The sequence below is a fragment of the Thiomicrorhabdus aquaedulcis genome, assembly GCF_004001325.1.
Classification (GTDB): Bacteria; Pseudomonadota; Gammaproteobacteria; order Thiomicrospirales; family Thiomicrospiraceae; genus Thiomicrorhabdus; species Thiomicrorhabdus aquaedulcis.
Window position 1 is genome coordinate 115,344 of record NZ_AP018722.1, and the last position, 115,343, is coordinate 230,686.

Below are 115,343 nucleotides of genomic sequence, written 5' to 3' on the forward strand. Positions count from 1 at the left end.
TTTAGTCAACTAAATTGGCGTACCCTACAAACCGATTGGGCGATTGAGTCGGTCAACAGTAACTCCGAGCGCATTCGGGTGACTTTGTACCCGTTGCGCGCCGGTCAAGTGGCGTTTTCGGCCATTAAAGCGGGGTGGATTAACGCACCGCAGACCCTTATTGAAGTAGCGCAAAACCCCGAAGTGACTATTGAATGGCAAGCGCCACCGCCCACAATGTATCACCAACAAAACAGCGCCTGGAACGCACGTGTGACCTTAAAAAATGCCGCCAATGCCGCTCATTTTGAGGCGCGTAAACCACTGCATTTGTTGGACGATCAAAGCGTTAATACACAAAAGGTTGAGGTTGTGGCCGAACCGTTTAACGAGAAAACGCAGGCGAATGCCGCGCAAAAAACCGTGCAACTGCTGGCCAATGTGCAAGCTAATGTGCAGGCCAATTTGGGGCGAAGCCCGTTTGAACCCCCGCAACCCAATGCAACCCAGAACGCAACGCGCAGCGTGCTGTCGCCTGTGGTGGTGGTTAAAAACACCACGCAACAAGTGTGGCGTTTTTACGATGCGCCGCATACGCTTAACGTACAGCCGTTGCCACAATTTTTACCTGCGGGCTTGCCCGTAGGCCAAGTGAGCTTTGGCGCGGCAAACGAATTTGACATTAAACCTTTTAAACCACCCTTTTGGCACCTCGCCAAACGGCTGTATCACTGGCCTATGCGCTTAACCACTCAAGGCCTAGATCAAACAGGGCTTAAACAGTTGGCTGAACAATGGCAAACGCAAATTCCTAATACGGCAAAAAACAGTACAAAAAATAGCGCACAAATAGAGTGGTTGGTTGAATCACAAACTTTTACACAAGTGCTTAACCCAAATAGCGCAAGTGGCGAAAGTAGCGCAAATGGTACAAACGCCACCAGTAATTTAAGCGGAGAAGTGCTTAATAATGTGCCTTATCGCATTATGCAACCAGGCCTGGTTACCTTGCCGGCAGTGCATTGGCGCGTGTTTGATCCGCACACGGGTAAATTGCAGGTGCTAAGTATGCCCGAGCGCACGGTATTTGCGGTGCCTGTTTGGGCGCTATATATGGGAGTGATTTTGCTGGTCATGTTGCTGTTGTACACGCTGTATAAAGCGCGCAAACCGTTTAACCAGGCCTGGTCAAAGCGTCGTTTAAAACAAGCCATTCATCAAGCCAGCACGCCCCAGCACATTTGGCGCGCTATGCAATTATGGCAGGGGTTGCAAATACAGCCAGCCAGCCAAACTCTGGGGCAGTTTAACGCTTGGTACAATACGCATTTTAAACCGTGTCACGTGCTAAACGCATTAATGGCACAGTTGAATGTCGAACATTTTTCAACGCAGCCCAGCAATACAAGTGATTCAAGCAATCCAGTCAACTCAGACAACACCTTAACGGCGTTGAAAACATTGGCATTAGAGTGGGTTAACAACATTCGTCGCTAATGGTGAGCGTTAAGGGTTTGAGTTAGCGTTAATTATTCACTGGCGTTATGTTTATCGTTTCCATTAAACGTCGCCTCAAACGGTTTAATAATTTTTAGATATTTTTGGTAAGCAATGGCAATCGCATAGGCCATCGAGCCAATAATAATCACGTCACCCAAATACGCCAAGCCCATCGAAAATAGGTTGTCGCGGATAAAACTCGGTAAAATAAGTGCGCCGCCCACCACCAAACCCAACAATATGGTTTTTAAAGCGACTTTTAAAATGCCTTTTACTAACAAATGCTTGTGTTCTTTAGAGCCAAGTTGCATGGGGTTTCCTTGTTTTTATTATGTTTATTGCGTTTATTGCATCAATGACGTTAACCCGGAGACTGCAAACTACGCTTGAGCGTGCCATCTTAACGCATCCACAAAAATTAACGTAAAGTTTGCTCAACCCAGCGACTAAAGCCACCTAAATCCAACGCGCCCGACATACGATTAAGCTCTTTGCCGCCTTTAAAAATCGCCAAGGTGGGAATCGAGCGAATGTTAAATTGCTGAGAAATTGCTGGTTCGTTTTCGGTGTTAATTTTAATAAAGCGCGCGTGGGTTTTAGGTTCTAACTGGGCGGCGGCTTGGGCAAATGTGGGGGCAAAACTTTTGCACGGCCCGCACCACGGCGCCCAAAAGTCCACCACCAACGGCTGATCGGTTTTGGCCAAAGCGCGCAAAAACTGCTCGCCAGTCATTTCAATAGGTTTGCCAATAAACAAATTATTTTGGCACTTGCCACAGCGCGCCGGTTGCGCCAATTTCTCATCGGCCACGCGGTTTAAACCACCACAATGCGGACACATAATAATCATAACAGCTCCTTTTGTTTTGTTGCTAGTCGGTTAACCAATCGGGTTTGGGGCTTTCTTCTCTGCCGGCGGCAAAGCCTCGGTCTACAAAGCCATGCAAGGTTGCATCGTGCGCGTGAATCAGCGCAATCATTTTAGGGTCGTCGCTGGTTAAGGTCGCCTCAACCCCCATTTTAACAGCGCGATAGGTCATGGTAATTTGGTCTTTGTATTCAAACAACGCCGCAAACAGCGGATCCCACGAGCGAATGGCGCGCCCCATGTCAAAGCGTTTTTGCATACCCACCACATGCGCTTGCAGTATTTTGGCCAACTCTGGTGTGGTGGCCGTGGTGGTGGCGCAAATACCATTGGGCAACCGCGTGGTATGACGCTGCAATTGCTGGTGAAACTCCAACAAATGGCTAAACAACGCCTGGTCTTGTTTGTGCTGCTCATCACTGCCGCGCCCGTGTTTATAAGGGCGATGGCTTTCTACGGTGTTCTGTTCAGTGTTTGACATAGATTACTCCTAACCAATGGATTCTTTATAGGGGGTTGCGCGGCTAAATACAAGCGGTGTGTAAAGGGCTCACCTATATTTTGGGCAAAAAAAAGCACGGTAAGGTCGTACCGTGCTTTTCTGAGGAGTGTAAAACGTGAAACATAAAACTAATTAACAACTGACTTTAAAACCTTAACTTTAAACCACAGGGTAAAACGTAACCAAAATAACCACGAACTTGACAATTAGTTCGTCAACGCACTTTTAAGGTTTGTGGAGCATACAAGCTTTAAAAGTGGCTAAAGGTTAGAAGGCTATGTTTAACCAATTTTAACCATTAACGCCTAACAAACGTCTTTATTAAGCGCTGTGTAAAGTGTAGGCGGGCATCGTCATAAAATCAATTAATAACCCTTGAAACACTCTTGAAAAACCCTGCGTATTTAAAGGGTTAATGCCACCGTTAAAAACAGCCGTTTATCACTCAACCTTATCCATTTGAGTGATTTGTTGCGCGTAATAGTTAGCCTGATTTTGCAAGCCGCCGGCATAATTTAAGCGGTTTAATGACTCGTTGGGTTCAATGGTGCGCTGCTCGGGCGCGGTGCTGGCGTTAATACTTTGTGACGCACCCAACGCCAAATAATCGGTTACAGCACCACTTTGCATAGACTGACCCGCCGCATTTTGCGACAAAGACACCGTAGTGTTGCCGGCCGAGGTAGTAGTCGGTGCCGATTTTTCGTCCATTTTAATGTCCGCTTTAGCGTTTAAAGCATTGTTTGCCATCACCTGCGGATTAAGTGACACAGCGGCTGACGCCAATACTGGATTTAACGTGCTCATACATAACTCCTTGACTCATTAAATAAAGTCGTTATTAAACAACCACCTTTATTATAATTTTAAAAAAGCAAAAGAACACAGTGCGCGAATAAAAAATATCAATATAAACAACACAACCCGTCATAAAAAAATCAACCCTCATATCGCGCCAAAACCTCATTATCATGCCGTGCTACGACACGGCATCTGCAAACCCAGCCGCAAACAAAATCCACTCGCACAACACTCACTTAATATAAGCGTTTTATTATGCCTAACAAAACATCGTCCTTACTGTCCTTTAGTACAGTAGGAAAGCCTCTGTAGTTTTAGTATTATCCCAAGTACAAAAAATATCAGAGAACCTTTTAAATTCACTTAGCCCACTTAACGCAAACGTTAAACGCCAAGAAATTCAAGGTTTTTCAGTCGTCTAAAAATGGAGTAAAGCATCATGGCAACAATTATCGGTCAAGTTACAAGCTTACAAGGCACAGTCAGAGCCATTAACCCGGTCACCGGAGAAGTAAGAATACTTGAGGTAGGCAGCCCAATTTTCGCCGGCGAAACCCTGCAAACCTCCAGCACCGGTGGCGTAGTGGTTAACATGCAAAATGGCGAGCTGCTTACATTAGGCCGTGACACCCAAATGCTATTAGACGACGACGTAATTGGCCAAGCCAACACCCCTGATATTACCGAAGCCAGCGCCGAAGTCGCCGCCCTACAACAAGCCATTTTAGACGGCAACGTAAACCTAGACCAACTAGAAGAAACCGCCGCCGGCGAAACCGCCGCACCAGGCAGCGCCTCCGAAGGCGGAGTGTTTATAGATCGAACCGCAGCAGAAGGCGAAGTAACCAGCGGGTTTGAAACCAGTACTAGCAGTTCAACCACTCTAACCGATGTGGAACGTAATGATGCTGCTGAGCCTGCCGTTAATAATGCACCAACATTGCAAGATGACAGTCCTACTAACGCCGAAAACGACGCACTCACAACAGATGAAGACAACGCGATTGATATTAATGTGCTCGCCAACGACACCGACATTGACGGCAACGTCTCAGCGGTTGCCTCGGTGACCCAAGGCACCAACGGGACAGTGGCCATCAATACCGATGGCACGGTGAAATACACCCCGAATGCCAACTACAGCGGCAGCGACAGCTTCACCTACACCAATGCCGAAGGCAACACCGCCACGGTGAACGTCACGGTCAACCCCGTGAACGACCCAACGGTAGTGGTCAATGACGCAGCGACAACAGATGAAGACAACGCGATTGATATTAATGTGCTCGCCAACGACACCGACATTGACGGCAACGTCTCAGCGGTTGCCTCGGTGACCCAAGGCACCAACGGGACAGTGGCCATCAATACCGATGGCACGGTGAAATACACCCCGAATGCCAACTACAGCGGCAGCGACAGCTTCACCTACACCAATGCCGAAGGCAACACCGCCACGGTGAACGTCACGGTCAACCCCGTGAACGACCCAACGGTAGTGGTCAATGACGCAGCGACAACAGATGAAGACAACGCGATTGATATTAATGTGCTCGCCAACGACACCGACATTGACGGCAACGTCTCAGCGGTTGCCTCGGTGACCCAAGGCACCAACGGGACAGTGGCCATCAATACCGATGGCACGGTGAAATACACCCCGAATGCCAACTACAGCGGCAGCGACAGCTTCACCTACACCAATGCCGAAGGCAACACCGCCACGGTGAACGTCACGGTCAACCCCGTGAACGACCCAACGGTAGTGGTCAATGACGCAGCGACAACAGATGAAGACAACGCGATTGATATTAATGTGCTCGCCAACGACACCGACATTGACGGCAACGTCTCAGCGGTTGCCTCGGTGACCCAAGGCACCAACGGGACAGTGGCCATCAATACCGATGGCACGGTGAAATACACCCCGAATGCCAACTACAGCGGCAGCGACAGCTTCACCTACACCAATGCCGAAGGCAACACCGCCACGGTGAACGTCACGGTCAACCCCGTGAACGACCCAACGGTAGTGGTCAATGACGCAGCGACAACAGATGAAGACAACGCGATTGATATTAATGTGCTCGCCAACGACACCGACATTGACGGCAACGTCTCAGCGGTTGCCTCGGTGACCCAAGGCACCAACGGGACAGTGGCCATCAATACCGATGGCACGGTGAAATACACCCCGAATGCCAACTACAGCGGCAGCGACAGCTTCACCTACACCAATGCCGAAGGCAACACCGCCACGGTGAACGTCACGGTCAACCCCGTGAACGACCCAACGGTAGTGGTCAATGACGCAGCGACAACAGATGAAGACAACGCGATTGATATTAATGTGCTCGCCAACGACACCGACATTGACGGCAACGTCTCAGCGGTTGCCTCGGTGACCCAAGGCACCAACGGGACAGTGGCCATCAATACCGATGGCACGGTGAAATACACCCCGAATGCCAACTACAGCGGCAGCGACAGCTTCACCTACACCAATGCCGAAGGCAACACCGCCACGGTGAACGTCACGGTCAACCCCGTGAACGACCCAACGGTAGTGGTCAATGACGCAGCGACAACAGATGAAGACAACGCGATTGATATTAATGTGCTCGCCAACGACACCGACATTGACGGCAACGTCTCAGCGGTTGCCTCGGTGACCCAAGGCACCAACGGGACAGTGGCCATCAATACCGATGGCACGGTGAAATACACCCCGAATGCCAACTACAGCGGCAGCGACAGCTTCACCTACACCAATGCCGAAGGCAACACCGCCACGGTGAACGTCACGGTCAACCCCGTGAACGACCCAACGGTAGTGGTCAATGACGCAGCGACAACAGATGAAGACAACGCGATTGATATTAATGTGCTCGCCAACGACACCGACATTGACGGCAACGTCTCAGCGGTTGCCTCGGTGACCCAAGGCACCAACGGGACAGTGGCCATCAATACCGATGGCACGGTGAAATACACCCCGAATGCCAACTACAGCGGCAGCGACAGCTTCACCTACACCAATGCCGAAGGCAACACCGCCACGGTGAACGTCACGGTCAACCCCGTGAACGACCCAACGGTAGTGGTCAATGACGCAGCGACAACAGATGAAGACAACGCGATTGATATTAATGTGCTCGCCAACGACACCGACATTGACGGCAACGTCTCAGCGGTTGCCTCGGTGACCCAAGGCACCAACGGGACAGTGGCCATCAATACCGATGGCACGGTGAAATACACCCCGAATGCCAACTACAGCGGCAGCGACAGCTTCACCTACACCAATGCCGAAGGCAACACCGCCACGGTGAACGTCACGGTCAACCCCGTGAACGACCCAACGGTAGTGGTCAATGACGCAGCGACAACAGATGAAGACAACGCGATTGATATTAATGTGCTCGCCAACGACACCGACATTGACGGCAACGTCTCAGCGGTTGCCTCGGTGACCCAAGGCACCAACGGGACAGTGGCCATCAATACCGATGGCACGGTGAAATACACCCCGAATGCCAACTACAGCGGCAGCGACAGCTTCACCTACACCAATGCCGAAGGCAACACCGCCACGGTGAACGTCACGGTCAACCCCGTGAACGACCCAACGGTAGTGGTCAATGACGCAGCGACAACAGATGAAGACAACGCGATTGATATTAATGTGCTCGCCAACGACACCGACATTGACGGCAACGTCTCAGCGGTTGCCTCGGTGACCCAAGGCACCAACGGGACAGTGGCCATCAATACCGATGGCACGGTGAAATACACCCCGAATGCCAACTACAGCGGCAGCGACAGCTTCACCTACACCAATGCCGAAGGCAACACCGCCACGGTGAACGTCACGGTCAACCCCGTGAACGACCCAACGGTAGTGGTCAATGACGCAGCGACAACAGATGAAGACAACGCGATTGATATTAATGTGCTCGCCAACGACACCGACATTGACGGCAACGTCTCAGCGGTTGCCTCGGTGACCCAAGGCACCAACGGGACAGTGGCCATCAATACCGATGGCACGGTGAAATACACCCCGAATGCCAACTACAGCGGCAGCGACAGCTTCACCTACACCAATGCCGAAGGCAACACCGCCACGGTGAACGTCACGGTCAACCCCGTGAACGACCCAACGGTAGTGGTCAATGACGCAGCGACAACAGATGAAGACAACGCGATTGATATTAATGTGCTCGCCAACGACACCGACATTGACGGCAACGTCTCAGCGGTTGCCTCGGTGACCCAAGGCACCAACGGGACAGTGGCCATCAATACCGATGGCACGGTGAAATACACCCCGAATGCCAACTACAGCGGCAGCGACAGCTTCACCTACACCAATGCCGAAGGCAACACCGCCACGGTGAACGTCACGGTCAACCCCGTGAACGACCCAACGGTAGTGGTCAATGACGCAGCGACAACAGATGAAGACAACGCGATTGATATTAATGTGCTCGCCAACGACACCGACATTGACGGCAACGTCTCAGCGGTTGCCTCGGTGACCCAAGGCACCAACGGGACAGTGGCCATCAATACCGATGGCACGGTGAAATACACCCCGAATGCCAACTACAGCGGCAGCGACAGCTTCACCTACACCAATGCCGAAGGCAACACCGCCACGGTGAACGTCACGGTCAACCCCGTGAACGACCCAACGGTAGTGGTCAATGACGCAGCGACAACAGATGAAGACAACGCGATTGATATTAATGTGCTCGCCAACGACACCGACATTGACGGCAACGTCTCAGCGGTTGCCTCGGTGACCCAAGGCACCAACGGGACAGTGGCCATCAATACCGATGGCACGGTGAAATACACCCCGAATGCCAACTACAGCGGCAGCGACAGCTTCACCTACACCAATGCCGAAGGCAACACCGCCACGGTGAACGTCACGGTCAACCCCGTGAACGACCCAACGGTAGTGGTCAATGACGCAGCGACAACAGATGAAGACAACGCGATTGATATTAATGTGCTCGCCAACGACACCGACATTGACGGCAACGTCTCAGCGGTTGCCTCGGTGACCCAAGGCACCAACGGGACAGTGGCCATCAATACCGATGGCACGGTGAAATACACCCCGAATGCCAACTACAGCGGCAGCGACAGCTTCACCTACACCAATGCCGAAGGCAACACCGCCACGGTGAACGTCACGGTCAACCCCGTGAACGACCCAACGGTAGTGGTCAATGACGCAGCGACAACAGATGAAGACAACGCGATTGATATTAATGTGCTCGCCAACGACACCGACATTGACGGCAACGTCTCAGCGGTTGCCTCGGTGACCCAAGGCACCAACGGGACAGTGGCCATCAATACCGATGGCACGGTGAAATACACCCCGAATGCCAACTACAGCGGCAGCGACAGCTTCACCTACACCAATGCCGAAGGCAACACCGCCACGGTGAACGTCACGGTCAACCCCGTGAACGACCCAACGGTAGTGGTCAATGACGCAGCGACAACAGATGAAGACAACGCGATTGATATTAATGTGCTCGCCAACGACACCGACATTGACGGCAACGTCTCAGCGGTTGCCTCGGTGACCCAAGGCACCAACGGGACAGTGGCCATCAATACCGATGGCACGGTGAAATACACCCCGAATGCCAACTACAGCGGCAGCGACAGCTTCACCTACACCAATGCCGAAGGCAACACCGCCACGGTGAACGTCACGGTCAACCCCGTGAACGACCCAACGGTAGTGGTCAATGACGCAGCGACAACAGATGAAGACAACGCGATTGATATTAATGTGCTCGCCAACGACACCGACATTGACGGCAACGTCTCAGCGGTTGCCTCGGTGACCCAAGGCACCAACGGGACAGTGGCCATCAATACCGATGGCACGGTGAAATACACCCCGAATGCCAACTACAGCGGCAGCGACAGCTTCACCTACACCAATGCCGAAGGCAACACCGCCACGGTGAACGTCACGGTCAACCCCGTGAACGACCCAACGGTAGTGGTCAATGACGCAGCGACAACAGATGAAGACAACGCGATTGATATTAATGTGCTCGCCAACGACACCGACATTGACGGCAACGTCTCAGCGGTTGCCTCGGTGACCCAAGGCACCAACGGGACAGTGGCCATCAATACCGATGGCACGGTGAAATACACCCCGAATGCCAACTACAGCGGCAGCGACAGCTTCACCTACACCAATGCCGAAGGCAACACCGCCACGGTGAACGTCACGGTCAACCCCGTGAACGACCCAACGGTAGTGGTCAATGACGCAGCGACAACAGATGAAGACAACGCGATTGATATTAATGTGCTCGCCAACGACACCGACATTGACGGCAACGTCTCAGCGGTTGCCTCGGTGACCCAAGGCACCAACGGGACAGTGGCCATCAATACCGATGGCACGGTGAAATACACCCCGAATGCCAACTACAGCGGCAGCGACAGCTTCACCTACACCAATGCCGAAGGCAACACCGCCACGGTGAACGTCACGGTCAACCCCGTGAACGACCCAACGGTAGTGGTCAATGACGCAGCGACAACAGATGAAGACAACGCGATTGATATTAATGTGCTCGCCAACGACACCGACATTGACGGCAACGTCTCAGCGGTTGCCTCGGTGACCCAAGGCACCAACGGGACAGTGGCCATCAATACCGATGGCACGGTGAAATACACCCCGAATGCCAACTACAGCGGCAGCGACAGCTTCACCTACACCAATGCCGAAGGCAACACCGCCACGGTGAACGTCACGGTCAACCCCGTGAACGACCCAACGGTAGTGGTCAATGACGCAGCGACAACAGATGAAGACAACGCGATTGATATTAATGTGCTCGCCAACGACACCGACATTGACGGCAACGTCTCAGCGGTTGCCTCGGTGACCCAAGGCACCAACGGGACAGTGGCCATCAATACCGATGGCACGGTGAAATACACCCCGAATGCCAACTACAGCGGCAGCGACAGCTTCACCTACACCAATGCCGAAGGCAACACCGCCACGGTGAACGTCACGGTCAACCCCGTGAACGACCCAACGGTAGTGGTCAATGACGCAGCGACAACAGATGAAGACAACGCGATTGATATTAATGTGCTCGCCAACGACACCGACATTGACGGCAACGTCTCAGCGGTTGCCTCGGTGACCCAAGGCACCAACGGGACAGTGGCCATCAATACCGATGGCACGGTGAAATACACCCCGAATGCCAACTACAGCGGCAGCGACAGCTTCACCTACACCAATGCCGAAGGCAACACCGCCACGGTGAATGTGACGGTTAATCCAGTGAATGACGCGCCAGAAATCCAAAACAAATCAGTATCAGTTACTGTTTCTGAAGAGGGATTGTCGGGTGGTATAGCGGATACTTCTGGTGCTTCTGACACTACTAATAACACTGTTTATAGTTCAGCGACTTCTGGTGGCTCTATGGGCTTTAGCGATGTTGAGGGTGATATGCTTGCCGTAACGGGCGTTTCTTTTACTGGTACAGAGTTAACGTCTGGTGGAGTTGTTGTTAGCTGGAGTGCTTCAGCTTATACCGATGGTAGTTATACATTAACCGGATCTGCAGGTGCTTTGGATGTTATTACTGTTAATGTTGATAAAACTGGTAATTATTCGGTTGCTTTGCTAGCGCCTATTGATCACCCTGATATCACTGCAGAAGATGTTAAAGCGCTTGAATTTGCGGTTACTGTAAGTGATGGTTTTGATTCGTCAACGGCAACCCTTACCGTTAATGTTGAGGATGATGCGCCTAGCGTGGCTAATTTAGAAGTGTCTGTTGATGATTTGGGTAGCAGTTCGTTTAATGCGAATGTTGTTATTACTATGGATTTTTCGACTAGTATGAGTTCATCTGCCTTGGCTGATCAGAAAAAAGCTGTACAAGATTTATTGGCTGAATATAAATCAATCCTTGAATCTACGGGGAATAACGGCGATGTTAAAGTTTTGGTGGTCAAGTTCGGTACTACTGCACAAAGTGCAGGTTGGCAAACTATTGAGGAGGCACTTGCCAATGTTGCAGCTGGTTCACCCTTTAGCGGAACGCAATACACTAATTATGATGATGCGCTTAATGAGTTAATTACAAAGTATTCATCTGCTGGGTCTGTTAGTGCACCAGATGTGATCAATACATCGTATTTTTTGACTGACGGTGTGCCAACCACATCAAATTACAATACAGCTACTAATGCTACAACCGAAGAAGATCGAGGGGATGGAATCGGCACAGGGGCGCATGCAAATAACCCATTTTATGCCGCCGGAACCAATGCCAGCAGTACAACCTATATTGGTACAAACGGTGAGGTGGGGCAAGGTAATTGGGAGGCGTTTTTACAGGCTAACAAGATCATTTCGTATGCGATTGGCATGGGTGATAATGTTTCAGGAACTTACTTGGCTCCAATTGCATATAACGGTGTTACTGGCGAGCAGGAGCATGCTAGTTTGCTGCAACCGGAAGTTGATTTTAATACGCTTAGCAGTATTTTAGTAGCCAATGTTCCGGATGCCACTCCAATTACCAGCTCTTTATTGGTTAATAGTGGGTTGAGTGTGGCAAATGGTTTTGGCGCTGACGGAGGTTATTTAAAGTCGTTTACGATTGATGGTAATACTTATAGCTATAATGGAATCGATGCACCATCGGTGCTTACAGTTACAACGGATTTAGGAGGTACGTTACAAGTAAATATGGTTACGGCCGAGTATACCTACCAACCAAAAGTAGGTACCTACGCGAATATTGAAAAAGAGTTAGTTGCATTTACAGTCGCCGACCGCGATGGCGACACTGCAACGGCTACATTAACCATTGATTTGTCGGCACTTAAAGCTGATATGCAGGCCGAACAACCGGTTGTGACACTAAGTATTGGTGTAAAGGAAGCAATTGAAACAACACCAGTTTATACAAGTGGTTCAAATAAGTTTGATAGTTATGTCGAGACAATTACCTATTCTCTTGGTTTTGATACAAAATCAGTCACAATTGTATTAGAGGGCTATAGAGATAATCGTGATGATGCAACGGTTGTCTTGTTAAGAGATAACATAGACATTGCTCAATATGATATAGATAATATTACCAGTGGTAACGATAGTTCAAATTTTAAAGGTGATGTAACGATTAATTCAACAAGTGATTTTGATGAAATTAAAATTACTAGAGATAACTCATGGGGATCTGGGGCTGATTTTACAGTCAACTCAGTTACCGCTACAGGGGCAGTTAAAACACATTACGAATATAAGCTTAACATCGGTGCCACATTACAAGATAGTGATAGTGAATCTCTTTCTGCAGCCACGGTATTTGGGTTGCCAGAAGGTACTTCTATTACAGGAACTGGCGTTATGTCTGGTCCAGATGGTATGTACACGATTGGTTTGCAGACAAACGGTCAGGTGGCCGACGATGTCAAGATTGTATCGCCCGATAAGCAATTAACCGATGCAGACTTTAAAGACTTGCACGTTGCGGTTACCTCTACTGAAAGTAATGGCGGCGATACCGCTACTACCGAGGTCAATATATTAGGCGACAGCTTCTTATATGGTACAGACGCTGAAGATGTGTTTGTTATTGACGGTGACGTGGCTAATAATATCATTATTAAAGAGTTTGACGCTGCAGAGGATACGTTGGATTTAAGCGAAGTCATTGACGACACCGCAACCCCTGAAACATTGGATGAGTACTTACAATTTAGCTACGTAGATGACGAAGGCAACGTGTCTGATTTTGCAAATGCCGCCAGCACCGTGCTTAACATTGACTCAAATGGTTCGGCCGCAAACGGCATTATCACCACCGTTTACATTCAAGACAAAGTGTTAACGGAAACAGAAATCAGTGATTTAAAAAATGATTTTCTAAACGACTAATCTTTAAACCCGTAAATGTAAGGGCACTTTTGAGTGCCCTTTTTTATAAAAGAGTTTTAGAGGTAATTGTGCTAATTTTTTATTCATTACAAATCAAAACTAATAATTAAAACTAACCATCAAAAACGCGAGAGGATTGTCCATGTCTAATGCTCTGTTTGAGTTGCTGTCGCAGCAGGCCGATTTAGCGGATATTAAACCGGTGTATAAAGGGTATTTGCCTAATGCGTTTAGGGTTAAGCAAACGCTAGAAGGTGGCACACGCCGTCAATGTGTGCGGGTGGTGACCGATATTTCTAATACGTATGCCTTAAAGCGTCAAAAGGATTTATTGCATTTTTTAAATCAATACAGTGCTTTTTTGCGCTTTAACGAAATTCGTAAAGTGGGCATGGCGTATTTGCAGTTTTTTGATGTCGGCCCCAAGCGTACGTTGGCCAGTCAGGTGGCTAAAAAGGGTGTGTTGTCGCCCAAGGCGGCCACAAAATGGTTGTTGGACACGCTGGGCAGTCTGCAAAAATTGCATGCTGTGGGGTTTGTGCATTCGGCCATTCAACCCGAGCATTGTTTGTACGCCAAAAAGCAGAGTTTTTTGGTGGGGCTTGAGCACGCTAAAGTCAGTTTAAGTTCGGTTGAAGTTGAGCAGATGGGCAAGGGTGTGGCGCATACGGGTGCCGATGCGTTGTATTGCCCGCCCGAACGATTAAACGGTCAGTTTGACGACAAAGGCGATGTGTATGCGCTGGGTTGCACGTTGTATTTTGCCTTAACCGGCCAACACGTTTACCGTTTAACATCGCCCAAAAATGCCGCACACTTATGGCACAACGCGTGGATGCACACGCACGCCACAGTGCATAAGGCCAAAGGCCTGCCGTCATTTTGGTTTGATTTGGTGGTGTGGATGACTCAAAAAACACCCAGCAACCGACCCGACCTGGTGGACATTGAGCGGGCGTTAATAAGTGGCAAAGTGCCAAAAGCGCAACAGCATAAGTTTAATAAGCTGAATGACTTAAATTCCGCTGAAAATATCAAACCCAAAGCCGCCTTGCAAGCCTTGGCCGACGCGCATTTTTTACGTCCTATGTTTGAAATCGCACAGCGTGCCGAGGCCAACGGCGAATGGGACGTGGCGTTAAGCCTGTATGAAAATGCCGCCTTTAAGGGTTTTGCACACGCGCAAGCCCGCTTGGGTGAATGGTATGAAACAGGCGAGCCTGGTGACAGCATTAAACAAAACTACGCTATGGCGGCTAATTTTTACCAGCAAGCCCTTCAAAAAGGCCACGCTCATGCGGCGTATAAGCTGGCCAACCTGTTTGAACACGGTTTGGGCATGCCCATAAACATGAGCCACGCGCGTCAGTGGTACAAATTTGCCGCCCTGCGCGGTGACTTAAGTGCTCAAACAGCCTTGGCGAATTTGTATCAACAAGACACCAAGGTCGCTAAAAGCTTAGAGCAAGCCAAAGCCTGGTTAGCGTTAGCCGAGCATTCGGCGCACGTAAAACAAGCTGAGAAACAAAACCAGAAACAAAGCCAGAAACAAAGCCAGCAAAGCGTTAATTTAGTACGTTAAAAAGTCCAAGGATACGTGGCAGATGCCGTGTCGTAGCACGGCATGACGGGGTTTGTGTTTTAGGCTTGGTTTAAGCCAGTAAAACCACGCTATTAGAGTGCTTTACGTGCTTGTAATGATGTTTTTTAATGCGGATGTGTTTGACCAGGCCTGGTTAAACTGTTTTTCGTGTTTGCTGTAAGTGCTGCAGTTGTTGGGTAAGCCTGGTAAGCCATTGGTGCAACACTGGCATTTTATTAAGGCTTTGCTCCATTACTTCGGCCAGTGTATAGGCTTTTAAGGGCAGGTCTGCGGCGGTGCAGGCGGCTTTTATTAGGTACAAAATCTCTTCTTTAGTCCATTGCGGATTGTCCATAAAACCAGTTACCTTAGCCAACACGGCGGCTTTTACAATGGCCGGCCACAGCGCGGTGGGTACTTTGTGTTGCGCTAATAAATCACGGTCTGGCTCGTGGCTTTGTTCTAAAAACAGCAGTTCGTTTAAGGGTGTTAAGGCCAGTAAATGCTCGGCAATGTCGCGGGCGTGCGGTGGCAAAGCCAATAATGCGGCGTTTTCGTATGGGTGTTGCAGTGAGGCATAAAGGGTGGGCACGGTGCGTTAAACTCGTTAAAACAGGTCAATAAAGGGCTTGGTATGATGGTTTACCCAAGGTTTTTATATATTTTATAGGGTTATACAGGGTTTAATGGCGCATTTAAAAATGATGTTGTTAGAATAAGCATTTATTTTAAGCGTGTAAAGTGTGGCGTGGCTTAGATTGCGGGTAAAGTGCGTAATAACCGTGGTTATTTGCGCTACTGGCTTTGCGCCAATGCTGGGTTAGCCTACTAAGCTTAGCCTACTAGGCTACTTTTACGCTGTTTTTGGTTAAGAGGTTATTTGTTTTATGTCACAGCATCCTTTGGCGCAGTATTTAGTTTCGGTGGTCGATTTTCCTAAGCCCGGCATTTTATTTAGCGATATTTCGCCGTTACTAAAAACCCACTTTAAAGAAACAATTGACGCTTTAAGCGACCTGTTTACCCTGCAAGAATGGGACAGTATTGATGCGGTTTCTGGTATAGAGTCGCGTGGATTTATTTTTGCGGCGGCCTTGGCCTACAAGCACAATAAAGGCTTTATAAAGGTACGAAAACCCGGCAAGTTGCCCAATGTATGCGCCTCGGTTAACTATGGTTTAGAGTATGGCACCGACACCTTAGAGATGCAAAAAGGCGATGGCAGTCGTATTTTGTTGTTAGACGATTTAATTGCCACTGGCGGCTCGATGGGCGCGGCCGCACAATTGTGTGAAACCGTGGGATATTCTGTGGCAGGCATGGCCTGCTTAATTGATTTGGCCGCTTTAAACAGTTTTAGTTACAACGGCATGATCGTACGCTCAGTGATTCAAATTAAAGAGTAACCAGGCCTGGTTAACGTGCCCTAGTTTGGTGCTGGCTTTACACTCTTATCAATGGATGCAACATGTTTAAAATCCCTCGTTTAACGCGCAGTATTTTTTTAGATCAGTTTATTTACATGCAAGCCGTGGGCGTGTTTATTGGCTTGTCGTTTCCACATTTTTTGGTGTGGTACGGCTTTGCGGCCGAACAAGTTTTAAACTGGCATTTTTACATTGTCACCCAAATAGCCGGGCAACTTGTTGGTTTAATTAGCTTTTTACTAATCTCAATGGTCATTAGGCCGCACTTAAAACTGCTGTCGCATAAAATGCAAGACATTGCCGACGGCCTGCATAAAAAAAATCTTATCGATTATTCGGCTAAATGCAACCAAGACCTTTGCCATATTGATGTGGTGTCCAACGACGAAATTGGCGTAAGCGCGCACGCCTATAATCAACTGCTTAGCGCCTTAATTGACTCACACGAAACCGAGCGAGTGTACAGCCGATTTTCAAAAGCCATGTCCGAAAACCTAGAAGTATCGGCCTTGGCCGATGAAGCGATTAGCCTACTGATTGAGTCCACCCACATTGAAGCGGGTGCGGTGTTAATTATGCAAAACGCTCAAATCGAAGTGGTGGCCAGTAAAGGTATTTTGTCGGCTGACAGTTTGTCTGACCACGATGCCATTGTTAGAAGCATCAATAAAGGCGAATCAACGCGAATTTTAATGCCTAAAAACGTACAGCTTGACGGAGTGCTTACGCATTTTCAGCCGTCTGAAGTGTTTATTGAACCCATTGAGTTTAAGGGTGTTCATTTGGGCGCATTGGTGGCGGCAACGGGCGCTAAAATGGCCGATAATCGCACCGAGCTGGTGTTGCAACTGTTTAGCCGCAGCATTGGTTTGGCGCTTAATAACGCGCTGGTTCACTCTAAGTTTCAAAAGCTTGCCGCCATTGATGGTCTAACCAATGTGTACAATCGCCGCTTTGGAATGGGACGTTTAAAAGAAGATTTTTCACGCATTTTGCGCGAGCAATCGCCCTTAAGCGTCGCCATGATTGACATTGACCATTTTAAAAGCGTCAACGACACCTACGGTCATTTAGTGGGCGACAAAGCCATTGTAATGATTGCTAAAATATTAAAAGAAGTACTGCGCGAAGGCGACATTGTGGTGCGTTACGGTGGCGAAGAGTTTTTAATGATTTTGTACGGCGCGTCGGCCGCATCAGCCACGCCCATTTGTGAACGCATTCGACATCAGGTAAAAGACACCGTATTAATGGAAGGGTCACAGCGCATTAATTTAAGTGTGAGCATCGGCGTCTGTTCGTATCCCGAAGTAACCGTAAGCGACGAAATGGCATTAATTGACAAAGCCGACCAAGCACTCTATCACGCCAAACAAACCGGCCGCGACAAAGTGGTTGAGTTTGGAAAAATGAACGCTTAGACAGCCTAAAGACAGAGTCTCAAAAGAATGTGTTTCACGTGAAACCATTTAAGATAAAAATAATGAGTAAAAAAGGGTTTGACCAGGCCTGGTCAGACCCTTTTTTTTCACATAAAATTTTTATTTTAAATCGAATCAATCTCGGCGGTGTTGAGCGGTCGGTAGTCGCCTGCTTTGAGTGTTTCGTCTAGCACAATGGTGCCCATGGATACGCGGTGCAGTTGGGTTACGCGATTGCCTACGGCGGCAAACATGCGTTTTACTTGGTGGTAGCGACCTTCGTAAATGGTTAAGTAAACGCTTTGTGGCGTAAGCCAGGTGAGTTGTGCGGGTTGGGTGGTGATGTGTTCGGGCTTGAGCAAAATGCCGCGTGCAAACGCGTCTTGGGTGGTGGGTGATAGGGCGTAGGCGGTGTGCACGTGGTAAGTTTTGGGAATTTTTTGGCGCGGTTCGGTCAGTCGGCGCGACCATTGGCCGTCGTTGGTAATAATAAGCAAGCCGGTGGTGGCGCGGTCTAAGCGCCCGGCAATGTGCAGGCCGGTGGTGTCAGTTTGGTGCAGTAACTCTAACGCGGTGGTGTGCTGTGAGTCTACCGTGGCGCTTAAAATGCCAGCGGGTTTGTTCATCATAAAATAACGCGCGGGTGCATTGGCTTTAAGCGGTTGGCCGTTAATGTAAATGTGCGAAAACGCGGTTACTGGGTGCAGCCGACTGCTGACCACTGTTTGGTCAACTGTAATTTGGCGTTGGGCGATGAGTTGCAAAATGCGCTGGCGCGAAAACTGCGCCTGCTTGGTTAAAAAACGGTCTAGGCGCATAGATTTGCTCTGTTTTTAGTAGCTATGGTTTGAAACGCTTAGCCTTGCGCCAAAACGACTTTAGCGCGCGCTACGGCGGCGCGCACTTGATTGGGTGCAGTGCCGCCCAAATGGTCGCGCGCGGCCACCGAGCCTTCTAGGGTAAGCACTTCAAATACATCGTCGGTGATTTGGTCGCAAAAACTTTGCAGGGTTGCCAGAGGCATTTCGGATAGGTCTTGGCCGCTTTTTAAACCGTGTGCCACAGCCAACCCGACTATTTCATGTGAATCGCGAAACGTCAGGCCTTTGCCGACCAAATAGTCGGCTAAATCGGTGGCGGTCGAAAACCCGCGTTTGGCCGCGGCGTAGGTAATGTCGCGCTTAACGGTAATAGCCGGCATCATGTCGGCAAAAGCGCGCAAACTGCCGCGCACGGTGTCTACGGTGTCAAACAGCGGCTCTTTGTCTTCTTGATTGTCTTTGTTGTAGGCCAAGGGCTGCGATTTCATGAGTGTCAGCAGGCTCATTAAATGACCGTACACTCGGCCGGTTTTACCGCGTACCAACTCGGGTACGTCGGGGTTTTTCTTTTGCGGCATAATAGACGAGCCGGTGCAAAAGCGATCGGGCAGGTCAATAAACTGAAATTGCGCCGATGACCACAACACCAACTCTTCTGAAAAACGCGATAAATGCATCATCAATGTGGCACACACATGGGTAAATTCAATGGCAAAATCGCGATCGGATACGCCGTCCAACGAGTTTTCGGTAATGCGTTCAAACCCCAACAGTTGGGCAGTGTATTGGCGGTCAATCGGGTAGGTGGTACCGGCCAATGCAGCCGAACCCAGCGGCAGGGTGTTGACGCGTTTGCGGCAGTCGTGCAGGCGTTCAACGTCGCGTTTTAGCATTTCAAACCACGCCAACATGTGGTGGCCAAAGGTGACCGGTTGGGCGGTTTGCAAATGGGTAAAACCGGGCATAATGGTGTCAGCTTCGCGTTCGGCCAACATCACTAAACCGGTTTGCAGGCGGTTAAGTTCGGGCAGAATTAGGTCAATTTCGTCGCGTAAATACAGTCTAATGTCGGTGGCGACTTGGTCGTTACGCGAACGCCCAGTGTGCAGTTTTTTGCCGGTTATGCCAATTAAGTGGGTTAAACGCGCTTCGATATTCATGTGAATGTCTTCTTGCTTAATAGACCATTGCATCTGTCCGGCTTCAATTTCGGCCTGAATTTGCGCCAAACCGTTTTCAATGTCGTTAAGCTCGGCATTATTTAAAATGCCTACTTTGGTGAGCATTTTGGCGTGGGCGATAGAGCCTTGAATGTCTTGTTTGTACATGCGATGGTCAAACTGAATGGACGCGGTAAAGGCTTCTACAAAAGCGTCGGTGGACTCGCTAAAACGTGCGCTAGAAAGTTTTTCTTGGTTGTGCTGATTGCTGGTGGTCATGGGAATTGGGTTCTCTGAATGCGGTGGTTTTTAGGAATAAGTGGGGTTCTGTCGGCGGTCACGGTTATGGTTACGGCTGTTGTGCTTGTTGCTGCGCCAATTGGTCGGGCGTGCTGGGAATTTGGCGATTGAGCCCCATATTGGTGTAGGCGGCGTTAATGCCTTGGTGTACCAGCTCCATGTACAGGGTAATTTCGGGAATGCCGACAATGCGGGGCGCGATTTCTTTGCCTGTGCCGTCAAAAAATACCACTGTGGGCGTTAAATCGGTGCGCAGTGCTTCGGCCCATTCGCGTTTAACGATGCTTTGGCCGTTAAAATCTAAAATAGGCGCATCTTCATCAATGCCCACATGGCGTATAAACGCCACTTTGCCTTCGTATAAGCCGCTTAAGGTCATGGGGTTAAAAATTTCGGTTGATAACACGTCGCAATAGTGACACGCTTGCGCGCCAAACATAAGCACAATGGGCAGTTGCGCTTGACGGGCTTGCTCGCCCAACGTTTGTAAATTGGCCAGTTCGGGTAGGTGACCTTCTTGCGTTTGCGCGGCCGAGTTACAGCCGCTTACGCCCAACATAAACAGCAAAACGCTTAACAGATAGGGTTTTAAAAGCTGGGTTGACATCATGAGGTTGGCCTTGATTAAGGTGAGTAAAACAATAATTGCCTATTTTAACCAAAACCTTGTGGGGTTTTTCAGTAAAATGAAGCGATTAGACAATCCATAACGTTTCTACAGCGTTTACAGTACATTTCAAAAGGCCTAACCAGGCCTGGTCAGTTTATTTTAACGGTTTAAAACGGATACCTACATGAAAAAAACCCTAAGAATCGCCACTCGTAAAAGCCCATTGGCTTTGTGGCAAGCCGAATTTGTTAAAGCCCAACTTGAAGCCGCGCACCCAGGATTGGAAATTACCCTGCTGCCTATGAGCACGCAGGGCGATAAAATTTTGGATGTGCCGTTGGCCAAAATTGGCGGCAAAGGGTTGTTTACCAAAGAATTAGAAGAACGCATGATGGCCGGCGATGCCGACATTGCGGTGCATTCGTTAAAAGACGTGCCCATGAGTTTGCCCGAAGGCTTTGAGTTGGGCGCTATTTTAGAACGCCACGCGCCCACCGACGCGTTTGTGTCCAACCTTTACGCCCAGTTTGACGACTTGCCCCAAGGGGCTGTTTTGGGTACGTCCAGCTTGCGCCGTAAAGCACAGTTAATGGCGGTTAGACCCGATTTAGACGTGCGCGATTTACGCGGCAACGTGGGCACGCGTTTGGGCAAACTTGACGCGGGCGAGTACGATGCGATTGTGTTGGCTACCTCGGGCTTACAGCGTTTGGGGTTAGACGAGCGCATTCGCCACGAAATTGCTCCCGAAATTTGTTTGCCGGCTGTCACCCAAGGCACGTTGGGAATTGAATACTTTGCCAAAGACCACGCCACGTTAGACCTTATTAAAGTGCTTAATCACCCTGCGTCACACATTAGAGCCGTGGCCGAACGTGCCATGAACCACCGTTTAGAAGGCGGTTGCCAAGTGCCCATTGGTGTGTTTGCCGAGTTGGACGCCACCGAGCAAAACATCACCATTAGAGGCTTAGTGGGGCGTTTAGACGGTTCGGAAATTTTGCGCGCTCACATTCAGGGCCGCGCGAGTGACGCTAAACTACTGGGCACACAATTGGCCGAACAGTTGTTGGCGCAAGGTGCCAAAGCCATTTTGGACGAAGTGTACGCCAGCGGTTTAACCAAAGGCTAGGCCATGACGTTGCCGGCAAAGCCGCTGGGTGCGGCACGCTTTACGTTGCTGAATACGCGCCCTGCGCATCAGGCCGCCGAGTTAAATGCGTTGGTGGCGCAGGCGAATGGTTTGGCGTTGCCTTGCCCATTGTTGGCCATTGAGCAAAGTGCGGTGTTGGATGCGCAATGGGCGGAGATAACGCAGTGCGAGGCGCTGATTTTTACCAGCGTTAATGCGGTAACAGCGTTTAAAGACAGCCCCATTTTTGTACGCGAGGCCACGCAAAACACTCCGTGTTACGCCATTGGCGCGGCTACATGGCAAGCGGGGTTAAGCGCTGGGTTGCTTATGCAGGCGCTGGATTCGGTTGCGTGTTTAGAGTGCTTAGAACCGCTTAAATCGCCTAAACCCAAGCTACCAGGCCTGGTGGGTTTAAAAACACCCAATTTAAAAACATTAGAAACATTAGAAATCCTAGAAACGCCTAATGCACAACCCCCTAAGTTTGACAGCGAAACCCTGCTGGCGCACGCTAACATGCAAGCCGCGCAGGTTAAGGGAAAAATCATTGGGTTGCTAAAAGGCGAGGGTGGACGTGATTTAATTGCCACCACCTTGCAACAGCGCGGTGCGCACTTGCACAGTGTGGCGCTGTATAAGCGGGTGTGCGCGCCGTTTTGTATGGCCAGTTGGCAGGCGTTTACCCAAGCCAAGCTCCCCATTTTAGTGCTGACCAGTTGGGAAAGTTTTGAATGTTTAGCCCGTGCGTTGCCAGACACCACCGACTGGCGTTTTGTGTACGCTACGCTGGTGTTTAGCCAACGCATTGCCAACGCATTGCACGCTCGCGGCTGGCCAGGCACGCTTTACGTGTGTTCACCCAGCGCGCCAGGCATTATGCACAGCATTGAATTGAGTTTAAATGCTAGACTCCCAAGTTAGACGCTTTTAACGTCGTCTTATTACGTTATCCTGTTACATCGTTATTACAAGGTACAAGGTTAAAATACTATGTCAGAACCCATTATTCCTCATGCACAACATCGCGTTATTGACCCGGTACTGGAAGGCGAGTTTGAAACAAATACCGCCACCGATAAAGCAGATAAAGCCGATAAAGTTGCAGCAGACAAATTATTTGAAGAGCAAATGCAACGCGCCAAAGCGTATTCGGCTTCAAAAGCTCCCGATTCGTCCGGCGCTAAAGTGACTGTAAAAGGCTCGGTGTTTAAAAAATACCAGCGTCCGCTCATTTGGACAGGTGTATTGGGCGCAGGGTTGCTTACCTTGGTGTGGACTCGACCCGACACCGATTGGTTGGTAGACAATATCAATACATTGCAAACCCAAGTAATGCAGTTGCAAACCGACAGTCAGGGAATAAGCACACAACAGCAAACCCTGCTGGCTCAGCTAGACGAACGCATTAATAGCCATATTACGACTCAAATAAACGACACCGTTAAACCCGAACTACAGGCCACCATAAGCTCGGCCATTAATGCCGAACTTGCAACTGCTTTGACCAGGCCTGGTCAAGAGGGTGTTGAAGGTGTTAAGAGTGTTGAGAATGTTCAGAGTGTTAATAGCGCAGAGTTAGACGCGTTTAAAACCAGCATTACCCAGCAAGTTCAACAAATGGAACAGCACTTTGCACAACAGCTAGAACAACGGCTTACACAACAGCGCCAACAAAATAACCCAACTCAGGCCATTAACGTGCAACCGTTAAGCGCGTTGCAAGTTGAAGATTGGATTAGCCAAATTAACCTGCAATGGCAGTTAACCGGAGCGGCCGCGCAAACGCGCGTGCAATTGTTGGCGCTCGAAACCACATTAGAGCGCAGTGCGTTGGCGCAAAAAACCGCTTTGGCACGACTAATCGGTCAAGACCTGGTGTATTTGCAAATGCAAGCTAATCAAACCAGTCACCTTGCTAATCAGCCAAACAGCGCAATTCAAGGCTTAAAAACCGCTATGGCCAATTTGCCCCTACAACCTAAAATAACCAATGACAGCTCCGCCAAACCTGAGCCGCAAAGTCAAACCTTAGCCAATGGCACGTTGTCGGCTGGCGAAACCTTAGACAGCGCGTCAGCCACTCAGCAGTTGCTGGGCAAGTTGAACGAATTAATGAGCCTTAAAAAACGTGACGACAGCCAGTCACTTACCCAAGTGGAGGCGATTTTAATGCACGACGTAATTTTACAACGTCTGGCTTTGCTAATTGAACGCCTAGAATGGGCGCTGCAAACCCAATCACAAAGTGCATTAAATGCCGGTTTAGTCGATTTAAAGCGCCTAGTTGAGCAATACCTAAATTCCCATGTGGTCGCCTTTGAACCCTGGCTTGCAACCTTAAGCCAAGTGCGCTTTGAAGAGCGTGCACCTTTGTCGATTACCCAGGCGTTAGCGTCCTCAACGACGTCACCCAGCGCGCAATCGTCTACTCAACCCATAGCGCAATAAAATGCAAAAAAGAGAGCAAGCATGAAACAAATTATTATTTGGGCCAGCGTCTTTTTAGTGGGCAGTGTGCTGGCAACCTTAATGTTGTACGACAACGGCAAGGTGTCAATGGTGTGGGGCGACTGGGTGTTAGAAACCAGTTTGAGTTTTTTATTGGCTTTAACCGTAGTGGGTTTTTTAGTGGGCTATGTGGCCGTGCGTGTGTTGGGGGCTGTGTGGCGTTTGCCCAAAACGTGGCAGCAACGTCGCCAAGTTAATCGCAACAATAGAGCGCAAAGCACCATGGCCAAAGGCATGATTGCATTAGAGTATGGCGATTGGCAAACCGCCGAAAAAGAGTTGATTAAAAGCGCAAAACTCAGCGAAGCCGGATTAATTCATTATTTAAGCGCCGCCAAGATGGCACACAATCAAACCGCTTACGAACGCCGTGATCGCTACCTTACACAAGCGCGAGAAGCGTATCCGGCCGAATACGCCACCATTGGCTTGGTTGAAGCGCGTTTGCTGTCCGAACACCAACCCAAATTGGCGTTAACCATTTTAGAGGCCTTGCACCAACAGCAGCCCAAGCACGGCGTTATTTTGGCCGAACTGGCGCACACGTTGCGTCAACAAGGCGACTGGCCAAGGTTAGAGGCGCTGTTGCCCAAAATTCGTAAAACTCGCGCCCTAGAACCCAGTGCGCTAGAGGCCATAGAACAACAACTGCTGGCCGGTAAAATTGCCACTGCGCATACGGTTGAGGTACTGGATGTTTTATGGGGCGAGTTAAGCATAAAGCAACGCGCCATGCCCGACGTGTTGGCCGAATTTGTAGAACAGCGCATGGGTTGGGGCAAAGAAAACGGCCTGGCGGCGTTAATTGAACAGGTTTTAAAGCGTCAGTGGAGCGACCGTTTAGTGTATCAATACGGCCGAATTACCCTAGGACCTGCCTTTGAACGCCTTAAAATTGCCGAAAAATGGCTGAAAGAACACGAACAAAATCCAGTGCTTTTACTCACGCTTGGACGTTTGGCGAGCAGCAGTCAATTGTGGGGTTTAGGGCAAAGCTACCTAAAGCAAAGTTTAATTTTAAGCCCACAAATAGAAACGTTTCATGCGTTAGCCCAATGTTACGAGGCCGAAGGCAAAGATTCGCAAGCCGCGCTCACGTATAAAGAAGCCATTTTACAGCTAGAGAAAAAGAGTTAATAAAGCGTGAGCGTTACATGGCGTTAATGTAAGTTAACCAGGCCTGGTTGTTTTGTTTATCGGGTAATTTTAAGCCGTCATGCCGTGCTACGATACGGCATCTAACCCATATGCTTAAAACCGTTTTAAAGAGCTTAAAGCGGTTAAAGCGTTTTGGCCACTAGGGTTAAGGTGAGCGGTGTGGCGTGTTTAAGTTGGTTTAACGCGTCCATCATTAACGCTTTAGCACCCTGGCTGTCGGTCAGGTTAGCCTCGGTTTCATCGTGACTGGCGATGCCAATGCTTACGGTAAATTTAAACGCCGCAAGGTCGGTAGAGCCGTTTTTAACGGATTGGCTGGCGGCTTGATGCAATATAAATTCGCTAAAATGTGCTTGCCATTGTTGTGCGCCCTGTTGTTGTGTATTGGGCGCAATAATGGCAAACAGGTGCTCGTCCAGTCTAAAAGCCAAATCGGTTTGGCGAATGTGCTGTTGTAACATGTGCCCAAAGGTTTGATAAGTCACCCCCGGTTGTTGTTGCTGTAACGCACGCGCCGCGCCGTTAAGCGGTTTAACCTGCAAAAGCTTTACCACCATTAACGAAAACGCTTGTTGAAAACGGTGGCTTCTAAACAGTTCGTATTTTAAAACCTCATTAAAGCGTTCTTTGTGAAACAGACCGGTTTCGTGCTCGGTCACTACCAGCGCGTCTAACTTGCTGTAAATGCCTTGAATGGTTTGCAAGTGCTCGGTAATGTCTTTGTCGATGGCGTCAATTTCGGTAATGCTTTGCGGGGTGCGCGCCCAGTCGATGGATTGTTGATGGGTTGACAGTCGTAAACGACTAATGCGAGCCGACAGATGCGACAGCGGCACTAAAAATTGGTTTTGAATCAATCGATTGGTGACCCACGCGGCCATGCTGACAAACAGCGCAAAAAACAGCGCAAAAAAAGCCAGTAACGAGGTGGATGAGATGCGATTAATGGACAGCGGTGCGTGAAACACCAGCGTGCCGGCTAATCCGCCTTGGGTCATGGTCTTTTGGGCGACTTCTTTACCGTGGCAAACCAAACAATCTGCTCTAAATACAATGGGCAGGGCGGCGTGCACTGAGCCGTTTAAAAGTTGAATGTCAATAATGGGTTTAAGATTGCGTTCAACGGTCTTAATCAAGGCGAAGTGCAAGGCGGTGTCAGGATTGGTAGGTTCAACTTGACTGTCATTAGGCGAAAGATACGCTGGGGCTTTTTGCAAATAAAACCCCGCGTTGGGCAGGGTTTGGTGTAACTGCTGATAGACTTTGTTTAAGTTGTCCGTTTTCCAGCCAGTCGTTAAATGCGCTTTAATGGCCGCATAACCCAGGTGGTTTAGCTGTTCTATTTCGGTCTTAATAGACTGTTGCAACACCCAATAGGCAGGCACACTGATTAATAAAAAGCTTACGCTAAACGCTACGCCAATGGCCATGAGCATTTGTTTAATAAACAGTTTTTTAAATGGGGTGTGCTGTGCCATGGCAAATCCTATTCTAATGTGTGTTTAAGCGGTGGAGCAACTCGCTTATATGCGGTCGGCCAACACAATGCCCACGCCAAATTTATTGGTGTGGTGGTCTAAGTCTATTAAGCTGTCACCGTAGCCTCTAAATACTTGAACATAGCCTTTTAAACGTTTGGTTAAAGGGTAGGTGTAGTCTAGCTGCAATGCTCCGTATTCGTTTAAATCGTAACGGTTGCGCGCGGTAACGCCAAACGAATGTTGATCCCATTTATAAACGCCTTCCACTTCAAAATCGCCTAGATATTTTTGGTAGTCAAAGCTGTTGTCAAATTTATCGGTTTCTTCAAAGCGTTGCCAGGTTTTAAAGCTTAAATAGCTGTTGTCGGCTTGCAAGAGCGCTTGCACAAAGACGCGGTTCCAGCCGCGTGATAAGGTTTCGGATTGACCGTTGGATTGGTGGTTTACGCCCAATAACACTTTGTGTAAGTTGTAGTCAAAAAAGTCTAAATCGGCGTGAATTTCGGCCCACAGTTCGGGTTCGTGATTGGTTTCTCTAAACGGAATAGAGTCTTTGTCATCAAATACTTGCCAAAACGAGCGGTTGGTGTAAGCGGCGTACACGTCAATTTCGTTGTTAAAGAGTTCTAATTGCTTAATAATCGGAAACTTAAAACTCAACTGAAACTGCATTTCTAAGTCTTGATAGCGCAACGCTTTGCCCGATTCGGCTTCAAACGGTTCTTTGTTTATTTTGGGTACGTAATACCCCAGCAAGGCATAATTTAACCGGTGCGGCGTGAGCACAAAGGGGTTTTTTTCGGTGAGCACTTCGTTTAAACGACGTTTGCTCAGTGGTTGGTCGGGCACGGTGGCCTCGGCGCATTGCGCTCTAATTTCACCCAATGTTAAGGTGTCGTTGCCATTAAACAGCAGGTTATTGACGCAAATGTCGTAACCCGTGGGCACTACGTCGGCCAGGTTTTTGCCTTGATTGTCTGAGTCAGTGGACACGTCTACGACGGTGTTTAAGGGTTGCGCCCAAGCCGATGCACTGAGTGCGCTGGCAACCACAAAACCCAATATCAGTCGATTAAATGGGGTGTAAGAAAGTAAGTTCATCAGTGAAAAAAGTCCTGTAAATCTAAATCGGCGGCTAAAAAATCGGTTTTGGCGGCTTGCAACATCGGCCATGGGCCACATAAGTAAACAGTTTTGTGCGCCAGTGTAGGCATGTCTTTAAGCACTTGGTGATGCACCAGACCAGTGGCACCGTGCCAAGCATCATCGGGTTGTGACACCACGGGCACATAGTTTAAATTGGCGTAAGTATTGCACCAGGCCTGTAAGGTTTGGTGCTGGTACAAATCGCTGACTTGGCGCGCGCCCCAGTAAAAATGCAGTGGCACTTGCGTGTGTTGGCGCAAATACTCTTCTAACAACGCTTTAAGCGGCGCAAAGCCGGTGCCGCCGGCCACAAACACAATAGGTTGATGCGCGGGCATCACGCGCATTTGGTCTTTGGGGCCTTGCATAATCAAGCAATCGCCCGCTTGCAAAGCGCACAACCTGTTCATCCAGTCGCTGTCGGCCTGGGCACGAATGTGGCACTCTATTAAGCCGTCGTCACGCGGCGCGGCGGCGATTGAAAACGGTTTTAAATCGTTCTGCTCAAACCCCAGCATAATATATTGACCTGCACTGTAAGCAATCGGAAAATCCGGTTTCATCAGCAGTTGAATAATGTCTGGCGTAAACGGATGAATTTGCACCACTTTAAGGGTGTGAAAGTCGCTCATGTTGCTCATGGTAATCCTTAAAGTTAAAGTTTAAATTCGGTCCAAACCGGTGCGTGATCGGACGGTTTTTCGAGTGCGCGAATGTCGTAACCCACCGCACTTGCAATCACCTTGGCGTTAAGTGGGGCGGTGGCCAGCACGGTGTCAATGCGTAAGCCGCGACGTGGTTGGGCTTCAAAGCCTTTAGAGCGGTAATCAAACCAGCTAAACACCTCGTTTGTGGTGGGGTTTACGGTTCTGAAGGTATCAAATAATCCCCAATTTAACAGGTCTGACCACCACTGGCGCTCTTCGGGTAAAAAGCTGGTTTTGCCGTCTTTAAGCCAGCGTTTGCGATTGGCCTCACCAATGCCAATGTCGAAATCGGTGGGCGAAATATTAAAATCGCCAATCACCGCCATCGGCTGTTGGGGCGAACACTGCGTGGTTAAATAGTGCATTAAGTTTTTATAAAACAGTTCTTTGGCCGGAAATTTAATGGGGTGTTCACGGTTTTCGCCTTGCGGAAAATAGCCGTTTATAACCCTAATTTGTTCGCCATTGGGCAGTTTAAAGTCGCCAATAATCATGCGTTTTTGCGCGTCTTCGCCGTCGTCGTGCCAGCCTGTTTGGTGCTCTAGCAACTCAATGTTGTCTTTGTACAATAACGCCACGCCATAATGGGTTTTTTGACCGATAAAAATCGCTTTGTAGCCCAACGCCTCAATTTCGGCCAACGGAAACTCGTGGTCTTGCACCTTGGTTTCTTGCAAACCAATAATGTCGGGGGCAACCGTTTGAGTTAACAGAGCCAGTTGATGAATGCGCAAACGAACGCTGTTGGTGTTAAAAGACACAATTTTCATGGAGTTTCCGTGCGGTTTTTAAGAGTCAAAATAGCTCAAAATTATAGCGTACATTGCGTTTAAAAAGTAGCCAGGCCTGGTTAAGGTTGTATATTTGCTTTATCAAAGCTACCTTAAAGGGCTCTTAAAGACTTGACAGGTTTGTTAAACTAGTAAAAATGAGTGCAACGCGCCAGCAAATTGCGCCATCAATTTAAAAAAGGAAGTGGTTATGAGTCGAGTTTATCGTTTGGTTATTTCGTGTCCCGATCAAGTTGGGATTGTGGCCGCTGTGGCCAACTACATTGCACAACAAGGCGGTTCGATTGCCGAAGCCAACCACCATACCGACCCGGCCAACGGCTGGTTTTTTATGCGGCACGAAATTTTAGCCAGCTCAATCAGCAGCGATTTGGCCACCTTTGAAGCCGGATTTGCCCCCATTGCCCAGCAATTTAACATGCAATGGTTTGTATCCGATTCAGAGCAACCCAAAAAGATTGCGCTGTTTGCCTCAAAAGAGTCACACTGTTTGGCCGATTTATTACACCGCTGGCACGAACAAGAATTGCCCGGCGAGATTGTCTGTGTAATTGCCAATCACGACGATTTACGCTCGATGGTCGAGTGGTACAAAGTGCCGTTTCATCACGTCCCCGTCACCCCCGACACCAAACCCCAAGCCTTTGCGCAAACCGAAGCGTTGGTAAAACAATACGACGCCAATTTAATTGTCTTGGCGCGTTACATGCAAATTTTACCGCCGCAAATGTGCCGCGATTTTGCCGGACAAGTCATTAACATTCACCACAGCTTTTTGCCCTCGTTTGTGGGCGCACGTCCGTACCATCAAGCCAACCAACGCGGTGTAAAACTCATTGGCGCCACCTGCCACTACGTCACCGAAGTGCTCGACGCCGGCCCCATCATTGAACAAGACGTGATTCGCGTCAGCCATTCACAAACCATCGACGACATGCGCCGCCTTGGCCGCGACGTTGAAAAAACCGTACTCGCCCGCGGCCTACGCTTTCACCTAGAAGACCGCGTACTTATTCACGGCAACAAAACGGTGGTGTTTGAAAGCTGATTTTGAACTTAAAATTTGTTTTTTACACAGGGGGTTAAATTGACCAGGCCTGGTCAAATTTTTTACACCATTTTAGAGCCTTGCGTGCGCGGAGTGATAGATGAAAATAGACGATAAATTACGGCTGCTTAAACAGGCTAAAAAATTAATTTATGACACGGTTAATTTGAATGACGCAGACATACAAGAAAATGCATTGGTGTTTATTAAAACCCATAAAAACACCTTGTTTAATACATTTATTGTTTATAACAATAAAGAGCGCAAGGCGGTGTTTTTAGCGGGCAGCCCCGGGGCGGGAAAAACCGAACTGGCCATGTCCATAGCCAACGCACAGGGTATTGATAGGATTGATACCGATGAAATTAGAAAATTGTGCCCAAATTACACTGGAAGCAACGCGCATTTGTTTCAAAAGGCGTCCAGTAAAGGGGTCAGTTTTTTAATGGATAAGGTGTTTAAAGACGAAATATCGTTTATTTTGGATGGTAATTTTAGCGATTATCGACTGCAAAAAGAGAATATTGAACGGTCGATTAAACGCCAATATTCGGTCATTATTGAGTTTGTTTATCGGCCATTGCACATTGCAAAGTTGTACACAGTATGCCGCGAAGAAAAAGAGGGTCGACACGTTCCGGATTTAATTTTTTACCAAAAGTTTTTAGACTCCATTACAACGTTAAAACGCATCATGGCCGAATTCAGTGTTGCGGTGGACTTTTTTGATTTAGAAAATGATCTAATTATTGAAAACATCACCGACTTTGACAGCGTAATAGAAGGGTCAGACAGTCTTAAAAAGACATTGAGCTGGCTAGCGCGTTTATAAAACAAGCGGTTTAAATTTTAAAATCCAAGGGTTGTGCACCGCCTTGCAAACACTATGCCCCAAGATTATGTGAAAAAAGTGACGCTACATAATTAATGGGTAGCGTCCCGTTTTTTATTTTTTTAAACAGCCAACAAACTCACCAGGCCTGGTGAGTTTGTTTTCACAAAGTTTAGGTTTAACCCTGCGCTAGGCGGAACTCAATCGCTTCGGCCACAAACGCGTTTAAGCTTTTATTACCCGCCGCCATCACCGCCGCCCTATGCAGCTCTGGGCTAATTCTAATATTAAACGTACCCTTTAGTGGGGTTTGAGGCGTCTTGCCAAGCTTTTCGCAGACGGCCAAATAATGGTCAACGGCAGAACAAAACTCACGTTCCAACTCTTCAACCGTTTGCGCCTCGTAATTTACCAACGCGCGAATGTACGCCAATTTTCCGTACAAGCAGTGGTCTTGGGCGCTGTATTCAACCGACCCTAAATAACCCTTATATTCCATGAATTCGCTCATAGTTCACCCCATTGATTTAGCTGTTCTTTAAGTTGCTTAAGAGCATACTCCTTAACCTCTTTAGACGGGTGCGGCTTATGCAGGTTAATGATGAAATCACCTTTTACAAAATCAACTCTAGAGCCTTCCGCTTCTATTTGCTCGAAACCCAAAGCCGTGAGCACTCCCACCACGTCTGACCATAAAAAGTTGCGTTTAGTAGCTAAAAACTTTTGCAATAGCTTATCTTTTTTGCTCATTTGTAACGCCCTGTTATGTTGCAACTAATTTTAATACCACTAGGCCAACGTTGCAACTAATTCTAATACCATTGTTAAGCTGGTTTTAACCAGGCCTGGTAAGGTTTTCGTACTAATCATAGTCAGGCAGAAAAATATAAAAATCCAAAAATCAAAGGGTAGCGTTCCATGTTTTTATGTAGGGTTTAATTATTTCTAATGCTATTATGGCTCGACTAAAAATGGAGATGTACAAATGGACTTAATTGACCGCGTAAATGAGATTTCAAAAAGAATTAAAACACTTGGCACTACTTTACAGACTGAGGAAGCCACTAAAAATGCACTGATCATGCCTTTTATTCAAGCGCTTGGATATGATGTTTTTAACCCTATTGAAGTTATTCCAGAGTTTACTACGGATCATGGTGTAAAGAAGGGTGAAAAAGTCGACTACGCGGTCACTAAAGACAATGAAATCATAATGCTCTTTGAATGCAAAAAATTTGGTGCAGAATTGTCACCAGGTCACGCAAGCCAACTATATCGTTATTTTTCTGTTTCTGAAGCCCGATTTGGTGTTTTAACGAACGGCGCTACTTATATGTTTTTTACCGACTTAGATAAGCCTAACCAGATGGATGCAAAGCCGTTTTTTACTTTAGATATGCAAAAGTTTGAAAAGCAAGAAATCGATGAGTTGAAAAAGTTTACTAAGCCTTCCTTCAATTTAGATGAAATTCTTAATACGGCGAGTGACCTCAAGTATACCAATGAGGTTAAGAAAATTTTGAATGCTGAAGTTGAAAATCCTTCAGATGATTTGGTTCGTTTTTTTACGGCAAAAATTTATTCGGGTCGTTTGACACAGCCAGTTCTTGAGCAATTTAGGTTGATTGTTAAACGTGCGCATAAGCAGTTTATTACCGATAAAATTAATGAACGTTTGGAAACCGCTTTAGCTCACCCTGAATTGTCGGTTAAAGATAATGCCTCTCCTTCCGTGTTGTTAAACGAGGTAAGTGTTGAACTTGATAATGGCGTTGTGACAACCGAAGAAGAAATAGAAGCTTACAATATTGTAAAAGCTATTTTGAGAACTAAGGCTGGGGCATCAAGAATAGTTATGCGAGATACAAAATCATATTGTGGCGTTCTGCTTGATGACAACAATCGAAAACCATTGTGTAGATTTCATTTTAATGCCAAACAGAAATATCTTGGGTTAATGACAGATAAAGTTGAAACGCGTGTTCCAATTGAATCGATAGATGATATTTTTGAGCATGCCGATAAATTGGTCGAAACATTAAACGAATATGGATAATTTGATGTGATTTTTTAAATTATTTATGACGATTTTTAACCTGCTTCGGCAGGTTTTTTTATGAAAGTTTGCAAAGCTTCAAGCCGCCAAAAAACTTACCAGGCCTGGTAAGTTTCAGTGCTTTTATACACCAGTATTAGGCGTTTTGCGCGTTATAGAGCGTGATCAAAACTTGTTTTAATTGGTTTTCGACGTCGGCGCGGCCGGCGAGTTGGTGGGTGGTGGCGACGGTTGACCAGGGTTGTTTTTTAAGGATTTTATCGCACCAAATGGCTTGGTGGCGATGTGATAAGGCGCTAAATTGCGCGGGTTGGTTTAGGCTAAAGTGCCATAACTGGCCGCTGATGCTCTCAAATGGGCGTTGACCGTTGGCGTAGCCCATTATGGGTTGTAACGCGTCTGGGTGCGCGGCGTAACAAGACGCGCTCTCTAACGCATTTTGTAACGTGTTGTGTAACGCAGTTAATAACAGCCAAATAATGTCGGCTTCAAGCTCGTTAAGCGATTCGATTAGGTTGTGGGCAAATTGCTGGGCAAAGGCGATTTGACTGGGACGCAGTGCGGCGTGGGCGGCTGAGTGCATGGGTTTTATCAGCACGGCATTGTGGGTGCCGCTGGCTTTGTCGCGTTTTACCCCCAGGTGATAGGGGGTGTAGCCTTGTTTAAGCCAAAACCGAACCAGGTCGGCGTGTGCGCCAAAGCTGGCGCTAAGGTAATCCACTTGCTGTTGTTGGGCGTGCGTTTGCCAGTGGTTGAGTAGGGCGTGGCCAATGCCTAAACGTTGGCATTGCGGATGCACGGCAATGCGCATGACGCGCCAGGTTCGCAGTGCCAATAACGCGTTGGCGGCGGTGTGATTGGCCAACAGTTGCGGCACCAAGTGGCCGTGCAGGCGTTGAGTGTGTTGGTGTGGTAATGGCCAATCGCCTTCGGCCACGCTGACCAAGACGCCGACTATTTTGTGCTGAAAACGCGCGACCTCAATGCGTAGATTGGGGGCGTTAAGCAGCTGTTGTAAATCGTTGGGACTGGTTTGGTAATGCGCGTGCACCAGCAGGCTAAAGAGTTGGCTGAAGTCGCGCAAGGCCTCTTCATGGGCACTGTTCTGGGCGTTAAATAGGGCGTGAATGTCAAATGTGTCGACGGTTACGCAGTCTAAATTAAGCGCGTTGGGCAGCAGATCGTTGGGGCCAAACACCGATGTTTGGGCGTTTAGGCAGAGCGCACGTTCAATGGCGTGTTCCAGCGGGTCGTTGGCGTGATAGCGAATGGGCTGGGTTAAATGCACGCTTTTCCACTGCGGGGTTTGGCGTTGTAAGGTCTGTTTAAAGCGCAGTTCAAAACCCCGCCCCGAGCCTTCGTAGCCGTGCAGTGTGGTGGCAAACACCAAGCGATGATACTGTGCCAGCAGGGCGCTTAACATGGGTGTGGGCAGTTGCGCGGCTTCGTCTATCATCAGCACGTCGGCGTTATTGGGCGTAAGCAACAGTTGGTCGGGGGCGATAAATTCTAGGGTTTTTAACTGCCCTTGGTACATAAAACTTACCCGACCTGGTGATTGGCTTAATTGGCTTAATGAACCGATGGCGTTGGATGGACTGTTTTGTGTGCTGCTTTGTGTACTCTGTTCAGCGCGTTTACATTGCAACCAGGTCTGGGTAAAGGCGCTGTGCAGTTGTTCCAATTTGGGGGCGGTCAGCACAATGTGCTGTTTGCCGGCCAGTAAACAGTCTATCGCCCCTAACCCTAATACACTGCTTTTGCCGCGCCCACGATCGGCCGAAATAACCAATGGGCGTTTGCGATGCCCAAACGCCACTGAATGAATGGCTTGCAAAGCCGCGTGTTGGTCGGCGGTGGGCAAGGTGTCCTGCACGGCATGATGGGCGTTTAGGGTTTTAAGCTGTTGTAAGGCGTTTGACCAGGCCTGGTCAATGTGTTCGTCGTGTTGTTTTAGCCATAATACCGGGTGTTGGGATGGACTTTGCCATTGGTGAATTAAATACTCGTTAAAATACGACCAGGCCTGGTCAAGCGTGTAGGGCGTGTTTAAAAAGCGCGCGTTTTCAGGATTAACGGCGGTGCGCCAAATGTCCACAGGCGGTGTAAGCAATACCAGCAAGCCGCCGGCACGCACCATGCCCGACACCATTCCCAACTGGTTGGCGCTTAAGCCTTGCGAGGCGTCCAGCAAAACACCGTCTACTTCTTGGCCTAAACGGTGCGCTAAAGACGCGCCGCTCACGGTAGTAATGTGGGCGTGTTCTGTTAAGTGTGCGGGGTTAAGTGTTGGGTTGAATTCTGGATTAAATTCTGTGTTAAATTCTGGGTTAAGCGGCAAACTCAGCCAGTGTGTGGGGGTTTGCGCCAAGCGATGTTGCGCGCTAAACAGAGCGTTTAACACAGTGTTTTGCCAGGTTACCTCGCCGCTTAACACCACCCACAAGCGATGGCGTTGGGTGTGTAAGGTGTGCAACAACGTGTAAAAATCATCTGACCAGGCCTGGTTGTTCATGCATTCCTCCTAAAAAACTTGAGACCTTTGCACGAGTGAGGTGCGAAATAAAAATGAGGGAAAATTTTGCCTGATTGCGGCGGAAAACGCAGTGAATAGCTGGCTATTCGCAAGTTTTTCAACAAAAATCAGGTGAATTTTAACCATTTTTATTCGTGCATACACTCGTGCAAAGGTCTCTTATAATAGCTTCATTTTAGACCAATTTACGAGCAACCCTTGACCATTACAACCCAATTCTTGACCGAACCAGCGGCGCTGTGTATTCAATACAATGATTTAACGCGGCGTTTTAAAGCGCTGAGTCAACCCTCTGGGTCAACGACCTTTCGAATCGCGCAAACCGGTTTTGGTGATGGACGGCTTTTTTTAGCCCTTGCCCAGCACTGGTTAGAGCACGCACCCGCGCAGGCGCAACTGCATTACATGGCGTTTGAACCACAGTCTTTGAACGTTCAAGATTGGCCGCAATCGTCGCCTGCAAACCCCTTGGCTGACGCGTTGCGTGCGCAGTATCCAAACCCATTACCCGGCTGGCACGACGTTTGGTTGGCCGAAAATAAAATTCGCCTAACCTTGTGGTTGGGCGATGTGCAACGTGGTTTGCAAGAGTGCGATGGCGCAAATGGCTCTAAAGTAGACGCGTGGTGGCTGGACGCGAACGACTTCCAAGATTCGTCGAGCGTGCTTTCGCCCGCGCTGTATCAGCAAATGGCGCGTTTAAGTCATGCCAGCACCACCTTTCTCAGCGTGGGTGCAACCGACGCAGTGCGCGATGGCTTAAGTGCTGCTGGTTTTTTGGTGCAAAACGCCACCGCTACTGCAAATGCCAACGAGTTAGAGTCGAAACTCTGTTTTGGCCAATTACGGCAAACACGGCCGTTTAGTTTAAAAGCCCCGTGGTTTGCCAGGCCTGAGCCGGTATGCTCGCAACTCAACATGCCATCGAACGTGCAATCAAACACGCAATCCAATGCCCTGCCCCGTAACGCCATTGTGGTGGGGGCAGGATTGGCGGGGGCGAGTGTGGCGCGCGCCTTGGCCAATGCGGGTTGGCAGGTGACCGTGTTAGAAGCCGATGAATGTGTGGCTAGTCAAGCGTCGGGCAATTTGGCCGGCACGGTGCATCCCTTAATTACCGCCGATTGGAACTTACGCAGTCAATGGTATTTGCAAGGCTTTGAAGCGACCTTGCGCGCGCTGCAACCCGCTTTACAGCGCGGCCAACTCCGGGGTGAATTAAACGGTTTGATTCAACTTTTGGTCACGCAAACCAGTTTAGAGCGCGTGCAAGACGCGTTTAGGCGGGTGGGTTTGCCCCCGTCGTTAGCGCAATGGCAGTCGGCTCAACAGGCCAGTCAAACCTTAGGCACGTTAGCGGCCGTGCCGGGCGTGTTTTTTCCGCAAGGCGGTTGGTTGCATCCCCAATCGGTGGTGAACTTTTGCCTGGCGCATCCGGCCATAGCCGTAAAAACCGCGCACCGCGTCACCGATTTTAGGCGTACAGACGTGGCAGAGCGCGAGTCAAACACCTGGACGGTCATCACCCCAGCAGCCACCTTTACCGCTCACGTTTTGGTGTTTGCCACCGGCGGTTTGTCCAACGAGCTTAACGCACGGTTGCACTTGCCCATTCGACCGGTAAAAGGCCAGGTAACTCATTTAAGTGCCGCACAGCAAACCACGCCGTTAAAGTGCCCGGTCACGCACGCTGGGTATTCGTCGCCGTGCGGTGACGGCTTGGCGGTCACCGGTGCAACGTTTGAAGCGCCCGACATGAGTCAAATCCTGTCCATGCAAGGTCACGACATTAACCTAAGCAACGCCGCGGCCGCATTGCCCGAGTGGTTGAAGCCGGCGGCAGACATGCTAAGCCTGCCAAACGCGTTACACACGTTAAGCAATGAGTCTGGGCGCATTGCCTTTAGACCCACCACGCCCGATCACTTGCCCATTATGGGTGCAGTACCCGATTGGGATTGGATGAACCGTACCTATTTATCGCAGTCGCACACGCACGCGGTGTACCGTTATGCGCCCCAGCGTTATCAACCGGGATTGTTTGTGTCAAACGGTCATGGGCCACGCGGGTTAATGTCGGTGTTTTTAGCGGCCGAATCGATTGTGGCCGACGTGCAAGGCCACGCGTTGGTGCAGCCGCTGGCGTTGTATCACGCCAGTCATCCTGCGCGGTTTGCCATTAGAGCCTGGCGCAGCGGGCAAAGCACGCCGACGGTTTTGGACGATTAATGTTGTGGCCAGAAGAGTCACTTTCTATATAATGACCCGCACACCCATCTTGAGGAACATCTTATGTATTTATTTGGAAAAATCAGTCTGATTATTTGGATTGTTATTATTGTGTCGTTGGCCATTATGTTTGATTGGTACGGCAGTCGTGAATTGGCGCAAACTGGGCTAGAAAAAACCCAAGAAGCGGTCGAAAAACTCTCCGAAACCGGCGATCACATGCAAGGCGCGTTGGACGTGATTAAAGAAGAAAAAGAGAAAATGACCGAGTGATATAGGTTGGCGAGATGTTGGCGAGATGTTGACGAGGCGTTGACCAGGCCTGGTCAACGCCTCATCAACGCACTGCGTAAAAGTGGTTGAGTCCGCCGTGGCGGCTGTTGTCTTTGTCGCTGTGGCCTGTGTTGTTATTAATATTAAGGTATCGCGGCTGTGCGTTGTGCGCGTGGCTAAGGGCGTTAAACAGATAGGTTTTGGCGTTTTGTACGGCGTTTATTAAGGGCTGGCCTTTGGCCAGTTCGGTGGCCAATGCCGACGCGAGCGTACAGCCCGTGCCGTGCGTGTGCGGGGTGTTAAGGCGTGCGGTGGCAAAGGTGTGATGGGGATTTAAAGTGCCTTGTTGGCTTAACATCACCAAATAGTCAATGGCGTGTGGCTCAACGCTGTGCCCGCCTTTAATGAGCACATTGGGCACGCCCAGGGCAAAAAAGCCTTGCGCCATCTGCTCAATTTCGCCGGCTTGGCCTTTAAACTGCGCGTTGAGCAACCGATTGACCTCGGGCACATTGGGGGTGAGCACGGTGGAAAGCGGCAAAATGTCCTGAATAAATAAATCCAGCGCGCTGGGTTCGAGCAATGCCCGCCCACTGCTGCTGACCAGTACGGGGTCTACCACCACGTGAACGTGCGGGTGTTGCTGACAGTAAGGCTGCAAAAAGGTCAAAATCACTTCAATGGTGGCGTGGTTGGCGAGCATGCCCATTTTAATGGCGTGGGGTTGATAATCGTCAAAAATGGCCTGCAATTGCGCTTTAATAACGTGCGCGGGCAAAGGGTGCACACTGTGCACGCCACGGCTGTTTTGCGCAGTAATGGCGGTGGGTACGGTTAACGCATAGCCTTGCAGGGCACTGATGGTTTTTAAATCGGCCTGCAATCCTGCACCGCCCGAACCGTCTGAGCCGGACAGGGTAAGCACAGTGGGCAAGGCGTGCGCCGCGTCGTTAACGTTTGAGTGGGAGTGTGTCATGCCCACATCATACAAAGAGCTTGGGGCTGGGTCAATTACGGTGCCCTAAAGGTCGCTCTTTATTTTTAATGCATTTTTAACGTGTTTTTTATGAGCGTTTAAGGGTTTATATGGTTGTTTACACTCAATTTGGATGGACAGTGATTGTTGCGTTAAGTGCGTTGGCGCTGCTGTGTGCCGGAGTCGGTTGGGTGCTGTGGGCACAATTAAAACGCGCAGCCGCAGAGCAAACAGTCCAACGTCAAGCAACGCACACGGCACGGGTAGCCCAACAAAACAGTGAACAGCAAGTTAAAGAGTTGCAAGCACAGTTAGCGGCTATGCAGGCCTTGCACACCACTTCGGTAAATGAATCTAATAGCAAATCGGCTTTTTTAGCCAATGTAATGCACAGCGTGGCCGAGCCCATGCAGGCCATTGTTACCCAAACCGAAACCTTGTTAAACAGCACCTTAAATGAGTCGCAACGTCACGCTGTGCAAACGGTACTGCAGCGTTCGCAATGGGCGTCTAAGACCGTAGAGAATTGGCGCGAATTTTTGACGGTTGATGCCGGACAGGCGTGCATCAAACACGAACCGATGGCGTTGTTGCCAGTGGTTGAAAGCGCCTTAGAACACCTGGCCGACCAGGCTTACAGTAAAGGTTTGCGCTTGGGGTATTTTATTGACCCACAGATGCCCCGTGTTATTTTGGCCGACGAAACTCGTGTGCGCCAAATGCTGCTTATTTTGCTTGAAAACGCCATTAAATACACTCAACAGGGCGATGTAACGCTGACCATCAGCATGACTTGGGCAAAACAAAGTGGGCAATTTATTGAGTTTGCCATAGCAGACAGTGGCGCAGGCATGAGCCCAACCGCTCAGGCGACTTTATTTGAAGCTTTTTGGCAAGCCGATGCTTTGAGTGTTACGCCGCTTACCAAAGCCCGAACTGGCTTAAGTTTATGCAAATTGTTGGTGAATTTAATGCAAGGTTATATTGGCGTGCAAAGCCAAGAGCATCAAGGCACACGCATTTGGTTTAAATTGCCTTTGCAGCCGTTTGACGCACACCCGTGTTTAGAACCCGCACCCCTTAGAGTGGTGGTGGCTATTTTATTGCCTGACGATGCGTTTACCGCCAAAGTGGTTAAGCAATTAGGGCAGTTAAACGTGACGTTGCTGGTGTATTCGAGTACGGCGGTGTTGCTTAAGGCGTTAGAAAAAGGCGAACTGGCGCACGTTCATGTTATCTCAATTGACATGGTTACGTTAGAGCAGACTCCGCAAGAGGCGCCTGCGTTAATGGCCAGTTTGGCGCAGGTTACCCAAACAGTGGCGTGGGTAATGACGCCTAAACAACAAGAGCTTAACGCCACAGAGGTGTTAACCCAGGCCAATCGCATGCTGATGCTTAAGCCGTTAAAATGGTCTTTGTTTACACAAATTTTACGTAAGCTTACTTTTGAGCCAATGATGGATCAGTCCATGGCCGCCTTACCAAAACGCGGCGATTTAGCGTTAAAAGTTTTGTTGGTTGAAGACGATTTGGTCAGTCAAAAAGTGGCAATGGCACTGCTTCGTAACATGGGGTTTTTGGTAGATTTGGTCAATAATGGCACGCAAGCACTGCATTATTTGGCACACACGCCTTGTGATGTGGTGTTAATCGATTGCCAGATGATGAACCTTGAGGGCTATAACATAGTTCGCAAGTGGCGCGAACAAGAGCGCGCATCATCGCTTAAGGGTACTCTTTCTAAGCCCTTGGTAATACTTGGCATGCACAGTGCCGTGCCTTCTGACGACGCGCTCAGTATGGCAGACATTGCAGCAGACGTTAAGGCCGCGGGCATGAACGATTGGTTAACCAAACCTTTGCGCGGGCCAGAGTTACATCAAAAAATAAATCAGTTTTTAAGCTAAATCGCTATGGGGAGCACACATTTATGACAACACCGCGTATTGGATTAATGATTATTGGTGATGAAATTTTGTCCAGCAAACGCCAAGACAAGCATTTGGCGCAAGCCAATGAACTGCTTAAACCCAGAGGTTTGGCTGTTAGTTGGGTAAAAATATTGGGCGATGAACCCAGTTTGCTGCAAGAAAATTTGCAACAGAGTTTTGCACAGGCGCAAGCGCAAACCGACATAGTGTTTTGTTTTGGCGGCATTGGCGCTACCCCCGACGACCGTACTCGTCAATGTGCGGCGCAGGCGTTAAAGTTGCCATTAGTACGCCACCCCGAAGCGGTCGCCGAAATTGAAGCGCAGTTTGGTGAGGCGGCCTATCCGCAGCGCATTCACATGGCCGAGTACCCAGCGGGTGCGGCCATTATTCCCAATTTTTACAATCGAGTACCGGGGTTCTCAATTGAACACCACCATTTTATGCCAGGGTTTCCGATGATGGCCAAACCCATGATGGAGTGGGTGCTTAACACCTATTACGCGCATTTAACCCAATCGCCCACCATCGAAAAAGCCATTCGGTTAATCGATGGTCAAGAGTCGGAGTGGGTCGAGTTTATGGAGCAATTTGAGGTTGAATTTCCGACGTTGCGCTTGTTTAGTTTGCCCAGTATTGACGCCGATCATAAACGCACCATCGATTTGGGGGTGGAAGGCTTAGAAGAGCAAGCGGTAGCCGGTTATAAAAAATTAGTGGCCGAAGCGCAACGACGCGGTTGCCAGTGGCAGGCGCTGTTATGACCTTGTCTACAAATCACACTACGAGCCATGCTGTGAGCCACGCTATAAACCATTGGGATGTGGTAATTATTGGTGCGGGCGCTTCGGGTTTAATGTGTGCCGCCACCGCCGGTTATAACGGTAAGCGGGTGCTGGTGCTGGATCATGCGCCCAAAGCGGCGGCTAAAATCCGCATTTCGGGTGGCGGTAAATGTAACTTCACCAATTTAACGGTGACCCCTGCTCATTTTATCTGTCAAAATCCGCATTTTGTTAAAAGTGCGCTGTCGCGTTACCCCAGCAGTGCGTTTATTGAGTTAGTAGAGCGCCACGGATTGGAGTACGAAACCCGCGAGCTGGGCAAGTTATTTTGCACGCAACGCGCGTCAGATTTAATTCAGATTTTACGCACCGAGTGCGATTGGGCTGGGGTTGAAGTGCAAACGCACACCCAGTTAAATACCGTGCGCGCGTTACCCGAAGAGGGCGGATTTGTGCTCGACATTACCGACACGCTGAACGCCACGCATAGCGTATTACAGACCCAAAAAGTGGTGGTGGCCAGCGGCGCGTTGTCGTTTGCTAAATTAAAAGCCAGCGGTTTGGGCTATCAATTAGCCAAACAGTTTGGTTTAAACGTGCTGACCACTTCACCAGGCCTGGTGCCTTTGGTGTTTGAAGGCAAATGGTCTGATCGCATTGCGGCTTTAAGCGGGGTGGCGTTAGACGTGGTGGCAAGCTGCCAACAGGCGCAATTTGCGGAAGCGATGTTGTTTACCCATAACGGTTTAAGCGGTCCGGCGATGTTGCAAATATCCAACTACTGGCACATTGGCGAACCTGTTCACATTAATTTGTTACCAGGCCTGGTCGCTTTAGACGAGCTTAAAAAGCTCAAAAACTCGGGTCAAAGCCTGGTTAAATGGCTTAATCAAACCTGGCCAAAACGCTTTACCCAGGCCTGGTTAGAGTGGTTTCCCATAGAGCACCAGTTGTCTAATGTGCCCGACGAACTATTAGCCGATTACGCGCAAAAACTAACGCAATGGACGCTCTATCCCAACGACACCGCCGGGTACGATAAGGCCGAAGTAACGTTGGGCGGCGTGGACACCGACGAGGTGTCGTCTAAAACCTTTGAAGCCAAAAAACAGCCCGGCCTGTATTTTATTGGCGAAGTCCTCGACGTGACCGGGCAACTGGGCGGCTACAACTTTCAATGGGCTTGGGCATCGGGCGTAGCCTGTGGGCTGGCGTTGTGAACAACGTAAGTGACCTCAAGAACTTTTAAGAAAAAACCAAGAAAAACCAAGAAAAATTAAGAGAAACTTTTATGAATTTATTAAATTTGGACTTGAGTCATCGTGATTCATTTTCTAAAATCGTCAAGACGTTAGTGGGGCAGCATCATTCTGATCCCAATCAGATGTTGTTGCACGCCATCGAAAGCGAGGCCGACATTGAAATGAATTATTGGATGACCATGGTGTTGGTGCAAGAGCATTTTGTGTCGTCCCAACACGTGGTGGCAAAAGACGCAGCGGGTGCGCCCGTTAAAGCTTTACATGCGGCGTGTTTACTGCAAAATGTGGGCGTTGTGGCCGCTTTGCTCGAATTAAAAGGCTACACTGGCTCGGTGACCGATAAAGAATATCAACTCACTGCGCGTATGGCGTCAAAACAAGAAGACCAAGTTATTTTGGGTTTGTTGATGAAATGCGCTCAAGATCAAGATGCGTTAGAACCTTTTATGCGCGCCTTGCAAGGCTCAACGTTACAATAATTAACAAGGTTGATTTGATAGTCAAAAACTATCATAGCAGTATAAACAATTAACTTTACTAATTGTTACATGCGCCATAAACTGTGTACACGTTATTAAACAACTTCATTATTTTTATTTTTACTTTAATTATCAAGCTAGGAGTTTCACCATGGCATTAGTCAACAAAGAAGGTCAAAAAGTTCCCAATGTAACGTTTCCAACGCGTAAGAATGGCGAATGGGTCAATGTGACTACCGATGAAATTTTTAAAGGTAAAACCGTTATTGTATTTTCACTTCCAGGTGCGTTTACGCCAACGTGTTCCTCTACTCATTTACCCCGTTACAACGAATTAGCACCGGTATTTTTTGCCAATGGCGTTGACGAGATTGTATGTGTATCGGTTAACGACACGTTTGTAATGAACGAATGGGCTAAAGACCAAGAATCTAACAATGTGCGTTTAATTCCAGACGGTAACGGTACGTTTACAGATGGTATGGGCATGTTGGTTAACAAAGGCGATATTGGCTTTGGTATGCGTTCATGGCGCTATTCTATGTTGGTAAAAGATGGTGTGGTTCAAAAAATGTTTATTGAACCAGAAGTAGAAGGTGACCCATTTGAAGTGTCGGATGCCGACACCATGTTGAACTTTATCAACCCAAATGCCAAAGCACCTAAAGTTGCGACCATTTTCACTAAGCCAGGTTGCCCTTACTGTGCAAAAGCTAAAGCAATGCTAGAAGACAACGGCATCAGCTATGAAGAAATTATTATTTCAAGCAGCGGCGTATCTTCACGTACTTTACGCGCCGTGGCCAATGCATCTACCGTTCCACAAGTGTTTATCGAAGGTGAGCACATTGGTGGATCTGACGATTTAGAAGTGTTTTTAGCAAAATAATCTTATTCAGTTCACCAGGCCTGGTGAACTAAAGTAAGCCAATTGCTAAACGTTTAAAGGGCCTTTTTTAAGGCCCTTTTTAGTTTAAAGGTCTCTTAAAAGACGATGCAAACAGTAAACAAAGGAACAACCATGAAATACGATTATGATGTGATTGCCATTGGCGCGGGAAGCGGAGGTTTGTCGGTAGTAGAGCGCGCGGCCGAATACGGAAAAAAATGTGCAGTGGTCGAGGCTAAAAAATTGGGTGGCACGTGCGTTAACATTGGTTGCGTGCCCAAAAAAGTGATGTGGTTTGGCGCACACATTGCCGAAGCCTTACGTGATGCACCCGACTTTGGATTTGATATAGAGCACAAAGGTTTCACGTGGAGCAAGTTGGTGGCGGCGCGTCAAAATTACATTAACAACATCACCACGTGGTACGACGGTTACATGAAGGACAAGGGTGTCGAAGTGTTGCACGGTTGGGGCAGTTTTGTGGACAATCACACCGTGTCGGTCGATGGCAAACATTACACCGCCGAAACCATTGTTATTGCCCCAGGTGGCATTCCGCTGATTCCAAACGAAACCGAAAACGGTGCGCTAGGGTTAACGTCGGACGGTTTTTTTGCCCTAACCGAACAGCCTAAAAAAGTCGCGGTGATTGGCAGTGGTTACATTGCGGTTGAATTAGCCGGAGTGTTTCAAGCCTTGGGTACCGACACGACGTTAATTAGCCGTAAAGATTTGGTGTTGCGCGGCTTTGACGACATGATTCGCGAAACCTTAACCGATGCCATGTTAGAAAGCGGCATTAAAAAAGAGTACCATTTTGCGGTCAAAAAATTAGAGCGTGTTGCTGACGGCACATTAACCATTCACAGCACCGACGGTCAAAGCGTAGGTGGCTTTAACGAAGTGGTGTGGGCCGTCGGTCGTGAAACACTGATTGAACCATTGGCGTTACAAAACGTAGGCATTGAAGCAAACGGTTACGGTTTTATTGACGTGGACGACTGTCATAAAACCGTGGTAGACAATATTTACGCGATTGGCGATGTCACCGGTCAAGCACAATTAACGCCCGTAGCCATTCGCGCTGGGCGTTATTTGGCTGAACGTTTGTACAATAATAAGCCTAATTTAAAGTTGGACTTAAGCATTGTTCCCACGGTGATTTTTTCGCACCCTCCGGTGGGCACCATTGGTTTGGCTGAGCACGACGCACAACGTAAATACGGCCATGACAACGTTAAGGTGTACACGTCTATTTTTACCCCAATGCGCTATGCGTTTACGCAGCACAAAATTAAAACAGCGTTAAAATTGGTGGTAACCGGTGCGGATGAGAAAGTGGTGGGCATTCACATTGTGGGTGACGGCGCGGATGAAATGCTGCAAGGTTTTGCAGTAGCGGTGCAAATGGGTGCGACTAAAGCCGATTTGGACGCGACCATTGCCATTCACCCTTCTAGTTCTGAAGAGCTGGTGACCATGCGTTAAAATGGTCGAGATGTGCTTGCCTATGTTGCACTGTGCAAGATGGGTTGAACAAAATGCGTATAGCAAAAAAGACCGATGATTCGGTCTTTTTTTATGGGCGAAAGAATTACAAAATTAACTCTAAGTGCGCGTGGTTTCTAGCTAATCGCGGTAAAAAACTTAATGTATTGAGTCGATTTTTGGGCTAAATGCCCACCAATATAAAACTCAAGTTCTACCTCTTCACAGATGTGAACTTTTACATCCAAGTTAACCGGAACCATGGTGTTTAGGTCAAGGCATTCAAACGTAATCTGAATTTGATCGTCCACTTCCAGCGGCACGGCCGACAAAAAACCAATGCCATTGGCCGATAAATTGGTGATGGTGGTGTAAATCACTCGACCTTTTTGCAATAATAACGACGGAATGTGAGTGGGCAAACGCGCCTCACGCCGGCGTTCAAGGTATTCACGATCGGTGTGGGGTGTTAATAAACTCGAGTTGAGTGAGGTCATAACAATATCCGTAAACTGGTTGGGTAATTAGTAAATATTCTAATTTATTTTTATACATACTACTGTCTATGGATACACTTGTAAAGTATTGTAAAAGATATCTTACAATACCGTTAATCTATTAAAAATAGCAATATAGTGTGCAGTAAGATGATTCATGCAAGCGTTAATAGAAAGACTTTAAACGAGAGAAACTTTGGTTAGACTGAGGAATAATTTGATCGAATTTATACTTTATAAATCGTGAATATAACGGGTAGGATTTTACTTTAAACAGTTATTGGAGGTTAAATGACAATTCGATCGTATAAAGGCATTGTGCCAAAAATAGCCGATTCGGCTTGGGTGGACGTCAGTGCGGTGGTCATTGGGCGATGTGAACTGGCACAAGATGCAAGTATTTGGCCAAATGCGACGTTGCGTGGCGATGTAAACGACATTGTGATTGGGGCGCGCACCAATATTCAAGATGGCGCTGTGGTGCATACCACGCACGAAAGTGCTGTTTCAAAAGGATCAAAATGCATTGTGGGGCAAGACGTCACCATTGGTCATAATGTGGTATTACACGGTTGCATTATTGAAGACGAATGTCTGATTGGCATGGGTGCGGTGGTGTTGGACAACGCGGTGGTGCAAACTCATGTGCTGGTCGCCGCCAACAGTTTGGTGCCGGCGGGTAAAGTGCTAGAAAGTGGCTATTTGTATATGGGGTCGCCCGTCAAGCAGGCGCGCTTGTTAACCGAGCAAGAAATAGCCTTTTTTAAGTATTCGGCCGCGCATTACGTGCGTCTAAAGCAAGATTATGAAGCGGAAGAATTAGCCAATACCAATAATGGTTAGCTCGTATAAAGCCCAAAGCTCGCGTAAAAATCGTAAGCGTTTTACGATGTTTTAAGGCGTTGATGTTTTTGCCATCTGCGCTCTCACCTCGGCAATCACCTCAGTCATATTGGGGCGTACGCCGCGCCATACATAAAACGCCTCGGCCGCTTGTCCCACCAACATGCCTAAACCGTCTAGCGCTTGACAGGTGGGTTGCGCGCGCTTGGCCCAGTCCATAAACACCGTGGGTTGTTGGCCGTACATCATGTCGTACACCAAGCTATTTTTTCCAATCACCTGGTCGGTGATGGGTGGAATCTTACCTTCCAAGCTGGCTGAAGTACCGTTGATGATAATGTCAAACGGGTGAGCTGGAATATCATCCCAGCCGCTGGCGCTTAAGGTTGTCGGGGTATTAAAACGTTGCATTAGCGCATTAGCGCGACTGTCAGTGCGGTTGGCAATGTGTACCAGGCCTGGTTGTTTGTTTAATATCGGCTCTAAAACGCCTTGCACAGCACCGCCTGCGCCCAAAATAAGCACCGATTGCTCTTTAAACAGTCGTTTGGCATTTAGTTCAATGTCGTTCACCAAGCCAACCCCGTCTGTGTTGTCGCCCAGGCTGGTGCCGTCGGCATTAAAGAGTAAGGTGTTAACCGCTTGCGCGGTTTGCGCCCGCGCGGTTAGCTGGGTGGCGTATTCAAATGCGTCCAGTTTAAAGGGTACGGTTACATTAACGCCTTTGTAGCCGCGATGGCGTAAATCGGCCATGGCCCAGGCAAAGGTTGTATCGTCGGTGTCAATACAAATGGCCTCGTATGCCATGTCTTGTTGTGTTTGTTCGGCAAACAGGCGGTGAATTAAAGGCGACTTTGAATGGCTAATGGGGTTGCCCACCACCGCGTATAAATCGGTCATTAGGCATCACCTTTTTGTGATTGCTCTTTAAGCCAAATGGCCGCTAGTTTGGCGTAGTAAGTCAAAATTCCATCGGCACCGGCGCGTTTACAGCTTAATAGTGTTTCGAGTACCACCTCTTTTTCGTTAAGCCAGCCATTTTGTGCGGCGGCTTTAAGCATGGCGTATTCGCCGCTGACGTGGTACACAAAGGTAGGCGCTTTAAACTCGTTTTTAATGGTGCGTACAATGTCTAGATACGGAATGCCAGGCTTGACCATGACCATATCCGCGCCCTCGTTTAAATCTAGCGATACCTCGTGCAGGGCTTCGTTGGCGTTGGCCGGATCCATTTGATAGGTGTATTTGTTGCCCGATCCTAACTTGCTGGCCGAGCCTACGGCGTCTCTAAACGGGCCGTAAAATGCTGAGGCGTATTTGGCCGAATAGGCCATAATTTTTACATTTACATAACCATGGTCTTCAAGGGTTTCACGAATTTCAATGATTCGACCGTCCATCATGTCCGACGGCCCAAGCACGTCGGCACCGGCTTGCGCGTGCGATAACGCTTGCTGCATCAACACATCAATGGTGTCGTCGTTAAGCACATAGCCGTCGTCGTCAATGATGCCGTCTTGGCCGTGGGTGGTAAATGGGTCAAGCGCCACATCGGTCATGACGCCCAAATTTGGACAGGCCTGCTTAACCGCTCTAATGGCACGTTGCGCCAGACCATCGGGGTTGTAGGCTTCTTCAGCTTCGAGCGATTTAACCTCGTCGGGGGTGACTGGAAAAATCGCAATCATAGGTATGCCCAGAGCGTTAATTTCGATTGCTTCAAGTACCAAAAGGTCTATACTCAGGCGCTCAACCCCCGGCATGGATTTAACCGGCTCGCGTTTGTTATGGCCTTCAATCACAAATAGAGGCAAAATTAAATCGTTGGCAGTTAAGGTGTTTTCGCGCATCAAACGACGCGAAAAATCGTCTTTGCGCATGCGGCGCATGCGCGTGATAGGGTATTGACGGTCAATCATGTTAAAACCTTTAGGTGTTTGAGGGCAAAATAATAAAAAATAATGAGTGTGTTGGTAAGCTGAACCGTTTGCACGAGTAAATGGTTTTTAAAACTAAAAACGCAATCGAAAAACTGAGTGGTTAATCATACCTTTCAACTTATTAAAAATAAAGGAGGCTAAACAGTGGGCGATTGGATGGAGTATCTGTTTTTTGATTTAGGGTTGGCACAACGCTTTAAAATGTTTTGTGGAAACCTAAACATTGCCGCAGAGTTAGAAGCCGGTCAAACGCACACCGGTGAGGCCAGTTTTACCGTTAAAGTTTCGGATGCAATAGACGAAAACGTACTAGAACAACTTGAAACGCAGTACAGTGAAGTGTTGTTTGGTGAACAAGCCGCTTTATTGGACGAAAATGATGCATACGGTGCATTGGCAGATTCATGTGGTGTGCAAGTGCAATTGCAATCGGGGCTGTTTACCACGATAGCAATTCATCCTGTTATTATGAATAAAATTTTATCGGTGCTGAGCGTCGATGAATTGCAACATTTTTTAAATCAAGTGGCCGAAGACATCGAAAATCCCAAAAACGGTCCGGTATGTGCAAGAAAAGTTTTACCCACTATATGATGTGTTATAGAGGTTTAAAAAGGGCTAAATAGCCGTTTGATAGAAAATATGCGAACCACTCATAAAAAATTATATAAGAGAATGCTAATTTTTCTAGTGTTTACACTTGCAGTCGGTAAACTTAAAATTTATGATTACTGACCAGCAATAACTGTATTGGCCCGTAATGAGAGTCTAAGCAGTACAGGCTGATAATAATAACCAAAACTCTTGAATCTGGGGTGTTACTTAACCAACGGTAAGACCATCAAGGAGCAATAAATGACAGATAAAATCGTAGAGAAGGTCGCGGTTCAGACTGAAGAAAGTCGTAACCAAGGACGTCGCGCCTTTTTGAAAGGCAGTGCCGCAGTAGCTGGGGGAGTGATGTTCACTCAAGCAGCGAGTGCCACAGATAAAATGGGATATGATGCTAAAAAAGCAGTAGCACCATACGCCGGTAAAGAAGAAGTAACAAAAGTACTAGAAGATGGTGCTGCACGTAAGTCTTTAGGTTTTGGTGTTCGTAAGTATCCTTACGGCATGCCTTCTCCTTTTGAAAAAGAAGTGCAACGTCGTACTTTAGAGTGGTTGACTCCGGATGCGATTGCATCTATCACTATGACGCCACTACAAAGCTTGCACGGTATTATCACGCCTAACGGTTTGCACTTTGAGCGTTACCATGGTGGTGTACCAACCATTAACCCAGATGAGCACCGTTTGGTTATTCACGGTTTGGTTGAACGCCCATTAATTTTTACAATGGACGACTTAAAGCGTTTCCCTTCAGTTTCACGTATTCATTTTGTTGAGTGCCCAGCTAACGGCGCAATGGAATGGAAAGGCGTGCAGCTAAACTCAGTACAATGGACTCACGGAATGATGTCGTGCGTTGAGTACACAGGGGTTCGTTTGTCTGACTTGTTAAAAGAAGCGGGTATTAAACCTGAAGGTACTTGGTTGATTCCAGAAGGTGCCGACGCGGCAGGTCTAACGCGTTCTATTCCTATGGATTTGGCAATGGATGACTGTTTTGTAGCATACGCGCAAAACGGTGAAGCCTTACGTCGTGAACAAGGTTACCCTATTCGTTTAGTGGTTCCTGGTTGCGAAGCTAACATGTGGGTTAAATACTTACGTCGTATTCACGTTACCGATTCACCGGCTCAACACCGTGAAGAAACGTCTAAATACACAGAATTAATGCCTGATGGTTCATCACAGCGTTTTTCTTGGTACATGGAAGCCAACTCGGTTATAACGTATCCTTCACCTGACTTTAAAATGCAAGGTCCTGGTAAATACTACATTCGTGGTATCGCTTGGTCTGGTCGTGGTAAAGTGGCTCATGTGGATATCACCATGGACGGCGGTAAAACATGGAAAGAAGCACATTTTACGTCAGCTGTGTTGGACAAAGCTTGGACTCGTTTTGAAATTGAATGGGACTGGGATGGTAAAGAAGCGTTCTTGATGAGTCGCGTAACAGATGAAACTGGTTATGTTCAACCTCCAATGCCGCAAATGCGTGCATTAGAAGGAACTAACAACGTATATCACCGTACAGCGATGGTTACATGGCGTGTACATGCGTGGGATGAAGGTCAATTCGGAGGCTTAGTAGAAAATGTTCAGTACTAAGAAAACTTTTATTGCAGCATCGATTGCAACCCTGTTCACTGGATCGGCAATGGCCATGAGCGGAAGCTCAGACGGCGCAACCGCTTCAGGTGAAAAAATTAACGGTAAATACGCTGCTAACTATGCAGAAATTATCAAAAATGCAGACGGAAAATACCTAGATAAAGCGGTTATTGAAGCCATTCTTGGTAAAGACGCTGCGCACGGGCGTGATGGTTTAATGGATAAGTTAGACCCCGCTAACCCGTACTCGTTTGAAGTGGATGACAGCATTGACGGTGGTAACCACGGTAACGCGCAATGTAAGATTCCAAAAGCGTTTGTTGAAGTGCATGAAAATGCCGCTAAAAATTATTACGATGACAGCAAGTACGTTGCACGTGGTTTTGGTACGCCTATTGCTGAAGCGGCTGTGGCTAAGTGGAACATCACCGTTGATGGTGATGGTCGCGGATTACCAGATCCTAAGGTGGGTATGACTGTAGCTGAAGGTGGAAAAATTTACGTTCAGTTCTGCGGCATGTGTCACGGTGAATTTGGTGAAGGCGCAAAAGGTTATTTAGCCTTAGCGGTTGAGGAAAGCTTAATTACTTCTGACATGTACGATCCTGCACCGCAAAAAGCCATTGGTAACTTTTGGCCTTATGCCACAACGTTATTTGATTACATTCGTCGTACCATGCCTTTCTGGACACCTAACGCACCGTTTATTGGTGACGCAGGTTACATGGGTATGACCGGTTATATGCTTCAGTCAAACTACATCCCTATTGACGATGAAGGTAACGTGTTGGAAGACGATACGTTCTTTAACTCTGAAATGTTGATGAAAATGAACAAGTACATGCCTAACCAAGGTAACTTCTTCTGTGATCACCGTCCTGTTATTCATAACGCACGTTGCATGACAGATTGTGATAAAACACAAATTGGTGACGGTACTGGTGATACAAACAACTATCGTCAAGCACGTTTGTTGCCTGATGGTACGCCGCAGTACAACGTTCCAGAACGTATGAATGAAGACAAACCAGGTGTTGGACACCACGGTATGTAATTCAGTCACATTAATCTTAGATTAATGGTGTTGATTAGCCCGCTTCTTAGCGGGCTTTTTTATGCCTGAAATAAATGTATTTGATGTCTAATCATCAATAAATAATTGAATTCTAATGCAGTTACTGTAAAATTCGTTATCCCCAGGAGGATATAGCGTTGGTCGCTATGAATTTATTCATAACGACTTTTTGATACAGTTCTCTATCAAGCCACACATTAATAACGGGTTAAACTAATGCGCAAATCTTTGATTGATCCTTTTAATCGCACCATTGATTACGTGCGAGTTTCCGTGACTGATAAATGCAACTATCGCTGCGGTTACTGTATGCCTGAACAAGGCGTTCACCCAGATGGTGTTCACAGCGAATACCTTTCTTACGACGAGTTAGCGCGCATTATTAAAGCCTTTGTAGACCTAGGTGTTGCCAAAATTCGTATTACGGGCGGAGAGCCTTTGGTGCGTAAAAATTTGGCAGGATTTGTGGCGCAAATTAAAGCGTTTGATGGTCTAGAAGACATTGCACTGTCTACTAACGCGCATTATTTAGAACGTGAGGCTGAGGCATTAACTTTAGCCGGCGTAACACGTGCCAATATTTCTATTGATTCACTGCGTCCTGCGCGCTTTAAAAATATTACGCGAGGCGGTGATTTAGAAAAAGTATTGGCCGGAGTCGATAAAGCTCTAGAAGTAGGCATGAAGCCCATTAAATTTAACATGGTGGTTATGAAAGGCACCAACGATGATGAGATTGAAGCCATGGTAGATTATGGTATTCAAAAAGGCGTTGAAGTAAGGTTTATAGAAACCATGCCGATTGGCCCCGCAGGGGTAGGGATGATGGAACAACATTATCCAGCAGATAAAATTTTGGCACGCATTAAAAAGCACGTGGGAGTCGATTTAATTCCTTCAACCGGTAAATCGCATGATGGTCCGGCACGTAACTTTATCATTGCGGGCACCGATACCCGAATTGGGGTGATTTCAGCGGTATCACAGCATTTTTGTGCCACGTGTAACCGCGTGCGTTTAACGGCCAAGGGAATATTGGCGCTGTGCCTAGGCCAGGCCGATTCTGTTGATTTACGCACGCCATTGCGCAATGGCATCACTGACGAGGCGTTGCAGCAATTGATTGTGGATGCGATGCTTAAAAAACCTGAAAAGCACTTTTTTAATGAAAATGTGCACAACATAGAATTTAGACAAATGGTTCAATTGGGTGGTTAATAACATGATAAACGTACTATATTTTGCCAGTTTTAGAGAGATGCTGGGTCAGGCTAATGAGCAGTTGCCAGTAGGCTTTGCCACGGTAGAAGAGCTTATTCACCAGTTGGCGCAGCGCGGTGAGGTTTGGCAGCAAGCACTTTTGCACAATCAAAATCTACAAATAGCCGTTAATCACGATGTGGCACACCGCACAACCCTAATAAAAGCCGGGGATGAAATTGCGTTTTTTCCGCCTGTAACAGGGGGTTAAGTGGGAATGGTTGATTTTCCATTTATAAAAATTCAAACCGAAGACTTTGATTTAACATCTGAGCTGAAACAGTTGCGTGCTGGTTACACTGACATTGGTGCTGTGGTGTCGTTTGTGGGTACAGTACGCGATATTAATGAAGGCGATGATGTAGCGGTGCTTGAACTTGAGCACTATCCAGGTATGACCGAAAAAGCTTTAGAAAACATTCGCTTGCAAGCGCATGCGCGTTGGTCGTTAGAGTCGAGTTTGATTATTCACCGAATTGGTAAAATGTACCCTACCGATCAAATTGTGTTGGTAGCCGTAGCGAGCCGACACCGAGAAAATGCCTTTTATGCTGCGCATTTTATTATGGATTACCTTAAAACCAATGCGCCATTTTGGAAAAAAGAGACACTGCCAAACGGACAAGAGCGTTGGGTGGATGCGCGTATTAGCGACAAAGAAGCCGAAAAACGCTGGTCTGCTAATCTAAACACTATTTCATAATAATATTCACACAACTCGCTTGGGCTACAATGTTGTTTCGTTTAGCCTGCCTAAACCAAATTTATCCAATTACATGGCTATAAATGGCCAAGTTTAAAGCCACTATGGCTGGCTAAGGCCTTAAAGAGAGCGTTTATGAAAACATTTGACGAAGCCCTGCATTTTCTTTTAAGACAGGTTGCTCCCTTAGAGCGTGTTGAAACCATTCCTATGCATCAAGCGCTAGGCCGTGTGTTGGCCACACCCATTGTATCGGGCATTAATGTGCCACCGCATCAAAACAGCAATATGGACGGCTACGCACTGCACAGTTACGATTTGGAGCACAACCAAATCTTAAACGTATCAGCACGCATTGCCGCGGGCAATGACCCATTACCGCTTAAATTGGGCACGGCCGCACGAATTTTTACTGGGGCGGTGATTCCAGAAGGCGCTAACTGCGTGGTAATGCAAGAAGAGACCGAACTTAATGGCGACTTAGTAACTATTTTGAATACGGCCACCAGGCCTGGTCAAAACATTCGTAATATAGGTGAAGACATTGCTCAATATGATGAAATTTTACGCGCCGGCCAAACTCTAAAACCGCAAGATTTGGGTTTAATTAGCTCCATTGGCGTAAGCGACGTTGAAGTGTATGTTCGTTTAAAAATCGCCACGTTTACCACCGGTGATGAATTACTCGAGCCGGGCGATGCGCCTCAAAGCGGTAAAATATACAACGCCAATCGCTATGTAATGGGCGGGTTAATTAATACCCTTGGTTTTGAATTAATCGATTTAGGCCGTGTGGACGACACCTTAGAAGCCACGGTAGCCGCCATGCAAAAAGCCGCCAGTTTGGCCGATGTGGTCATTACCACTGGGGGTGTTTCGGTGGGTGAAGAAGACCACATTAAACCTGCACTGGCGCAACTGGGTGATTTGCAGATGTGGACGGTTAAGATGAAACCGGGCAAACCACTGGCCTATGGACACATTGGCGGTACGCCGTTTATTGGTTTGCCCGGTAATCCGGTGTCGGCGTTTGCCACGTTTAATTTATTTGCGCGGCCGTATTTATTAAAAATGCAGGGTGCCAGCGAGATTAAATCCAAACCCATTTGGCTAGAGTCAGCGTTTGAGTGGCCAGTGAGCCACTTTAGACGCGATTTTTGCGCGCCAAAATTGTTAACAAAAACCAAAAAACCTATGTGGATATTTACCCCAACCAAGGTTCGGGCGTGCTTACGTCAACCGTTTGGGCAGAAGGCTTTGTGGTGGTGCCCGAAGACACGGTGATTCACCGTGGCGACAAAGTCGCGTTTTACCCGTTTAATCCCATTAACGAATAGGGTGTGCAATGAAATCGACTAAAAAAATAAAGAACAAAAAAACGGCAACTCCAATTGATGTCGTTCTGGTGATCAACGAGTCTGAGTCAGCCAACGCTCCCAGTACTGGTCTTACCCACTTAGACAGCAAAGGCCAAGCGCGCATGGTGGACGTAAGCCAAAAAGCGCACACCGAACGCGAAGCGCGTGCCATGGCCGTGATTAAAATGTTGCCGCAAACCCTGAGCATGATTCTAGAAGGCAAACATAAAAAGGGCGATGTAATGGCCACCGCGCGCATTGCTGGCATTATGGCGGCCAAGCGCACCCCTGACATTATTCCCATGTGTCACCCACTGTTGTTAACCTCGGTTAAGGTTGAACTCACCCCTAATATTGAACAAAGTTGGGTTGAAATTGTCGCGGTATGCAAATTGGTTGGACAAACCGGGGTTGAGATGGAAGCCTTAATGGCGGCCTCGGCAGCGGCGCTTACCTTGTACGACATGTGCAAAGCGGTTGATAAAGGCATGGTGATTGAACAAGTTCAATTGCTGGAAAAAACCGGCGGCAAAAGCGGTCATTGGGCGCGCGTAGGCGACGAGGTTTAGTCGCACTTTTTGAGTTCAAGAGGCTCATTAAGATGAGTGAAAAACCCAGTGACCAGGCCTGGTCAGTTTATTTATTACGTTGTGACGACAACAGTGTCTATTGTGGTATTACCAATAATTTGCCCAAACGGCTTAAGCAGCATAATGGTGCAATAAAGGGCGGTGCCAAATACACCCAAGCCCGCCAACCCTGTATTTTGGTGTACGTTGAGCAACATGCGTCGCGTGCTGTGGCGTGTCAACAAGAATACGCTATCAAACAGTTAAGCAAAGCCGCCAAAGAGCAGTTAATTGCAACCGGTGGCATTGAGCCCTGCGCATAAAGTAGTCATAAATTTTTGCCCATAAAAAAAGCCCGTTAAAACTGAGTTTTAACGGGCTTTTTTGGTTTTTAAGCAATAAGCAGTTAAACCATATTATGACTTAACTGTATGACTTAACTACGACGTGGACGTGGTTTACCTTTGTCTTTGTCATCGGCTTTGTTGCGAGTTAAGCGTTTACGCGGAGAAGCCGCGGCACCACCTTTAAGTTGTGATATTTTTAATTGCTGACCACACACCCAAGATTTAGCTAACAGCGTTAAGGCTTCTTTAGGCATATCGGCTGGTAAATCAACGGTGCTGTAGGTATCGTCGATGTTTAACTGGCGAATAAATTCACTGTCAATGCCACCTTCGTTGGCAATACAGCCTACGATGTTGCCAGGCTTAACGCCGTGGTTGCGACCGACTTCTAAACGGTAACGGTTCATGCCTTCTTCTGGGTTTTCAGAACGCTCACGACGTGGACGTTCTGGACGATCACTGCGTTCACCACGACGTTCGCCGCGCTCGGGACGGTCGTTGCGATCGTTACGATCACGACGTTGGCCGCCTTCACTTGGGCGATCGTTGCGTTCGGTACGCACTTCACGCTGCGGCTTGTCGTCCATAAAGAACGGAATGTCGCCCTGCATTAAACGCGCTAAACCGGCTGCAATTTCAACCGCAGGAATGTTCTTTTCAACTTCAAGTTGTTCAATCATGTTTTGATAGAACGCTAAATCATCCAACTGCAAGGCTTCGATAACGCGAATTTTAAAACGATCAACACGACTGTCGTTGATGTTTTGCGTAGTAGGCAAATGCATCTCTTCAATTTTTTGACGTGTAGTGTGTTCAATCGAGCTTAACAAGCGACGCTCACGTGGTGCCACAAACAAAATGGCCACACCCGAACGACCTGCACGGCCGGTACGACCAATACGGTGAACGTATGACTCGTTGTCGTGCGGAATGTCGTAGTTAATAACATGACTAATACGTGGAACGTCTAAACCACGGGCTACTACGTCAGTGGCGACCAAAATGTCTAACTTGCCTTTTTTAAGCTGGTCAACAATACGCTCACGGTGATTTTGCGCGATGTCGCCGTTTAAAGCAGCCGCAGCGTAACCACGGGCTTCAAGTTTTTCGGCCAGTTCAATGGTGGCGGTTTTGGTGCGTACAAAAATAATAATGCCGTCAACGTTCTCTTCGGCTTCTAAAATGCGGGTAAGCGCATCCAGTTTGTGCGCGCCGCTGACCATTAAATATTTTTGCGTAATGGTGGTGGCGGTTGCAGTCGCTTGCTTAATAATAACTTCGGTTGGGTTATTTAGGTAACGCGAGGCAATGCGGTGCACTTCTTTTGGCATGGTGGCCGAAAACAAGGCAATTTGACGCTTTTCAGGGGTTTGTTGCAAAATCCACTCAACGTCGTCAATAAAGCCCATGCGCAACATTTCGTCGGCTTCGTCCAAAATCAGCAATTTTAGCTTGTCTAATTTAAGCGTGCCTTTGCGCATGTGATCCATAATACGACCGGGCGTTCCTACCACTACGTGTACGCCACGGTTTAAAGCGCGAATTTGTCCGCCGTAATCCGAACCACCGTAAATAGGCAGGACGTGAAAGCCTTTCATGTGGTGGGCAAAACTTTGAAACGCTTCAGCTACCTGAATCGCCAATTCACGCGTAGGTGCCAATACCAAAATTTGTGGGTCTTTTTGGTTAATGTCGGCGTTGTTTAACGCAGGCAATGCAAATGCGGCGGTTTTACCGGTACCGGTTTGTGCCATACCTAAAATGTCATTACCGGCCAATAGGGCTGGAATGGCTTGCGCTTGAATGGGTGAAGGGGTTTCGTAGCCTAAATCGGTAATGGCTTTTAAAAGGTCTTCGCTAAGGTTTAAATCTTTAAATGAAATTTCGGTGGTCATCCGGTGTCCTTTTCTCGTGCATGAGAATGGTTTTTGCCCGGGAATAAGAAGCGACTTTGTTGCAAAAGCAGCAAAAAGTGGCTCAAAATCCATAATCGTTAGACTCAAAGAGTTAAGAAATCGAAGAACAGGATTGAGTTGTTATTCTGGGGCAAAATGGGTTCTTAGTAAAATAAGAGCGCTTTTGCGTCAGAAAATCAAACTCGGCTCATAAAGAGGCGAAGTGAAAGAGGTTAAGCAAATGGCTCTGTAACGGCAAAATTTTGTGGAATCTGTTCAGAATCATTAAGTTGAAACTGGCCACAAATCTGCGATGGCCGGATTTTACTAAATAAGATTTTTAAATGCAAGTAAAAGTTTTACTTGGGTGCGTCAAGCGGCGACAGCTGGGTTAAAAACTGTGCGGCAAAGGTGCTGGCTGAACAAGGTTGGCTGAAAAAATAGCCCTGAATAATAATATCGACCGGTTGTTGGCGTAAAAAATTGACCTGTGCTTGGGTTTCAACGCCTTCGGCTACTAAAGTAAGTTTTTTGTGGCGCGCCAAACTGATAATCGACTCGACAATGGCAATGTCGTCGGCACTTTCTGGGATTCGGGCAATAAAGCTTTTATCAATTTTTAGTTCGTGCAGGGGCAGCTTTTGCAAATAACTTAGTGAAGAGTAGCCCGTTCCAAAATCATCAATGGATATTTTAAAGCCCAGTTGTGATAGCGCCTCTAATTTTGATAAGGCGGTTTCGGTGTCCGAAATTAGCACGCCTTCGGTGAGTTCTAGGGTTAAATTTTGGGGGTTGGCGTGCGTCATTTTTAGCAAGTCAATCAGGTGCTTAACAAAGTCGGCTTCGTGAAATTGAATAGGACTGATGTTAATTGACATGTTTAAATTGGGGTGGGTTTTATTCCATAACCAGGCCTGGTGAAAGGCTTTGGTGAGAATCCATAAACCAATTTTAATGATTTCACGATTTTCTTCAGCAATGGGGATAAACGTGTTGGGCGGCACAGTGCCCAAGATTGGATGGTTCCAGCGCACTAATGTTTCTACACCGTGCAGTGCATCTTGTGCGCCCATTTGGGCTTGGTAAAACAACTCAAATTGTTCTTGTGCAAGAGCTTGATTGAGCGCGTCTTCTAGGATTCGGTGCTTTTTAACTTCGATGGACAGCGTAGGATCATAGGCGTAAATTTTATACGAATTTTTAAGTTGCTTGGCTTTAGTGGCGGCCAGGTCGGCGTTAATTAAAAGGTTTTCGGCACTGTCGGTGGCGTTTTCTGGAAAACAGGCAACGCCAATACGCGCACTGCTGTGCAGTGTTAAGCCGGCTATTTCAATGGGTTGATTAAGTGCGTCACAAATAGTGTGGCTTAGTTGGATGGCCTGGCTATGGGCTTTAGCCAGCGTGGTGCTGTGCAGGGAGCAGATAATGGCAAATTCGTCGCCGCCCACTCGGGTTAATGTGTGGTTTGAGCCTAAAGTGCTTTGCAACGCGAGGGCTGTTTGACTTAGAAAAAGGTCGCCGGTTTTGCGTCCAAAGGCATCGTTAATGGTTTTAAAGCGTTCTAAATTAATGTGCAACAATGCACCATACGTGCTTTGGGTTTGATGTCGGTTGAGTGCTAATTGCAAGTGTTCGGTGGTAAAACGGCGATTGGGAAGTTCGGTCAGTTCATCGTAAAACGCCATGTGCTGAATTTGCAGCTGTGCGGCTTTTATGTCGGTAATGTTTTGAATGCTGACCATGTAATGTTCAACATTGTATTCGTCGTCTACTAGCATGGAAAGACTTATCAGTGCATCAAACCGTGTGGTTTGGGCGTTAATTTCAACTTCGCCGCTCCACGTTTTGTTTTTTAGCAATGTGGCCAAGACCGATGTTACCGTGCTAACGGATTTAAAATGCACGTATTGCTCAAACCATTGGGTAAAGGTCATGCGAATTAGGGTTTGGGTCGATAAACCACTCATTTGAACAAAGCTGGGATTAGGATGGGTAATAAAACCCTTTTCGTTGGTAATGCATTGGCCGTTTAGGCTGTTAAACGCGACTTGCATTAAACGTTTTTGTTCGTCTATTTGGACGTGTAATGTGCGGTCGTAAATTAACAGGAGCAGGTTTTTTACTTGACCATTTTTGGACAGTAAGGCGGTGGCTTTGAGCAGTAATGGTGCTGTTTCAAGCGTTTTTGGGTGAATGCGCCATACCAATACTTGGTGTTCAGCGTGCTCATCGTCTTTATGAGCTTGTTGTTTTACGCGCTCAAGCCAGGGCAAAAGTTTAAAGCTAACAGTGCCTTTTTTGTTTTTAAACAACGACAGAGAATGCTGTTTTAAATTGGGCTCGGCAGAGTGAATAAGTAAGTTTTTAGCTTGGTCGTTGATGCTTTTAATGGTTAAGTTGGGTTTTAAAACCAAAATACCATCGGTCAATGCGTGAATAATTTGGCACTTGGTGGCTTTTTCGTCGCGTAATCGCACAATGGTTTGTTTAAGCGTGCGTACAGTAGAGGGAGTGGTCATGCTATAAACCCTCCGTGTTAATAGAGTGCGGCGTTAATGGCATTGATGCTATTACTAGGTTTAGCCAGGGCGCATGGCTTGGGTATGAGCGGAAAGGGTTATTGACCATACACTACACTGGGAAGCCAAGTGGCCAGGCCTGGCCAAATGGCCAGCATAACCAATACTGACAGTTGTATGGCGATATAGGGGACGGTACCTTTATAAATGTCGGTGGTTTTAAGGTGGGTGGGTGCTACACCGCGTAGATAAAACAACGCAAAGCCAAATGGCGGGGTTAAAAAGGCCGTTTGTAGGTTTATGGCAATCATAATGCCCAGCCAAATAGGATCAACGCCCATCATGAGTAAGATAGGCGCCACCACAGGCACGACCACGTAGGTGATTTCAATAAAGTCTAAAAAGAATCCCAGCACAAACATCAGCGCCATCACGATAAGCATGGCTGTAAATACGCCGCCGGGCAAGTCGCTAATAAGCTCCTCAATCAGAACATCACCGCCTAGGCCTCTAAACACCAATGAAAAAAACGCAGCGCCTATAAAAATTAAAAAATCATACTGGTGACTTGCAAGGTGTTTTGCATGACCGTATTAAGACGTTCTTTATTTAAACGTTTTTTGCTAACCGCCAACAAAGTAGCGCCCAGTGCGCCTAATGCAGCGGCCTCGGTGGGCGTGGCAAAGCCGGCTAAGATTGAGCCTAATACCAATAAAATAAGAGCCAATGGCGGTGCTAAGGTGGTTAAAACTCGTTTGCCCAGGCCTGGTAGCACCGGATTACCAATGTTATTGGGCACGCTGTCGGGGTGGATAATGGCTTTAATAAAAATATACAGCATGTATAGCACCACCAACAACATGCCAGGAAACAGCGCGCCAATGAACAAATCGCCTACTGACAAGGTCTCGGGTGAAAAAATCCCTTGTTTTAGTTGCGCCTGTTGATAGGCTGTGGATAACACGTCGCCCAGTAAAATTAAAATAATCGACGGCGGAATAATTTGCCCCAACGTGCCCGAGGCGCAAATGGTGCCGCTGGCCAGTCTTGGACAGTAGCCTTGCTTGAGCATGGTGGGCAAAGCCAATAATCCCATCGTCACTACGGTAGCCCCGACAATGCCGGTGCTGGCGGCCAATAATGCACCCACCAAAATAACCGAAATACCCAAACCACCTTTAACCCCGCGCATGACCTCATCCATAGTGGACAGCAGTTGCTCGGCAATTTTAGACTGCTCAAGCATAATGCCCATAAAGACAAAAAGCGGTACGGCAATTAAGGTTTGATTGCCCATGATGCTAAAAATTTGATTGGGAATGCTGTGCAAAAGGCTAAATCAAACAAACCAAATGCGCTGGTTATAAGCGCAAACAAAAGCGACACCCCTGCCAATGTAAACGCCACCGGAAACCCCAACAGCAAAGCCACAAAGACCAGGGCAAATAAAAGCAGTGCGAGCCATTCCATTACAGGGTCCCGCCGTGTTCAGAGTTAATTGATGTTTGTGGTGGTGTTAAGGCAGGTTGCGTCAATTGCACTAGGGCGTTAAGTGCCACAGCCACGCCTTGCAACGCCACTAAAAAGGCCATGACTAGAATAACGCTTTTAAGTAAGTATAAGTAAGCAATGCCACTGCCTTCGGTCGACGTTTCTTGCACCGCCCAACTGGCGGCGACATAATCCCAACCAATCCACAAAATAAACGCCATCACCGGCAAGGTAAACAACACAGTGCCCATTAAATTTATCCAGGCCTGGTAACGTGCCGAACCGTTAACGTAAAAATGTCTACTCTGACGTGCTTGTCTTGTTGATAGGTGTAGGCAATGCCCAGCATAAACAACAGCGCGTGGTTGTACATAACGGCCTCTTGCAGCGCAATAGAGCCGGTGTCAAAGCCATAACGCAAAACCACCACCAATGCGGTAATAGCGACTAAGCTAATACTTCCCCACGCCACGGTTTTACCCAGCGTAAGCTGAAACTGATTTTGGTAGGCAATAAATTGAGTTAAGCGTTTCAAGTTGGCAGGGGAAAGGGTCATAAAGTTAAACGTCATCTTAAAATCAACAGAGTTTGCATTTTAACCATTTTAAAGGGTGTTGGAACGGTTTTTGTTTAAAATGGGCGATAAGTCATTAATATACTCCCCAAATAGCGTCGTATAAGATGCGGGTACGAGCGTTCATGATAAACACATCACCGCCTATAATAATGCGCACATAATCTGCAGGCAGTCTAGGCATTGAGCGTTCTAACTCATACGGAAAACGATTATATACAACGTGTGGCGGCAGCGGTTGGTGCAATAAATACTTTGTGTGCGGTGCGTGGCCTTGTTTAGCATGACTGGGTTTGTGCCCTCTCATGCCAGGATGATGGCGATAATATTGTGTAATGGTATTACGATCAGTGTGGGTAAACAGCACACTTGCCGCCACCGATGGCGTTGCAACGCCTATTAGGGTTCGGTTTTGACTGGGCGCTTGTGCGCAGCCAACCAGCAATCCAATAATCAGTCCACTTAAAACGTGCAAAACATTCATAGCGCTCTCCAAAATACTCAATGGCTGGTTAATCGCCTCACAATGTATTCATTACAGCGTATTTGCAGGGGAACCAATTTATTAAGAATCAATTTTTGCACTCATTGTTGCTAAAGGTCTCTAAAGGTCTCTTAGTGGAGGCGATTTTTTGCATTGTTTGTTTTTAAGCAACAGTGTTTTTAAACTTGACGCGTTTTTTAAAACGGCCTAACCCGTTAGACTCCTTTATGTAAACACATTAAAGGAAAAACATCATGAAAGCATTCACACCAAATAACTATAAAAATGGGCAACGTTTCAATACATTCGGCTTGTCTACCCTGTTTACAGCGCTAATGTCTTCGGCCTTGTTGTTTGCCCCAACTGTTATGGCCGCGCCGGTAAACTATCAAATAGATTCCCCTGGTATGCACGCCTCGGTTAATTTTAAAATTCAGCACTTGGGGTACAGTTGGCTAACAGGTCGTTTTGAAAAATTTGACGGTCAATACACCTACGACGATCAACAGCTTAGCAACAGTAAAATTGCCGTTACCATTGACACCGCCAGTGTGTCCACCAACCACGCCGAGCGCGACGTGCATTTGCGCAGTGCCGATTTTTTGAATGTTAAAAAACACCCCAAAGCCCAATTTGTAAGCGACAGCATAAGCGGTACCGATAAAAAAATGCAGGTCGCCGGCAAATTTACCCTAAACGGCGTGACCAAAGACATCGTGATTGAGGCGCATAAAATTGGCGAAGGCAAAGACCCTTGGGGCGGTCATCGCAGTGGCTTTAGTGGCACCACCGCATTAAAATTAGTCGACTATAACATTAGCCAGGATTTAGGCCCCGCTTCGGCCGAAGTGTTGCTAGAACTGCACATTGAAGGGGTAAGGAAATAAGCGGGAACTTGTATGAATGGTGTGTTAACTTACTTTAACCAGGCCTGGTCATTCTGTTAAATACCTCAAACACCATAAACACCGCAAACAAAAGGATTACCCATGTTTCACCCCAAATACCAACCCATATTAATGGCTTTTTTTATGGCGCTGTTTATGTCATTTTTAATGTCGGCGGTCATTACGGCTTTAAACATTGGCCTGCCCAGCAATTTTTTACAAATTTGGCTTAGCGCCTGGCTATCGGCCTTTGTGGTGGCGTTTCCCATTGTGATGTTTGTAGGGCCCATGGTGCGAAAACTCGTCGCAAAATTGGTAAGCGCACCCAACGTTCAATAGCATTTAAGAAGGTTTAAGAAGGTTTAATGGCGTTTAATACGAGATACCCTTGCATATTTAAAAACACACCTAACCCAAGGCATCTTCAAACTCATTAATGGGGCAGGGTTTGCCAAACCAATAACCCTGATAAAAATTGCAGCCTTTTTGTTTCAGTATGTGTTTTTGCGCCTTGGTTTCAACGCCCTCGGCAATGACCTCGATGCCAAGAGCATTACTCATTGCAATAATGGTTTTTACAATCACCGCATCATCCGGATCATCCGCAATGTCACGCACAAACGACTGATCAATTTTAATTTGATCCAATGGCAAGCGTTTTAAATATTGCAGTGATGAGTAACCCGTTCCAAAATCATCCAATGAGAATTTAACCCCAAGTTCACGCAACTGGCGCATTTTTTGAATGGCTTCTTCAACGTTATCTAAAATGGTGCTTTCGGTTAATTCAATTTTAAGTTTTTGTGGGGCTATTCCAGTCTTTTTAATAACCGCTATAACCTGTTCAACAAAACCAGCTTCTTTAAATTGCTTGGCACTCACATTCACGGCAAGGGTTAAGTGCGCGGTTAAAGGTTGGTTTTGCCAACAACGCAACTGTTGACAGGCGGTTGCTAATACCCAGGCTCCCATGGCTTTAATTTGCCCAGTTTCTTCGGCTAAAGGAATAAAGTCAGCGGGCGAAACAAGACCACGTTCAGGGTGGTTCCAGCGAATTAATGCTTCCGCGCCTATGGCAGATTGATGTTGATTAACTTGCACTTGATAAAAAAGTTCGAGCTGGCTGTGTTCAATAGCGGCGCGTAATTCTACTTCCATTGTTGCGCGCGCTATTAAGGCCTGCTGCATAAAAGGATCATAAAAGCTTAAGCAATTTCGACCGTTTGATTTTGCGTTGTACATGGCCGTTTCGGCTTGTTTTAGCAGCTCATCAACGGGTTCATTTGTTCCGTTAAACAAGACAATCCCAATGCTAGGGGTCGAAAAATAACGCACCTCATTAATTTCATAAGGTTGATTAAGCGTTTCACGCAAGGCCTCTGCAAGTTGTTCAGCCTTAGTGGCTGCATGTGTTTTTTCTAATCCCAGTGATTCCAGCGTCCACACAAACTCATCTCCGCCCACACGCGCAATATGATTATCACCTTTGGCCAGTTTGGTTAAACGGCCAGCAAGCTCAAGCAATAATTGATCACCGGCTTGATGGCCTTGTGAATCATTAATGACTTTAAAGTCGTCTAAATCAAAAAGAAGAACGCCCCCAAATTGACCAGAAAGATGATTTAAAGACATTGAATATTCTAAACGCTCAATTAATAATCGTCGATTAGGCAATTTAGTTAAAGGGTCATAAAAAGCCAGTTGAAACGCCTCTGCTTCCGCTTCTTTACGCCGCTCGATGGCCTCGTGAAAATTAAGCAAGGCTCCGGCAATTCGTCCAAACTCCCCATTATCATCGGCATGCATTTTTTTAATATTGAGCATTTCAATTTGTGCGTGTGTACTGCCGTGCGCCATAGCACTCAATGCATCGGCGATGTAGAGGATTTTTCGACTGATAAACCCTGAAAAAAACACCACCAATGCCAAAATCATTGCTAACCCAGCAAGGCTGGCCCCTACAATGCCGTATAAAAATTGTTCTTGAGTTGCAAATTCCTGACTGTTTCGTACCTCTGTTCTTTGCGCCAAAAGATGGGTGATGCGCTGGATATAGAGTGAAAATTGAACAAAGTTCTGCTGGGCTTTTTGTACGTAGTCTTGCGCGACACCAGTGTCAATCGCAATAATATCGGTGGCCATGATAATAAATTGACGATAGGCTTGAAACTCTTGCTGTAAAGGCAATACATTGCCGTGATTAACCTCTTGCAATAGGTCGGATTGGACCAATAAATTTACCCGCTCAGTCAATGCTTCAAGTTCATCAACCACTTGCGTATGCAGTGTGTAAAGTTGGATTTCAGATAGTTTTTTAAGTTTGGCATTTGCAATGGCGTCTGAAACTTTTTGATGAACTTGACCAATTTCTTGACTAAATTCAGCGGCCTCCTGAACGATGTTTAGGTCGTGCAATTGTTTTTTATGCAGGTCAATAGAGTGGTTTTTAATTGAAGAAAGCGACCAATAAGCAATCGATAGCGTAAACAGTGCCAACAGTAGAACTGGCCAAAAGGTTAAAAATAATAGTGTGCGACCGGCTCTCATATAAATTATTGCCCCAACTGTTTAAGCAAGTCGAGCCAATCATTGGGTGTAATGGTGGCTAAATATTCAAAACCTTGTGCGCCCATGGGTCGAAAGAAAACCATACTTCCTTCTGGTGGAAAGTATTTCATCATTTCAACCAAGTTAGGGCCATGTGCCACTAAAATACGATTGGTTCCGCTGGCCACTGGCTCAGAGAGTAATTCAAGTGTGCGTTTAATAATGGGCTGCTTTTGGCGGGTTGTGAGCGCAGCGGTATACTGTAAATTGATATCAACTTTAATAGGTTGACCAAAGACAATTTCGGCCGTTCGCATGGCACGACATAAAGGACTCACAAGAGGCGGTTCATAAGGTAAAGCAAGCAATTTAAAGTAAGTCGAAATTTGCTTTAATTCGGCTAATCCCTCTTGCGATAATGGGCGTTGCGTAGTGCAATCGCTCAGGTTGATGGGCGCTTGGTCGGGTTGTGCTGTATCTGTTTTGCCATGACGCATATAAATTACATAGCCGCCTTGGCGCACTTGCTCAATTAATTGAGCGTTGGCAATCACAACCGATTTAAACTCATCGCTCGCCATGGCCGGGCGAAAGGTAAAAAATAAAGTGAATAAAGTGAGCGTAATCCATTTCTTCATAATTAAGGGTTTCTTTAGAAAAATTATCAAACGGCAATATTAACCTTAAAAGCCATATTTAAAAAATGGTTTATTGCTGTTTTTTGAAAATTTAAACAAACCGTAATATAAAACCTAAAAGAAGGCTTTAAATTTAATGATTTAGAGAGACCTTTGCACGAGTGAGGTGCGAGGAAAAAATGAGATAAAATTTGCCTGATTGAGGCGGAAAACGCAGTGAATAGCTGGCTATTCGCAAGGTTTTCAACAAAAATCAGGCAAATTTTAGCCATTTTTAACCGTGCCTTGACTCGTGCAAAGGTCTCTTAGAGTTAAAAATTAAAGAGAATTGTGTTTTAAACAATGTTTAACCAGGCCTGGTCAAATACATTTTGGTTTTTAAACGAAAAGTCTTGAAATGTTAACCGTTTATAGCCGACAATCCACTGGTGCAAAGTGCTCAAAAACTTTTAAAGCGTCCCACTATTTAGAGCCTACGACTTGAATTTTAAACCTACTTTTTTGGCCATAATGGCTCTTGCGTTGCTGCTGTTATTTAGCTTGCCCATTTTGTTTTATGGATTGGTCAGCGATGATTTATACGGTAAACAAGTTGATCGTGTAGCCCCAGATTTTAGTTTGCTGGATGTGCAAGGCCAGGCGCATTCTTTAAGCCAGCACCAAGGTCGTTATGTGTATTTGTATTTTGGCTATTTAAATTGCGATGACGTTTGTCACAATCAAGTGGGGGTGATGTTTAATTTGCATCATCAGTCGCATGCACAAGACATTGATTTTTTGTTTGTGACCATGGATCCAAAGCGTGACTCTCCGGCGTTGTTAAAAGATTACTTTAATCAGTTTGGCGCTAATTTTGTGAGTTTGACCGCGGACAACATGCAAACCATTCAAAAAGTAGCGTCTTTATATAAAGCTTATTTTTTTACCGATTCCAACCCAAAAACCGGCCAAGATTATGAGATTTCGCATCCAGGTTCTATTTTTTTAATTGACCCTATTGGCCGCTTGCGGGCGGTGTATCAGGGTCAAGATTTACGCTATGACAAAATGTTAGAAGATTTACAAAAAATAAAGTTGAGTCTTAATCCGGCGCTTTAAATTTTTATAAACCTTCAAAATAACTTAAACCAACTTAAACCCCCATTAAACCTTCTTTAAATTTTAAAAGCTGCTCACTGGAGTGCGTGATGAACCAAAAATCGTTAGATTTACAGGCAATAGATAAAAAAGTATTGATAATTTTGTTGGCGCACATCCCTTTTGTGGCCTTTTTAGCGCCCATAGGCTATGACACTCATGGTTTTGCCATGTTGGCATCGGGTTTAATTGGCGCATTGGCCATTATTGGCTACGCGACGTTAAAAGGTACACGTGGTTTTGGTATTTTAAGTGGCGTGCTGGTTTTATTGTTTTCGGCCACGTTAATTCAAACTCAAATGGGGCGCATCGAAATGCACTTTCACATTTTTGTGGGCTTGGCATTTTTGTTAATTTATAAAGACTGGTTGGTGGTGTTAGTAGCGGCGTTGGTGGGGGCGGTGCATCACTTGGCGGTAACCCAAATGCAACTTTCTGGTTTAGACATTGCGGGCATGCCCATTATGCTGTTTAACTACGACTGCAGTTGGAGCATTACTTTTTTACACGCCTTGTTTGTGGTGATTGAAGCGGCGGTGTTAATGTACTATGCGTTGCTCATGAAAAAAGAACAGCTTATTGCCCAAAGCACCATGAACACCATTAACGATATCTCACGTACGTCGGATTTTTCTAAGCGCGTGAACCAATTTCAAGACTCACCTAATGTCCAGGCTGTTAATCAGTTAATGGCGTCGGTTGACAGTGCCATTAAACAAATTGTCATGGTCATGCAAGCCATCTCAAAAGGTGAGTTTACGGCGCGCGTAACCGAACAATATGAGGGCGATTTAAATCAACTTAAACAAGCGGTGAATGCCTCGGCACAAAGCGTTACCCACACCATGCACAGTTTAGAAGACATTATGAACGGTTTAAGCCAAGGCCATTTAGCCACCCGCATGAGCGGCGAAGTGCAAGGAGGGCTTAAACAAAAAGTAGATTTGGCCATGTCACAAACCGAACATTTAGTGTCTGAAATGGTGGCGGTTATGTCAGCGGTGTCTAAAGGCGATTTTAGTCAGCGCGTGCAAACCCAAGCGGCCGGACAATTTGGTGCCTTAAAACAGAATGTAAACCAAGCGTTGGACGATTTACAGCAGTCGTTTACTGAGATTAATCAAGCCTCTAAACGTTTGGCGCAGGGTAAGTTAAATCAACCTATTACCCAAGAATACCAAGGTGAATTAAATACCCTTAAAGAAGGTCTTAACTTTGCTTTTACCTCTTTAAGTGGGTTGGTCACCAACGTAGTGAGCATGAATCAACAGCTTAATGTTGCGGTAGATGAAATTTATACCGGCAGTGAAGGGTTGTCGCACGCATTAGAAGATCAAGCCCAGCAGTTGCAGTCAACGGCCAGTGCGTTTGGCAATATTGCTGCAGGGGTTAAGCAGTCTTCAGAGGGCGCGTTAAAAGCCAATCAGCTGTCGAGTACCGCACGCGTGCAAGCCGAAAGCGGCGTTAAGGTGATGGAAAACACTATTTTATCCATGCGCACCATTCAAGAATCGAGTCAAAAAATATCTGAAATTGTTGCACTCATTGACAGCATCGCCTTTCAAACCAATTTGCTGGCGCTTAACGCGGCAGTTGAAGCGGCGCGAGCGGGCGAGCAGGGTCGAGGTTTTGCCGTAGTGGCGGGTGAGGTAAGAGCCTTGGCCGGAAAATCGGCCAACGCCGCCAAAGACATTCGTGAATTAATTGACCGCACTGTAACCGCGATAGATTCAGGCACTCAATTGGTTGAAACGTCGGGCGAGTCGTTAAGCAAAATTAATTTGGCTATTAAAGACGTCAGTGAAATTATTGCCGACATTGCTAATTTAAGCCAAACCAGTGCGCGCGATATGGAGCAGGTAAACCAACTTATTCGTAATATCGACGCCCTTACCCAGCACAATGCCTCGCTGGCCACCCAATCGTCTAGCACCGCGCAATCGGTGGTGGCCAATGTACAAAGCCTAACGTTGGATTTAAATAAATTTGAAATTAATGCGCCTTCTAGCAGGGCAAACAGTTTTAAAGCCTTAGAGAATCGTTAGAAATAAGTTAAAAAATAACGCTTAAGGTCGTGCTAAACGATCTTTTGACTCGGACTGTAAAAGACTTTGTCGTGGCGGTTTGGCCAGGCCTGGGTCTTTAACACTGCGCTCGGGTTTAGGTGCTTGAATCGGGGGTTGTATAAGCATTGGACGAGTGTGCGCGGGTAAGTTGGCGCGTTGGTTATCGCGACCGCTTTCGTTACGATCGTCTTTAGAATGCTCTTTGTAATGCTCTCTTTTACTTTCTCTTTTGTTTTCTTTGTTGCTTTCTCTATTGCGTTGTCTGTCATCACTCTGAATGTGCTCTCGTCGGTCTTGCTCACGTTGTTGGTGTTGACGGTGCTCGCGCGGGTTAAAGTCGCGATGATTTGAAAGCGCCGGCGTATTGTAGTAAATGACACGTGGCGGCGGCGAATAAACATGCACCGGTGCGGGGCGATGCACCTCCATGGGATAGGCGGGCGAGTTATAGCTGTTATAACCACCGTAACCATTTCCATAACCGCTGCGCACTTGAGTGTGGGTAACGCACCCTTGTAATAACATAATAAACGCCAAGCCGCTTACCAATCCCAGCCATTTTACGTTTGCAATCGACCCGCTTGACCCAATCCACCGCTTCATTTTTTGCTCCTTGCGTTTGGCCACGCTGGTCAAACTTCAATTGCACTGTATCATTTGGCGCGCCACAAAGATTTAGGCAAGTATTGAAAGAGTCTTGAAATGGTAAATTATTCCATTTATGGGTTTGGTGCCGAGAGCTTGGGTTGAAAATGGCCAACGTGGTAAGATGCTTTTTTACGTTTTTAACAGCGAATGTGTAGGTTTTTATGATTGTTCAGGTGGCCGTGAGTGGCCCATTTTTGTTTGCGTTAGATTATCGTTTTGATGCGCTCTTGCAGTTTCCGGTGGTGGGTGGTCGGGTGAGTGTGCCGTTTAGAAACAAAACGGTGATTGGCGTGGTGATGGCGATTTTGACCGACTCGGTGGACTGTGACCTAAGCAAAATCAAGCCCATTTTAGAGGTGCTTGACACCGAGCCGTTGTTGAGTGATGCGCTGTTGACGTTGCTTAAATGGGCGAGTCACTATTACCACGAACCCATTGGTGAGGTGCTGCAGGCGGCGTTGCCAAAACGCTTGCGAGCGGGCGAAGCGGCCGAAGTAAGCGGCACTCCCGCTTGGCAATTGAGCGCACTTGGTTTGGCGTTAACCTTGGCCGATTTGCCAAAAAACGCCAAGCATCAACACGCGTTATTAGCGTGTTTTAACACCGCCCAGAGCCAAGGGCAAACGGTGTTAAGCGCCAGCGCGCTTTCGGCCAGTTTAGACCATTGGCGCGCCAGCGTTAAAAAGTTTGTTGAAGCGGGTTGGTTAACGCTCACCCAAGGACATTGTTTGGCCGATGGCGTTTGGGGACAGCGCCCAGCGCATTGTTTAAACCCCGAGCAGCAGGCCGCGGTAGACGCGGTGAGCCAGCGCACCACACTATTTGGGGCGTATTTATTGCAAGGTGTGACCGGCAGTGGCAAAACCGAAGTGTATTTGGGCATGATTGAGCAGGTGCTGGCCAAAGGCCAACAGGCTTTAGTATTAGTGCCCGAAATTGGCTTAACCCCGCAAATGGTGGCGCGTTTTGAGGCGTATTTGCAAGCGCCAGTGGCCACATTGCATTCGGGCTTAAACGACAGTGAGCGCCATTGTGCATGGCATTTGGTGCGCACTGGTCAGGTTAAGGTGTTGTTGGGCACACGCTCGGCGGTGTTTGCCCCGTTTAAGCACCTTGGCATTTGCATTATTGATGAAGAACACGACTTGTCTTACAAACAGCAAGAGGGCTTTCGCTATTCGGCACGCGATTTATTGGTGCGCCGTGCGTTTCAAGAAGCCATTCCGGTGGTGTTGGGTTCGGCCACGCCGTCGCTTGAAAGTTTGCACAATGTGGCGCAAGGGCGTTACCGTCATTTAACCTTAAAAATTCGCGCCGGCAACGCGAAGATGCCCAGCATTAAGTTGCTAGACATTCGCGGTGAAAAAATTCAAGAAGGCGTTTCGACCCCCTTAAAAATCGCGATGCAGCAGCATTTGACGCAAGGTGGGCAGGTATTATTATTTTTAAATCGCCGTGGCTTTGCGCCGGTATTAATGTGCCACGACTGCGGTTGGCAGGCCAGTTGCCCCAGTTGCGATGCCAATATGACGTTGCATCAAACCGCGCACACCACGCAAGGCGGTTATTTGCAGTGTCATCATTGCGGCGAACAACAGGCCTTGCCCCCAGAGTGCCCAAGTTGTTTAAGCACCGAGTTTGTAAAGGTAGGCCAAGGCACCGAACGGCTTGAAGAAACAATCCAGGCCTGGTTTAGCGATAAATCGGTGTTGCGCATTGACCGTGATACTACGCGCTTAAAAGGCAAAATGGCCGAGTTGACCGGCATCGCCGAACGTGGCGAGGCGGATATTTTAATTGGCACGCAAATGCTCGCCAAAGGCCATCATTTCCCTAATGTCACGTTGGTGGGGTTATTGGACATTGATCAGGGGTTGTTTAGCGTCGATTACCGCGCACTGGAGCGCACCGCGCAACTGATTTTACAAGTCGCAGGGCGCGCAGGGCGGGCTAAAAAAGCCGGCGAAGTGTTGATTCAAACGCATCACCCTGAGCACCCTTTGTTAATTACGCTTATTAAAGAGGGGTATGAGGCGTTTGCCCAAAAGGCCTTGCTCGAGCGACAAGACGCACAACTGCCGCCGTTTAAACATCAAATTTTAGTGCGTGCCGAGGCCAACTTAGCGCAAGACGCCATGGCGTTTTTGCAGTCGCTTAAAGCCGGTTTAGAGCAAGTGCACGCGCGTTCACGGCCAGAGCAGGCGCACGATTTGCAAATTTGGGGGCCGGTGTCAGCTCCCATGCAGCGTCGCCAAGGGCGCTATCGGTTTCAGTTGTTGTTGCAGTCGTCCAAACGGGCTTATTTACACAGCGTATTGGGCGAGTTAGAACCGTATATTTATAAAAGCCCTTTGGCGCGCAAAGTGCGCTGGAGCTTAGACGTTGACCCGCAAGAGATGGTGTAGCGTGCGTTGCTAAACTGCAGCACGTCTATTAACTGCGCTTGGTCTGCTGGGCAAATTGTTCTAACGAAATTTCGACCAGGCCTGCTCGGTTTCGATTGGGGCCTTTCATCACTTCGGGTGCGGCCCACGCGTGGCCGTGCACCACTTCAAACGTAGCGGGAATTTTACCGTCTTTTCTTAAGGTGTTATACGCCTCCAACATCGCGTTAAAGCGTTGTTTGCCCATTAAGCCATTTGCGCGTTGCGTGCTGGCGTTGGTGGCACCAATCGCTTTTAAATCACGCAGTACACCCATGGGCTTGTCGTAGGTTAGAGTAAAGTGCTCTACGTCCATTACCGGTTGGCCAAAACCCGCGCGAATCAGCGCATCGCCAATGTCGTGCATATCAATAAAGTGGTTAACGTGCTCGTATTGGGGGTCGGCCATTGACCAGGCCTGGCGAAGTTCTTTTAATGTGTCGGGGCCAAACGTGGTAAACATCAGCAAGCCATCGGGGCGCATGACGCGTCTAAATTCGGCAAAGACTCGGTCTAAATCATCGCACCACTGCAACATCAAATTACTCACCAATAAATCGACACGGCCGGCGGCCAGCGGCAATTGGTAGGCGTCGGCGTTTAGGCAGGTGACGGGTTGGGTGCTGGCCAAATTTTGCGTGAAGGTACAGCGTTGTAACCAGGCATTGAGTGAATTGCCCAGGCCTGGATAACGGGGGCGGCGCAAGCGCGGTTGCGCTTGTTTGAGCATAGACAGCGATAAATCAACCGCAAACACCTGAGCCTGCGGGTAACGATGCAGTACTTTTTGGGTTAATAACCCCGTGCCCGCTCCCACGTCTAACACGGTGGTGGGCGCAAGGGTAATAAGCTCTAAGCGTTCGTCAACGCGTTGTGCCACGGTTTTTTGCAAAATGGCCGCGTCGTCGTAGCTGGGGGCGGCATGGCTAAAATGGTGTTTAATGTGGTGGCGATTAACGCTCATCAGCGATTGGGGCATGGGAGGTGTTTACCTAAATTCTATTTACGGTTTTTACGGTCTTTAAAAACGCAATAATGTGCGCGGCGGTGTCGTGCGGATGCGATAAAAACGGCATGTGCGCCGCACCGGTTAAAATTACAACCTGCGCAGTGGGCTGTATTGTACTGAATTGGGTAATAAAGTCTTGAGGAATCAGCGGATCATTTTCGCCCAATAACCACAATACGGGACACGTGAGTGTGGCGGCGTCTTGCCGACAATCCATGGCTTTAAGCAGTTGCAAACCCTGAATTAAGCCGTCCATTTGCGGGATTTTGCTGTGGGTCATGCGCAGGCTAAATTCTTTAATAAGCAAGCGCGCGCCGTCGGAGCCTTGAATCTGCAGTTTCCAAAAGTGTTTAAGGGTGGCTAGGGTGTCTTGCCCAATGGCTTGAATAAAGTCGCCTAATAACGCGGGGCTAACCGCCCAGTTCCAGCCTTCGGTTTGCACAAATTTTGGGGTGCTGGCCAAGCAAATTAAACTGGTTATTTGGGTGGGCGCACGCACTGCAATTTTTTGCGCCAACAACCCACCCAATGACCAACCTAATAAATGGGTGTGTGGTGGCAAGACCTCTAAAATGGCGTTAAGCCAAGCGGTTTCAATGTCGTCCGAATTAGGTAATGCCGCGCTGTCGCCAAAGCCGGGAAGCTCTATTAATGTGACGCAAAAATGTGGCGCTAAATGGATTTTGGCCCATTCGCGCCACACCGTGTTTTGTGCGCCCCAACCATGAATGAGGGCGAGATGGTCGCCCTCGCCAAAGGTTTCGGTGTGTAATGCCGTGTGAGAAGTGGGTAACATTCTGGGTCTCGGTTAAATGCCTACGTCCACCTGAGGGGTGTCGGCGTTAGGGTTAATGTTAGGTTGGCAAATAATGACCTGTTTGCTGGGCGTGCCCAGTTGCATTAATTGGCGTTTAATGTGGTTTTGACGTTGTATGGCAAGAATCTCAAGCTGGGCATCGTCAATGTCCATTGGCTGCGTGTCACTTTCGTTAAACCCAGGTTTAATGGCGTTTTTTAAGGCAGGGCGATCGGCCTCACTTGCGCCGCCACAAAGTTTAATTTGAATGTCTTTGCGCTCTTTAAGTAAGGTGTTTATTTTGGTTAAGTACTGCTGCATTTCGCCCGACAAGCTGTCTTTTCCAGGGGTAAAGGTAATGGGTTGCAGTTTTACCGCCGCCATTTGGTCGGCTACAAATTCACCGGCTAAGGCAATGGCACCAAAGGGTTGCAATGCCAGCAGTAAATAGGTGCGCGAAGCGGTCATTAACGCGCTGTTCATGGCTTTGCTAATGACGCCACCAATGTCAAAGTTGGGGTTATTGGCGTCACCAGACACCGGCAGACTGAGTTTGATGTTGCCGCTTTTGTCTTGCAACAGTGCTAATCCCGACTCCAACGGCATAGAAAATTCTTTTTCAAACGCTTGGGCAGTTTTGGCATCGCTGCGGCGCAATTCTAATTTATTAAGGTTAATGTCATTTTGAGCATTGAGCTGGCCATCTTTAATAAGAGTGGTAAATTTGCCTGAGAGTTGACCGCTTCGTATTTGATAGCCAATCGCTTGCTCAACCAAACCCGAATATTCGGTTAACGATAAACTGTCGAGTTGCGATTTGGAATTTAACCCAAGGGTCGCGTTAAGAGGTTGCACTTCTCCTTGGCTGATAAATTGACTGAACTCGTCAATTTTGGCGTTTAAGGTGTAAGGCGTATCTTGATTGGGTTGGGTGCTGTCGATTGGCCCCAGGGTAAATTTAGTCAGCACCACATTTTTAATCAACGCCGGCTCGGTGGCGAGAGCGGTGAGTTTAATACTGTGTTGGCCGGTCGCGGTCAAACTGGCCAGTTGATAATTTAGACTCGACGGAGTTTTGGCTGGCGTTGCGAGTGCCGCATGTTTGTTGGCGGAATTGCTTGATGTGGGTTGGTTTGACGTTGGTTCATTTAACGTTGGTTTGCTGCGTGCTGGATTTAAGCGGTCCAATAATGCGTTGATGTGGATCGGTTGATAATTTGCGTCCAGCGTTAAATCGGTTTGGCTGTCGCGTAGCACCAGATTTCCCAAGGTTAACTGGGTGGGTGACTGGCTGGGCAGTTTAGAAGCCTGCCATTGCGCCGTATCCAAGGTAACGGCATTGAGTTTGACCAGGCCTGGTGAAGAAGGTGTTGCAGCACCCAAAATAAAATCGCTGGCGTTTAATTGAGTTAAGGTGATGTTTTCGAGTGATTGAATGTCGATGTTTTGGACGTTTAACTGAGCCAGTTGCGTTATTTGCACGCTCGCCTGTTGGGATTGCTGGAGTTTTTGGCCGTTTTTAACCCCGTGTTGCAGCGCCGCTTGCACAAGGCTCAGTGCGCCATTGGCCTTTAGCGTTATGGCCGAGGGTGCGGCCGTTGGCAAAGATGGATTGAGTACATTATTTTGCGCAACGCTTAACTGGCCTTGCCATTGTGCGTTGGTAAGTTGCGCCGTAAACGGTGCTTGGCTGAGCGCCGCGTTACTCAGCATAATGGCACCTTGCTGTGTCAGGTTAAAGCCCGCATGGGAAAGCTGCGCTTGCGCATTTAACTCGGCCGCAATATCCGCAGTCAGGTCAGAGAGGGTTTGAGCATCAACACTTTGCTGGGATTTTAATGCGTTGAGCGTTAATTTTCCTAATGCGCTGACCTTGGTGTCTTGACCGTTTTGCAGATCAATTTTGCCATTCCAATCGGCTTGGTTCAGCGCAAGGGTGTTTTGGCTGGTTGGCGTGGCTTGGGTAACGTCAACGTTGCTGACGCTAAGGTGGCCGTTGGTGTTAATGGTTTGTGCCGCGGCTTGGTAGGTTGCTTGGCCGTTCCAGCGGGCTTGATTGACTTGGGTTTTGGCATGGTGTGTTGCGCCAGTCGTGTCGGGTTCACGCTGGTCGTGTTGTATTTTTTGCACATTTAAATCGCCCTTGGCCACCACCTTAAGCGGTTGATTTTTATCGGCAGTGTTTAGCCCGCTCAGCACAACGTTTCCGTTCCAAGTGGTGTTGGCCAACGCAAGGGTTTGGTCGGCTTGCTCAATGCCCAGGCCTGTTAGGGTGACTTTACCGGTTTGTTTAAAGGTGGTTAACGCATCAAATACGCCGTGCAGATTGAGTTGCGCTTTGAGTGTGTCGAAGGTGTAATGTGATTGGGCGGTTTGGTTAAGTTTAAATTGTTTGGCTTGCACGTCGCCTTTTATAAACAATTTGGGAATAGCTTCGTTAAAAAAATGCACGTCGCCTTGCCAATGCAATTGTTTAACGTGCCCGATTGGCCGAGTTTGAGTTGTCTGAGCTTGGAATATTTGGCTGTTGTCTAGGGTAAAGTGACCCGTTTGATAATAGTGCAAACCGCTGTCGGTGGTTTCTAAGGTCAGCGTAAGGTCGGTACTCAGCTCGCCACTTAAACCTAGGCTATGCTCAGGGGTAAAGGGTTTTAGCAAATCTTGTAATTGGGTTAAATTTAGCTGTGACAGTTTTAACGTACCCACTAGTTTGGGATGCTTGGCAAACAGGTGCAGTTGCAAATTAGCGTTAAGCGGTGAGTCGTTAAAGGTGCTGTTTAAAATTAAGCGCGCGTAGTGGGTTTCCCAGGTGTATAAATCGTTTAAATGCAATCGTGTGATGTCATAACGACCTTGTCCTGTGGGTGAGCTTAACGCAAAGGTTACGTGGTTTAATTGCAAGTTTTGCACGCCAATCGGCAGCATTAAGGCTGACGTTTGGTCTGTGTCATCGTTGCGTTTGGGCAGCGCCAAACCGGCGATGAGCATTTTAAAATCGCTGGTTTGCTCAATGGGAATCAGGGCATCACTGATTTCAATAGACTCAATCCAAATTCTTGCGTTTAAAAGTTCACTTAATTTGATTTTAAGGTGTAATTGATTTATGTGCGCAAAATCGTTGGGTTGTTTGAGCATCTTAAGTTGATTAAGCGACAACGCACCGGTAAACGGGTTAAAACGGAGCGATTCAACGCTGACGTGCGTGACCCCTTGCGCTTGCGCCTGGGTCAGTAAATAATCTTGTAACGCCAGTTTGCTTAAGGTGGGCAGGGCTAAAATCAGGGCGATAATAAACAGCGCAAAACCGCTAAAAATGCGATGACACTTTGCAAAGTTGACTATTTTGACCATATCAAAACCTTCTCAAACCTTTTCAAAACAATGTAACACGGTGCATGAGACTTGTGCATAAGACCCATAAAACGCGTATTACGAGCATTAACGAGTTTCTATCATACCGTTTTAATGTGCATTTATTGTGTAAAAGTGGTTTTTTGCTGCGCTAAAATATCGCAAAAAGCCGCCAATAACGCCTCAATTTGCGCTGTGGTATGGGTGCTGCAAAGGGTTACTCGCAGGCGGGCTTGGCCTTGCGGCACAGTGGGAGGGCGAATAGCCCCCACCCAAAAACCGCGCTGTTTAAGCTGCTCGCTCCACGCCAGCGCGGTGTGCGCATCGCCCAGTAAAATGGGTTGAATGGCGGAGGGTGAGTCGATTAGCGTAAGCCCTAAAGCCTGGGCACCTTGCCTAAACTGACGAATGTGTTGCGCCAATGTTTCACGTGAAACCTGTGCGGCTTGCACTTGTTTTAAAGCCGCGCGACTGGCCGCCGCATTGAGTTGCGACATGGCGGTGGTGTATATATAGGGGCGTGCAAACTGAATTAAACTTTCTATTAACACCTGACTGCCGGCCACAAACGCCCCAGACGTACCAAAGGCTTTGCCTAAGGTGCCCACCAAAATGGTGTTGGCGTCTGGGGTTAAGCCTAGGTGTTCAAAACTGCCTTTGCCATTTTGCCCTAAGGCACCAAAACCGTGGGCGTCGTCCACCATTAACCAGGCCTGGTAAGTTTGTGCGAGGGTTTGTATTGTTTTAAGCGGGGCGATGTCGCCGTCCATGCTAAACACGCCATCGGTCACAATTAAGGCTTGTCCCGTACATGAAGCGTGTTGTTGTGCGGCCGCCTGCAAGCGGCGCTCTAACGCGGCCATGTCGTTGTGCGGGTAGCGTTTAAATTCGGCGCTTGATGCGTGTGCGCCGTCCACCAATGAGGCGTGGTTAAGCTTGTCGCCAATAATGACGTCGCCGGCTTGCATTAACGTCTGTTGTACCGCCAAGTTTGCCATGTAGCCGGTCGAAAACAGTAACGCGCGTTCAGTTCCTAGCCAATCGGCCAGCTCGTCTTCTAATAGATGATGATGCAAATGATGGCCGGTAACCAAATGCGCAGCGCCGGCACCAACGCCACTGAGCGTGCTGTTAAGTTCGGTTATTAAGGCGTCTTTAATGGCCGAACTGTTGGCCAACCCTAAATAATCGTTGGATGAAAAGTTAACCACCGTTAGGCCGTTAATTTGCATGATGGGTTGTTGCGGTGAGGTGACCAACGCCCGCGTGCGGTACAAATGCTGGTGTTGGCGCTCTTGTAAACGCGGGGTAAAGCGCTCGGCGATAGAGGTTGACATAAAATTCAGCGCACGCTTATTTTTAGGCCGTGAGTTCGGTGACTTGCGCGGCTAACTGTTGCGCCGCCCGCTCGGCTTTGCGGTTGGTCTGCATTTTAATGCCCAATTTAGCAAACAGCTCAATGTCGTGATCCGATTCGGGGTTGTCGGTGGTGAGCAGTTTGTCGCCGTAAAAAATTGAGTTGGCGCCGGCAAAAAAGCACAAGGCTTGCGCCTCGTCGGTGAGCGTCATGCGCCCAGCCGATAAGCGTACATAGGTTTGTGGCATGACGATGCGCGCAGTGGCAATGACTCTAATAAACTCAAACGAGTCGGTTTGGCCTTTCATGTGCGCCAGCGGCGTGCCTTCGATGGGCACTAATAAATTAATCGGCACCGAGTTTGGGTGAACGCGCATGGTAGCAAAAGTACGCAATAACTCGGCGCGGTCTTTGTGCGCCTCTCCCATGCCAATAATGCCGCCCGAACAGACGTTAATGCCGGCTTGTTGGACTTTATCAATGGTGTCTAAACGGTCTTGATAACTGCGCGTGGTGATGATTTTGGGGTAAAACGCCTCAGAGGTGTCGAGGTTGTGGTTGTAATAATCCAGCCCCGCTTCTTTAAGTTGTGCCACTTGTTCAGCGTTGAGCATGCCCAGCGTTAAACAGGTTTCAAGTCCCAAGTCTTTGACCACGCGCACCATTTCGAGTACACGCGGAAAGTCTTTTTTGGTGGGGTTGCGCCACGCCGCGCCCATGCACAGACGAGTTGCACCACGCTCTTTGGCCACCAAGGCTTGCTCGATGACCTCTTGCACTTCCATCATTTGTTCTTTTTCGATGTCGGTGTGGTTGCGTGCGCTTTGCGAACAATACGAGCAGTCTTCGGCGCAGCCACCCGATTTAATGTTTACCAAGGTGCTGGTTTGTACTTCATTGGGATTAAAATGTTGGCGATGTACGCTTTGTGCATAAAACATTAAATCGTTAAACGGTAAGTCCATAAGCCGACGAATTTCGTCCAGCGTCCAGTCGTGTCTTACTTGCCCTAGGGTGTGCAGGTTCATAGCGAATTTTCCGAGTTGAGCGAATTTGAATGGGCGTATTATACCTTGTGAGTTAGTCTCGAGTAGCGTGTCGGTTAAAAACTTATAAAACAACTTGCTTAATCATAGGGGTGGCCATAATGCATTGGCTCGAAAAATGGGTGATTCCACCGCGTTGCGTTATTACTCAAGAGGCAACTTTAGAGCGTGATTTAAGTGAGTCGCAAATAGGACAACTCTTTACGCCTGTGGGCGTTTGCCCGCAATGTTGTGAGCCCAGTTTTGGCGCTAAAGTGTGTGGGGCGTGCTTGGCTCAACCCCCAGCGTTTGATCGTACGCAAGTCGCGTATTATTTTGAAGCGCCACTGACCCAATTGGTTTACGATTTAAAGTATCATCAACAGCATGCTAACGCGCGTTTGTTGGCAGATTTGCTGGCCGAGCAGTTGGACGTGACCGAGGTGCAAGCCTTAATTGCCATTCCAATTCATCCGTTACGGCGCAAGCAACGCGGCTTTAACCAGGCCTGGTTGATTGCTAAACGACTGTCTAAGGTGCTTAATATTCCGTTAATAGAAAAGGTGGTTGAAAGAGTCGCTCATACGCCGAGCCAAACCCAGTTGACGGCCAAAGCGCGCGCGCAAAATTTAAAAAAAGCTTTTGCAGTTCACCCCGCCCATGCGCAGAGGTTGCACGGCTTGCAACATGTCGCATTGGTGGACGATGTGATGACGACGGGAGCAACCATGCACGAGGTTGCTAAACAGTTAAAACAACACAGTGCCATTAAGGTGGTGGAAGCGTGGGCAGTGGCTAAAACAGAATAAACAGAATAAACAGAATAAATAGAATAAATAGAATAAACAGAATAAACCGATGTAAAAACGCGCAATGAAAAAACGACACGATGTCATGCAGACTTTAAAAACGGAATCGAATCATGAAAATTGAAATGAAATTGGGTATGGATGAAGCAATTAAGCTCATTCAATCTTGTCACATTGACACCGTACCCGCCGAGATTTATCAATTAGACGAACTTATGTTGGCGCCCAATCCTAATAGCGCGCACGTGGCGCAATTATTGTCTAAAAACCCCGAGATATTGGGGGAGTTTTTGAGTTTGGCCAATCGCGTGTTAAATAAAAGCCCCGATGATTTAATTTTTGAAGCCAGTGGTGCGGTCAACTTATTAGGGCTAGACGAAATTAAACGGCTGTTTTTAAGCAGTTATTTAACCAAAAATCTGCCTATTAGTACCGAAGACCACAAGTTGATTGTTAATTGCCATCGTGCAGGGATTGCCGCTGCCGAACTGTCGTATTGGGTAAATGACATTAGCCGTACTGAAGCGTTTTTTATTACCTTTTTGCAAGATATTGGGGTGATTTATATGATGCGTTACGACCCAGATTATTACGCACAAACTTTTTTAAACGCCCAATTAACCTCACCGTTTAGTGCCTACGAAAAAGAGTTTGAACATTATCAAACGGCGCATACTTTTGTGGGCAGCGTTATTACACGCCGTTGGCATTTGGGCGATTTACTGAGCAAAAGCTTGCTCTTGCACCATCAAGAAAGTCTAGAGTCGGTAATGGCTTATGATGCTAAGGTGGCCAAAATGGTGGCACTGATGCAATTGGCCAACGTATTGACCTTTAAAGTGTTTTCGGATCACTACGAAACCGCCGAGTTAAAGCAAATTGAAGAACATACGGTGCGTTTTTTAGCTTTGCCAGATAACGCCGTGCAGGCCGCACAAGCGGCGCTTAAAAAGTGGGGAGAAGGCATTAATGATCATGTGTCATCGCATTAAACACCCTGTTAAGCCAGTGGTGCAAGTACGGGTTAAATTTTGTGCTAATCACAAATAATAAGAGATCTTTGAAAGGTCTCTTGGGGTTATTTATTTTATCTTTACGGTAATTCATGCAAAGGTTTCTATGCGTGGCACTGGACTGTCAACCCTTTTTCGTACACAAAGACGCCCATTTTTTATCTAAGTCCTTCATGGCTTTGATCCATTGATTTTCATACTCTACTGGCGAATAATCGTCATTGGTACTGTGCATTCTTTTGTGGTTGTACCAACCAATATATTCGGTCACGTCGTACAATGCTTCTTTACCCGTGCTGTAGGTTGTCCGATACACTCGTTCCTTTTTCAAAGAAGCAAAAAAACTTTCTACCACCGCATTATCCCAACAGTTTCCGCGACGGCTCATGCTGGGTTTTATGCCCCAGTGTTTGAGCACGTTACGATAGGCCTTGGAGACAAACTGACTGCCTTGATCCGTATGGATAATCAACCCGCGCTTGGGCTTTCGGCTCCACAACGCTCTCATTAAAGCGGTTTTTACCAGTTGGGCACTCATGTGTTTATCCATAGCCCAGCCAACCACTCGGCGTGAATATAGATCGATAAACACGGCTAGATATTGCCAGCCTTCCAGCGTGCGGATATAGCTAATGTCGGCGACCCATTTTTGATTCGGGCCTTTAACATTAAATTCGCGCTTGAGTACATTGGCCGCAATCCGGTCATCGTCAATGGCCGCCACATTGCGATTACGGTAACGCTGGCGTGTGACGACTTTTAACTCTAAGGTATTCATACGCTCAATAATATGTCGGCGACTGACGATGAGCTTATGCTTGCGCTTGAGGGCGGTTTTAATGCGTCGCGCACCAATGGTGTTTTTGTAGTCCTCGACCATCTTCGTGATGTGCTGATCTAGTTCGTTTAACCTCTTCTGTTGCTGAGCTTGCTTTTTGGTGCGCTCAGGCTGCGATTGAAGATGACTGGTGTAACTACTGCGTTTGAGATCCATTAATCGGCACAGTCGGCAAATTCCATAGTGGGCTTTATGTTCGTCTATCCAGGCGTACTTTGCTACTTGTGAACCGCAAAGTACGCCGCCGCCTTTTTAGGAGTTCAACGTCCTCCAATGCACGAGCGAGTTCGCGTTTGAGTTTGCGGTTCTGTGCCTCTAAATCGACTGGTATTGCGACAACCAGTTTAGTTGAAGCTTTATCAGGATTATCACGACGATGTTTATCAACCCAACCGTAAAGAGTGTTGTCTTTTATGTCTAAATCTCGGGCGATTTGTGCCACGGATTTTGAACCTTCTAGCGCCATTTCAATGGCTTGCAATTTGAGTTGGTCGTCATAGCGTTTTGATGTTTCATGTTCAATTCCTATTCGTATTTTTTAAGTCACATTTTAACGTGTCTTTGTGTACGAAGGATTGTAGCCAGTCCACACATTGATTTTAGAGGCTTTGAAATAGTTTAGGCTGGGCAAGTGGTTTTAAAGAAGAAATTACTAATATTTAAAGAGCTTCACTGTAAAATAACTGTCATAATTTTGTAAAAAAATCATAAAATAGAGCATGTTTTAAGTCCTTTAAATCAGTCTTAATTACAGTGTATATACTGAAATATTTGTGGATTTTTTGTCTCTCTTTAATGCTTTTTAATACTTTTCCAAAACTGGCAGGTGTGTTTGCAATTCTCTCTAAAAATTTGGCTTTTCAGCGCTTTGTTTATTTTGTTGTTTGGTTATTTTGGTGCTTTGACAGGTTTAGTCAAGCCCGTATTTTTAGCCAGTAGCCTGCAAAGTTTAGCGGTGCCCTTGCTGATGAGCGCTGGGGTGCTTGTCTTGGCAATGTGGGTGCAAGCGCACGCGCAAACTAATGCGAACAGTTCAACTTTAACTGTTTGGCGATGGTATAAGCCTCTTTTGGTTTACGGGTTGTTTTTTAGCATTACCTTAACGTCCTTGTTTGGTTTGACTACTACCTTAACGGGTTCGCACGCTACGTCTACCAGTATATGGTTTTATGGTTTGTCGTTTTATACGGCCTTTTTTGCCTATCATCTAGCACAGTCCTCCTTGCAGTCTGGCCATGTTTGGGTCGGCTCTAATCCTCTATTGCTGTTTACAGGTCCTATTGCGGCTTTTTTTACCTCTATTACCCATAAAGCGTGGCGTAAACGCCTGGCGTATTATCTGCCATTTTTGGTGTTGGGGATTTTTCTGTTTAAGGTAGTGGCGACGCCGTTAACCGAATTTTTTAAACTCATAGAGTTGACCGATGCGGTAAGTGCTGTTGTTTTTGCACTGATTTTTGAATTGTTTGTGTACGCTAATTTTTGCGGGTTGTCGTTGATTATTTATGCTCTGTTAGGCATTTTTGGGGTCAAAATTCCGCTTAATTTTAGGCAACCGTTTTCGGCTCGAAATTTAATTGAGTTTTGGAAAGGTTGGCACGTAAGTTTGTCTTTGGTACTAAAAGCCTTGTTTTACAATCCCACCAAACACGCCATGGGCAAATCACGCTGGGGCACGTACGCAGCGATTATGGTGGTTTTTATGGCGTCGGCTATGTGGCACGGCATTACCGTTAACTTTATTGTGTGGGGGTTGTTGCACGGCGCATTATTTGTACTGACATTGTGGTTGTTAAAATTAAGAGTGCGTTTTTTATTGGCGTGGGTGCCGGTATTGGTGTCTATTGTAATGCTATTGGCCATTGTTTTAGGGCGCATGATTTTTGCCGATTCTGACACCGAACGACTGCTAACCAAACTAAGCTTTGTGTACGAACCCAATACCGAACTTTGGTCAACCATTATGGCCGTGCCGCAAGCCGCCATGGCGGCGTTGCTCATAGCGTTGGGGTTGGTGTTGGTGGAGTTTACATTTGCTAAGCAAAAGCAAGTGGCCAAACGTAATTACAAATATTTACGGGTGCCCATAGCGCAATGGGGATTAATTGCCTTGTTTGTCTTGCTGGTCTCGGCCAATATAGGAATAGATTATGCGGTTTATGGTCAGCGTTAACAAATGGGCACTCTATGCAGGAATCCCGTTTTTATTGGGTTTTTATGGGCTGTATTTAGGGTATTTAGCGGCCACTTATGACGATCAAGGGCGCGCCAAAGCCATTAAAACTCAGTACCAGTCAGTGGCTAATACGCCCAATGTGCAAGGCTTAATTTTGGGCGGATCTAACGCTGTATTTGGTTTGTCAGCCCAGCAAATGAGCCGTGAACTGGGCATGAATATTCACAACGCCGCCCTGATTAACGAGGGCTTTAACCTAGATAATTATCACCAGTTTTTAATTAACCTTTCTACTCATTTACGTCGCAATGAAGTTGAGTGGGTGTTTTTGTCGCCCATGCGCATTTTGCGAGCACCGGGGCAATACGATGAGCCTACGCGCGATATGACGGGACGCGCCAAAACCTTTGCGCTTCTACCTGACAAAACTCTGCTTAATACTTTATTGGATTGGGGTAATTTACATCGTCCGTCTGACGATAAATATTACGGCAACATAACGCAGTACGGCGACTTTGATTTTAGCGGATTTAACTGCACGTTTTACGAAACTACGCGGGCGTTTGAGCCTATGGAAGACGCGTTGTTATTTACGTTTGTGCAGCAAGAAACTCAGTTTATTAAACGACTTTTTCCAAATGCCACGGTGGTGTTGGTAGCGCCCATGGAGTACGACCCACACGCCAATACTCGCCATGCGTATTTTGAAACCATGCGTCAAACCATGGCACAAAAACAGATCACGTTTATTGCCCAAGAAGCCATTACCGATTTAGAGCTAATGTGCGATACCGAACCCCACCCCAATGTCCAAGGTCGTGCACATCGCACAGCCGATTTGATTAAGCAGTTTAAAGCCCAACGTGAACAGGCTCATTGACCAGGCCTGGTACGTTAGATTAACGCTTTAACGCTTTTAGCCACTTCCATAAATTAAACAAACTTGCCAGTGATGCGGCCACGTAAGTCATGGCGCAGGCGCGTAATATCCTTTTGGCTATTTTTTGATCGTTAGCGTCTAAATATCCGCCCTCTTTTAATAAAGGCAAAGCGCGATTAAAGCTGGCGTCAAACTCAACAGGCAACGTGCTTAAGTGTATAAGTACTGGAACGCCCATAGCAATAACGCCTGCGCTAAAAGTGAGTAAGCCCACCATTGGGCTGTGGGTTAAGGGAATTAAAATAGGCGTTAGCATAAGCGCAACGCCGGCAAATTTTTGCATGACCGCAGCGCGCTCAATCAACGCAGTGCGCTCTTTGAGTTGTGGATAGTCTGATTGGTCTTGCAATGCATGACCCACTTCGTGAGCGACGGTGGTAATGGCGGTTAAACTGTTGGAATGGGCGTTTAATGTAGAGATGCGCACCACTTTTTCAATGGGATCGTAATGATCACCATCGCTCGTTTCTTCAATGCGCACACCTATTAACTGATATTTTTTGACCAAGTGTTGAGCAAACTCCAGGCCTGTTCCCGGTAAAGTGGGGTGAGGAACGCGATGCTTATTAAGAATGTGTTTGGTTAAAAGACTGGGCAAAGAGGTCAGTAAAAACAGCAGTACAAAGCCTACGACTAAAAATCCCATGGTGACTCCGTTTACGGTAAGTGGGTTGACTGACGCTCAGTGCATTGGTTTAACCGATTAAGTGCGTGCACTGTGCTGGCGTATTTTACAAGGTTTGGCGTGTCGTTTTCTAAGATTGATAATGCACGCAGTTGGCTGTCTGGCACAGCGCACATAGCCAACCCAGCCGCACTAGGAAGTTGCTCGTCTAACAAAATCCACTGTGGTTTTTGACCGGGTAGCCTAAATGCTTGGCTGTCTTGCCAGCCATGTTCACTGTAAAACTGTGTGCTTAAAATAGCTTGAATGTGCGCAATGGCTTGGTTTACTGAGGCCAGTGAGGGGGCAGAGTCTTGCGTCAAACTTTGAGTCAAGTTATGCGCAGGTAAGTTTACTCGTTGCTTGTGTGATGCTTGCCAATCTTGTAAACCTTGCAAAACCGCAGCGTAATCGTCCAAACCTGCATTGTGTAAAAACGTACCCTGTTCACTTACTGCACGAGGCGGTGAGGCAAGCATTATTAGACGAGTTAATTGCGCGGCTAATGCATCGGCGTGCTTGGCATAGGGTAAATCAGTTTGGTTAGGTAATTGGCTGGCGTTGCTAAGCGCTGATAAAACATACCCATTCCAGCTTAAAAGGCCTTTAGCGTCACGCGGTATTTGACTGGGTAAGCTTTGTGGTTGGTTTTGCAACGTCATTTTGACGGTATTCCAAAGCGCACTAGGCAGTTTAGAATGCGGCGCAGGATGCCATCCTAGCGCATAAGGTGGACTTTGATGCAGTGACCAGGCCTGGTTAAGTTGCTTAAATTGTGTCGGGGTAAAGAGAGCGGCTAATTGTTGTGCATTAAATAGGTAGTTACCGCCTTCTTGGCCTTGCGCGTCAATGGCCGATTGGCTGCTTTGGTAAAGCTGAGTGTTAGAATCTAATAAATGTTGGTGTAGATAATTAAGGGTGCGTTGGGCAGTCATTACAAAGTCTGGCCGCTGCCAACGTGCCCCCGCCTTTAAATAGACGCTGGCTAGAAGAGCATTGGTGTATGTCATTTTTTCAAAATGCGGCGTTTGCCATTCGGGGTCGATGCTGTAGCGATAAAATCCACCATTGATATGATCAAATAAGTGTGCAGTTTGCATGTGCTCTAGCGTGAGAATAACCCATTCCTCAATAGCACTGGGCAAGGAGTTTAAATGTACTAAAGTGTTGAGCAGTGGTGCTTCGGGAAACTTTGAAGTGCCTGTAAGCCCGCCACTTAAATCATCTATTTGGGTGCTGAGATGTGCAAACAGTTTTAGATTAAGGTTATTAATGCGCTCTGGGACGTTGGTCGCTAAAGTGGCATGTTTGGATTGGGTTGATTGAGTAATTGATGCGTTGTGCTCGGTTTGTTCTTTTTTAGCCAAGGCTTTGAGTGTTTGAGCGTGTGTGCGCCATAGGTCATTTAAGGTGGTAAGTCGTTGGTTAAAGTCGGCGTTGGGTTCATATAAAAAGGCATTAAGGGGTAGACCTTCAGGGGTAAGCACAACATGCAACGGCCAACCGGCCTGACCATTGGTACGTTTGGCAAATTCCATTAAGTAACCGTCAAGCTCTGGGTGCAGTTCTCGGTCGAGTTTTACACTGATAAAATGCTGATTAAGCAGGCGCGCACTGGCTTGATTTTGATAGGTTTCCGCCTGCATTACATGACACCAATGACAAGCAAAGTAACCACTTGAAATTAAAATGAGTTTGTTTTGGGTTTGAGCCTTTTGCAACACGTCGGCACGCCAATCGAGCCAATCAACAGGGTCAAATCCGTGCATAGCCAAATACGGGCTGGCGTGTTGAGCCAATGCATTGGGCACTTGATGCTGGGAAGAAGGATTTGAAAAACTTACTGTAGACACTAAAACTGCGCTTAAAAAAGCGCTTAATTTAAGAATTGTTTTTGCTCTTAAATTCATACAAACCTGCGTTAAAAAACGATTGACCAGGCCTGGTGAGTTTATTAAAGTAGGTAAAACCGTCTGTTTAACGTTGCCGTAAGACAATATAACAACGTTAAGAGGATGTGCTGCTTGGAACCGTTGCAGATGTTTTACTGACTTTAGTGCTCTCATCGTGTGCATCATCGTGTGCATCATCGTGAGGCGTATTGGTTTGAGCAAGCGGTGGAGCAGCATCGTGAGCATCATCTTGAGTTCCTTTTGCCTTTTCAGAATCAGTTTTAGCCGCTTGTTGACGAGCGGTGTATTCCTTGTCTAGCAGGCTCATATCAGAATCCATTTTTTCAAACTCTTTATCCCAGTCAAAATTGTCATTGACCTGATCAGCATAGCGATCATCAAACTCGTACTCGGGCGTTGCGGTGGTTTTTACATTGCCCGACGAAGAAGAGGGCGTTGGCGTTGTGGGCGGTGTATCCGAAGCCGTTGGGTTATCTTCATCTTGATCACCCTCTTTTACAACACGATGTTTTTTAACGTATTCACCTACCACCAAACCAACTTCAAAAAGTAGCCACATAGGTATGGCCAATAGGGCTTGAGAGATAACATCTGGTGGGGTGAGTAACATACCAATAACAAAAGCCCCTACAATGATGTAGGGACGAGAGTGGCGCATTTTTTCAGGCGATACCATGCCCGTTAAAATAAGCAGAACGGTTATTATCGGTACTTCAAATGCCATACCAAATGAAAAAAACATTTTAATTACAAAGTCTAGGTACAGTGAGATATCCGTGGCAATGGTAACGCCATCGGGTGCGGCTTGTGACAAGAAGCCAAATACCAAAGGAAACACCACGTAATAGGCAAATAAGCCACCAGCGTAAAATAAAAACGAGCTAAAAAACAGCAGTGGCGCAACCAATTGGCGCTCATGCTTATAAAGAGCAGGTGAAATAAAACGCCATAGTTGATACAACAAATAGGGCATTGCTAAATAAATAGCCAACACAAAGCTTAATTTAAAGGGGGTTAAAAACGGCGAGGCCACGCCAGTGGCAATCATGCTGGTGCCAGCCGGTAGGTAGCGCGTTAGCGGTTCTGAAATATAGACGTAGATTTCGTTTGCGAACGGAAACAGAATTAAAAAGAACACAATAATGGCGATGATAGAGCGCGTAAGACTGGTTTTTAAGTCTAACAAATGCTGAATCAGCGTCATTTCTTGGTCGTTAGGGGGCAGCGCAGTGTTGCTCATAAAATTAACTTTTTGAACTGTCTAAACCAGGTTGCAGCACTTTTTCAGGCTTTAACTCGGTCGTCGGGGCGGAAGACTTAGGATTGGTGTCGGCGGTTTTAGGCGTCTGAACCACTGGTTGTTCAATAGGCGTTGTTTGAACTGCTGGCGTGGCTTTAGGCGGTTCGGGCGCTCGATTAAATTGACTGCTTGCTGAATCAATTTGCTCTTCTTCGGGCACAACCGTACCGCCAAATGGACGCTGAAACTCTTCAAGCTTTAAGCCGTCGCCAAAATTTAAACCACTTTGTAGGTCTTTGTGAATGCGTTCAATGCTGTTTTTTTCGGCTTCTAAATTCATCGACTGCTGAAAATCTCGAATGGTTTCTTGAACTTGGCCTTCTTCTTTTACCGAGTTAATAAAACGTCGCATTTTACCGGCAAATCGACCGATAGAGCGTGCTACTTCGGGCATACGCTCAGGGCCAATAACCAGTAAGGCGATAATTAACACGAGTAATACTTCTAAAAAACCAATATCAAACATTGAGTTTCAACTTGTTAGTGAGATGTGCCGTGAGCTAAAAAAAGCAAAAAGAAAAGTACAATCAGCTTATGGTTTGCTTAGAGTTATTAAACCTTGTCTTTAAATTCGGTTGGTTTAACGTCACCTGGTTTAATTTCTGCGGCTTTCTTTTCTTCAGCTACTACGTCAAAAACGTTTTCGCCGTCTTTCTTTTCTAGTTTTTGTTCAGCCACGGCAAGGTCTTTTTTCTCTTCTTCGTCTTTAACCGAACTTTTAAAACCTTTAATAGCTGCACCCAAATCGCTTCCGACGTTTTTTAGGCGTTTTGCGCCAAACAGTACTAATACGATGGCTAAAATAATAAGTAATTGCCAAATGCTGATGCCCATGATGTTGCTCCGTTGTGAGTGACTTTATTGAATAAGCCATTCGGTTTATATAATTAACCGTCGTGATTAACTGTCGTGTTATGTAGGCGCAGGCTAAGTGCGACGGGCGCATTAAACCAACTGTTTTTTAATAGCCGCTAATGATAGCAAATTTAAAATGCAAATTTAGTAATTTGAATACATTAAATCTTGGGCGTATTACTGGCCTAAAAGGTGAATGTGAATGTGAAACACCTCTTGTCCACCGCTTTCTCCGGTGTTGATTTGAGTTTTAAAACCGTCTAATCCTTGTGATTGGGCAATTTGTGGCAGTAACAGCATCATGTGACCCATGACGTCTTTGTCGTCTGGGGTTAAATCGAATAAAGTGGCAATGGGTTTTTTGGGAATGATTAATAAGTGCACTCGGGCTTTGGGATTGATGTCGTTAATAACAATGCATTTTTCGTCTTCATGAATAAAAGTGGCCGGAATTTCACGGTCGATAATTTTGCTGAAGATACTTTTTTCAGGTGACATAGTGGGTTCCTTGCTGCTGACTGTATTTGAATGTGTGGCTTATTTCGCGACCGAGCGACTGGCTTTTTCATCCAGGCCTGACAACCCGAAACGGCGTTGCAGTTCGCGGGTTACGTCATCGCTTGATAGGTTTTGATGTGCCAATAACACCAGGGTGTGAAACCACAGGTCGGCTACTTCGTATACTAGGTGGTCGGTATCGCCGTTGTGTTCAAGGTCTTTGGCGGCCATGATGGTTTCGACGGCTTCCTCACCGACCTTTTTAAGGATTTTTTCGAGGCCTTTATGGTAAAGACTGGCCACATAAGAGCTGTCGGGCGATTGGTTTTTACGCGATTCTAAAATCGCATCGAGTTGTTTTAAAATATCGCTCATAGTCGAACCTCGATGCCTTCTGCTTGCATGGCCAGTTTGGCCTCTTGGATGGTGTGTTGGCCAAAGTGAAAAATGCTGGCGGCCAGAACTGCTTCTGCGTGACCTTGGGTAATGCCTTGGGCAAGGTGGCTTAGCTCACCTACACCGCCCGAGGCGATGACCGGGATTTTAACACTGTCGGCAATGGCGCGGGTCAGTTCTAAATCAAAGCCAATTTTGGTGCCATCGCGATCCATGCTGGTAATAAGCAGTTCACCCGCGCCCAGTTGCGCCATACGAATCGCCCATTCTACTGCGTCAATGCCAGTGGCTTTTCGTCCACCGTGGGTAAAGATTTCCCATTTATCGGCTTCAGGGGGCTGGCTGACTTTTTTGGCGTCAATCGCCACCACAATGCATTGCGAGCCAAAGGTGTCGGCGGCTTCTTTAACGAAACCCGGGTTAAAAATGGCGGCCGAGTTGATTGAGACTTTGTCGGCGCCGGCGTTGAGCATGGTGCGAATGTCGTCAATGCAGCGAATGCCGCCACCCACTGTAAGGGGAATAAACACCTGGCTGGCGACTTGTTCTACCATGTGTACCGTGGTGTTGCGATTGTCGGCGGTGGCGGTGATGTCTAAAAAGGTAATTTCATCTGCGCCTTGTGCGTCGTAGCGTTTGGCGATTTCGACCGGGCAGCCGGCGTCACGAATGTCTAAAAACTGTACGCCTTTTACCACGCGACCGTTATCAACGTCTAGGCAAGGAATGATGCGTTTGGCAAGCGTCATAGTAAATTCCTAAAATTAATATAAAAAGCCTTTGACCAGGCCTGGTAAGTTACGTTTATGGTTTAAACCGATTTGTACGGTGACAAGCTGTCGGATAACGCTTGGCCTTCTTTAAAGTTTAATGTGCCTTCGTAGATGGCGCGTCCAGTAATAGCGCCACTGACGCCGTCGGCTTCAATTTTGGCTAGGCCGCGAATGTCGTCTAAATTGGTGATGCCGCCCGAGGCGATAATAGGAATGCGCAAGGCTTTGGCTAAGGCTTGTGTGGCTTCAATATTAACCCCTTGCATCATGCCATCGCGGCCAATGTCGGTGTAAATAATGGCTTCTACACCGTCGTTTTCAAATTGTTTGCCGAGTTCGGTGACTTCAAACTGAGTGACTTCAGCCCAGCCATTGATGGCCACCATGCCGTTTACCGCGTCTAAACCAACCATAATGTGGCCTGGAAACGCTTGACAGGCTTGCGCGACAAATTGGGGGTTGTGTACCGCTTGAGTACCAATAATGCAGTAACTTACGCCGGCGTTTAAATAGGCTTCGATGGTTTTTAGGTCGCGAATGCCGCCGCCAATTTGAATGGGCAGGTCGGGGTACGCTTCGCGCACTTGATAGACCGCTCCACCATTGACCGGCTTGCCTTCAAATGCACCGTTTAAATCGACCATGTGCAAGCGGCGCGCGCCTTCGTTTACCCAGCGTTGCGCCATGGCGACAATGTCGCCCGAAAAAACGGTGGCGTCTTCCATAATGCCTTGACGTAAACGAACGCATTGGCCATCTTTAAGGTCGATTGCGGGAATTAGTAACATAGTGACACCCTTGAAAATTTGAATTTATAAAATAGTTAAACTGTTTTAAGGGTTACGGTTGGCCGTTCCACGCTAAAAAGTTTTTAAACAGTTGTAAGCCACCATCGGCACTTTTTTCGGGATGTGCTTGAATGGCAAACAGGTTTTTGTGGCTTAATACTGACGCAAATTCAATGCCGTGTGTGGTGGTGCCACACACGATGTGCTGGTTTTGCGGCTGCACATAGTAGCTGTGTACAAAGTAAAAGCGACTGTCTTGGTGAATGTTGTGCCACAGCGGGTGCGCTTGAGTTTGGTGAATTTGATTCCAACCCATATGCGGAATTTTAAGGGTGCTGTTGGTGTCAAACTCAAAGTGTTTGACCAGGCCTGGTAACACCCTCAAACAGTCGATTCCAGCGTTTTCATCGCTGTGTGTCATTAATACTTGCAGCCCCATGCAGATGCCTAAAAACGGTTTTTCTTGCGCGGCTTTTTGAATAGGGTGAATCATGCCGGTGTCGAGCAATGCGCCCATACACGCTTTGGCCGCACCTTGCCCCGGAAAAATGACCGCATCAGCGTTTTCAATGTCGTCGGGGTGTTGTGTTACTAAAATACGGGTGTTCGCGTCGGCCATGTGTTCGGCGGCTTTGGCGACCGAGCGCAAATTTCCCATGCCGTAATCGACTACGGCCACCAATTTTTGATTCATTTACAACGATCCCTTGGTGGATGGCATTTTACCTGCCATTCGTTCGTCGGGCGATAAGGCCATGCGTAAAGCGCGGCCAAACGCTTTAAAAATAGTTTCGGCTTGGTGGTGCGAGTTGTGGCCACGCAGGCAATCAATGTGCACGGTGGCTTTGGCGTGATTGACAAAGCCTTGAAAAAATTCAAACACCAATTCGGTTTCAAATTGACCAATGGTTTCACGGGTAAAGTCGGCATTAAAGACCAGGCCTGGTCGGCCTGAAAGGTCGATGACCACGCGCGACAGCGCTTCATCTAACGGCACATAAGCGTGACCATAACGGGTAATGCCTTTTTTATCGCCAACGGCTTGATCAATTGCTTGACCCAACGTAATGCCTACGTCTTCGACGGTGTGGTGGTCGTCAATGTGATTGTCGCCTAAGGCCGTAATGTCCAGGTCAATCATGCCGTGGCGGGCAATTTGGTCTAGCATGTGTTCAAAAAAGGTACACCGGTTTTTAGGTTGGCTATGCCTTCACCGTCTAGGTTTACTGCAATTTTAATTTGGGTTTCAAGGGTGTTGCGCTCAATGGTTGCCGTACGCATAAGAGAGTCCTTAGAGTTAAAGTCCGCCTATAATAACTGAAAAGATGGGTTATTTATATCGCGAGTTTGCGTAAGTTAAGGTTGCATTAAGCTGTTTAGGATTAGTGAGAAGGGATAAGTGGAGGCTAAGTAGGGCATATAAGCAGTCGCTGGATGTTAATGATAAGGAAAAGTGATATGCCCTCATAAATAATTTTAGGCATGCAATAAGGGCATTCTTTTGGGATAATGCGAAGGATTTTTTAAACCGTCTGACTTTTTATTAAGGTTTTAGAAATTTAATCCATGTGATTACTTGATATGGATCAAGTTTTTAAAATTCATTTGACTACGGCTGGCAACAAGGCAAGGTATAATTTTTTGCTGAGGAGTCCTGTTTGTTTGGTCAAAAAACTTAAGACAAATTTGGGCAAAGACTTTAAGACTAGTAAGGGGAATCCGGCTGATGGATACTATCGCAAAACCACAATATGACAATGGTGTGGTTCAGTATTTAACAGTGGGCGCAGTGGTTTTCTTGGTGTTAGGTACGCTTATGGGTACTTATGCAGCAGCAGAACTTGCTTGGCCTGTGTTAAATTTTGATATCGCGGAAATCACTTTTGCACGTTTACGTGTAATGCATACAAATACTGTTATTTATGCATTTGGTGGTATGACGTTAATGGCAACAGCTTTTTACACCGTACAACGTACAAACGGCGTAAGACTTTGGAGCAACACAATGGCTTGGGCAACAGCAATCCTGTTTACCGTTGGGCTATTGGGTGTAGTTGTAACCCTTTCTTTGGGTATGACTACTGGTAAAGAATACCATGAACAAATTTGGCCTTTAGCCATTGCTGTTGCATTGGTTTGGACGTTATATACGTTTAATTTTATGATGACCATTGCGTCACGTAATAAAGAAACGCATCCAAACGTATACGTTTCAAACTGGTTCTTTATGGGTATGATGATTGCAATCACATATCTGTATGTAGTAAACGGTTTGGCGATTCCAGTATCATTGTTTCAATCGTACTCGCTGTTTGCGGGTGTGCAAGATGCCATGATTCAATGGTGGTGGGGGCATAACGCGGTAGGTTTCTTCCTAACGGCGGGTTTCCTTGCAATCATGTACTATTTCGTACCTAAGCAAGCGCAACGTCCAATTTACTCGTACCGTTTATCGGTTATTCACTTTTGGGCTTTAATGTTTGGTTATGTCTGGTTAGGTGCTCACCACCTTCAGTACACAGCATTGCCAGATTGGACCGGTTCATTAGGCGCAGTAATCTCTTTAGCGATGATTATCCCTTCATGGGGTGGTGCACTAAACGGAATGCTAACGCTTTCAGGCGCTTGGGATAGATTACGTACTGATTATATTTTGCGTTTCTTGATCATCTCTTTGGCTTTCTATGCAATGTCAACGTTTGAAGGGCCAGTAATGGCAGCGAAAACAGTAAACGCCTTGTCGCATTATACCGATTGGACTGTTGGTCACGTTCACTCAGGTGCACTAGGATGGGTTGCAATGGTGTCTATTGGTGCCATTTATCACATGATTATGAAACTGTGGAAAACAGAAATGTATTCTATGCAGTTGATTAACTTCCATTTCTGGTTGGCAACAATTGGTACGGTGTTTTACATTGTGGCTATGTGGGTATCTGGAATTATGCAGGGTCTAATGTGGCGTGCATACGACGAATACGGAACATTAGCCTATACGTTCGCTGAATCTGTTTCAGCAATGCACCCATATTACGCAATGCGTACGTTAGGTGGATTCTTATTCTTTACGGGTGCGGTTGTCATGTTATACAACGTGGTAATGACTATTCGTATGGCGAATGCAAAATCGACTCAAGCAGTTGAAGCGCGCGCATAAGGCATAAATAAGAAAGATCAATCAAAGTGGCAAGCAATTGCCACTCAATTGAATTTAATGAGTTGAGGAGCACAAACTCATGGCTGATAATCAAGCACCAAAAAATATCCAGGATGGTCTAGAGCGCAATATATTTGCAATGTTTCTAGCCACTGCACTGGCGGTATCCATTGCGGGTATTGTTGAAATCGTACCGTTGTTTTATCTAAAATCTGCGGTTGATTACACGGAACAAACCGATAAATACGGTAACGTAAAAAATGAAAAATTTCCTGAATTAGTTTGGGAACGTACCTTTACCGAAGATGAAAATGGCAAGTTAGTTTCAGACAAGAAACTTTACAGCCAGGCCAAAAATGGTAAATGGCAAGTTGCAGACTGGAAGCCAGGTGATGGGGTTCGTCCTTATACGCCTTTAGAGTTGGCTGGTCGTGATTTGTATTTGCGCGAAGGTTGCTATATTTGTCACTCACAAATGATTCGTCCTTTCCGTGATGAGCGTGAACGTTACGGTCATTATTCATTGGCAACAGAATCTATGTACGACCACCCAATGCAATGGGGTTCTAAACGTACCGGCCCAGATTTGGCTCGTTTAGGCGGTAAATATTCTGATGAATGGCAGGTGTTACATTTGTTACGTCCTCAAAGTATGATTCCAGAATCGGTTATGCCTGCGTATCCGTGGCTGGCTGAAACCCTTGTTTCAAAAGACTTCTTTGGTACTGAGCGTGACATGAAAGTTCGCTTATCTGTAATGCGTACGCTAGGCGTGCCTTACACCGATGAAGAAATTGAAAATGCAAACAAAGCCATCGAGGGTTACACCGAAATGGATGCCATGGTGGCGTATCTTCAAGTTTTAGGAACGATGGTTAAGCTGGATGACAGCAAAACATATCGTCAATAACCTATGAGCAAACTTGAACAATATTTCAGTACTGATTGGGCGGCATTAACCACCCATGACTGGGCTGGGTTAATCGTTACAGTATTGGTGTTTTTAGGCATGCTCATCACGTTTGCTTTGGCGTTACGCCCAAGCAAGCGTAAAGAGATGGAGCAAGAAAAATATAAAATACTGAATGATGACTAATTATTCTGAGGAGAATAAATATGGCACAACACAATCCGTGGCCGGATGAAGGCAATACAGGCCACATTTGGGATGAAGACTTACGTGAATTAGACAACCCACCTCCATTATGGTGGATGCTGTCTTTTTACTTCGGTTTTATAATGATTATTTTTACACGCTTTACTACCCAACCATTCCATTAACAGATGGAACGGGTGAGTTTACGAAAGGTATGGCTGGATGGACTCAGGTTGAAGAGTACCAAGATGACTTTACCGTTCTAAAAAACTGGCGTGTTTCTAAGTTTGCAGATAAAGAAGAAAAGCTGGCGGCAATGTCAGTTGAAGACATTCTTAAAGACGAAGAGTTAAAATCTTACGCTGTTGCAACTTCTAAGGTTTTGTTTGGTGATTACTGTGCAGGCTGTCATGCCGCTGGTGGCGCGGGCAATCCTAATTTTCCAATCTTGGCAGACGATGACTGGCTATGGGGTGGAAGTGTTAAGCAGATTGAAACAGCAATGGTTAATGGACGAATTGGTAACATGCCTGCTAAAGGGATGATGGGCAATTTGTCTGAGCAAGAGATGCAAGATGTAACCGATTATGTAATGGCGTTGTCTGAAGGCAAAGGCGAAGATGTCGCGTTTACTGCAGGTAAAGCGGCTTACACTAAAGGTATGTGTTTAGCATGTCATGGTCCTGCTGGTAAGCCTTTGGCTCCTACTGGATCGGCTAACTTGACAGACCAAGTTTGGCGTTTTACAGGCCTTCCAGGTGCTGACTTGCGTACTGAAGCTTATAACACCATTGCATATGGCGTAAATGTTAAGAAAGATGGTCAGTATATTGCGGGTACACGTCAAGCATACATGCCTTCTTTTAAAGAGCGTTTGCCTGATGCTGATGTCAACATTAAACGCTTAGCAATTTATGTTCACGCGTTAGGTGGCGGTCAGTAATGACCAGCAAGTTGTCAATTTAAGTTGTTATATTCAAAGGGAGAGCAGAAATGTTCTCCTTTTTGATTTTAAAAGCAGTTAGAACTTGATTTTAATCAAGTTTGAGGAGTATGAAATGAACGAATTAAATAATGATTTTGTATTGTGGATTTCTTTAGGTGCCTTGGTACTGTCCATCGTTTCATTAGTCGCTTTTGCTTGGAAAGCCACTCGTGGTATTGAAGGTCTTGAAAAAGACGATAAATCAAAAGAATAAAATAAGTGGTAAACACATTATTTTTATAAGATAGGCTTAACCAAGGTTAGGCCTATTTTTTTTTATAAAGCTCAATAAAAAGATTAGCTTATGCGATGTGTTATTTTTTTATACAATGCCCCGGATAATTCGCAAAGATAAGGATTCTTTAAATGTCAGCTGAAATGAATGAGTCGAAAGATAAGAAAGATTTATATCGCGACAATCATCAAACGGGTTCGGTACTCGATACCATGAACACCAGTAACAAAAATCTTGAGAACATTGGTGTAGAAATTTTACCGATTCATACAGGTGGTACTGTTCATGCAAAGCGCATGCCTGGTATGTTTCGTACGGTTAAATGGATAACGGCCTCGTTGTGGATTGCATTATTTTTAGGCCCTTATTTGCGATGGGATGGCCATCAGGCTTTGTTATTTGATTTAGGTAATCGTCAGTTTCATATTTTTGGTCTAACCATCTTGCCGCAAGACATTTGGATTCTAGCAATGATACTGCTGTTTTTTTCATTGTTATTAGCGGCCTCAACAGCTATTGCTGGGCGTTTATGGTGCGGGTATTTTTGCTTTCATACCGTTTGGACTGATGTGTTTACTTGGATTGAAGAAAAGTTAGAAGGGCAACCTAATAAGCGTATTAAGCTTGATGAATCACCGATGAGTCTTGAAAAGATTAAGGTGAAAATTCCAAAACATATTATTTGGGGTTTTATTGGTTTTATGACCGCCTTTAGCTTTGTCGCCTATTTTGTAGACGCTATTGATTTATGGACGCGATTATTTGCATTTGAATGGAGTTCGACCGAAACATCTATTATTTTGATTTTAGGCGCGGCTACCTACTTTTTTGCTGGTATTTTGCGTGAGCAGACCTGTATTGGTTTTTGTCCTTACGCACGTATTCAGGGTGCAATGATTGATACTCAAACGGTTGTTCCAACATACGACGTTGAAAGAGGTGAGCCGCGTGGGCGTATGAAGCGAGCTAAACCTGGTGAAGAAGTTGAAGCATTGGGTGATTGTATTGATTGTAATTTATGTGTAGCAGTTTGCCCAACGGGGGTGGATATTCGCCGTGGCCAGCAATTTGGCTGTATTACCTGCGGTTTGTGCATTGACGCTTGCGATTCGGTAATGGAAAAAATTAAAAAACCTAAGGGTTTAATTCGCTATGCTTCATTGGCGGAATTTGGTGGACTTGTGTTGCCACCCGTTTGGAAACGTCCAAGGGTATTGGTATACACAGGCATTATGACTTTTGCCGCTTTGGCTATGGTATGGGGATTATTAACGATGTCGCCCATTGATGTTAAAGCGTTGCATGAACGTTCACCGTTGTATGTACAGATGAGTGATGGCAATATTCAAAATAAATGGACTATTAAAGTCGTAAATAAAAGCAATTTTCCGATGTTGGCTGAGATAACGGTTGAAGGCCCTGAAGGAATGACTTTTGTCGCAGATAAAGTCATTAATGTATCACCAGGCAATGTTGGAGCAACCACTTTATTGGTGCGAATTCCTAAAAAATCATTAAAAGACAGTCGGATTCCTCTGAAAATTAATGTTGTTGACTTGAATAATCCGAGTATTCGTTCAACTTATGATAGTGATTTTTTAGGACCACCAGTACCTTAAAAATATAGGCTTAACCGCATGAAGAAAGACAGTGTATTTTTAGGTTATAGACCTATTAAATACTCTGTTTGCAATAAAGACTTTAAGCTTAAATCCTGTTTTGTACATACGCTATAATAAAGCCCTTTTTTAAGGGCTTTTTTTTTCCTTAACCATTGATTGGAGCAACACCATGGCATTAGAAGATATTTCGCAGTTTGAAACCAAGCCCAAAAAAGATATGCGTGATTGGAGCGTAGCGTGGAAAAACCCATTTATTATTGGTTGGGCGGTTATCCTAACGGTTGTGTTAACCGTTAACTTTTTTATGGTAAGTATGGCTATTGTCACAAATCCAGGCCTGGTCATTGATGATTTTACGAACAGGGTAAAAACATGGATGAGCTCCTGGCTAAAAACAAAAAAATGGAAGAGATGGGTTGGCAGTTAAAAACTGAACTGCCGGTTTTGCTAGAAGGTAAAGCAGACACCGTGACCTTGCAAGTTTTAGACAAACAAAATCAGCCTATGGCCGTAGACAATGCTATTTTGTATTTTTACCGCCCATCTGACCGCAAGCTGGATGGTCAATTGCAATTAACGGCGGTAGAAGGTGAGTTGGGCGCATTTAGCGCACCGATTAGCTTTCCGTTAAAAGGTAAGTGGGATTTAATAATGGAGGTTACCCAGGGCGAGTTAGTCTTTAATATGGGGCGTTCTATTATGGTTAAAGATCCAGAGTAATTTATGATTCATCAGGCCTGCTTTCATTGTGGACAAGCGATACCCGAAGGGGATTTAATTCTTAAACCCATAGAGGGCGTTACTCGTCCTTTTTGTTGCCACGGCTGTGCCTCGGTTTGTGAAGTGATTTATGAGGCTGGTATGCAAAGTTTTTACCAGCGTACCCCCGATGGCGAATTGCTGTCGCCTCCGCCTCCGCCCAATAAAGAGGTCGATTTTTACGACTACGATGAAGTGCAATCGCAATACGTGGGTGATTTAAGCAGTCGCCGTGAAATTACCTTAATGTCCGAAGCCATTCATTGCGCCGCCTGTGTTTGGTTAATAGAACACACTATGGCGAAAGTCGATGGGGTATTGTTGGCCGCCGTTAACTTTACCAATAAGCAAATTAAAATTCGCTGGAATAATGACAAACTAAAATTGTCAGACATTATTAAAAAACTCAACAGCATTGGGTATGACGCCACACCTTACGATGCAACAAGCAGTCAAAACGCTTACAAAAAAGCCAACCGCGACTTACTTTATCGGCTGGGATTTGCTGGGTTTGCGATGATGAATGTGATGTGGTTTTCAATTGCGTTGTACAGCGGTGCCGCAGAAGACCAAGAGTTTAGACACTATTTTCATTGGCTGATGTTGGTGGTGGCGACTGTAACCCTGGCGTATTCGGGTCAACCTTTTTTAAAAGGGGCTTACACCTCTTTAAAAGCCCGTTCGGTCGGTATGGACGTATCCATTAGTCTGGGTATGCTCACCACCTATTTTTATTCAATGTGGGTAACACTTCACCCAGAACATGTGGGCGAGGTTTATTTTGATACGCTGATTGATTTTATGTTTTTGCTGCTTATTGGTCGCTATTTTGAGGCAATATCCAAAAATAAAGCGGTTGATGCATCGCGTCGTTTGATGGAGTTACAACCCAAAGTAGCGCGATTGTCGCAAGACGGAGAACAGAAAATTGTTCCGGTTCGCAGTCTGTTAAAAGGCCAGGACATTGTAGTGAAGCCAGGCGATAAGTTTCCGGTAGACGGCAAAGTGGTAAGCGGTCAGGGCATGGTAAACGAGGCGATGCTCAGTGGCGAGTCGCGTGAAATAACGAAAAGTTTAGGCGATACAGTGTCGGCAGGCACCCTTAACATCGACGGTAATTTGTTGGTGGAAGTGGTGGCTATTTTACAAGACACTAAGTTGGGTAAAATCGTCCACTTGGTTGAAGAAGCACAAGGCTCTAAAGCGCCAATTCAATGTACGGCCGACAAAATTATGCCTTGGTTTGTCACCGTTACCATCACTTTAGCGGTGATGAGTTTTGCCTATTGGTTTTTTAATGCCGGCATTGAAACAGCTATTATGACCGGTACTGCGGTGCTGATTATTACCTGCCCTTGTGCATTTGGTTTGGCTACACCTATGGCCATCGCGGTGGCCTCTGGCGTTTCGGCGCGCTTTGGTATTTTAATTAAAAACGGTGCGGTGTTAGAAACCCTAAATGGGGTAGACCACTTTGTTTTTGATAAAACCGGAACCCTAACGTTAGGTGAAATGCGGGTCACCGATTTTGTCTGGGCTGACCCAGCTATGGCGCAAAATAAAGCATTAGAACAAGCTAACCTGCTGGCACTGGCTTCAGTTGAGCATCAATCCGAACACAGTTTGGCGGTGGCGGTAGCGCGTGCGGTTAAAGAACGCTATCAACTTAATGCACAAGACTGGTTGGCAGTAGAGGCGTTTAAAGCATTACCTGGCAAAGGCGTGCAAGGTACGATAGACGCAACGCTTTGGCAAATCGGCACGGCTAAATGGCTTGATAGTTTGGCGTTGACTCTGCCGGAAGTCTTGCGCATTGAGGCCGATTTTCATGCACAACAAGGTCATACTGCTATTTGGGCGGCCTGTGCGGGGCAAGTGATTGGCGTATTGTTTTTAGAAGACGCTCTACGCCCTGAGGCCAATGAATTGATTCGTCGTCTCAAGGCTAAAGGTAAGCAGGTTACGTTGCTTAGCGGTGATTTAGAGGTTGTCGCTCAACGTGTTGCAGATGCATTGGGCGGTATGCAGGTGATTGCGGAAGTGTTACCCGAAGATAAAAATCAGGTGATTCGTGATTTGCAAGCGCGTGGTCAAAGAGTCGCCATGATTGGCGATGGCATTAATGATGCACCGGCGCTGGTGCGCGCTGATGTTGGTATTGCTTTGGGTTCGGGCACTGATGTGTCAATGGACAGTGCGGACATTGTGCTCATGAACAGTGATTTAATGGCCGTCAATACTGCAGTCGAGTTGTCGGCGCGCACCCTTAGAACGGTTAAGCAAAACATCGCCAGCTCAATTGCTTACAATATTATTATGGTGCCATTGGCAATGGCGGGCATGCTAACTCCACTTATGGCGGCCATCACCATGCCGTTAAGCAGTTTGGTGGTGATTGGTAACGCTGCACGCATACGCAACTTTTTTAGCGTTAAGGCCAATAAACGCAGAGGTGGAGAGTCGTAATGGACGTGATTTATGGATTGATTCCAATGATGCTTATTTTTGGATTTTTAGTGGTGGTGGTGTTTATTTGGATGGCCAAATCGGGGCAGTTTGATGACATGGACGGTGCGGCTAATCGAATTTTTATGGAAGATGAGTATCCTAAAGAGCGTAGCTCAAATGCGTCTAACGCAACAAAAGAACTTAAACCCCAAGAAACTTCAAATCATGCAAAAGTTTCTTCGGGCGAAGAAGCGCATCAAGCGTCGGCAAGAAACGAAGAAGACCTAAAAAAATAAGCGTTTCCCTAAGCCTTAATACACTAAAAGCATGTTGTAAAGTAAGCTAAAAAGAGATCGGTTGTTTTAAAAAAATTTACTCGACGGCTTAAAATACCAACTTTTTAGTGCTTGATTTTCTTTAAAAAGAACGTCAATTCTAGATAAATTTAAACAAGACTAAATAAACCAACTTGACCAGGCCTGGTCAAGTCTTGTATCTGCTCTTTAACGTTGTTTAAGCGAGTATTGCAAGGCTTCTGGCCCTTCTTGATCCACTATCAACTCCAACCCTAGCTTTTCATAATACCAGTGCGGAAGATTGTCAGATAAGACTTCTATGCGGTCAGGTTGGCCAAAACGCATGTCAATGGCGCGTTCTGAAAGATGTTTTTGTGGTATTAGCGTAACACTTAAAAATGTGCTGTCTAAAAAACCAAACGTATCTACATTAGACAGCTCCACTTCACGACTGCCCGAAGGGGTAAGGGTAATTTTTTACCACGTTGAAACGCTTCCTCTAATTGAGTTTCCGAGGCGTTCAAGCGTAACGCTAACGCGCCTTTAATTGAGCCAATGTACACAACTGGAAAATACGCTTCGGCGCTTTTACGTGTCTGATCGACGTTGTCGGTAAACAATTTAATTTCAACGTCTTTACCATACAGTTTCATGGCTTCGCGTAATGTCGTAACGTTGGGCTTGAGTCCTAAAGCATGCAATTGGCCTTGCTCATCTATGTGCGCGTTCCAAGGCAAGTGGCTGGCATCAACGGCATCGCGCTCGGGCTGAATAAATACCATGAGTGACAAGGCTACAATCGAACCAATAAAGACCAACCAAAACATGGGTAAACGCTTTTTACTGGTAACGGGTTTGTTCACTTTTGCGCGTCCTGCGACTTGGTATGATCCAATGAGATTTCATCTTGACCAACACCCAGCGGAACATTAGACGTTGCAGTACGTGGCAGATGTTTTTCGATGGCAGGATCCATAATGCCTTTGCCAGCGTCGTACACAGAAATCCCAGTTTGCATAAAGGTAATCAGTACGGCAACAAAAATAACCACCGCTGCAAAGCGGATGGTAATAATTTCACCTAGGTTTGTTTGGCTGTTATCGGTTGAGAAGTTGTTCATTGAAAAACCGCCCGGAAAAATCATATCAATAACGCTGTAAATGGCCACCATCGCAAGAGCCACGGCGTAACTCAATAATAAAATTCGCCCTCGGCGCCATGCTAACAGCCAATGTGCTGCCACAAACCAGCTGTCTTGTTGTGCGGTTTGATTTTTTCGGTAATACAAATAACCAATGACCATGCTTGAAACCAGCGGCACCAATAAAAGTTCTAGAGTTTGCCCAATTTCGAGCACAATCATTGACATAAATAAATGGGTTATGATGATGTTAATGTTAAAAATATGGTGCGGCGTTTTAGCGGCAGAAGTCTCTGCTGGAGTAACTTGATAATGCATGCGGGTTCTCGGTTTAAAGCGTAAAAATAAGTTTAAATCAGTGTAAATGGGTCATTGTGTGAAAAGGTGCGGTTGATAAAATCAACGACAATACTAAAATAGTTGTAACCCTAGATTGTTCTAGAATGTGTTTATGTAAGAAGATAAAAATTGATTTACCTCGCGATTTTCAATGTTAATTTGCGCAAACAACTCTTTAGATTGGGCATTGATTGTGCCTTCTTTGGCTAGTTTTTCAAGTTGCTGACACGTTACGGGTAATTGAACAGCGCCAATGTTAGCCGAGCTGCCTTTAAGCGTGTGAGCATGTAGTTGCAAGTTTGCAGCGTTTTCCATAGTAATGGCCGTACTGATTTTTTGAATTAAATCAGGCGTTGTCTCCAAATAGCTTTGTAAGATGTCTTTTAGGTCATCACCAATGACTTCCTTAAGCATTTCTAAATTACTGACATCAACAGGCGTAGCCATGGCGGTTCCTTATTATTAAATTTATATAAATTTCGTGTTTAAGACGATGAGACCTTTGCACGAGTGAGGTGCGAGAAAAAAATGAGGAAAAATTTGCCAGATTGCGGCGAAAAACGCAGTGAATAGCTGGCTATTCGCAAGGTTTTCAACAAAAATGAGGTAAATTTTAGCCATTTTTTACCGTGCCTTGACTCGTGCAATGGTCTCACGATGGTTGTGTGTGCTGGTTTTTGACTAACCAGTCATAAAATTCTGGCGCGGGCATGGGTCTGCCGAATTTAAAGCCTTGAAAAATATCGCAATGTTTTGATTGCAAAAAACTAACCTGAGCATCCGATTCAATGCCTTCTGCTACGACTTCTAGATTTAAACTTTCGGCCATTGCAATAATGGTTCGAGCAATAGCTTGGCCTTCAGGGTTGCCTAAGTTCATTACAAACGAACGGTCAATTTTGATGGTGTCAATCGGAAAGCTGTGCAAATACGCCAATGATGAATAACCCGTACCAAAATCATCAATTGAGATAGACACTCCCATGGCTTTTAAGCCTTTGAGGATGTTTATATTTTTTTCGGCATCGCTCATGGCCAAGCTTTCGGTAATTTCTAAATCGATGAATTTGGCTGGCAGAGGATTATGATCTAACACACGTTGCACATCTGCCATTAAGTTGGACTGGGTAAATTGTCGACCAGATAAGTTAATGCCAATGCGTAACTGATTAAAGCCTTGTTCATGCCATTTAAGCGTTTGTTTAATCGCAGTGCTTAAGACGAAATGACCAATGTCGACAATTAACCCGGTGCTTTCAGCAATGGGAATAAATGTAACGGGAGAGACAATTCCTAATACGGGATGACGCCAACGTACCAAAGCTTCTGAGCCACAGGCCAATAGGGTTTTAGCGTCGACTTGAGGTTGGTAAAAAACTTCAATTTCACCGTTGTCCAGCGCGCGGCGTAAATCGTTTTCAAGTAATAATAACTCTTTAGCCTCAGCGTTCATCTCGGCGCGGTAAAATTCAAACTGATTTCCACCCTTAGATTTAGCCACTGCACGCGCAATATTAGCGTGATTTATAAGGGTTTCGGCATTGTGTGCGTCGTCGGGATAAACTGAAAGTCCAATGCTGAAACCAATAAATAACTCTTGTTTTTGCACAATAAACGGTGCTTTTAAATCAAATACAATACGATTGATTAAAAGGTTTAATTCATTTATGTCGGCAAGATTTTTGATATGAATAGCAAATTCATCGCTGCCTAAGCGCGCTACAAAGTCCGAATCACGCGTAATGCGTTTTAAGCGTTGAGCCAATGAGATAAGTAAACTGTCGCCTTTATCTTGGCCTAAATTATCATTGATATGCTTAAAACGATCGATATCAAAAATAATGACCGCCGTGAGTTTTTCGGCGAGCTCATCTTGGAGCGCGGTTTGTAAAACTTGACTAAAGGTTGAGCGGTTAGGCAGTTCGGTGAGTGCATCGTGGTGCGATTGAAAATCGATGATGCTTTCAGCACGATGCAAGCGGCTTATGTCCTGCGCAGAGCCAGTTATTTTAAGGACACTGCCATCACTGCTATAGGTTACTTCACCTAAGCATTCTATATGAGCGATATTGCCATCATGGTGCAAAACCCTAAAGCTAATTTGAAGATGCGATTGTCCTTGCGTGGCTTCACCCATTGCTTGATGAATCAGCGGTAAGTCTTTAGGCATAATGTGGGCTAAAAACTGTTCAAGGTTAATGCCAGGTTGATTGGGTACGCCAAATAAATTAAAAGCAGAGCTTGAACCAGAAACTTCATCATTAGGCGCATCCCACTCCCAATAACCCAGTTTAGCGAGTTTTTGGGCGTATGCCAGTTGAGCTTGACTGCTGCGCAGCTGGTCTTCTATTAAAGAAGAGCGAATGGCGTATTTAACACGTTGACCTAACAGCCCCCAGTTGATGGGTTTGGTAACAAAGTCGGTTGCACCGGCGTCAAACGCTTGGTCGATTGAGCCAATGTCGTCAAGTGCCGTCAGCATTAAAATAGGTACGGCACGATTTTGCTCGTAATTACGAATGGCTTGGGTTGCTTTAAAGCCATCCATTACCGGCATCATAACGTCCATAAGCACTAAGTTGGGCTGATGTTGAATATAAAGCGAAAAGCCTTCACTGCCATTAGTGGCTTCGATGATTTGATAGCCAGATTTGCTTAATACCTTTGACAAGGTCATGCGGGTGACCACGTCGTCGTCGACAATTAGGATAAGCGGGGCTTTTTCAGATGAATTTAACATGGCTCTCTGTGGTAAGTACGCAATTTAGGCCTAGTTTATAGGCTTTGGCACAAAAGTTAAACAGATATTTTGCCTAAGACAAAATCATCTGTTGCCTGAATAAGGGCGGCAGCAATTTCGGGTTCCATTGCAGAATGCCCAGCGTGTTCGCAAATGGTCATATTTGCTTTGGGTAAGGTCGCTTTAAGCTCAAAGGCTTGGTTAATAGGACAAACCATATCGTACCGCCCATGAATGATGTAAATAGGTAAGTGTTTAAGGCTTTGAGAGTGTTCTAGAATTTGATTGTCTTCAATAAACGACTGGTGAAAGAAGTAGTGACATTCAATACGCGCCATAGCCAAGGCATGAAACGGGTCGCCAAAATGACTCACAATGCCGCTGTTGGCTTTTAAGGTAGACGTGCGGCCTTCCCAAATGGACCAGGCCTCAGCAGCACGCATGCGAGCAATTTCATCATGTCCCGTCAGCACCTCGTGATAAGCGTTAATAAGTTGGTTGTGTTTTTCGGGTGCGATGGGGGCAATAAAGTCAGGCCAATAGTCGGGGTAAAATCGATTGGCACCGCTTTGATAAAACCAGTCTACATCTTGCTGCCGACACAAAAAAATGCCGCGTAAAATTAAGCCGAGTATTCTTTCTGGGTAGGCTTGTGCATACAAGAGTGACAGTGTTGACCCCCATGAACCGCCAAACAATGCCCATTTGTCTATGCCTAACAAACGACGAATTTTTTCTATGTCTTCAATTAAGTGTGCGGTGGTATTGTTGGTTAAGCTGGCGTGTGGGCGTGATTTGCCACAGCCACGCTGGTCAAACAACACAATACGATAGTGTTGCGGGTTAAAAAACTGCCGATGAATGGGGCTGTAACCACCGCCAGGACCGCCGTGTACAAATAATATAGGAACGCCCAGTGGATTGCCGCACTCTTCTAAATGCAAAATGTGCGTGCTGTCCACCTGCAAGCTGTGTTGTGCATAGGGTTCAATGGGTGGGTAAAGCGGTGATTTGAGCATGGTGTGATTCCTAAACCATAATAGGTGTTTTAGAACGCGTTCAACAAATATCAAAAATACGCCATTCTTAGCCACCTGGCAACTGCAAAGCCAAATTGTTTGGTGACTTTCTTAAATTTTGGCCAAAAAAAACCGGCTATAATGCCGGTTTAACAGGTTGATTGTCTTTTTAAACCTAACCAGGCCTGGTTAAGGTCTGGAAAGCGTTAAAAGAGTGTTTGCCCATTATTTTTTCTAGTTTTTAATCTTTGTTACGTGAAAACTTTTTACGATCGTTTTCAGTCAAATATTTCTTACGAATACGCACGCTTAAAGGCGTGACTTCAACCAATTCATCGTCATCGATAAATTCAAGTGCTTGCTCTAAGGTAAAACGAATTGGCGGTACTAAAGTAAGCGCTTCGTCGGTTCCAGAGGCACGCATGTTGGTTAACTGCTTACCTTTTAACGGGTTAACCGTTAAATCGTTTGAACGTGAGTGCAAACCAACAATCATCCCTTCATACGCGTCTTCACCGTGACCAATGTACAGACGACCACGATCTTGCAAACCAAATAAAGCAAATGCTAACGCTTTACCTGTACCGTTAGAAATTAGCACACCGTTTTGACGGTCGCCTAAGTTACCAGTAAATTTAGGTCCGTAATGCGAGAAGCTTGAGAAAATTAATCCGTTACCTTGAGTAGCGGTCATAAACTCGGTTCTAAAACCAATTAAACCACGTGAAGGAATAATAAAGTCGATGCGCACACGACCGTGACCGTCCATGACCATGTCTTGCATTTCGGCTTTACGCATGCCTAATCTTTCCATAATAGTCCCTTGAGACTCTTCTGGTACGTCAACGGTTAGGTTTTCGTAAGGTTCATGAGTTTGGCCATCTACTTCACGGAAGATTACTTCTGGACGAGAAATGCCCATTTCGTAGCCTTCACGACGCATGTTTTCAATTAATACTGAAAGGTGAAGTTCACCACGACCCGAAACGCGGAACTTGTTGGCGTCTTCTAGTTCTTCAACGCGTAATGCTACGTTGGTTAGAAGTTCTTTGTCCAAACGCTCACGAATTTGACGTGAAGTAAGTAACTTACCTTCTTTGCCCACAAATGGAGAGTCGTTGACTTGGAAGGTCATGCTCACAGTTGGGCGATCTACTACTAATGGCGGCAGTGCTTCAGGGTGATTAAGGTCGCATAAAGTGTCAGAGATATACAAAGGATCTAAGCCAGAAAACGCAATGATATCGCCGGCATGGGCTTCGTCAACATTGTATTTTTCTAGGCCAAGGTAACCAAAGATTTCAGCAATTTTACCACGACGTACTTTACCTTCAGTGTCCACAACGCTAACGGTCATACCAGCTTGCACAGCACCACGTTTAATACGTCCGGTACCAATAACGCCTTTATATGTGTCGTAATCTAATGCAATGCATTGCATCTGGAATGGACCTGTTAAGTCTACGTCAGGTGATGGCACAACATCGACGATCATTTGGAAGATAGGCTCCATAGTCCCTTCACGAACATCACTGTCTAAACCAGAAAAACCATTTAAACCTGATGCGTAAATAACTTGAAAGTCCATCTGTTCGTCAGTAGCGCCTAAACGGTCAAATAGGTCAAAAGTTTGGTCTAGTACCCAGTCAGGACGTGCGCCTGGACGGTCAACTTTGTTAATGACTACGATTGGCTTTAAGCCTTGTTTTAGGGCTTTTTCGGTAACAAAACGGGTTTGTGGCATTGGGCCTTCAACCGAGTCAACCAATAATAATACTGAATCAACCATCGATAGAATACGTTCTACTTCACCACCAAAGTCGGCGTGGCCTGGGGTGTCTACGATATTGATGCGGTAACCGTTCCAGTTAACGGCGGTGTTTTTTGCCAGGATGGTGATACCACGCTCTTTTTCAATATCATTAGAGTCCATCATGCGCTCAGAAGTTTGATTGCGCGTATTTTCAAACGTACCAGACTGTTTTAAAAGTTGGTCAACAAGGGTAGTCTTACCATGGTCAACGTGGGCTATGATAGCAATATTGCGGATATGATCGGTTTTCATCCAGGAGTCTCTAATGATTTAAAAAGGGGCATTATAATGTATCTGCAAACGCTAAATACAAAATTATGATTATTTTCATTAGTTTATTGTGGATGGGGTTTTGCAACAACGCTTTGTTTGCGACAGCCCGTTAAGGTATGGGAGGGATATTGTCTTGTGTTGTCTTAATCTTGTCTTAATCTTGTCTTAAAGTGGGCATAATGTCGCCTTATTTTGGGTTTTGAGCAATAAAACTTTGCAGTACGCCATAGGCCATTGTGCCGAGCAGTAAGCCCGCCAGGGTAAACAGTGCGCCAATTTTACCTTCGCCCAGCATAGCAGGAACCGTTCCTGGGCATGCTGCGGTCATGGCCCAACCAATGCCAAATAAGAATGCGCCAGTCACTAAACCTTTTTGATAGGGCTTTTTGACAAAATCCACTTCACACCCAGTGCTGATGGCATTAATGTGAAATTTTTGAGCAGCGTCACTCCAATAATGGCCACCACCACTGCAGTGCCAATGACTTTCATTAATTGCATGTCAATAAACAAAAACATCTCTGCGTGGTAATCGTACGTGGTGGCACCCGCTCGGCTCATCAAAAACCCAAAAATAATGCCCATAATGGTGGCTAAAATATTGGTGCGATAGGCGTGGGTAAAGGCGATGCTAGAGAGTTTAAAGCTTTGTAACCAGGGTAATTTGTGCATGATGGTTTTCCGATAAATAATGTTTAAACGTAAAACAGTAAGCGCGTGGTAAAAAATGCACTCATAAAAAATACCGCACCGGCCAATAGGCTGGGTGGGTTAAGCATGGCACCACCCACCAGGGCGTGGCCTGTGGTGCAAGCACCGGCAAGGCGCGCACCAAAGCCCAGCATCATTCCACCAAACATAAGCCACAGTGCTTTGGCGGCATCGGTTTGTGGTAATACCGCCTCGTACATGCCCATGTCAAAGCTCAAGCGCCATGGCTCATCTGAACCTAATGCGCTTAGCAACCCACCCAGCGGAATGCCAATTAAAAACCAGAGCTTGGCATTATTAGGTCGGCTGTATTCGCCTTGTCTGTAAAATGGCACGCGCTTGCACAGTAATCCGCAAATATTGCCATAGCCGGTTGAGCAACCCGCGGGCTTGCCCATGAGCCAAAAGTGCAGTACCACAAATAAGCCTATTGCCAAGCCGCCTATCCAGCCCGACCATACGGTGATTTCCATAAGCGTTCCCTTATAAGTTATTTTTATTGTTATTTTTGAATAACGCTGAGTAATTTCTATGCATTTTCACTGTTTTAAAGGTTTGCGTCAAAGCAGTGATTTTATGGATTGGATAAACAAAATTTATTTAAACCCATCGCAATCTGACCAGGCCTGGTCAAAGCTCAATTGTGACAAACTGTTCAAATTTGAAGCTATCAATATGTGGCACAATGTGTTAATTAAAGGGGAAAATATTATGAACAAACATTTAAAATCGTTGGCACATCAAGTGAATGATTACCTTAAAAACGACAACAAAGCCGATGCCAAAAAGGCACTCACGGTGTCGATTGAAAAGCTGCACGATTTGCGGGTGGCCACTCGCAAGTGGTTGGCGGTGATGAATCCCGACGATGAAATGGTGGCGAGTTTTAAAAAAATTATTCAAGCCAGTAATAAAGTGCGCGACATGGACGTGTTTTTATGGGAAATTTTGCCGACGTTTCCAGAATCTTGGCAAGCGGATTTAGTGGCCTTGCAAGCGGGTTTGCAAGACAGTCGAGCCGAATTAAACAGCCAGTTTAAGGTGTTGTTAGAAACCGAGTTGGTGGATGAGTTGGTGCGCGCCAAAAAGCGATTGGTCAAACATGCGCATGCATTTGAATCAGCCCACGGTCGGCATAAAATGCCGTTTAAAGAGATTGAAAAACGTTTAAAAACCGCGGTCAAAGAGCTTAAGTTGCTCGATTTAGAAGATAAACAGTTGCATAAAATTCGTCTGTTAATTAAACGTTTACGCTACCAGTTAGAGCATTTTTACCCCGAAGAGCATAAAGCGCTGGCTTTAACCGAAACCATTCAAGAGAGATTAGGGCTATTTCACGACCAATATCAAGCCATGAACCTACTTGACAAGCATCAAAGCCTATTAACCCCGCACATGTTTGAACAGACGTACGCGTTTTTGCAACACGAGAA

General features: G+C 46.6%; 105 protein-coding genes and 3 pseudogenes (2 of these 108 cut by a window edge). 52 read left to right on the forward strand and 56 right to left on the reverse strand.

Annotation, left to right across the window (positions count from 1 at the left end; all coding sequences use genetic code 11):
* Positions 1 to 1,476 carry the 3' portion of a hypothetical protein gene (locus EP181_RS00470; RefSeq protein ID WP_127469913.1) on the forward strand. Its footprint begins 228 nt before the window's first position, so the window shows 1,476 of its 1,704 coding nt (coding positions 229-1,704); its start codon lies beyond the left edge, outside the window; the stop codon is at positions 1,474 to 1,476.
* Between the two features lie 32 nt (positions 1,477 to 1,508).
* On the opposite strand, the gene EP181_RS00475 is transcribed toward EP181_RS00470, so the two are convergent.
* From EP181_RS00475 to EP181_RS00490, 4 genes are all read right to left on the reverse strand, one after another.
* Positions 1,509 to 1,790: a hypothetical protein gene (locus EP181_RS00475; protein WP_127469914.1), complete on the reverse strand. Its 282-nt coding sequence runs from the start codon at positions 1,788 to 1,790 to the stop codon at positions 1,509 to 1,511.
* Between the two features lie 107 nt (positions 1,791 to 1,897).
* Positions 1,898 to 2,329 carry a thioredoxin TrxC gene (gene trxC / locus EP181_RS00480; RefSeq protein WP_127469915.1) on the reverse strand — a complete coding sequence of 144 codons (432 nt, stop codon included), beginning with the start codon at positions 2,327 to 2,329 and terminating at the stop codon, positions 1,898 to 1,900.
* A 22-nt stretch (positions 2,330 to 2,351) separates the two neighbouring features.
* On the reverse strand, positions 2,352 to 2,828 hold the full coding sequence (locus tag EP181_RS00485; protein WP_127469916.1) for a hypothetical protein: 477 nt from the start codon (positions 2,826 to 2,828) through the stop codon (positions 2,352 to 2,354).
* Between the two features lie 462 nt (positions 2,829 to 3,290).
* Positions 3,291 to 3,656, reverse strand: coding sequence for a hypothetical protein (locus EP181_RS00490; protein ID WP_127469917.1), 366 nt, complete (start codon positions 3,654 to 3,656; stop codon positions 3,291 to 3,293).
* Between the two features lie 433 nt (positions 3,657 to 4,089).
* Here EP181_RS00490 and EP181_RS00495 point away from each other — a divergent pair, with 433 nt between their 5' ends.
* Both EP181_RS00495 and EP181_RS00500 read left to right on the forward strand, forming a co-directional pair.
* Positions 4,090 to 13,620: a tandem-95 repeat protein gene (locus EP181_RS00495; RefSeq protein WP_127469918.1), complete on the forward strand. Its 9,531-nt coding sequence runs from the start codon at positions 4,090 to 4,092 to the stop codon at positions 13,618 to 13,620.
* 142 nt (positions 13,621 to 13,762) lie between these two features.
* Positions 13,763 to 15,202 carry a Sel1-like repeat-containing protein kinase family protein gene (locus tag EP181_RS00500; protein ID WP_127469919.1) on the forward strand — a complete coding sequence of 480 codons (1,440 nt, stop codon included), beginning with the start codon at positions 13,763 to 13,765 and terminating at the stop codon, positions 15,200 to 15,202.
* 154 nt (positions 15,203 to 15,356) lie between these two features.
* Here EP181_RS00500 and EP181_RS00505 read toward each other — a convergent pair whose 3' ends face one another.
* Positions 15,357 to 15,794: a hypothetical protein gene (locus EP181_RS00505; RefSeq protein WP_127469920.1), complete on the reverse strand. Its 438-nt coding sequence runs from the start codon at positions 15,792 to 15,794 to the stop codon at positions 15,357 to 15,359.
* 295 nt (positions 15,795 to 16,089) lie between these two features.
* Between EP181_RS00505 and EP181_RS00510 the strand changes: the two genes are divergently transcribed.
* Together EP181_RS00510 and EP181_RS00515 are read left to right on the forward strand one after the other, a co-directional pair.
* The gene (locus EP181_RS00510; protein WP_127469921.1) at positions 16,090 to 16,608 is read left to right on the forward strand and encodes an adenine phosphoribosyltransferase; all 519 of its coding nucleotides are present in this window, start codon (positions 16,090 to 16,092) and stop codon (positions 16,606 to 16,608) included.
* A 62-nt stretch (positions 16,609 to 16,670) separates the two neighbouring features.
* A complete protein-coding gene (locus EP181_RS00515) occupies positions 16,671 to 18,050 on the forward strand; it encodes a GGDEF domain-containing protein (RefSeq protein ID WP_127469922.1) in 1,380 nt (459 codons plus the stop codon).
* A 125-nt stretch (positions 18,051 to 18,175) separates the two neighbouring features.
* On the opposite strand, the gene EP181_RS00520 is transcribed toward EP181_RS00515, so the two are convergent.
* The 3 genes from EP181_RS00520 to EP181_RS00530 form a co-directional block, all read right to left on the reverse strand.
* Complete coding sequence (locus EP181_RS00520; RefSeq protein WP_127469923.1) at positions 18,176 to 18,868, reverse strand: pseudouridine synthase; 693 nt, start codon at positions 18,866 to 18,868, stop codon at positions 18,176 to 18,178.
* Positions 18,869 to 18,906: 38 nt separating this feature from the next.
* Positions 18,907 to 20,310 (reverse strand): argininosuccinate lyase, encoded by a 1,404-nt coding sequence (gene argH / locus EP181_RS00525; RefSeq protein WP_127469924.1) that lies wholly within the window; start codon positions 20,308 to 20,310, stop codon positions 18,907 to 18,909.
* 70 nt (positions 20,311 to 20,380) lie between these two features.
* Positions 20,381 to 20,941: a thioredoxin family protein gene (locus EP181_RS00530; RefSeq protein ID WP_232023452.1), complete on the reverse strand. Its 561-nt coding sequence runs from the start codon at positions 20,939 to 20,941 to the stop codon at positions 20,381 to 20,383.
* 184 nt (positions 20,942 to 21,125) lie between these two features.
* On the opposite strand from EP181_RS00530, the gene hemC reads away from it, so the two are divergent.
* From hemC to EP181_RS00550, 4 genes are all read left to right on the forward strand, one after another.
* A complete protein-coding gene (gene hemC, locus EP181_RS00535; RefSeq protein ID WP_127469925.1) occupies positions 21,126 to 22,073 on the forward strand; it encodes a hydroxymethylbilane synthase in 948 nt (315 codons plus the stop codon).
* 3 nt (positions 22,074 to 22,076) lie between these two features.
* On the forward strand, positions 22,077 to 22,997 hold the full coding sequence (locus tag EP181_RS00540; RefSeq protein WP_127469926.1) for a uroporphyrinogen-III synthase: 921 nt from the start codon (positions 22,077 to 22,079) through the stop codon (positions 22,995 to 22,997).
* 69 nt (positions 22,998 to 23,066) lie between these two features.
* Entirely contained in the window at positions 23,067 to 24,524 is a 1,458-nt protein-coding gene (locus tag EP181_RS00545) for a hypothetical protein (RefSeq protein WP_127469927.1), read from the forward strand.
* A 21-nt stretch (positions 24,525 to 24,545) separates the two neighbouring features.
* Positions 24,546 to 25,721 (forward strand): heme biosynthesis HemY N-terminal domain-containing protein, encoded by a 1,176-nt coding sequence (locus tag EP181_RS00550; RefSeq protein WP_127469928.1) that lies wholly within the window; start codon positions 24,546 to 24,548, stop codon positions 25,719 to 25,721.
* Between the two features lie 143 nt (positions 25,722 to 25,864).
* Here EP181_RS00550 and EP181_RS00555 read toward each other — a convergent pair whose 3' ends face one another.
* The 4 genes from EP181_RS00555 to xthA are packed head-to-tail and all read right to left on the reverse strand — an operon-like array spanning position 25,865 to position 29,846.
* Positions 25,865 to 27,220, reverse strand: a complete 1,356-nt coding sequence (locus EP181_RS00555) for a GGDEF domain-containing protein (RefSeq protein WP_127469929.1) — start codon at positions 27,218 to 27,220, stop codon at positions 25,865 to 25,867.
* Between the two features lie 45 nt (positions 27,221 to 27,265).
* A complete protein-coding gene (locus EP181_RS00560; protein WP_172959649.1) occupies positions 27,266 to 28,324 on the reverse strand; it encodes a phospholipase A in 1,059 nt (352 codons plus the stop codon).
* Positions 28,324 to 29,010: an FAD-binding oxidoreductase gene (locus EP181_RS00565; RefSeq protein ID WP_127469931.1), complete on the reverse strand. Its 687-nt coding sequence runs from the start codon at positions 29,008 to 29,010 to the stop codon at positions 28,324 to 28,326. Before EP181_RS00565 ends, EP181_RS00560 begins: the two co-directional genes overlap by 1 nt.
* A gap of 14 nt (positions 29,011 to 29,024) precedes the next feature.
* The gene (xthA, locus tag EP181_RS00570; RefSeq protein WP_127469932.1) at positions 29,025 to 29,846 is read right to left on the reverse strand and encodes an exodeoxyribonuclease III; all 822 of its coding nucleotides are present in this window, start codon (positions 29,844 to 29,846) and stop codon (positions 29,025 to 29,027) included.
* 211 nt (positions 29,847 to 30,057) lie between these two features.
* Between xthA and purU the strand changes: the two genes are divergently transcribed.
* Complete coding sequence (purU, locus tag EP181_RS00575; protein ID WP_127469933.1) at positions 30,058 to 30,915, forward strand: formyltetrahydrofolate deformylase; 858 nt, start codon at positions 30,058 to 30,060, stop codon at positions 30,913 to 30,915.
* Positions 30,916 to 31,015: 100 nt separating this feature from the next.
* Complete coding sequence (locus EP181_RS00580) at positions 31,016 to 31,747, forward strand: zeta toxin family protein (RefSeq protein WP_127469934.1); 732 nt, start codon at positions 31,016 to 31,018, stop codon at positions 31,745 to 31,747.
* 178 nt (positions 31,748 to 31,925) lie between these two features.
* Here EP181_RS00580 and EP181_RS00585 read toward each other — a convergent pair whose 3' ends face one another.
* Complete coding sequence (locus EP181_RS00585) at positions 31,926 to 32,258, reverse strand: type II toxin-antitoxin system HicB family antitoxin (protein ID WP_127469935.1); 333 nt, start codon at positions 32,256 to 32,258, stop codon at positions 31,926 to 31,928.
* Entirely contained in the window at positions 32,255 to 32,497 is a 243-nt protein-coding gene (locus tag EP181_RS00590) for a type II toxin-antitoxin system HicA family toxin (RefSeq protein WP_127469936.1), read from the reverse strand. The genes EP181_RS00585 and EP181_RS00590 overlap by 4 nt, the downstream gene beginning before the upstream one ends.
* A gap of 235 nt (positions 32,498 to 32,732) precedes the next feature.
* Between EP181_RS00590 and EP181_RS00595 the strand changes: the two genes are divergently transcribed.
* Positions 32,733 to 33,803, forward strand: coding sequence for a type I restriction endonuclease (locus EP181_RS00595; protein ID WP_127469937.1), 1,071 nt, complete (start codon positions 32,733 to 32,735; stop codon positions 33,801 to 33,803).
* 136 nt (positions 33,804 to 33,939) lie between these two features.
* On the opposite strand, the gene EP181_RS00600 is transcribed toward EP181_RS00595, so the two are convergent.
* Positions 33,940 to 36,318 carry a GNAT family N-acetyltransferase gene (locus EP181_RS00600; protein ID WP_127469938.1) on the reverse strand — a complete coding sequence of 793 codons (2,379 nt, stop codon included), beginning with the start codon at positions 36,316 to 36,318 and terminating at the stop codon, positions 33,940 to 33,942.
* Between the two features lie 219 nt (positions 36,319 to 36,537).
* On the opposite strand from EP181_RS00600, the gene mnmC1 reads away from it, so the two are divergent.
* Positions 36,538 to 38,568 carry an FAD-dependent 5-carboxymethylaminomethyl-2-thiouridine(34) oxidoreductase MnmC1 gene (gene mnmC1, locus EP181_RS00605; RefSeq protein ID WP_127469939.1) on the forward strand — a complete coding sequence of 677 codons (2,031 nt, stop codon included), beginning with the start codon at positions 36,538 to 36,540 and terminating at the stop codon, positions 38,566 to 38,568.
* A 63-nt stretch (positions 38,569 to 38,631) separates the two neighbouring features.
* Positions 38,632 to 38,841 (forward strand): hypothetical protein, encoded by a 210-nt coding sequence (locus EP181_RS00610; protein WP_127469940.1) that lies wholly within the window; start codon positions 38,632 to 38,634, stop codon positions 38,839 to 38,841.
* A gap of 64 nt (positions 38,842 to 38,905) precedes the next feature.
* On the opposite strand, the gene thiD is transcribed toward EP181_RS00610, so the two are convergent.
* A complete protein-coding gene (gene thiD / locus EP181_RS00615) occupies positions 38,906 to 39,817 on the reverse strand; it encodes a bifunctional hydroxymethylpyrimidine kinase/phosphomethylpyrimidine kinase (protein ID WP_127469941.1) in 912 nt (303 codons plus the stop codon).
* Positions 39,818 to 39,927: 110 nt separating this feature from the next.
* Here thiD and EP181_RS00620 point away from each other — a divergent pair, with 110 nt between their 5' ends.
* The 6 genes from EP181_RS00620 (at position 39,928) to gorA (ending at position 46,654) form a co-directional block, all read left to right on the forward strand.
* Complete coding sequence (locus EP181_RS00620; protein WP_127469942.1) at positions 39,928 to 41,727, forward strand: ATP-binding response regulator; 1,800 nt, start codon at positions 39,928 to 39,930, stop codon at positions 41,725 to 41,727.
* A gap of 23 nt (positions 41,728 to 41,750) precedes the next feature.
* Complete coding sequence (locus EP181_RS00625; protein WP_127469943.1) at positions 41,751 to 42,515, forward strand: competence/damage-inducible protein A; 765 nt, start codon at positions 41,751 to 41,753, stop codon at positions 42,513 to 42,515.
* Positions 42,512 to 43,756, forward strand: a complete 1,245-nt coding sequence (locus EP181_RS00630; RefSeq protein ID WP_172959650.1) for a BaiN/RdsA family NAD(P)/FAD-dependent oxidoreductase — start codon at positions 42,512 to 42,514, stop codon at positions 43,754 to 43,756. The genes EP181_RS00625 and EP181_RS00630 overlap by 4 nt, the downstream gene beginning before the upstream one ends.
* A gap of 71 nt (positions 43,757 to 43,827) precedes the next feature.
* A complete protein-coding gene (locus tag EP181_RS00635; RefSeq protein WP_127469944.1) occupies positions 43,828 to 44,277 on the forward strand; it encodes a hypothetical protein in 450 nt (149 codons plus the stop codon).
* A gap of 151 nt (positions 44,278 to 44,428) precedes the next feature.
* Positions 44,429 to 45,166 (forward strand): glutathione peroxidase, encoded by a 738-nt coding sequence (locus EP181_RS00640; protein ID WP_127469945.1) that lies wholly within the window; start codon positions 44,429 to 44,431, stop codon positions 45,164 to 45,166.
* A gap of 132 nt (positions 45,167 to 45,298) precedes the next feature.
* Positions 45,299 to 46,654: a glutathione-disulfide reductase gene (gene gorA, locus EP181_RS00645; RefSeq protein WP_127469946.1), complete on the forward strand. Its 1,356-nt coding sequence runs from the start codon at positions 45,299 to 45,301 to the stop codon at positions 46,652 to 46,654.
* Between the two features lie 137 nt (positions 46,655 to 46,791).
* Here the strand turns inward: gorA and EP181_RS00650 are convergent, their stop codons facing one another.
* Positions 46,792 to 47,151 (reverse strand): PilZ domain-containing protein, encoded by a 360-nt coding sequence (locus EP181_RS00650; RefSeq protein ID WP_127469947.1) that lies wholly within the window; start codon positions 47,149 to 47,151, stop codon positions 46,792 to 46,794.
* 291 nt (positions 47,152 to 47,442) lie between these two features.
* Here EP181_RS00650 and EP181_RS00655 point away from each other — a divergent pair, with 291 nt between their 5' ends.
* Positions 47,443 to 47,994, forward strand: coding sequence for a gamma carbonic anhydrase family protein (locus tag EP181_RS00655; RefSeq protein WP_127469948.1), 552 nt, complete (start codon positions 47,443 to 47,445; stop codon positions 47,992 to 47,994).
* Between the two features lie 51 nt (positions 47,995 to 48,045).
* Here EP181_RS00655 and aroE read toward each other — a convergent pair whose 3' ends face one another.
* Together aroE and hemB are read right to left on the reverse strand one after the other, a co-directional pair.
* Positions 48,046 to 48,894 (reverse strand): shikimate dehydrogenase, encoded by an 849-nt coding sequence (gene aroE, locus EP181_RS00660; RefSeq protein ID WP_127469949.1) that lies wholly within the window; start codon positions 48,892 to 48,894, stop codon positions 48,046 to 48,048.
* On the reverse strand, positions 48,894 to 49,913 hold the full coding sequence (hemB, locus tag EP181_RS00665) for a porphobilinogen synthase (protein WP_127469950.1): 1,020 nt from the start codon (positions 49,911 to 49,913) through the stop codon (positions 48,894 to 48,896). Before hemB ends, aroE begins: the two co-directional genes overlap by 1 nt.
* A 165-nt stretch (positions 49,914 to 50,078) precedes the next feature.
* On the opposite strand from hemB, the gene EP181_RS00670 reads away from it, so the two are divergent.
* The 10 genes and pseudogenes from EP181_RS00670 to EP181_RS00710 all read left to right on the forward strand — a co-directional run bounded on the left by EP181_RS00670 (position 50,079) and on the right by EP181_RS00710 (position 57,442).
* A complete protein-coding gene (locus EP181_RS00670) occupies positions 50,079 to 50,528 on the forward strand; it encodes a hypothetical protein (protein WP_127469951.1) in 450 nt (149 codons plus the stop codon).
* 261 nt (positions 50,529 to 50,789) lie between these two features.
* The gene (gene soxC, locus EP181_RS00675; protein WP_127469952.1) at positions 50,790 to 52,151 is read left to right on the forward strand and encodes a sulfite dehydrogenase; all 1,362 of its coding nucleotides are present in this window, start codon (positions 50,790 to 50,792) and stop codon (positions 52,149 to 52,151) included.
* Positions 52,152 to 52,206: 55 nt separating this feature from the next.
* The gene (locus tag EP181_RS00680) at positions 52,207 to 53,208 is read left to right on the forward strand and encodes a c-type cytochrome (RefSeq protein ID WP_232023453.1); all 1,002 of its coding nucleotides are present in this window, start codon (positions 52,207 to 52,209) and stop codon (positions 53,206 to 53,208) included.
* A gap of 237 nt (positions 53,209 to 53,445) precedes the next feature.
* The gene (moaA, locus tag EP181_RS00685) at positions 53,446 to 54,447 is read left to right on the forward strand and encodes a GTP 3',8-cyclase MoaA (RefSeq protein WP_127469954.1); all 1,002 of its coding nucleotides are present in this window, start codon (positions 53,446 to 53,448) and stop codon (positions 54,445 to 54,447) included.
* Between the two features lie 4 nt (positions 54,448 to 54,451).
* Positions 54,452 to 54,700: a molybdopterin converting factor subunit 1 gene (gene moaD, locus EP181_RS00690; protein WP_127469955.1), complete on the forward strand. Its 249-nt coding sequence runs from the start codon at positions 54,452 to 54,454 to the stop codon at positions 54,698 to 54,700.
* Between the two features lie 6 nt (positions 54,701 to 54,706).
* The gene (moaE, locus tag EP181_RS00695; protein ID WP_127471718.1) at positions 54,707 to 55,192 is read left to right on the forward strand and encodes a molybdopterin synthase catalytic subunit MoaE; all 486 of its coding nucleotides are present in this window, start codon (positions 54,707 to 54,709) and stop codon (positions 55,190 to 55,192) included.
* Positions 55,193 to 55,327: 135 nt separating this feature from the next.
* A pseudogene (locus EP181_RS00700) lies at positions 55,328 to 56,200 on the forward strand (molybdopterin molybdotransferase MoeA); the annotation flags it as partial.
* 188 nt (positions 56,201 to 56,388) lie between these two features.
* On the forward strand, positions 56,389 to 56,529 hold the full coding sequence (locus EP181_RS12105) for a hypothetical protein (protein WP_232023454.1): 141 nt from the start codon (positions 56,389 to 56,391) through the stop codon (positions 56,527 to 56,529).
* Between the two features lie 8 nt (positions 56,530 to 56,537).
* Complete coding sequence (gene moaC, locus EP181_RS00705; RefSeq protein ID WP_127469956.1) at positions 56,538 to 57,119, forward strand: cyclic pyranopterin monophosphate synthase MoaC; 582 nt, start codon at positions 56,538 to 56,540, stop codon at positions 57,117 to 57,119.
* 32 nt (positions 57,120 to 57,151) lie between these two features.
* On the forward strand, positions 57,152 to 57,442 hold the full coding sequence (locus tag EP181_RS00710; RefSeq protein WP_127469957.1) for a GIY-YIG nuclease family protein: 291 nt from the start codon (positions 57,152 to 57,154) through the stop codon (positions 57,440 to 57,442).
* Positions 57,443 to 57,555: 113 nt separating this feature from the next.
* Here EP181_RS00710 and EP181_RS00715 read toward each other — a convergent pair whose 3' ends face one another.
* From EP181_RS00715 to EP181_RS00735, 6 genes and pseudogenes are all read right to left on the reverse strand, one after another.
* Positions 57,556 to 59,361, reverse strand: a complete 1,806-nt coding sequence (locus tag EP181_RS00715; RefSeq protein ID WP_127469958.1) for a DEAD/DEAH box helicase — start codon at positions 59,359 to 59,361, stop codon at positions 57,556 to 57,558.
* Between the two features lie 359 nt (positions 59,362 to 59,720).
* Positions 59,721 to 61,880, reverse strand: a complete 2,160-nt coding sequence (locus EP181_RS00720) for a sensor domain-containing protein (protein WP_127469959.1) — start codon at positions 61,878 to 61,880, stop codon at positions 59,721 to 59,723.
* A 98-nt stretch (positions 61,881 to 61,978) separates the two neighbouring features.
* Positions 61,979 to 63,350 (reverse strand): annotated as a pseudogene (locus EP181_RS00725) (TRAP transporter large permease).
* The gene (locus EP181_RS12585) at positions 63,350 to 63,622 is read right to left on the reverse strand and encodes a TRAP transporter small permease subunit (protein ID WP_269471142.1); all 273 of its coding nucleotides are present in this window, start codon (positions 63,620 to 63,622) and stop codon (positions 63,350 to 63,352) included. Before EP181_RS12585 ends, EP181_RS00725 begins: the two are co-directional and overlap by 1 nt.
* A gap of 5 nt (positions 63,623 to 63,627) precedes the next feature.
* Positions 63,628 to 63,927, reverse strand: a complete 300-nt coding sequence (locus tag EP181_RS12590; protein ID WP_269471143.1) for a TRAP transporter small permease subunit — start codon at positions 63,925 to 63,927, stop codon at positions 63,628 to 63,630.
* Between the two features lie 94 nt (positions 63,928 to 64,021).
* Entirely contained in the window at positions 64,022 to 64,429 is a 408-nt protein-coding gene (locus EP181_RS00735) for a hypothetical protein (protein WP_127469960.1), read from the reverse strand.
* A 254-nt stretch (positions 64,430 to 64,683) separates the two neighbouring features.
* Between EP181_RS00735 and EP181_RS00740 the strand changes: the two genes are divergently transcribed.
* Together EP181_RS00740 and EP181_RS00745 are read left to right on the forward strand one after the other, a co-directional pair.
* Positions 64,684 to 65,316, forward strand: a complete 633-nt coding sequence (locus EP181_RS00740) for a YceI family protein (protein ID WP_232023455.1) — start codon at positions 64,684 to 64,686, stop codon at positions 65,314 to 65,316.
* A gap of 102 nt (positions 65,317 to 65,418) precedes the next feature.
* Positions 65,419 to 65,655: a DUF2798 domain-containing protein gene (locus EP181_RS00745; RefSeq protein WP_127469961.1), complete on the forward strand. Its 237-nt coding sequence runs from the start codon at positions 65,419 to 65,421 to the stop codon at positions 65,653 to 65,655.
* A gap of 69 nt (positions 65,656 to 65,724) precedes the next feature.
* On the opposite strand, the gene EP181_RS00750 is transcribed toward EP181_RS00745, so the two are convergent.
* Both EP181_RS00750 and EP181_RS00755 read right to left on the reverse strand, forming a co-directional pair.
* Positions 65,725 to 67,863 carry a putative bifunctional diguanylate cyclase/phosphodiesterase gene (locus EP181_RS00750; protein WP_127469962.1) on the reverse strand — a complete coding sequence of 713 codons (2,139 nt, stop codon included), beginning with the start codon at positions 67,861 to 67,863 and terminating at the stop codon, positions 65,725 to 65,727.
* A 5-nt stretch (positions 67,864 to 67,868) separates the two neighbouring features.
* The gene (locus EP181_RS00755) at positions 67,869 to 68,501 is read right to left on the reverse strand and encodes a histidine phosphatase family protein (protein WP_127469963.1); all 633 of its coding nucleotides are present in this window, start codon (positions 68,499 to 68,501) and stop codon (positions 67,869 to 67,871) included.
* Positions 68,502 to 68,981: 480 nt separating this feature from the next.
* Here EP181_RS00755 and EP181_RS00760 point away from each other — a divergent pair, with 480 nt between their 5' ends.
* Positions 68,982 to 69,599, forward strand: coding sequence for an SCO family protein (locus EP181_RS00760; protein WP_127469964.1), 618 nt, complete (start codon positions 68,982 to 68,984; stop codon positions 69,597 to 69,599).
* An 89-nt stretch (positions 69,600 to 69,688) separates the two neighbouring features.
* The gene (locus EP181_RS00765) at positions 69,689 to 71,683 is read left to right on the forward strand and encodes a methyl-accepting chemotaxis protein (RefSeq protein WP_127469965.1); all 1,995 of its coding nucleotides are present in this window, start codon (positions 69,689 to 69,691) and stop codon (positions 71,681 to 71,683) included.
* A gap of 21 nt (positions 71,684 to 71,704) precedes the next feature.
* Here the strand turns inward: EP181_RS00765 and EP181_RS00770 are convergent, their stop codons facing one another.
* Positions 71,705 to 72,307, reverse strand: coding sequence for a hypothetical protein (locus EP181_RS00770; protein WP_127469966.1), 603 nt, complete (start codon positions 72,305 to 72,307; stop codon positions 71,705 to 71,707).
* A gap of 206 nt (positions 72,308 to 72,513) precedes the next feature.
* On the opposite strand from EP181_RS00770, the gene EP181_RS00775 reads away from it, so the two are divergent.
* Positions 72,514 to 74,757, forward strand: coding sequence for a primosomal protein N' (locus EP181_RS00775; protein ID WP_127469967.1), 2,244 nt, complete (start codon positions 72,514 to 72,516; stop codon positions 74,755 to 74,757).
* 28 nt (positions 74,758 to 74,785) lie between these two features.
* Here EP181_RS00775 and bioC read toward each other — a convergent pair whose 3' ends face one another.
* From bioC to bioB, 5 genes are all read right to left on the reverse strand, one after another.
* Positions 74,786 to 75,754, reverse strand: a complete 969-nt coding sequence (bioC, locus tag EP181_RS00780) for a malonyl-ACP O-methyltransferase BioC (protein ID WP_127469968.1) — start codon at positions 75,752 to 75,754, stop codon at positions 74,786 to 74,788.
* A gap of 13 nt (positions 75,755 to 75,767) precedes the next feature.
* Complete coding sequence (locus EP181_RS00785; protein ID WP_127469969.1) at positions 75,768 to 76,580, reverse strand: alpha/beta fold hydrolase; 813 nt, start codon at positions 76,578 to 76,580, stop codon at positions 75,768 to 75,770.
* A gap of 12 nt (positions 76,581 to 76,592) precedes the next feature.
* Positions 76,593 to 79,931, reverse strand: coding sequence for a DUF748 domain-containing protein (locus EP181_RS00790; protein ID WP_127469970.1), 3,339 nt, complete (start codon positions 79,929 to 79,931; stop codon positions 76,593 to 76,595).
* A gap of 122 nt (positions 79,932 to 80,053) precedes the next feature.
* Positions 80,054 to 81,268: an 8-amino-7-oxononanoate synthase gene (bioF, locus tag EP181_RS00795; RefSeq protein WP_127469971.1), complete on the reverse strand. Its 1,215-nt coding sequence runs from the start codon at positions 81,266 to 81,268 to the stop codon at positions 80,054 to 80,056.
* 22 nt (positions 81,269 to 81,290) lie between these two features.
* Positions 81,291 to 82,316 (reverse strand): biotin synthase BioB, encoded by a 1,026-nt coding sequence (gene bioB, locus EP181_RS00800; protein WP_127469972.1) that lies wholly within the window; start codon positions 82,314 to 82,316, stop codon positions 81,291 to 81,293.
* A gap of 119 nt (positions 82,317 to 82,435) precedes the next feature.
* On the opposite strand from bioB, the gene EP181_RS00805 reads away from it, so the two are divergent.
* Positions 82,436 to 83,122 (forward strand): ComF family protein, encoded by a 687-nt coding sequence (locus EP181_RS00805; RefSeq protein ID WP_127469973.1) that lies wholly within the window; start codon positions 82,436 to 82,438, stop codon positions 83,120 to 83,122.
* 113 nt (positions 83,123 to 83,235) lie between these two features.
* Positions 83,236 to 84,114 (forward strand): HDOD domain-containing protein, encoded by an 879-nt coding sequence (locus tag EP181_RS00810; protein WP_127469974.1) that lies wholly within the window; start codon positions 83,236 to 83,238, stop codon positions 84,112 to 84,114.
* 145 nt (positions 84,115 to 84,259) lie between these two features.
* Here EP181_RS00810 and EP181_RS00815 read toward each other — a convergent pair whose 3' ends face one another.
* Together EP181_RS00815 and EP181_RS00820 are read right to left on the reverse strand one after the other, a co-directional pair.
* The gene (locus tag EP181_RS00815) at positions 84,260 to 85,177 is read right to left on the reverse strand and encodes an IS3 family transposase (RefSeq protein ID WP_127469975.1); all 918 of its coding nucleotides are present in this window, start codon (positions 85,175 to 85,177) and stop codon (positions 84,260 to 84,262) included.
* Positions 85,164 to 85,508 (reverse strand): transposase, encoded by a 345-nt coding sequence (locus EP181_RS00820; protein ID WP_338064749.1) that lies wholly within the window; start codon positions 85,506 to 85,508, stop codon positions 85,164 to 85,166. Before EP181_RS00820 ends, EP181_RS00815 begins: the two co-directional genes overlap by 14 nt.
* Before the next feature lie 366 nt (positions 85,509 to 85,874).
* On the opposite strand from EP181_RS00820, the gene EP181_RS00825 reads away from it, so the two are divergent.
* Together EP181_RS00825 and EP181_RS00830 are read left to right on the forward strand one after the other, a co-directional pair.
* Positions 85,875 to 87,146: an MBOAT family O-acyltransferase gene (locus EP181_RS00825; protein ID WP_127469977.1), complete on the forward strand. Its 1,272-nt coding sequence runs from the start codon at positions 85,875 to 85,877 to the stop codon at positions 87,144 to 87,146.
* Positions 87,124 to 88,029, forward strand: coding sequence for a hypothetical protein (locus EP181_RS00830; protein WP_127469978.1), 906 nt, complete (start codon positions 87,124 to 87,126; stop codon positions 88,027 to 88,029). The genes EP181_RS00825 and EP181_RS00830 overlap by 23 nt, the downstream gene beginning before the upstream one ends.
* 19 nt (positions 88,030 to 88,048) lie before the next feature.
* On the opposite strand, the gene EP181_RS00835 is transcribed toward EP181_RS00830, so the two are convergent.
* From EP181_RS00835 to hisB, 11 genes and pseudogenes are all read right to left on the reverse strand, one after another.
* Positions 88,049 to 88,735 (reverse strand): zinc metallopeptidase, encoded by a 687-nt coding sequence (locus tag EP181_RS00835; protein WP_127469979.1) that lies wholly within the window; start codon positions 88,733 to 88,735, stop codon positions 88,049 to 88,051.
* An 11-nt stretch (positions 88,736 to 88,746) separates the two neighbouring features.
* On the reverse strand, positions 88,747 to 90,606 hold the full coding sequence (locus EP181_RS00840; protein WP_172959651.1) for a thioredoxin domain-containing protein: 1,860 nt from the start codon (positions 90,604 to 90,606) through the stop codon (positions 88,747 to 88,749).
* A gap of 154 nt (positions 90,607 to 90,760) precedes the next feature.
* Positions 90,761 to 91,906 carry a twin-arginine translocase subunit TatC gene (gene tatC / locus EP181_RS00845; protein ID WP_127469981.1) on the reverse strand — a complete coding sequence of 382 codons (1,146 nt, stop codon included), beginning with the start codon at positions 91,904 to 91,906 and terminating at the stop codon, positions 90,761 to 90,763.
* A 4-nt stretch (positions 91,907 to 91,910) separates the two neighbouring features.
* A complete protein-coding gene (gene tatB, locus EP181_RS00850; protein WP_127469982.1) occupies positions 91,911 to 92,432 on the reverse strand; it encodes a Sec-independent protein translocase protein TatB in 522 nt (173 codons plus the stop codon).
* Positions 92,433 to 92,518: 86 nt separating this feature from the next.
* Positions 92,519 to 92,800: a Sec-independent protein translocase subunit TatA gene (locus EP181_RS00855; protein ID WP_127469983.1), complete on the reverse strand. Its 282-nt coding sequence runs from the start codon at positions 92,798 to 92,800 to the stop codon at positions 92,519 to 92,521.
* 198 nt (positions 92,801 to 92,998) lie between these two features.
* Positions 92,999 to 93,319: a histidine triad nucleotide-binding protein gene (locus EP181_RS00860; RefSeq protein WP_127469984.1), complete on the reverse strand. Its 321-nt coding sequence runs from the start codon at positions 93,317 to 93,319 to the stop codon at positions 92,999 to 93,001.
* A 39-nt stretch (positions 93,320 to 93,358) separates the two neighbouring features.
* On the reverse strand, positions 93,359 to 93,694 hold the full coding sequence (locus EP181_RS00865) for a phosphoribosyl-ATP diphosphatase (RefSeq protein WP_127469985.1): 336 nt from the start codon (positions 93,692 to 93,694) through the stop codon (positions 93,359 to 93,361).
* Positions 93,691 to 94,464 (reverse strand): imidazole glycerol phosphate synthase subunit HisF, encoded by a 774-nt coding sequence (hisF, locus tag EP181_RS00870; RefSeq protein ID WP_127469986.1) that lies wholly within the window; start codon positions 94,462 to 94,464, stop codon positions 93,691 to 93,693. The genes EP181_RS00865 and hisF overlap by 4 nt, the downstream gene beginning before the upstream one ends.
* Positions 94,465 to 94,526: 62 nt before the next feature.
* The gene (gene hisA, locus EP181_RS00875) at positions 94,527 to 95,276 is read right to left on the reverse strand and encodes a 1-(5-phosphoribosyl)-5-[(5-phosphoribosylamino)methylideneamino]imidazole-4-carboxamide isomerase (RefSeq protein ID WP_127469987.1); all 750 of its coding nucleotides are present in this window, start codon (positions 95,274 to 95,276) and stop codon (positions 94,527 to 94,529) included.
* 52 nt (positions 95,277 to 95,328) lie between these two features.
* On the reverse strand, positions 95,329 to 95,970 hold the full coding sequence (gene hisH / locus EP181_RS00880) for an imidazole glycerol phosphate synthase subunit HisH (protein WP_127469988.1): 642 nt from the start codon (positions 95,968 to 95,970) through the stop codon (positions 95,329 to 95,331).
* Positions 95,971 to 96,557, reverse strand: a pseudogene (hisB, locus tag EP181_RS00885) (imidazoleglycerol-phosphate dehydratase HisB).
* Between the two features lie 445 nt (positions 96,558 to 97,002).
* On the opposite strand from hisB, the gene ccoN reads away from it, so the two are divergent.
* The 11 genes from ccoN (at position 97,003) to ccoS (ending at position 105,874) form a co-directional block, all read left to right on the forward strand.
* Positions 97,003 to 98,433, forward strand: a complete 1,431-nt coding sequence (ccoN, locus tag EP181_RS00890; protein ID WP_127469989.1) for a cytochrome-c oxidase, cbb3-type subunit I — start codon at positions 97,003 to 97,005, stop codon at positions 98,431 to 98,433.
* A 79-nt stretch (positions 98,434 to 98,512) separates the two neighbouring features.
* Positions 98,513 to 99,343 (forward strand): cytochrome-c oxidase, cbb3-type subunit II, encoded by an 831-nt coding sequence (gene ccoO, locus EP181_RS00895; RefSeq protein ID WP_127469990.1) that lies wholly within the window; start codon positions 98,513 to 98,515, stop codon positions 99,341 to 99,343.
* A 3-nt stretch (positions 99,344 to 99,346) separates the two neighbouring features.
* Positions 99,347 to 99,529 (forward strand): cbb3-type cytochrome c oxidase subunit 3, encoded by a 183-nt coding sequence (locus EP181_RS00900; protein ID WP_127469991.1) that lies wholly within the window; start codon positions 99,347 to 99,349, stop codon positions 99,527 to 99,529.
* A 20-nt stretch (positions 99,530 to 99,549) separates the two neighbouring features.
* Positions 99,550 to 99,714, forward strand: a complete 165-nt coding sequence (locus EP181_RS12110) for a cbb3-type cytochrome c oxidase N-terminal domain-containing protein (RefSeq protein ID WP_232023456.1) — start codon at positions 99,550 to 99,552, stop codon at positions 99,712 to 99,714.
* Positions 99,639 to 100,472 carry a c-type cytochrome gene (locus EP181_RS00905; protein ID WP_232023457.1) on the forward strand — a complete coding sequence of 278 codons (834 nt, stop codon included), beginning with the start codon at positions 99,639 to 99,641 and terminating at the stop codon, positions 100,470 to 100,472. The genes EP181_RS12110 and EP181_RS00905 overlap by 76 nt, the downstream gene beginning before the upstream one ends.
* A 115-nt stretch (positions 100,473 to 100,587) precedes the next feature.
* Positions 100,588 to 100,728 carry a hypothetical protein gene (locus tag EP181_RS11845; protein ID WP_172959652.1) on the forward strand — a complete coding sequence of 47 codons (141 nt, stop codon included), beginning with the start codon at positions 100,588 to 100,590 and terminating at the stop codon, positions 100,726 to 100,728.
* A gap of 152 nt (positions 100,729 to 100,880) precedes the next feature.
* Positions 100,881 to 102,368, forward strand: coding sequence for a cytochrome c oxidase accessory protein CcoG (gene ccoG, locus EP181_RS00910; protein ID WP_232023458.1), 1,488 nt, complete (start codon positions 100,881 to 100,883; stop codon positions 102,366 to 102,368).
* A gap of 172 nt (positions 102,369 to 102,540) precedes the next feature.
* On the forward strand, positions 102,541 to 102,798 hold the full coding sequence (locus tag EP181_RS12115; protein ID WP_232023459.1) for a FixH family protein: 258 nt from the start codon (positions 102,541 to 102,543) through the stop codon (positions 102,796 to 102,798).
* Positions 102,744 to 103,091 (forward strand): FixH family protein, encoded by a 348-nt coding sequence (locus EP181_RS12120; RefSeq protein WP_232023460.1) that lies wholly within the window; start codon positions 102,744 to 102,746, stop codon positions 103,089 to 103,091. Before EP181_RS12115 ends, EP181_RS12120 begins: the two co-directional genes overlap by 55 nt.
* Positions 103,092 to 103,094: 3 nt before the next feature.
* On the forward strand, positions 103,095 to 105,596 hold the full coding sequence (locus tag EP181_RS00920) for a heavy metal translocating P-type ATPase (protein WP_127469992.1): 2,502 nt from the start codon (positions 103,095 to 103,097) through the stop codon (positions 105,594 to 105,596).
* On the forward strand, positions 105,596 to 105,874 hold the full coding sequence (ccoS, locus tag EP181_RS00925; protein ID WP_127469993.1) for a cbb3-type cytochrome oxidase assembly protein CcoS: 279 nt from the start codon (positions 105,596 to 105,598) through the stop codon (positions 105,872 to 105,874). Before EP181_RS00920 ends, ccoS begins: the two co-directional genes overlap by 1 nt.
* Before the next feature lie 207 nt (positions 105,875 to 106,081).
* Here ccoS and EP181_RS00930 read toward each other — a convergent pair whose 3' ends face one another.
* The 10 genes from EP181_RS00930 to EP181_RS00970 form a co-directional block, all read right to left on the reverse strand.
* A complete protein-coding gene (locus EP181_RS00930) occupies positions 106,082 to 106,318 on the reverse strand; it encodes a hypothetical protein (protein WP_127469994.1) in 237 nt (78 codons plus the stop codon).
* Complete coding sequence (locus EP181_RS00935) at positions 106,300 to 106,737, reverse strand: hypothetical protein (RefSeq protein ID WP_127469995.1); 438 nt, start codon at positions 106,735 to 106,737, stop codon at positions 106,300 to 106,302. The genes EP181_RS00930 and EP181_RS00935 overlap by 19 nt, the downstream gene beginning before the upstream one ends.
* Positions 106,734 to 107,333 (reverse strand): hypothetical protein, encoded by a 600-nt coding sequence (locus EP181_RS00940; protein ID WP_127469996.1) that lies wholly within the window; start codon positions 107,331 to 107,333, stop codon positions 106,734 to 106,736. Before EP181_RS00940 ends, EP181_RS00935 begins: the two co-directional genes overlap by 4 nt.
* A 120-nt stretch (positions 107,334 to 107,453) precedes the next feature.
* Complete coding sequence (locus tag EP181_RS00945) at positions 107,454 to 107,801, reverse strand: Hpt domain-containing protein (protein WP_127469997.1); 348 nt, start codon at positions 107,799 to 107,801, stop codon at positions 107,454 to 107,456.
* A 205-nt stretch (positions 107,802 to 108,006) separates the two neighbouring features.
* Positions 108,007 to 110,094 carry a two-component system response regulator gene (locus EP181_RS00950; RefSeq protein WP_127469998.1) on the reverse strand — a complete coding sequence of 696 codons (2,088 nt, stop codon included), beginning with the start codon at positions 110,092 to 110,094 and terminating at the stop codon, positions 108,007 to 108,009.
* A 56-nt stretch (positions 110,095 to 110,150) separates the two neighbouring features.
* Positions 110,151 to 111,113: a prolyl aminopeptidase gene (gene pip, locus EP181_RS00955; protein WP_127469999.1), complete on the reverse strand. Its 963-nt coding sequence runs from the start codon at positions 111,111 to 111,113 to the stop codon at positions 110,151 to 110,153.
* 241 nt (positions 111,114 to 111,354) lie between these two features.
* Complete coding sequence (gene typA / locus EP181_RS00960) at positions 111,355 to 113,178, reverse strand: translational GTPase TypA (RefSeq protein WP_127470000.1); 1,824 nt, start codon at positions 113,176 to 113,178, stop codon at positions 111,355 to 111,357.
* A 208-nt stretch (positions 113,179 to 113,386) separates the two neighbouring features.
* Positions 113,387 to 113,599, reverse strand: coding sequence for a DUF6691 family protein (locus tag EP181_RS12125; RefSeq protein ID WP_232023461.1), 213 nt, complete (start codon positions 113,597 to 113,599; stop codon positions 113,387 to 113,389).
* Positions 113,563 to 113,871 carry a hypothetical protein gene (locus tag EP181_RS12130; protein WP_232023462.1) on the reverse strand — a complete coding sequence of 103 codons (309 nt, stop codon included), beginning with the start codon at positions 113,869 to 113,871 and terminating at the stop codon, positions 113,563 to 113,565. The genes EP181_RS12125 and EP181_RS12130 overlap by 37 nt, the downstream gene beginning before the upstream one ends.
* Positions 113,872 to 113,894: 23 nt before the next feature.
* Positions 113,895 to 114,383 (reverse strand): YeeE/YedE family protein, encoded by a 489-nt coding sequence (locus tag EP181_RS00970; RefSeq protein WP_127470001.1) that lies wholly within the window; start codon positions 114,381 to 114,383, stop codon positions 113,895 to 113,897.
* 103 nt (positions 114,384 to 114,486) lie between these two features.
* Between EP181_RS00970 and EP181_RS00975 the strand changes: the two genes are divergently transcribed.
* Positions 114,487 to 115,343, forward strand: partial view of a CHAD domain-containing protein gene (locus EP181_RS00975; protein WP_172959653.1) — the 5' portion only. The gene runs 43 nt beyond the window's last position; the window shows 857 of its 900 coding nt (coding positions 1-857); its start codon is at positions 114,487 to 114,489; the stop codon falls past the right edge of the window.

Excerpts from the sequence above, each read along its gene's own strand:
- EP181_RS00475 (WP_127469914.1), bottom strand. The coding sequence starts at position 1,790 with ATGCAACTTGGCTCTAAAGAACACAAGCATTTGTTAGTAAAAGGCATT.
- trxC (WP_127469915.1), bottom strand. The coding sequence starts at position 2,329 with ATGATTATTATGTGTCCGCATTGTGGTGGTTTAAACCGCGTGGCCGAT.
- EP181_RS00485 (WP_127469916.1), bottom strand. The coding sequence starts at position 2,828 with ATGTCAAACACTGAACAGAACACCGTAGAAAGCCATCGCCCTTATAAA.
- EP181_RS00490 (WP_127469917.1), bottom strand. The coding sequence starts at position 3,656 with ATGAGCACGTTAAATCCAGTATTGGCGTCAGCCGCTGTGTCACTTAAT.
- EP181_RS00495 (WP_127469918.1), top strand. The coding sequence starts at position 4,090 with ATGGCAACAATTATCGGTCAAGTTACAAGCTTACAAGGCACAGTCAGA.
- EP181_RS00500 (WP_127469919.1), top strand. The coding sequence starts at position 13,763 with ATGTCTAATGCTCTGTTTGAGTTGCTGTCGCAGCAGGCCGATTTAGCG.
- EP181_RS00510 (WP_127469921.1), top strand. The coding sequence starts at position 16,090 with ATGTCACAGCATCCTTTGGCGCAGTATTTAGTTTCGGTGGTCGATTTT.
- EP181_RS00515 (WP_127469922.1), top strand. The coding sequence starts at position 16,671 with ATGTTTAAAATCCCTCGTTTAACGCGCAGTATTTTTTTAGATCAGTTT.
- EP181_RS00520 (WP_127469923.1), bottom strand. The coding sequence starts at position 18,868 with ATGCGCCTAGACCGTTTTTTAACCAAGCAGGCGCAGTTTTCGCGCCAG.
- argH (WP_127469924.1), bottom strand. The coding sequence starts at position 20,310 with ATGACCACCAGCAATCAGCACAACCAAGAAAAACTTTCTAGCGCACGT.
- EP181_RS00530 (WP_232023452.1), bottom strand. The coding sequence starts at position 20,941 with ATGATGTCAACCCAGCTTTTAAAACCCTATCTGTTAAGCGTTTTGCTG.
- hemC (WP_127469925.1), top strand. The coding sequence starts at position 21,126 with ATGAAAAAAACCCTAAGAATCGCCACTCGTAAAAGCCCATTGGCTTTG.
- EP181_RS00540 (WP_127469926.1), top strand. The coding sequence starts at position 22,077 with ATGACGTTGCCGGCAAAGCCGCTGGGTGCGGCACGCTTTACGTTGCTG.
- EP181_RS00545 (WP_127469927.1), top strand. The coding sequence starts at position 23,067 with ATGTCAGAACCCATTATTCCTCATGCACAACATCGCGTTATTGACCCG.
- EP181_RS00550 (WP_127469928.1), top strand. The coding sequence starts at position 24,546 with ATGAAACAAATTATTATTTGGGCCAGCGTCTTTTTAGTGGGCAGTGTG.
- EP181_RS00555 (WP_127469929.1), bottom strand. The coding sequence starts at position 27,220 with ATGGCACAGCACACCCCATTTAAAAAACTGTTTATTAAACAAATGCTC.
- EP181_RS00560 (WP_172959649.1), bottom strand. The coding sequence starts at position 28,324 with ATGAACTTACTTTCTTACACCCCATTTAATCGACTGATATTGGGTTTT.
- EP181_RS00565 (WP_127469931.1), bottom strand. The coding sequence starts at position 29,010 with ATGAGCAACATGAGCGACTTTCACACCCTTAAAGTGGTGCAAATTCAT.
- xthA (WP_127469932.1), bottom strand. The coding sequence starts at position 29,846 with ATGAAAATTGTGTCTTTTAACACCAACAGCGTTCGTTTGCGCATTCAT.
- purU (WP_127469933.1), top strand. The coding sequence starts at position 30,058 with ATGAGTCGAGTTTATCGTTTGGTTATTTCGTGTCCCGATCAAGTTGGG.
- EP181_RS00580 (WP_127469934.1), top strand. The coding sequence starts at position 31,016 with ATGAAAATAGACGATAAATTACGGCTGCTTAAACAGGCTAAAAAATTA.
- EP181_RS00585 (WP_127469935.1), bottom strand. The coding sequence starts at position 32,258 with ATGAGCGAATTCATGGAATATAAGGGTTATTTAGGGTCGGTTGAATAC.
- EP181_RS00590 (WP_127469936.1), bottom strand. The coding sequence starts at position 32,497 with ATGAGCAAAAAAGATAAGCTATTGCAAAAGTTTTTAGCTACTAAACGC.
- EP181_RS00595 (WP_127469937.1), top strand. The coding sequence starts at position 32,733 with ATGGACTTAATTGACCGCGTAAATGAGATTTCAAAAAGAATTAAAACA.
- EP181_RS00600 (WP_127469938.1), bottom strand. The coding sequence starts at position 36,318 with ATGAACAACCAGGCCTGGTCAGATGATTTTTACACGTTGTTGCACACC.
- EP181_RS00610 (WP_127469940.1), top strand. The coding sequence starts at position 38,632 with ATGTATTTATTTGGAAAAATCAGTCTGATTATTTGGATTGTTATTATT.
- thiD (WP_127469941.1), bottom strand. The coding sequence starts at position 39,817 with ATGACACACTCCCACTCAAACGTTAACGACGCGGCGCACGCCTTGCCC.
- EP181_RS00620 (WP_127469942.1), top strand. The coding sequence starts at position 39,928 with ATGGTTGTTTACACTCAATTTGGATGGACAGTGATTGTTGCGTTAAGT.
- EP181_RS00625 (WP_127469943.1), top strand. The coding sequence starts at position 41,751 with ATGACAACACCGCGTATTGGATTAATGATTATTGGTGATGAAATTTTG.
- EP181_RS00630 (WP_172959650.1), top strand. The coding sequence starts at position 42,512 with ATGACCTTGTCTACAAATCACACTACGAGCCATGCTGTGAGCCACGCT.
- EP181_RS00635 (WP_127469944.1), top strand. The coding sequence starts at position 43,828 with ATGAATTTATTAAATTTGGACTTGAGTCATCGTGATTCATTTTCTAAA.
- EP181_RS00640 (WP_127469945.1), top strand. The coding sequence starts at position 44,429 with ATGGCATTAGTCAACAAAGAAGGTCAAAAAGTTCCCAATGTAACGTTT.
- gorA (WP_127469946.1), top strand. The coding sequence starts at position 45,299 with ATGAAATACGATTATGATGTGATTGCCATTGGCGCGGGAAGCGGAGGT.
- EP181_RS00650 (WP_127469947.1), bottom strand. The coding sequence starts at position 47,151 with ATGACCTCACTCAACTCGAGTTTATTAACACCCCACACCGATCGTGAA.
- EP181_RS00655 (WP_127469948.1), top strand. The coding sequence starts at position 47,443 with ATGACAATTCGATCGTATAAAGGCATTGTGCCAAAAATAGCCGATTCG.
- aroE (WP_127469949.1), bottom strand. The coding sequence starts at position 48,894 with ATGACCGATTTATACGCGGTGGTGGGCAACCCCATTAGCCATTCAAAG.
- hemB (WP_127469950.1), bottom strand. The coding sequence starts at position 49,913 with ATGATTGACCGTCAATACCCTATCACGCGCATGCGCCGCATGCGCAAA.
- soxC (WP_127469952.1), top strand. The coding sequence starts at position 50,790 with ATGACAGATAAAATCGTAGAGAAGGTCGCGGTTCAGACTGAAGAAAGT.
- EP181_RS00680 (WP_232023453.1), top strand. The coding sequence starts at position 52,207 with ATGAGCGGAAGCTCAGACGGCGCAACCGCTTCAGGTGAAAAAATTAAC.
- moaA (WP_127469954.1), top strand. The coding sequence starts at position 53,446 with ATGCGCAAATCTTTGATTGATCCTTTTAATCGCACCATTGATTACGTG.
- moaD (WP_127469955.1), top strand. The coding sequence starts at position 54,452 with ATGATAAACGTACTATATTTTGCCAGTTTTAGAGAGATGCTGGGTCAG.
- moaE (WP_127471718.1), top strand. The coding sequence starts at position 54,707 with ATGGTTGATTTTCCATTTATAAAAATTCAAACCGAAGACTTTGATTTA.
- moaC (WP_127469956.1), top strand. The coding sequence starts at position 56,538 with ATGAAATCGACTAAAAAAATAAAGAACAAAAAAACGGCAACTCCAATT.
- EP181_RS00710 (WP_127469957.1), top strand. The coding sequence starts at position 57,152 with ATGAGTGAAAAACCCAGTGACCAGGCCTGGTCAGTTTATTTATTACGT.
- EP181_RS00715 (WP_127469958.1), bottom strand. The coding sequence starts at position 59,361 with ATGACCACCGAAATTTCATTTAAAGATTTAAACCTTAGCGAAGACCTT.
- EP181_RS00720 (WP_127469959.1), bottom strand. The coding sequence starts at position 61,880 with ATGACCACTCCCTCTACTGTACGCACGCTTAAACAAACCATTGTGCGA.
- EP181_RS12585 (WP_269471142.1), bottom strand. The coding sequence starts at position 63,622 with ATGGGCACTGTGTTGTTTACCTTGCCGGTGATGGCGTTTATTTTGTGG.
- EP181_RS12590 (WP_269471143.1), bottom strand. The coding sequence starts at position 63,927 with ATGACCCTTTCCCCTGCCAACTTGAAACGCTTAACTCAATTTATTGCC.
- EP181_RS00735 (WP_127469960.1), bottom strand. The coding sequence starts at position 64,429 with ATGAATGTTTTGCACGTTTTAAGTGGACTGATTATTGGATTGCTGGTT.
- EP181_RS00740 (WP_232023455.1), top strand. The coding sequence starts at position 64,684 with ATGAAAGCATTCACACCAAATAACTATAAAAATGGGCAACGTTTCAAT.
- EP181_RS00745 (WP_127469961.1), top strand. The coding sequence starts at position 65,419 with ATGTTTCACCCCAAATACCAACCCATATTAATGGCTTTTTTTATGGCG.
- EP181_RS00750 (WP_127469962.1), bottom strand. The coding sequence starts at position 67,863 with ATGAGAGCCGGTCGCACACTATTATTTTTAACCTTTTGGCCAGTTCTA.
- EP181_RS00755 (WP_127469963.1), bottom strand. The coding sequence starts at position 68,501 with ATGAAGAAATGGATTACGCTCACTTTATTCACTTTATTTTTTACCTTT.
- EP181_RS00765 (WP_127469965.1), top strand. The coding sequence starts at position 69,689 with ATGAACCAAAAATCGTTAGATTTACAGGCAATAGATAAAAAAGTATTG.
- EP181_RS00770 (WP_127469966.1), bottom strand. The coding sequence starts at position 72,307 with ATGAAGCGGTGGATTGGGTCAAGCGGGTCGATTGCAAACGTAAAATGG.
- EP181_RS00775 (WP_127469967.1), top strand. The coding sequence starts at position 72,514 with ATGATTGTTCAGGTGGCCGTGAGTGGCCCATTTTTGTTTGCGTTAGAT.
- bioC (WP_127469968.1), bottom strand. The coding sequence starts at position 75,754 with ATGCCCCAATCGCTGATGAGCGTTAATCGCCACCACATTAAACACCAT.
- EP181_RS00785 (WP_127469969.1), bottom strand. The coding sequence starts at position 76,580 with ATGTTACCCACTTCTCACACGGCATTACACACCGAAACCTTTGGCGAG.
- EP181_RS00790 (WP_127469970.1), bottom strand. The coding sequence starts at position 79,931 with ATGGTCAAAATAGTCAACTTTGCAAAGTGTCATCGCATTTTTAGCGGT.
- bioF (WP_127469971.1), bottom strand. The coding sequence starts at position 81,268 with ATGTCAACCTCTATCGCCGAGCGCTTTACCCCGCGTTTACAAGAGCGC.
- bioB (WP_127469972.1), bottom strand. The coding sequence starts at position 82,316 with ATGAACCTGCACACCCTAGGGCAAGTAAGACACGACTGGACGCTGGAC.
- EP181_RS00805 (WP_127469973.1), top strand. The coding sequence starts at position 82,436 with ATGCATTGGCTCGAAAAATGGGTGATTCCACCGCGTTGCGTTATTACT.
- EP181_RS00810 (WP_127469974.1), top strand. The coding sequence starts at position 83,236 with ATGAAAATTGAAATGAAATTGGGTATGGATGAAGCAATTAAGCTCATT.
- EP181_RS00830 (WP_127469978.1), top strand. The coding sequence starts at position 87,124 with ATGCGGTTTATGGTCAGCGTTAACAAATGGGCACTCTATGCAGGAATC.
- EP181_RS00835 (WP_127469979.1), bottom strand. The coding sequence starts at position 88,735 with ATGGGATTTTTAGTCGTAGGCTTTGTACTGCTGTTTTTACTGACCTCT.
- tatC (WP_127469981.1), bottom strand. The coding sequence starts at position 91,906 with ATGAGCAACACTGCGCTGCCCCCTAACGACCAAGAAATGACGCTGATT.
- tatB (WP_127469982.1), bottom strand. The coding sequence starts at position 92,432 with ATGTTTGATATTGGTTTTTTAGAAGTATTACTCGTGTTAATTATCGCC.
- EP181_RS00855 (WP_127469983.1), bottom strand. The coding sequence starts at position 92,800 with ATGGGCATCAGCATTTGGCAATTACTTATTATTTTAGCCATCGTATTA.
- EP181_RS00860 (WP_127469984.1), bottom strand. The coding sequence starts at position 93,319 with ATGTCACCTGAAAAAAGTATCTTCAGCAAAATTATCGACCGTGAAATT.
- EP181_RS00865 (WP_127469985.1), bottom strand. The coding sequence starts at position 93,694 with ATGAGCGATATTTTAAAACAACTCGATGCGATTTTAGAATCGCGTAAA.
- hisF (WP_127469986.1), bottom strand. The coding sequence starts at position 94,464 with ATGACGCTTGCCAAACGCATCATTCCTTGCCTAGACGTTGATAACGGT.
- hisA (WP_127469987.1), bottom strand. The coding sequence starts at position 95,276 with ATGTTACTAATTCCCGCAATCGACCTTAAAGATGGCCAATGCGTTCGT.
- hisH (WP_127469988.1), bottom strand. The coding sequence starts at position 95,970 with ATGAATCAAAAATTGGTGGCCGTAGTCGATTACGGCATGGGAAATTTG.
- ccoN (WP_127469989.1), top strand. The coding sequence starts at position 97,003 with ATGGATACTATCGCAAAACCACAATATGACAATGGTGTGGTTCAGTAT.
- ccoO (WP_127469990.1), top strand. The coding sequence starts at position 98,513 with ATGGCTGATAATCAAGCACCAAAAAATATCCAGGATGGTCTAGAGCGC.
- EP181_RS00900 (WP_127469991.1), top strand. The coding sequence starts at position 99,347 with ATGAGCAAACTTGAACAATATTTCAGTACTGATTGGGCGGCATTAACC.
- EP181_RS12110 (WP_232023456.1), top strand. The coding sequence starts at position 99,550 with ATGGCACAACACAATCCGTGGCCGGATGAAGGCAATACAGGCCACATT.
- EP181_RS00905 (WP_232023457.1), top strand. The coding sequence starts at position 99,639 with ATGGTGGATGCTGTCTTTTTACTTCGGTTTTATAATGATTATTTTTAC.
- EP181_RS11845 (WP_172959652.1), top strand. The coding sequence starts at position 100,588 with ATGAACGAATTAAATAATGATTTTGTATTGTGGATTTCTTTAGGTGCC.
- ccoG (WP_232023458.1), top strand. The coding sequence starts at position 100,881 with ATGTCAGCTGAAATGAATGAGTCGAAAGATAAGAAAGATTTATATCGC.
- EP181_RS12115 (WP_232023459.1), top strand. The coding sequence starts at position 102,541 with ATGGCATTAGAAGATATTTCGCAGTTTGAAACCAAGCCCAAAAAAGAT.
- EP181_RS12120 (WP_232023460.1), top strand. The coding sequence starts at position 102,744 with ATGGATGAGCTCCTGGCTAAAAACAAAAAAATGGAAGAGATGGGTTGG.
- EP181_RS00920 (WP_127469992.1), top strand. The coding sequence starts at position 103,095 with ATGATTCATCAGGCCTGCTTTCATTGTGGACAAGCGATACCCGAAGGG.
- ccoS (WP_127469993.1), top strand. The coding sequence starts at position 105,596 with ATGGACGTGATTTATGGATTGATTCCAATGATGCTTATTTTTGGATTT.
- EP181_RS00940 (WP_127469996.1), bottom strand. The coding sequence starts at position 107,333 with ATGCATTATCAAGTTACTCCAGCAGAGACTTCTGCCGCTAAAACGCCG.
- EP181_RS00945 (WP_127469997.1), bottom strand. The coding sequence starts at position 107,801 with ATGGCTACGCCTGTTGATGTCAGTAATTTAGAAATGCTTAAGGAAGTC.
- EP181_RS00950 (WP_127469998.1), bottom strand. The coding sequence starts at position 110,094 with ATGTTAAATTCATCTGAAAAAGCCCCGCTTATCCTAATTGTCGACGAC.
- pip (WP_127469999.1), bottom strand. The coding sequence starts at position 111,113 with ATGCTCAAATCACCGCTTTACCCACCCATTGAACCCTATGCACAACAC.
- typA (WP_127470000.1), bottom strand. The coding sequence starts at position 113,178 with ATGAAAACCGATCATATCCGCAATATTGCTATCATAGCCCACGTTGAC.
- EP181_RS12130 (WP_232023462.1), bottom strand. The coding sequence starts at position 113,871 with ATGCACAAATTACCCTGGTTACAAAGCTTTAAACTCTCTAGCATCGCC.
- EP181_RS00970 (WP_127470001.1), bottom strand. The coding sequence starts at position 114,383 with ATGGAAATCACCGTATGGTCGGGCTGGATAGGCGGCTTGGCAATAGGC.